Origin of the sequence: Pseudomonas sp. 273 (genome assembly GCF_029201425.1) — a bacterium.
GTDB classification, from domain to species: domain Bacteria; phylum Pseudomonadota; class Gammaproteobacteria; order Pseudomonadales; family Pseudomonadaceae; genus Pseudomonas; species Pseudomonas delhiensis.
On the sequence record NZ_CP116775.1, the window covers coordinates 5810109 to 5922733 of the forward strand.

At 69.0% G+C, this 112625-nt stretch carries 105 protein-coding genes, 4 pseudogenes and 1 riboswitch (2 of these 110 cut by a window edge); of the genes and pseudogenes, 48 read left to right on the top strand and 61 right to left on the bottom strand.

All coding sequences use genetic code 11. From position 1 onward, the window contains the following. The 5 genes in view from PKO50_RS26520 to PKO50_RS26540 are tightly spaced (at most 15 nt apart) and all read right to left on the bottom strand, a layout consistent with a single transcriptional unit that may run on beyond the window. Positions 1 to 1746 carry the 5' portion of a polymer-forming cytoskeletal protein gene (locus tag PKO50_RS26520; protein ID WP_275627698.1) on the bottom strand. Its footprint begins 231 nt before the window's first position, so the window shows 1746 of its 1977 coding nt (coding positions 1-1746); the start codon lies at positions 1744 to 1746; its stop codon lies beyond the left edge, outside the window. Positions 1747 to 1761: 15 nt separating this feature from the next. Next, a complete protein-coding gene (locus PKO50_RS26525; protein ID WP_275627699.1) occupies positions 1762 to 2418 on the bottom strand; it encodes a hypothetical protein in 657 nt (218 codons plus the stop codon). Further along, entirely contained in the window at positions 2415 to 2825 is a 411-nt protein-coding gene (locus PKO50_RS26530; protein WP_275627700.1) for a hypothetical protein, read from the bottom strand. The genes PKO50_RS26525 and PKO50_RS26530 overlap by 4 nt, the downstream gene beginning before the upstream one ends. After that, positions 2791 to 3261 carry a prepilin-type N-terminal cleavage/methylation domain-containing protein gene (locus tag PKO50_RS26535; RefSeq protein WP_275627701.1) on the bottom strand — a complete coding sequence of 157 codons (471 nt, stop codon included), beginning with the start codon at positions 3259 to 3261 and terminating at the stop codon, positions 2791 to 2793. Before PKO50_RS26535 ends, PKO50_RS26530 begins: the two co-directional genes overlap by 35 nt. Further along, a complete protein-coding gene (locus PKO50_RS26540; protein ID WP_275627702.1) occupies positions 3258 to 3692 on the bottom strand; it encodes a prepilin-type N-terminal cleavage/methylation domain-containing protein in 435 nt (144 codons plus the stop codon). The genes PKO50_RS26535 and PKO50_RS26540 overlap by 4 nt, the downstream gene beginning before the upstream one ends. Positions 3693 to 4295: 603 nt before the next feature. Between PKO50_RS26540 and PKO50_RS26545 the strand changes: the two genes are divergently transcribed. Beyond that, positions 4296 to 4490: a hypothetical protein gene (locus PKO50_RS26545; RefSeq protein WP_089391182.1), complete on the top strand. Its 195-nt coding sequence runs from the start codon at positions 4296 to 4298 to the stop codon at positions 4488 to 4490. Positions 4491 to 4492: 2 nt separating this feature from the next. On the opposite strand, the gene PKO50_RS26550 is transcribed toward PKO50_RS26545, so the two are convergent. The 9 genes from PKO50_RS26550 to PKO50_RS26590 form a co-directional block, all read right to left on the bottom strand. Further along, positions 4493 to 5488, bottom strand: coding sequence for an isocitrate/isopropylmalate family dehydrogenase (locus PKO50_RS26550; protein WP_275627703.1), 996 nt, complete (start codon positions 5486 to 5488; stop codon positions 4493 to 4495). Between the two features lie 87 nt (positions 5489 to 5575). Then, positions 5576 to 6220, bottom strand: a complete 645-nt coding sequence (can, locus tag PKO50_RS26555) for a carbonate dehydratase (protein WP_089391184.1) — start codon at positions 6218 to 6220, stop codon at positions 5576 to 5578. Between the two features lie 66 nt (positions 6221 to 6286). Then, positions 6287 to 7531, bottom strand: coding sequence for a C69 family dipeptidase (locus tag PKO50_RS26560; RefSeq protein ID WP_275627704.1), 1245 nt, complete (start codon positions 7529 to 7531; stop codon positions 6287 to 6289). A 163-nt stretch (positions 7532 to 7694) separates the two neighbouring features. Then, positions 7695 to 8147 (bottom strand): ribosomal protein S18-alanine N-acetyltransferase, encoded by a 453-nt coding sequence (gene rimI, locus PKO50_RS26565; RefSeq protein ID WP_009617416.1) that lies wholly within the window; start codon positions 8145 to 8147, stop codon positions 7695 to 7697. Next, positions 8144 to 8953: an energy transducer TonB gene (locus tag PKO50_RS26570; protein ID WP_109936216.1), complete on the bottom strand. Its 810-nt coding sequence runs from the start codon at positions 8951 to 8953 to the stop codon at positions 8144 to 8146. Before PKO50_RS26570 ends, rimI begins: the two co-directional genes overlap by 4 nt. Before the next feature lie 106 nt (positions 8954 to 9059). Further along, complete coding sequence (locus tag PKO50_RS26575) at positions 9060 to 10064, bottom strand: DUF6160 family protein (RefSeq protein WP_275627705.1); 1005 nt, start codon at positions 10062 to 10064, stop codon at positions 9060 to 9062. 58 nt (positions 10065 to 10122) lie between these two features. Then, entirely contained in the window at positions 10123 to 10668 is a 546-nt protein-coding gene (locus PKO50_RS26580; RefSeq protein ID WP_275627706.1) for a DUF6160 family protein, read from the bottom strand. Between the two features lie 15 nt (positions 10669 to 10683). Next, complete coding sequence (locus PKO50_RS26585; protein ID WP_275630533.1) at positions 10684 to 11676, bottom strand: hypothetical protein; 993 nt, start codon at positions 11674 to 11676, stop codon at positions 10684 to 10686. A 232-nt stretch (positions 11677 to 11908) separates the two neighbouring features. Continuing rightward, positions 11909 to 12514 (bottom strand): hypothetical protein, encoded by a 606-nt coding sequence (locus tag PKO50_RS26590; protein WP_109936215.1) that lies wholly within the window; start codon positions 12512 to 12514, stop codon positions 11909 to 11911. Positions 12515 to 12705: 191 nt separating this feature from the next. Between PKO50_RS26590 and mksB the strand changes: the two genes are divergently transcribed. The 5 genes from mksB (at position 12706) to PKO50_RS26615 (ending at position 20231) form a co-directional block, all read left to right on the top strand. Further along, positions 12706 to 13983, top strand: a complete 1278-nt coding sequence (gene mksB / locus PKO50_RS26595) for an Mks condensin complex protein MksB (RefSeq protein ID WP_275627707.1) — start codon at positions 12706 to 12708, stop codon at positions 13981 to 13983. Beyond that, positions 13973 to 14707 (top strand): Mks condensin complex protein MksE, encoded by a 735-nt coding sequence (gene mksE, locus PKO50_RS26600; RefSeq protein WP_275627708.1) that lies wholly within the window; start codon positions 13973 to 13975, stop codon positions 14705 to 14707. Before mksB ends, mksE begins: the two co-directional genes overlap by 11 nt. Then, positions 14704 to 17541 (top strand): Mks condensin complex protein MksF, encoded by a 2838-nt coding sequence (gene mksF, locus PKO50_RS26605; protein WP_275627709.1) that lies wholly within the window; start codon positions 14704 to 14706, stop codon positions 17539 to 17541. The genes mksE and mksF overlap by 4 nt, the downstream gene beginning before the upstream one ends. 123 nt (positions 17542 to 17664) lie before the next feature. Then, positions 17665 to 18672: an iron ABC transporter substrate-binding protein gene (locus tag PKO50_RS26610; protein ID WP_275627710.1), complete on the top strand. Its 1008-nt coding sequence runs from the start codon at positions 17665 to 17667 to the stop codon at positions 18670 to 18672. Continuing rightward, positions 18672 to 20231 carry an iron ABC transporter permease gene (locus PKO50_RS26615; RefSeq protein WP_275627711.1) on the top strand — a complete coding sequence of 520 codons (1560 nt, stop codon included), beginning with the start codon at positions 18672 to 18674 and terminating at the stop codon, positions 20229 to 20231. The genes PKO50_RS26610 and PKO50_RS26615 overlap by 1 nt, the downstream gene beginning before the upstream one ends. Positions 20232 to 20624: 393 nt before the next feature. On the opposite strand, the gene PKO50_RS26620 is transcribed toward PKO50_RS26615, so the two are convergent. From PKO50_RS26620 to hrpB, 6 genes are all read right to left on the bottom strand, one after another. Next, a complete protein-coding gene (locus PKO50_RS26620; RefSeq protein ID WP_275627712.1) occupies positions 20625 to 22928 on the bottom strand; it encodes an MlaD family protein in 2304 nt (767 codons plus the stop codon). Next, positions 22921 to 23541 (bottom strand): paraquat-inducible protein A, encoded by a 621-nt coding sequence (locus tag PKO50_RS26625; protein ID WP_109936208.1) that lies wholly within the window; start codon positions 23539 to 23541, stop codon positions 22921 to 22923. The genes PKO50_RS26620 and PKO50_RS26625 overlap by 8 nt, the downstream gene beginning before the upstream one ends. Next, positions 23528 to 24184, bottom strand: coding sequence for a paraquat-inducible protein A (locus PKO50_RS26630; protein ID WP_109936207.1), 657 nt, complete (start codon positions 24182 to 24184; stop codon positions 23528 to 23530). Before PKO50_RS26630 ends, PKO50_RS26625 begins: the two co-directional genes overlap by 14 nt. 116 nt (positions 24185 to 24300) lie before the next feature. After that, the gene (locus PKO50_RS26635) at positions 24301 to 24690 is read right to left on the bottom strand and encodes a helix-turn-helix transcriptional regulator (protein WP_275627713.1); all 390 of its coding nucleotides are present in this window, start codon (positions 24688 to 24690) and stop codon (positions 24301 to 24303) included. Continuing rightward, positions 24687 to 26003, bottom strand: coding sequence for a HipA domain-containing protein (locus PKO50_RS26640; protein WP_275627714.1), 1317 nt, complete (start codon positions 26001 to 26003; stop codon positions 24687 to 24689). Before PKO50_RS26640 ends, PKO50_RS26635 begins: the two co-directional genes overlap by 4 nt. A gap of 122 nt (positions 26004 to 26125) precedes the next feature. Then, positions 26126 to 28642 (bottom strand): ATP-dependent helicase HrpB, encoded by a 2517-nt coding sequence (hrpB, locus tag PKO50_RS26645; RefSeq protein WP_275627715.1) that lies wholly within the window; start codon positions 28640 to 28642, stop codon positions 26126 to 26128. A 169-nt stretch (positions 28643 to 28811) separates the two neighbouring features. On the opposite strand from hrpB, the gene PKO50_RS26650 reads away from it, so the two are divergent. From PKO50_RS26650 to PKO50_RS26660, 3 genes are read left to right on the top strand one after another with little or no spacing between them, the layout of a single operon-like run. After that, positions 28812 to 29228, top strand: coding sequence for a hypothetical protein (locus PKO50_RS26650; protein WP_009617385.1), 417 nt, complete (start codon positions 28812 to 28814; stop codon positions 29226 to 29228). Position 29229: 1 nt separating this feature from the next. Further along, positions 29230 to 29745, top strand: a complete 516-nt coding sequence (locus tag PKO50_RS26655) for a DinB family protein (protein ID WP_109933648.1) — start codon at positions 29230 to 29232, stop codon at positions 29743 to 29745. Further along, positions 29742 to 30638, top strand: a complete 897-nt coding sequence (locus PKO50_RS26660; RefSeq protein WP_275630534.1) for a cation diffusion facilitator family transporter — start codon at positions 29742 to 29744, stop codon at positions 30636 to 30638. The genes PKO50_RS26655 and PKO50_RS26660 overlap by 4 nt, the downstream gene beginning before the upstream one ends. On the opposite strand, the gene PKO50_RS26665 is transcribed toward PKO50_RS26660, so the two are convergent. After that, the gene (locus PKO50_RS26665) at positions 30631 to 31842 is read right to left on the bottom strand and encodes a DUF6515 family protein (RefSeq protein WP_275627716.1); all 1212 of its coding nucleotides are present in this window, start codon (positions 31840 to 31842) and stop codon (positions 30631 to 30633) included. The genes PKO50_RS26660 and PKO50_RS26665 overlap by 8 nt on opposite strands. Before the next feature lie 443 nt (positions 31843 to 32285). Between PKO50_RS26665 and PKO50_RS26670 the strand changes: the two genes are divergently transcribed. Both PKO50_RS26670 and PKO50_RS26675 read left to right on the top strand, forming a co-directional pair. Beyond that, positions 32286 to 32765: an Lrp/AsnC family transcriptional regulator gene (locus PKO50_RS26670; RefSeq protein ID WP_009617381.1), complete on the top strand. Its 480-nt coding sequence runs from the start codon at positions 32286 to 32288 to the stop codon at positions 32763 to 32765. A gap of 420 nt (positions 32766 to 33185) precedes the next feature. Then, entirely contained in the window at positions 33186 to 33389 is a 204-nt protein-coding gene (locus tag PKO50_RS26675) for a DUF2788 domain-containing protein (RefSeq protein ID WP_109933650.1), read from the top strand. 7 nt (positions 33390 to 33396) lie between these two features. Here PKO50_RS26675 and PKO50_RS26680 read toward each other — a convergent pair whose 3' ends face one another. Further along, on the bottom strand, positions 33397 to 34005 hold the full coding sequence (locus PKO50_RS26680) for a pseudouridine synthase (RefSeq protein ID WP_109933651.1): 609 nt from the start codon (positions 34003 to 34005) through the stop codon (positions 33397 to 33399). Positions 34006 to 34100: 95 nt separating this feature from the next. Between PKO50_RS26680 and PKO50_RS26685 the strand changes: the two are divergent. Beyond that, positions 34101 to 35114 (top strand): annotated as a pseudogene (locus PKO50_RS26685) (MBL fold metallo-hydrolase); the annotation flags it as partial. Between the two features lie 464 nt (positions 35115 to 35578). Here PKO50_RS26685 and deoC read toward each other — a convergent pair. The 5 genes from deoC to PKO50_RS26710 form a co-directional block, all read right to left on the bottom strand. Further along, the gene (gene deoC, locus PKO50_RS26690; RefSeq protein ID WP_275627717.1) at positions 35579 to 36337 is read right to left on the bottom strand and encodes a deoxyribose-phosphate aldolase; all 759 of its coding nucleotides are present in this window, start codon (positions 36335 to 36337) and stop codon (positions 35579 to 35581) included. A gap of 84 nt (positions 36338 to 36421) precedes the next feature. Further along, positions 36422 to 37897: an AMP nucleosidase gene (gene amn / locus PKO50_RS26695; protein WP_089391207.1), complete on the bottom strand. Its 1476-nt coding sequence runs from the start codon at positions 37895 to 37897 to the stop codon at positions 36422 to 36424. A 145-nt stretch (positions 37898 to 38042) separates the two neighbouring features. Further along, positions 38043 to 39692: an acyl-CoA dehydrogenase family protein gene (locus PKO50_RS26700; RefSeq protein WP_275627718.1), complete on the bottom strand. Its 1650-nt coding sequence runs from the start codon at positions 39690 to 39692 to the stop codon at positions 38043 to 38045. Beyond that, positions 39689 to 40336 carry a TetR/AcrR family transcriptional regulator gene (locus tag PKO50_RS26705; RefSeq protein ID WP_109933657.1) on the bottom strand — a complete coding sequence of 216 codons (648 nt, stop codon included), beginning with the start codon at positions 40334 to 40336 and terminating at the stop codon, positions 39689 to 39691. The genes PKO50_RS26700 and PKO50_RS26705 overlap by 4 nt, the downstream gene beginning before the upstream one ends. Before the next feature lie 115 nt (positions 40337 to 40451). Continuing rightward, entirely contained in the window at positions 40452 to 42839 is a 2388-nt protein-coding gene (locus PKO50_RS26710; RefSeq protein WP_109933658.1) for a hybrid sensor histidine kinase/response regulator, read from the bottom strand. A 180-nt stretch (positions 42840 to 43019) separates the two neighbouring features. On the opposite strand from PKO50_RS26710, the gene PKO50_RS26715 reads away from it, so the two are divergent. From PKO50_RS26715 to PKO50_RS26730, 4 genes are all read left to right on the top strand, one after another. After that, positions 43020 to 43817 (top strand): hydroxymethylpyrimidine/phosphomethylpyrimidine kinase, encoded by a 798-nt coding sequence (locus PKO50_RS26715; protein WP_275627719.1) that lies wholly within the window; start codon positions 43020 to 43022, stop codon positions 43815 to 43817. A 19-nt stretch (positions 43818 to 43836) separates the two neighbouring features. Continuing rightward, positions 43837 to 44460 (top strand): thiamine phosphate synthase, encoded by a 624-nt coding sequence (gene thiE, locus PKO50_RS26720; RefSeq protein WP_109933660.1) that lies wholly within the window; start codon positions 43837 to 43839, stop codon positions 44458 to 44460. Positions 44461 to 44521: 61 nt separating this feature from the next. Then, complete coding sequence (hemL, locus tag PKO50_RS26725; protein ID WP_275627720.1) at positions 44522 to 45805, top strand: glutamate-1-semialdehyde 2,1-aminomutase; 1284 nt, start codon at positions 44522 to 44524, stop codon at positions 45803 to 45805. A gap of 215 nt (positions 45806 to 46020) precedes the next feature. Continuing rightward, on the top strand, positions 46021 to 46566 hold the full coding sequence (locus tag PKO50_RS26730; RefSeq protein WP_109933662.1) for a tetratricopeptide repeat protein: 546 nt from the start codon (positions 46021 to 46023) through the stop codon (positions 46564 to 46566). Positions 46567 to 46928: 362 nt separating this feature from the next. Here PKO50_RS26730 and PKO50_RS26735 read toward each other — a convergent pair whose 3' ends face one another. Continuing rightward, positions 46929 to 47261, bottom strand: a complete 333-nt coding sequence (locus tag PKO50_RS26735; RefSeq protein ID WP_074981912.1) for a DUF1820 family protein — start codon at positions 47259 to 47261, stop codon at positions 46929 to 46931. A gap of 131 nt (positions 47262 to 47392) precedes the next feature. Here PKO50_RS26735 and miaB point away from each other — a divergent pair, with 131 nt between their 5' ends. From miaB to lnt, 5 genes are all read left to right on the top strand, one after another. Further along, entirely contained in the window at positions 47393 to 48733 is a 1341-nt protein-coding gene (miaB, locus tag PKO50_RS26740) for a tRNA (N6-isopentenyl adenosine(37)-C2)-methylthiotransferase MiaB (RefSeq protein WP_109933663.1), read from the top strand. Positions 48734 to 48821: 88 nt separating this feature from the next. Next, a complete protein-coding gene (locus PKO50_RS26745) occupies positions 48822 to 49838 on the top strand; it encodes a PhoH family protein (protein WP_275627721.1) in 1017 nt (338 codons plus the stop codon). After that, positions 49831 to 50292 carry an rRNA maturation RNase YbeY gene (gene ybeY / locus PKO50_RS26750; RefSeq protein ID WP_275627722.1) on the top strand — a complete coding sequence of 154 codons (462 nt, stop codon included), beginning with the start codon at positions 49831 to 49833 and terminating at the stop codon, positions 50290 to 50292. Before PKO50_RS26745 ends, ybeY begins: the two co-directional genes overlap by 8 nt. A gap of 21 nt (positions 50293 to 50313) precedes the next feature. Next, positions 50314 to 51153 (top strand): HlyC/CorC family transporter, encoded by an 840-nt coding sequence (locus PKO50_RS26755; RefSeq protein WP_109933666.1) that lies wholly within the window; start codon positions 50314 to 50316, stop codon positions 51151 to 51153. A 393-nt stretch (positions 51154 to 51546) separates the two neighbouring features. Beyond that, complete coding sequence (gene lnt, locus PKO50_RS26760) at positions 51547 to 53079, top strand: apolipoprotein N-acyltransferase (protein ID WP_275627723.1); 1533 nt, start codon at positions 51547 to 51549, stop codon at positions 53077 to 53079. A 311-nt stretch (positions 53080 to 53390) separates the two neighbouring features. On the opposite strand, the gene PKO50_RS26765 is transcribed toward lnt, so the two are convergent. Together PKO50_RS26765 and PKO50_RS26770 are read right to left on the bottom strand one after the other, a co-directional pair. Beyond that, the gene (locus PKO50_RS26765) at positions 53391 to 54152 is read right to left on the bottom strand and encodes a YdcF family protein (RefSeq protein WP_109933668.1); all 762 of its coding nucleotides are present in this window, start codon (positions 54150 to 54152) and stop codon (positions 53391 to 53393) included. Positions 54153 to 54202: 50 nt separating this feature from the next. Continuing rightward, complete coding sequence (locus PKO50_RS26770) at positions 54203 to 54631, bottom strand: hypothetical protein (RefSeq protein ID WP_089391229.1); 429 nt, start codon at positions 54629 to 54631, stop codon at positions 54203 to 54205. A gap of 237 nt (positions 54632 to 54868) precedes the next feature. Between PKO50_RS26770 and leuS the strand changes: the two genes are divergently transcribed. The 11 genes and pseudogenes from leuS (at position 54869) to PKO50_RS26825 (ending at position 69625) form a co-directional block, all read left to right on the top strand. Then, positions 54869 to 57490, top strand: coding sequence for a leucine--tRNA ligase (gene leuS, locus PKO50_RS26775; protein WP_275627724.1), 2622 nt, complete (start codon positions 54869 to 54871; stop codon positions 57488 to 57490). A 62-nt stretch (positions 57491 to 57552) separates the two neighbouring features. After that, complete coding sequence (lptE, locus tag PKO50_RS26780; protein ID WP_109933670.1) at positions 57553 to 58167, top strand: LPS assembly lipoprotein LptE; 615 nt, start codon at positions 57553 to 57555, stop codon at positions 58165 to 58167. 39 nt (positions 58168 to 58206) lie between these two features. Then, the gene (holA, locus tag PKO50_RS26785) at positions 58207 to 59244 is read left to right on the top strand and encodes a DNA polymerase III subunit delta (protein ID WP_275627725.1); all 1038 of its coding nucleotides are present in this window, start codon (positions 58207 to 58209) and stop codon (positions 59242 to 59244) included. Between the two features lie 703 nt (positions 59245 to 59947). Next, positions 59948 to 61620, top strand: a pseudogene (locus PKO50_RS26790) (hydantoinase B/oxoprolinase family protein). A 10-nt stretch (positions 61621 to 61630) separates the two neighbouring features. Beyond that, positions 61631 to 63712 (top strand): hydantoinase/oxoprolinase family protein, encoded by a 2082-nt coding sequence (locus PKO50_RS26795; protein ID WP_275627726.1) that lies wholly within the window; start codon positions 61631 to 61633, stop codon positions 63710 to 63712. A 109-nt stretch (positions 63713 to 63821) separates the two neighbouring features. Continuing rightward, positions 63822 to 64778, top strand: a complete 957-nt coding sequence (locus tag PKO50_RS26800; RefSeq protein WP_109933674.1) for a helix-turn-helix domain-containing protein — start codon at positions 63822 to 63824, stop codon at positions 64776 to 64778. An 82-nt stretch (positions 64779 to 64860) separates the two neighbouring features. Beyond that, entirely contained in the window at positions 64861 to 65013 is a 153-nt protein-coding gene (arfA, locus tag PKO50_RS26805; RefSeq protein WP_109933675.1) for an alternative ribosome rescue factor ArfA, read from the top strand. 179 nt (positions 65014 to 65192) lie between these two features. Next, on the top strand, positions 65193 to 66527 hold the full coding sequence (locus PKO50_RS26810; protein WP_275627727.1) for an allantoin permease: 1335 nt from the start codon (positions 65193 to 65195) through the stop codon (positions 66525 to 66527). 76 nt (positions 66528 to 66603) lie between these two features. Further along, positions 66604 to 67770, top strand: a complete 1167-nt coding sequence (locus tag PKO50_RS26815; RefSeq protein ID WP_275627728.1) for a porin — start codon at positions 66604 to 66606, stop codon at positions 67768 to 67770. A 183-nt stretch (positions 67771 to 67953) separates the two neighbouring features. Continuing rightward, the gene (locus PKO50_RS26820; protein WP_275627729.1) at positions 67954 to 68244 is read left to right on the top strand and encodes a hypothetical protein; all 291 of its coding nucleotides are present in this window, start codon (positions 67954 to 67956) and stop codon (positions 68242 to 68244) included. A 163-nt stretch (positions 68245 to 68407) separates the two neighbouring features. Then, the gene (locus PKO50_RS26825) at positions 68408 to 69625 is read left to right on the top strand and encodes a lytic murein transglycosylase (RefSeq protein ID WP_275627730.1); all 1218 of its coding nucleotides are present in this window, start codon (positions 68408 to 68410) and stop codon (positions 69623 to 69625) included. Positions 69626 to 70036: 411 nt separating this feature from the next. Here the strand turns inward: PKO50_RS26825 and PKO50_RS26830 are convergent, their stop codons facing one another. From PKO50_RS26830 to PKO50_RS26905, 16 genes are all read right to left on the bottom strand, one after another. Next, positions 70037 to 71041, bottom strand: a complete 1005-nt coding sequence (locus PKO50_RS26830) for a fimbrial protein (RefSeq protein WP_275627731.1) — start codon at positions 71039 to 71041, stop codon at positions 70037 to 70039. Between the two features lie 34 nt (positions 71042 to 71075). After that, a complete protein-coding gene (locus PKO50_RS26835) occupies positions 71076 to 73631 on the bottom strand; it encodes a fimbria/pilus outer membrane usher protein (protein ID WP_275627732.1) in 2556 nt (851 codons plus the stop codon). Next, entirely contained in the window at positions 73628 to 74359 is a 732-nt protein-coding gene (locus tag PKO50_RS26840; protein ID WP_275627733.1) for a fimbria/pilus periplasmic chaperone, read from the bottom strand. The genes PKO50_RS26835 and PKO50_RS26840 overlap by 4 nt, the downstream gene beginning before the upstream one ends. Before the next feature lie 47 nt (positions 74360 to 74406). After that, a complete protein-coding gene (locus PKO50_RS26845) occupies positions 74407 to 74853 on the bottom strand; it encodes a fimbrial protein (protein ID WP_275627734.1) in 447 nt (148 codons plus the stop codon). A gap of 461 nt (positions 74854 to 75314) precedes the next feature. Then, a complete protein-coding gene (gene lipA, locus PKO50_RS26850; RefSeq protein WP_275627735.1) occupies positions 75315 to 76298 on the bottom strand; it encodes a lipoyl synthase in 984 nt (327 codons plus the stop codon). After that, positions 76295 to 76957, bottom strand: coding sequence for a lipoyl(octanoyl) transferase LipB (gene lipB / locus PKO50_RS26855; protein ID WP_109932639.1), 663 nt, complete (start codon positions 76955 to 76957; stop codon positions 76295 to 76297). The genes lipA and lipB overlap by 4 nt, the downstream gene beginning before the upstream one ends. Next, positions 76957 to 77205, bottom strand: coding sequence for a DUF493 domain-containing protein (locus PKO50_RS26860; RefSeq protein ID WP_275630535.1), 249 nt, complete (start codon positions 77203 to 77205; stop codon positions 76957 to 76959). The genes lipB and PKO50_RS26860 overlap by 1 nt, the downstream gene beginning before the upstream one ends. A gap of 235 nt (positions 77206 to 77440) precedes the next feature. Next, on the bottom strand, positions 77441 to 78601 hold the full coding sequence (locus PKO50_RS26865; RefSeq protein WP_275627736.1) for a D-alanyl-D-alanine carboxypeptidase family protein: 1161 nt from the start codon (positions 78599 to 78601) through the stop codon (positions 77441 to 77443). A 90-nt stretch (positions 78602 to 78691) separates the two neighbouring features. Further along, positions 78692 to 79723, bottom strand: coding sequence for a septal ring lytic transglycosylase RlpA family protein (locus PKO50_RS26870; RefSeq protein ID WP_275627737.1), 1032 nt, complete (start codon positions 79721 to 79723; stop codon positions 78692 to 78694). Beyond that, entirely contained in the window at positions 79720 to 80742 is a 1023-nt protein-coding gene (gene mltB, locus PKO50_RS26875) for a lytic murein transglycosylase B (protein ID WP_109932645.1), read from the bottom strand. The genes PKO50_RS26870 and mltB overlap by 4 nt, the downstream gene beginning before the upstream one ends. A gap of 21 nt (positions 80743 to 80763) precedes the next feature. Then, positions 80764 to 81867, bottom strand: a complete 1104-nt coding sequence (rodA, locus tag PKO50_RS26880; protein ID WP_089391260.1) for a rod shape-determining protein RodA — start codon at positions 81865 to 81867, stop codon at positions 80764 to 80766. A 50-nt stretch (positions 81868 to 81917) separates the two neighbouring features. Continuing rightward, positions 81918 to 83804: a penicillin-binding protein 2 gene (gene mrdA / locus PKO50_RS26885; RefSeq protein WP_275627738.1), complete on the bottom strand. Its 1887-nt coding sequence runs from the start codon at positions 83802 to 83804 to the stop codon at positions 81918 to 81920. A 15-nt stretch (positions 83805 to 83819) separates the two neighbouring features. Beyond that, on the bottom strand, positions 83820 to 84287 hold the full coding sequence (gene rlmH / locus PKO50_RS26890; RefSeq protein ID WP_009617293.1) for a 23S rRNA (pseudouridine(1915)-N(3))-methyltransferase RlmH: 468 nt from the start codon (positions 84285 to 84287) through the stop codon (positions 83820 to 83822). A gap of 6 nt (positions 84288 to 84293) precedes the next feature. Continuing rightward, entirely contained in the window at positions 84294 to 84647 is a 354-nt protein-coding gene (rsfS, locus tag PKO50_RS26895) for a ribosome silencing factor (RefSeq protein WP_009617292.1), read from the bottom strand. A gap of 11 nt (positions 84648 to 84658) precedes the next feature. Next, entirely contained in the window at positions 84659 to 85321 is a 663-nt protein-coding gene (gene nadD / locus PKO50_RS26900; protein ID WP_109932649.1) for a nicotinate-nucleotide adenylyltransferase, read from the bottom strand. Continuing rightward, positions 85321 to 86586, bottom strand: a complete 1266-nt coding sequence (locus PKO50_RS26905) for a glutamate-5-semialdehyde dehydrogenase (protein ID WP_275627739.1) — start codon at positions 86584 to 86586, stop codon at positions 85321 to 85323. Before PKO50_RS26905 ends, nadD begins: the two co-directional genes overlap by 1 nt. A gap of 318 nt (positions 86587 to 86904) precedes the next feature. Between PKO50_RS26905 and PKO50_RS26910 the strand changes: the two genes are divergently transcribed. After that, entirely contained in the window at positions 86905 to 88131 is a 1227-nt protein-coding gene (locus PKO50_RS26910) for an alpha/beta hydrolase (RefSeq protein ID WP_275627740.1), read from the top strand. A gap of 156 nt (positions 88132 to 88287) precedes the next feature. On the opposite strand, the gene PKO50_RS26915 is transcribed toward PKO50_RS26910, so the two are convergent. After that, positions 88288 to 89142 (bottom strand): class I SAM-dependent methyltransferase, encoded by an 855-nt coding sequence (locus PKO50_RS26915; RefSeq protein ID WP_275627741.1) that lies wholly within the window; start codon positions 89140 to 89142, stop codon positions 88288 to 88290. A 63-nt stretch (positions 89143 to 89205) separates the two neighbouring features. Between PKO50_RS26915 and PKO50_RS26920 the strand changes: the two genes are divergently transcribed. After that, a complete protein-coding gene (locus PKO50_RS26920) occupies positions 89206 to 89925 on the top strand; it encodes a DNA-3-methyladenine glycosylase (protein ID WP_275627742.1) in 720 nt (239 codons plus the stop codon). After that, positions 89922 to 91235, top strand: coding sequence for a bifunctional DedA family/phosphatase PAP2 family protein (locus PKO50_RS26925; protein ID WP_109932659.1), 1314 nt, complete (start codon positions 89922 to 89924; stop codon positions 91233 to 91235). The genes PKO50_RS26920 and PKO50_RS26925 overlap by 4 nt, the downstream gene beginning before the upstream one ends. A 3-nt stretch (positions 91236 to 91238) precedes the next feature. On the opposite strand, the gene PKO50_RS26930 is transcribed toward PKO50_RS26925, so the two are convergent. Continuing rightward, positions 91239 to 92141: a LysR family transcriptional regulator gene (locus PKO50_RS26930; RefSeq protein WP_275627743.1), complete on the bottom strand. Its 903-nt coding sequence runs from the start codon at positions 92139 to 92141 to the stop codon at positions 91239 to 91241. Positions 92142 to 92244: 103 nt separating this feature from the next. On the opposite strand from PKO50_RS26930, the gene PKO50_RS26935 reads away from it, so the two are divergent. Beyond that, positions 92245 to 92538, top strand: a complete 294-nt coding sequence (locus PKO50_RS26935) for a putative quinol monooxygenase (RefSeq protein WP_275627744.1) — start codon at positions 92245 to 92247, stop codon at positions 92536 to 92538. 12 nt (positions 92539 to 92550) lie between these two features. Next, positions 92551 to 93564, top strand: a complete 1014-nt coding sequence (locus PKO50_RS26940) for a zinc-binding alcohol dehydrogenase family protein (RefSeq protein ID WP_275627745.1) — start codon at positions 92551 to 92553, stop codon at positions 93562 to 93564. A gap of 186 nt (positions 93565 to 93750) precedes the next feature. Here the strand turns inward: PKO50_RS26940 and PKO50_RS26945 are convergent, their stop codons facing one another. The 12 genes and pseudogenes from PKO50_RS26945 to nrdR all read right to left on the bottom strand — a co-directional run bounded on the left by PKO50_RS26945 (position 93751) and on the right by nrdR (position 102794). After that, positions 93751 to 94563: a cobalamin-binding protein gene (locus PKO50_RS26945; RefSeq protein ID WP_275627746.1), complete on the bottom strand. Its 813-nt coding sequence runs from the start codon at positions 94561 to 94563 to the stop codon at positions 93751 to 93753. Next, the gene (locus PKO50_RS26950; protein WP_275627747.1) at positions 94563 to 94979 is read right to left on the bottom strand and encodes an MFS transporter; all 417 of its coding nucleotides are present in this window, start codon (positions 94977 to 94979) and stop codon (positions 94563 to 94565) included. The genes PKO50_RS26945 and PKO50_RS26950 overlap by 1 nt, the downstream gene beginning before the upstream one ends. Then, positions 94976 to 95599, bottom strand: a complete 624-nt coding sequence (gene ribA / locus PKO50_RS26955) for a GTP cyclohydrolase II (RefSeq protein WP_275627748.1) — start codon at positions 95597 to 95599, stop codon at positions 94976 to 94978. The genes PKO50_RS26950 and ribA overlap by 4 nt, the downstream gene beginning before the upstream one ends. Before the next feature lie 129 nt (positions 95600 to 95728). After that, on the bottom strand, positions 95729 to 96376 hold the full coding sequence (locus tag PKO50_RS26960) for a TIGR02281 family clan AA aspartic protease (RefSeq protein ID WP_109937194.1): 648 nt from the start codon (positions 96374 to 96376) through the stop codon (positions 95729 to 95731). A gap of 84 nt (positions 96377 to 96460) precedes the next feature. Continuing rightward, a complete protein-coding gene (locus tag PKO50_RS26965) occupies positions 96461 to 96976 on the bottom strand; it encodes a phosphatidylglycerophosphatase A (RefSeq protein ID WP_089393371.1) in 516 nt (171 codons plus the stop codon). Between the two features lie 5 nt (positions 96977 to 96981). Then, a complete protein-coding gene (thiL, locus tag PKO50_RS26970; RefSeq protein WP_275627749.1) occupies positions 96982 to 97941 on the bottom strand; it encodes a thiamine-phosphate kinase in 960 nt (319 codons plus the stop codon). A 14-nt stretch (positions 97942 to 97955) separates the two neighbouring features. Further along, a complete protein-coding gene (nusB, locus tag PKO50_RS26975) occupies positions 97956 to 98378 on the bottom strand; it encodes a transcription antitermination factor NusB (RefSeq protein WP_217900408.1) in 423 nt (140 codons plus the stop codon). 53 nt (positions 98379 to 98431) lie between these two features. Next, on the bottom strand, positions 98432 to 98908 hold the full coding sequence (ribE, locus tag PKO50_RS26980; protein WP_043273459.1) for a 6,7-dimethyl-8-ribityllumazine synthase: 477 nt from the start codon (positions 98906 to 98908) through the stop codon (positions 98432 to 98434). 99 nt (positions 98909 to 99007) lie between these two features. Further along, positions 99008 to 100102 (bottom strand): bifunctional 3,4-dihydroxy-2-butanone-4-phosphate synthase/GTP cyclohydrolase II, encoded by a 1095-nt coding sequence (gene ribBA, locus PKO50_RS26985; RefSeq protein WP_275627750.1) that lies wholly within the window; start codon positions 100100 to 100102, stop codon positions 99008 to 99010. 14 nt (positions 100103 to 100116) lie between these two features. Further along, a pseudogene (locus PKO50_RS26990) lies at positions 100117 to 100777 on the bottom strand (riboflavin synthase). A gap of 176 nt (positions 100778 to 100953) precedes the next feature. Further along, positions 100954 to 101118, bottom strand: a riboswitch (FMN riboswitch). Between the two features lie 114 nt (positions 101119 to 101232). Continuing rightward, a complete protein-coding gene (ribD, locus tag PKO50_RS26995) occupies positions 101233 to 102333 on the bottom strand; it encodes a bifunctional diaminohydroxyphosphoribosylaminopyrimidine deaminase/5-amino-6-(5-phosphoribosylamino)uracil reductase RibD (protein WP_275627751.1) in 1101 nt (366 codons plus the stop codon). Further along, positions 102330 to 102794: a transcriptional regulator NrdR gene (nrdR, locus tag PKO50_RS27000; RefSeq protein WP_089393377.1), complete on the bottom strand. Its 465-nt coding sequence runs from the start codon at positions 102792 to 102794 to the stop codon at positions 102330 to 102332. Before nrdR ends, ribD begins: the two co-directional genes overlap by 4 nt. Positions 102795 to 102915: 121 nt before the next feature. Between nrdR and PKO50_RS27005 the strand changes: the two are divergent. From PKO50_RS27005 to trxA, 3 genes and pseudogenes are all read left to right on the top strand, one after another. After that, a pseudogene (locus PKO50_RS27005) lies at positions 102916 to 103361 on the top strand (YbaY family lipoprotein). Next, positions 103358 to 104017, top strand: coding sequence for a 50S ribosomal protein L11 methyltransferase (locus tag PKO50_RS27010; RefSeq protein ID WP_109933775.1), 660 nt, complete (start codon positions 103358 to 103360; stop codon positions 104015 to 104017). Before PKO50_RS27005 ends, PKO50_RS27010 begins: the two are co-directional and overlap by 4 nt. 223 nt (positions 104018 to 104240) lie before the next feature. Beyond that, a complete protein-coding gene (trxA, locus tag PKO50_RS27015; RefSeq protein WP_275627752.1) occupies positions 104241 to 105110 on the top strand; it encodes a thioredoxin in 870 nt (289 codons plus the stop codon). Positions 105111 to 105403: 293 nt separating this feature from the next. Here the strand turns inward: trxA and PKO50_RS27020 are convergent, their stop codons facing one another. Further along, on the bottom strand, positions 105404 to 105766 hold the full coding sequence (locus tag PKO50_RS27020; RefSeq protein ID WP_275627753.1) for a hypothetical protein: 363 nt from the start codon (positions 105764 to 105766) through the stop codon (positions 105404 to 105406). A 132-nt stretch (positions 105767 to 105898) separates the two neighbouring features. Between PKO50_RS27020 and PKO50_RS27025 the strand changes: the two genes are divergently transcribed. The 8 genes from PKO50_RS27025 to PKO50_RS27060 all read left to right on the top strand — a co-directional run. Continuing rightward, positions 105899 to 106459, top strand: a complete 561-nt coding sequence (locus tag PKO50_RS27025) for a DUF2796 domain-containing protein (protein ID WP_275627754.1) — start codon at positions 105899 to 105901, stop codon at positions 106457 to 106459. Positions 106460 to 106467: 8 nt separating this feature from the next. After that, on the top strand, positions 106468 to 107175 hold the full coding sequence (locus tag PKO50_RS27030) for an ABC transporter ATP-binding protein (protein ID WP_275627755.1): 708 nt from the start codon (positions 106468 to 106470) through the stop codon (positions 107173 to 107175). 2 nt (positions 107176 to 107177) lie between these two features. Next, positions 107178 to 108443: an ABC transporter permease gene (locus PKO50_RS27035; protein ID WP_275627756.1), complete on the top strand. Its 1266-nt coding sequence runs from the start codon at positions 107178 to 107180 to the stop codon at positions 108441 to 108443. Between the two features lie 8 nt (positions 108444 to 108451). Then, positions 108452 to 108979 carry a DUF3299 domain-containing protein gene (locus tag PKO50_RS27040; protein ID WP_109933780.1) on the top strand — a complete coding sequence of 176 codons (528 nt, stop codon included), beginning with the start codon at positions 108452 to 108454 and terminating at the stop codon, positions 108977 to 108979. A gap of 135 nt (positions 108980 to 109114) precedes the next feature. Beyond that, entirely contained in the window at positions 109115 to 109834 is a 720-nt protein-coding gene (locus PKO50_RS27045; RefSeq protein WP_109933781.1) for an OmpW family outer membrane protein, read from the top strand. 280 nt (positions 109835 to 110114) lie between these two features. Then, a complete protein-coding gene (locus tag PKO50_RS27050) occupies positions 110115 to 110645 on the top strand; it encodes a fimbrial protein (protein ID WP_275627757.1) in 531 nt (176 codons plus the stop codon). Between the two features lie 216 nt (positions 110646 to 110861). Next, complete coding sequence (locus PKO50_RS27055; RefSeq protein ID WP_275627758.1) at positions 110862 to 111620, top strand: fimbria/pilus periplasmic chaperone; 759 nt, start codon at positions 110862 to 110864, stop codon at positions 111618 to 111620. A 21-nt stretch (positions 111621 to 111641) separates the two neighbouring features. Next, positions 111642 to 112625, top strand: partial view of a fimbria/pilus outer membrane usher protein gene (locus PKO50_RS27060; RefSeq protein ID WP_275627759.1) — the 5' end (the start) only. It continues 1551 nt past the right edge of the window; 984 of the gene's 2535 nt are visible here — the first part of the coding sequence; its start codon is at positions 111642 to 111644; the stop codon falls past the right edge of the window.

Below are 112625 nucleotides of genomic sequence, written 5' to 3' on the forward strand. Positions count from 1 at the left end.
GCCGTTGATTTCGCTCTGGCTGCCGAGGGTGATGTCGCCGCCCTGGAGCTGGCCGTCGACCACGCCGCCGGCCAGCAGTCCTATGTTGCCGATGGAGTTGCTCTTCAGCTTGTCCTTCGCCATGTCGCACAGGTTGCTGGGGTAGAGCCCCGTGAAGTCGATGTGGGGGTACTGGATGCTGCAGATGAACTTGAAGTCGCTGTAGTTGACCGCCGAAACGACCACCTGGCCGCCGGTACTGATCGAGCGGGTCGACAGGAAGCTGTTGTGGTAGTTGCCGTTGGAGATGTGCAGGTCCCCTTCGAACCACAGGACGCCGGGCGCCAGGCTCTTGCCCGCCAGGGTCCACTTCCTGTTCCGACTGTCGTAGGACAGGCAGCCCTGCTCGCTCGCGTGGCCCTGGCAGATCGTCCGGGCCTGCCGGCGATCGGCCGGGGCCGGGTCGAGGCAGTTGGCGCTGGTGTCGACCTGTAGGCAGAGGAAGTCCCTCCAGCCCCTGCCGTCGTGGGAGTAGTTGCCCAGGAAGTACTCGCCATCGGCGAGGCCGTTGACGTTGCGCACGGTCACCCGGCGTTGCCCCGCCGCGAATTCGAAGACGTAGTTGGCCCCCGCCTTGAGGGTGTAGGCGTCCACCGTCGGTTTCTGCGGCATGACGTAGGGTTCGAGCTTGGCCATCAGTTCGAAGCTGACTTCCGCCGGCGCCTGGACCTTGTCGATGGCCGGGCAGTTGCTGACGGCCAGCGCCCTGATGCTGTCGAACGTGGTCCAGCCTGCCGCCGGGCAAGTGATGGTCGCCCGGCTGTTGATGGTCCGCACGTTGAGCCAGGCGTTGATGGCGATGTTCCCCACCGCATTGGCCGTTTCGGCCATGCCGTTGCGCAGGGTGAGCGTCCTGCCGGCGATCAGGCTGCCGTAGCCGGAGCCGCCGGCGCGGATCTCGCCCAGGGCGTTGCCGGTCTCCACGCGGCCGTTGTCGATGAGCAGGTTGCCGTTGGTGTTCAGTTCTCCGCTCTGCGCCCCGCTCTGCATGGCGATGCCGCCCAGCGCCGAGCCCTTGAGCACGGAGGCCGAGCCTTTCAGCGTCAGGGTGCCGTTGGCGTAGGCCTCGCCGACGCTGGCGTTGCCTTCGAGGGTGATGTCCTTGGTCGCGCGCAGCGCCTCCACGCCGTTGACCGAGCCCTTGAGGGTCGCCGAGCCATCGACGTTGAGCTTGGCGTTTTCCTCGCCCTGGATGTCGATGTCGCCGGAGGCGTTGAGGTCGCCGTGGATGTCGATGACGCCGCCGTTCTCCGGGCCGGGGGCGCTGCCGGGCGTCACCTGGTAGACGACCCGCAGCAACGTCGCCGCCTGCGCCACCGCATGCCGGTTGCGCAGGTCGGCGGTGATGCTGTACGCCCTGTCCTCCTCCGCCTCCCCGGGCGGCTCGACGTCGATGATCTTCAGCGTCAGCGCATTGCTTCCCAGGCTGGCCTCCCGCTCGTCGCCCACGGCCAGTCGGGCCAGCCGGGATTCGTCCTCGGGCAATTGCGAATCCTCCTCCGCCAGCTTCAGGAAGTACCGGCGGAAGACCTCCACGCCGCTCCAGGCGCCGGCCTGGGACTGGCTGGCGGCCTGTGCCGCCACTTGCCGGTCCTGGTTGCCGCGCACGCTGAAGATCAGCGACAGGGCGATGACGCCCAGCGCCAGGGCGCTGACCAGGACGGTGAGGATGGTTGCCGCGCCGCGTTGGCGAGAGGGTGCATTCATGATGGACGATCCCCGTCAGGCGTCGGATACAGGAAGGTTGAGGAGGCAGATGCGATAGCTGACCGGAGGCACGTCGGCCCCGGCCTGCTGCGTCGAGCTGGGCGCGGAGAGGGTGACCGTGGGGTGCCTCCGGGCCTCGCCTATCGCGCCGAACGGCGAGCACACCTCCTCCGCCAGTTCGATGCGCAACTGGCTTTCGTTGCGGTTGCGGAACAGCAGCAGGTCCTCGGCCGGCGCCCAGGCGAGGCTCGCCAGGCCGGTACCCAGCGAGCAGTCGGGCGCCCGCAGGCGCGAGAGGATGCGCAGGGGCTGGCCGCTTTCCGCATCGCGCCCCGCCCGCTCGACGAGGCCGCCGCAGGTGGGCCGCGCGCCGTCCCGGAAGCGCCAGAGCAAGGCCTCCCGGGGCTCCGCCTGGCCGTCCAGGGCGAGCCGCGCCACGGCCAGGGCCTCGCCCGGGGCCGCCGCCATGCCGTAGCCCGCCCCCTGGATGTCCATCTGCAGCGAGGCCAGGGCCGTGGCCAGCTCGCCGTCCTGGTTGGCCTCGCGCCTGGCCTGGGTGCCGATGGACGAGAAAGTCCTCAGGCTGGTCATCAGCACCAGCATCACCAGCACCGAGATCAGCAGGCCCACCATCAGGCCGACCAGGCTCATGCCCCCTTGCCGGCCGCTCATGCCCCGCCTCCCACGCTGATTTCGCCGCCGTCCAGGGACACCTTGAGCAGCAGCGGCGGGCTGATCTTCCCGAGGGTGGTGCCGGCCACCTGCACGGTGGTCGCGGCACACCCGCTCACCGTCAGCGGGATCGGCCGGGCGGAGCCGGGCAGTTGGATGACGGCCCCTTCGCGAGCGCACAGGTCGACGCCTTCCTGGCCATTGCGCTGCAGCAGGTCGCGCATCTGCGCCACCGCCAGGGCCTGCAGGTTGCCGTTGCGCTGGTTGGCCAGGGTCATGGCCATGCCCAGCGCCAGCCCCAGGCAGAGGATCGACATCAGCACCACGCCGATCAGGGCATCCAGCAGCACGTAGCCCTGCTGGCCGCGGGCCTCAGTGGAGGGAGATGGAAAGACTGGAGCGTCCATAGACAAGTTCGAGCTCGTTGCCGGCGCAGGTGGCCTCCGTGCTGGAGCTCCCGCGGTTGTTGAAGGACATGCAGACCACGGGGGCGCTCCCGGCCTTGGGGCGCGTGGTCAGCTTCTCGGGCAGGCTGGCCTGCCAGAGCACTGGCGAGGTACAGCTGGCGGGGGTGTCGGCGTCCCTGGCCGAGCGCACGGTCAGTTGGCCCTTGCCCAGGCAGACGAAGCTGGCCGCCCGGTCCCTGCCGATGCCGTGCGGGTTGCGCAGGGCGGCGGCCTTGGCCCGGCCATAGGCCTCGCGCCAGATGCCTTCGGCGGTGTTCAGCCTGGCGTGCTCGACCCAGGCCGTGGTGAAGGGGGACGCGAGCATCGCCAGCAGCCCGATCAGCGCCACCACCACCATCATCTCGATCAGCGTGAAGCCGGCGTGCTTCGGGTTCATTTCCAGTCCCTGCCGCCGCCATGGGGGCAATCGCCCCGGCGCACGCCCTTTTCGTCGATGCTCATGTTGCAGTCCCTCGCCGAGCCGCTGAGCCCGGCGCCCCTGGCCTTGGCCCGGTAGCCACCAGGCAGCGAGCTCACCGAATAGCTGAAGGCCCGCTCGGACGGGCGCCAGCTGTCGAACTGCCGCATGACCGCGGAGGTGCCCTTGAACTCGCCCTCGGGAAAGGCCATCGCGCGCTGGTAGCCGGCCTCGATGACCATGCTCAGGGCGACGAGGTCCACCTGCGCGGAGCGGATCCGCGACTTGTTGATGTAGTGGTCGTACGCCGGGAATGCGATGGCGGAGAGGATGCCGACGACCGCAACGGCGACGAGCAGCTCGATCAGCGAAAAACCGCGCTGTCGACAATCGAGTGGACGATGACGCATGTCTGGACTTGCTCTGGAGGAGTGGGAAACGGTTCCGCGCGGCATTGCGCGTCTTTTTCCACTTAAAGTCACGGAGCGGGGAAAAGCCACCGGGAGAAAGCAAAACAACGGAAGGACTCACATTTAAGCGGCCGAACGGAATAAGTCCGCACTCGCTCTGCAAACCCCGTCAATCAAAAAGTCCAGCTTGCTTCTCAAAACGTTATATTTCTTAGGAATCTTCCGTAATACGGGCGCCCCGAATCGACGCGGCGTATATCCATGGGATCTCGAAAAAGCATCAGCCGGATGAAAAGTACAATCTAAAAACCGTAAATTACCGGGCGACTTGGATATCGCACCGAACTCACCAGGCAGAAATCACGCTTACCAACTTCCCCATATATTTCCTACAAACTTTCGAGAATAAGACTTCCTGAAAAGTAACGATTGTTTCACCCAGGGAAAAACTCCTTCGCACGCTCGTTAGCTAGCTAACGGCAACCCCGGACGCTACCTTTGTCCCGGCAGGTTCTTCCATTTCCTGCACTCCCGCATGGCCATTGCCCGCCCCCGCTCCGAGCGGGCAATGGTCTCTTTTTCCCGCTCGTTCAGGACGTCGCCATGCGTTACCTCGTCCGCACACTGGTTGTGGTTTGTCTTTCCCTGTTCCTGGGGCTGGCGGCCCGGGAATGGACCTTGTTCGTCCAGGCGCTGCCCATGGGCGGTGGCCTGCGCGCGATGCTCGCGGTGCTGCCGCTGCTGGCCGTGGGCAGCGGCAGCGCGACCTGGCTGGCCGCCCATCCCGAGCAGGGGTAGCCCTAGAGCCGCTGCAGCACGCCCTCGCCCACCACGCGGGTGGTTTCCAGGCCATGGTCGAGATGGCCTTCGTCGCGCAGGAAGCCTTCTACCGCGCGCTCGATGCGCGCGGCGCCGGCTTCGTCGTGCCAGTGGAAACGCAACAGCATGGAGGCACTCAGGATGGCCGCCAGCGGGTTGGCGCGGCCGCTGCCGGCGATGTCGGGGGCGCTGCCGTGGACCGGCTCGGCCAGGGCCAGCCGCTCGCCCAGGTTCAGCGAGGGCGCCAGGGCCAGGCCGCCGCCCCAGTGGCTGGCGAGGTCGGAGAGGATGTCGCCGAACAGGTTGCTGGTGACGATCAGGTCGAAGGCTTCCGGGCGCTCCACCAGTTGCAGGGCGGCCACGTCCACCAGGCGCTCGTCGAGCACGTCGCCCCAGCCTTCGGTCACCAGCAGGTCGCGGCAGGTGTCGCGGAACAGGCCGCAGGTCAGCGGCAATACGTTGGCCTTGTGCACCAGGGTGATGCGCCGCGCCTGGCGCTGCCGGGCGATGCGCGAGGCGGCCTGGGCCAGGCGGGCGCAGGCGGCGCGGCTGATCACCCGCTCGGCGATGGCCACGCCGTCGGCCTCCCAGTGCTCGCGGCCGCTGTACAGGCCTTCGCTGTTCTCGCGCAGGACCAGCAGGTCGACGCCGGCGCGGGGCGACACCACCGGCCAGGTGCGCACCGGGCGCAGGTTGAGGTACAGGCCCAGTTCCTGGCGCAGGCGCAGGATGGCGCTGCGGTAGCCTTCCACCTTGTGGCTGGGCGAGGACACCGCGCCGAACAGCCCGGCCCCGCATGCCCGCAGGGCCTCCAGGGTGGCTTCCGGCACCGAGGTGCCATGGCGCTGGAAGCAGTCCCAGCCCGCCTCGGCCTCGCGCAGGCGCAGCCCGGGCAGCAGCTTCTGCAGCACGGCCACGGCCGCCGGCAGCACCTCGCGGCCGATGCCGTCGCCGGGGATCACGCAGAGTTCACGCATGCTCGTCTCGTCGTGGACAACCTACCCACTATCTTCGGGCCAGCCGGCCCGCCCGGCGAGGCAGGCCGGACGACCGGCAGGGACGGCTCAGAGCTGGCCGATGGGGCGCAGGCGGTACTGCGGCGGCAGTTGGTCCAGGCCACTGACGGTGACGTTGAGGTTCTTCCAGCGGCCGTCCTTGATGCCGTAGATGCAGCCGTGCACCGACAGCGGCTGGCCGCGGTGCCAGGCGTTCTGCACGATGTTGGTGTGGCTGACGTTGGCCACCTGCTGGATGACGTTCAGCTCGCACAGGCGGTCGACGCGCTCTTCCTCGGTGGCGAACTGCGCCAGGTGCTCGCGGTACTCGTAGGCGAGGTCGCGGATGGTCCGCAACCAGCCGTCGATCAGGCCGAACTGCTGGTCCTGCAGCGAGGCGCGCACGCCGCCGCAGCCGTAGTGGCCGGTGACCAGGATGTGCTTCACCTTGAGCACGTCCACCGCGTACTGGATCACCGACAGGCAGTTGAGGTCGGTGTGCAGCACCACGTTGGCGACGTTGCGGTGGACGAACAGGTCGCCGGGCAGCATGCCGACGATCTCGTTGGCCGGCACCCGGGCATCGGAGCAACCGATCCACAGGTACTCGGGGGCCTGCTGGCGCGCCAGTTTGGCGAAGAAATCCGGGTCTTCTCGGTTGATCGCCTCGGCCCAGCGGGCATTGTTCTCGAACAGCTGTTCCAGGTCGCTCATGGTGGCTCCTCCTCTTCGGCTGGCGCACCTTACGTAACGCCGGCGGCCTTTGACAAGCGCTACCGCTCAGGGCGTGGCGTGCTGCCGCCACCAGCGCGGCAGGCGCGGCTCCAGTTGCCCGGCCAGCTGCTGCCAGGCAGCGTGCCAGGCCTCCGCCTCGGCGGCCAGGCGCGCCCAGTCGGGGTTGCGGCGGTCCAGCGCAGCGAGCTGCTCGGCCTCGAGCCAGGCGTGCCCGGCGCGCAGGGCCGCGGCGAACTCGGGGTCCACCAGGGCGCGCCGATGCACCGCCTCGAAGCGGCACCACAGCGCCTGCTCCAGCGGATCGTCGACCTTGCTGAGCAGGCTGGCGCCGGCGGCCGCCTCGAAGCCCAGTGGCTGGAACAGCGACAGGCACGGCGCCGAGGTGCCGGTGGCGGCCAGGCGCGGACCGTCCGGGCCCAGGCGGGCGATGAGGCTGGCGGTGGTCTGCGAGGGGCGCCAGAAGCTGCCGGCGTGCATGCACACCTGGCGGTTGTCGTGGCGGGTGAAGTTGTGGTCGCGCCGGCCATGGTTGCGCAGGGCCACCACCAGGGCCTCCCAGCCGGGCTCGCGCGGGCAGCTGGCGAGGAACTCCTGGTTCAGCCGCCGGCGCTGGTGCGCCCCGGCCACCCAAGGCAGCAGGCGGCCATCGAAGGCGCGGGCGAAGTGGAAGTCGCCGCGGCCGTTCCAGCAACCCAGGCGGCGCGCGTGGGCCGGCAGGTCGTGGCTGCACAGGTCGTACTCGTGGCCGATGCTCAGGGCGTTGGAGATGGCCCAGCGCTGCACCCGCCGGGCGGCCCACAGGCGGCCGGCGGTCTCCAGCACCCAGGCCTCGCCGGCGTCGGCGATGACGAAGCTGTTGTCGTAGCGCAGGCGCTTGTTGCGAAAGCCCGCCGGCCCGCCCTGGCCGTGGCGCTCCAGCAGGCCGGTGATCACCTCCAGGGCCTCGCGCGCGCTGGCGCCGCGCTCCAGGCCCAGGCGTACCAGGTCCATGCCCAGCAGCGCCTCGCCGCCCTGGTCCACCAGGCGGGTGAAGACCGCTTCGTTGCCGATGGCCACGCCATGTTCGTTGACGCCCATTTCCGCGCCCCACAGCCAGCTGGGCTGGCTGAGGATGACGGCATGGCGGTCGGGTACCTGGGGGATCTCCAGGTAGGTGGTGCGCAGCTGCCTGGCCGTATCGCCGTGCACCGCCGGCAGGCGCAGCAGGCGCTGCGGCTCGGAGGGCTCGCGGTCGCTGTTCTTGGCGAACCAGGTGCAGCCGTCGGCGCGCAGGACGAGGGTGTCACACATGGACGCCCTCCTGCCGCGCGCCGGCGGCATGTGAGGCGGGAAGCGGATGACGACGGGCAGGCGCCGCCGCTGCAGCGGTTGGCTTCATGTCGCGACCTTGTTCTTGTTATTGATCGCCCAGCCTACGCCTGTGCGCGGCGGCCGGATATGGCCGGGATGCCGGTCAGTCGAGCAGCGTGCAGGCCATCACCAGGGCGTCCTCGCGCCCGCCCACCGCCGGGTAGTAGCCGCGCCGGCGGCCGATCTCGTTGAAGCCGAAGCGCTCGTACAGGCGGTAGGCGCTCTGGTTGGTCTCGCGCACCTCCAGGAAGCACTCCCGCGCGCCCAGCTCGCCGGCCCGCGCCATCAGGTGCTCGAGCAGGCGCAGGCCGAGGCCGCGGCCCTGGCTCTCCGGCTTCACGGTGATGTTCAGCAGGTGCGCCTCGTCGAGGATGATCTGGATGACGCCGTGGCCGACCTGCTGGGTGCCTTCGAACATCAGCCAGCAGTCGTAGCTCTTCAGGCCGTCGGTGAAGATGCCGCGGGTCCAGGGGTGGCTGAAGGCGGCGTACTCGATCTTGAGCACGGCATCGAGGTCCGCCTCGGTCATCGGGCGGAAGGAAATCGCGTCGGTCATTCTGCGTTCTGGTCCATCCAGCGCTGGCGCACCCGGCGCATGGCGCGCCACAGCTCGCCCTTGAGGGCGGGTTCGTCGCTCAGCCGCTCCAGGCCCGGGATGGCCCAGGCCACGCCGAGCTCCTCGATCTGCAGCTCGCGCAGCAACGCCTCGTCGTCCGCCTCGCCGGCGAAGCGCACGGCGGGCCGGCCGACCAGCCACAGGCAGCGGCACGGGCCGCTGTCTTCCAGGCGCGCGGCGACGAAGCCCTGGACGAATTCGCGGGCCGCCTGCGGCCCCTGGTCCATGTTGCCGCCGGAGAGCAGCGGCCAGCGCACCGGCTCGCCGAGCAGTTGCGGGCTGTCCGGCAGGCCGGCGGCGCGCAGCAGGTCCTTGAGCAGCAGGTAGGCCGGGTCGCGGCTGGCCAGGGGCTCGCCGGTGGGCAGTTCGACCAGCAGCGCACAGGCGCCGGCGCGCAGCAACTGCAGGCTGAAGCGCGGCGGCGGCTCGACCGGCGCGCGTGGCGCAGGCGCCTCGGCTTCGGCAGGCGCCTCGGCGGCCACCGGCGTGCGGGCCTGGGCGGCGGGGCGCGGCACCACCACCGGGATCGACGGCCGGGCCTCGGGGGTGGGCGCCGGCTTCTCCGGCGCGGCGGCCGGCGTGCTGGCGACTTCGGGCGCAACGCTCGGCGCCGGGGCCTGGACGGGCTCCGGCGCTTCCAGCAGCTGCGGGCGCGAAGGCGCGGCGAAGGGCAGCACCACGCGCGGCAGCCAGGAGGCGACCTGCATGGCGCCAAGATAGGCGCGGCGGCGGGCTTCTTCGATCAAGAGTCCTGTACCTGTGGGCATCCTGCGGGCGCAGGGCTAAACGCAACGGAGCGGAATTGTCGCGTGAAACGCGCCCGACGGAAAGGCCGGCCGGCGGATGGGCCGCTCAGCAGCCCTTGTTCATGCCGACGCAGGTGTCCTGGCGGGGGATGCCATTGAAGGCCTGGTTGAAGTCGATGTTGATCGGCGAGACCAGGTTGCCGTTGGCGTCGCGGTACTTGGGCATGTTCATGAAGGCGCCCTTGAGTGCGGTGATCATCTGCCCGGTGTCCATGTCGCGCCACTGCACGTCCTGGCTCTGCAGGGAGATGAAGAAGCCCTTGGCGGCGCCGGCCAGGCCGGCCTGGCTCAGGTCGCCCACCGGCAGCGACTGGAACTGGCTGAGCTTGAAGCAGGTGGTGATGCCGAGGATGGCGCAGCTGTTGGAAGTGAACAGGCCGGTGACGATGTCCGTCCACAGCGGCACGCAGCCGTTGGTGCAGTCCAGTTGCGAGCCGTTGGTCATGCCGGCGTAGGTGCCGCGCACCGGGTCGCTGGCGCCGCCGGAGGTGACCAGGCCGGCATCCGCCTCCACCGTGCTGCTGCGGTAGATGCCCGCCAGGCCGAGCAACAGCTGTTGCCCTACCGTGGCCTTGTTGTAGATGGCGTCGGCAGTGCCCTTGATATGCACCGGAATGTTCCCGGTCAGCGACTGGATGTCGCCGGAAAGCACGCCCTTGGCCTGGTTGAAGCCGATGCGCACGCCGACCATCTTGTTGCCGTCGTAGGCGAACTCGACGTACGGATCGACGATGGTGAAGGGGTTGATCTGCCCGGTCTGGTTGTTCACCGTGCCCAGGGCGAAGTTGTTGATGGAAATGTCCGCGCTGTTGGCGGCTTCGCCGGCGCGGTCGTAGAGGCCGAGCTGCAGCTTGTTCATGTTCAGTTGCGTCTCCACCGTGGCGCCGATGTTCAGCCGGGTGTAGTTGATCCCCGCGGCGGCGTCGGTGGCCAGGTTGATGAAGGCCTGGCCGGTGACGTCGGACAGCTGGCTGTCGCTCAGCGCCCGCAACTCGGCGTTCGCGCCGCCGGCCAGGCACAGCAGCAGGCCGGTCAGCAGCAGGCGCCGCATGGAAAAGAGCCTCATTGGTTTTCCCCCTGGAGCTTGGTCCCGGCCATGCGAGCTCCCCTCATCGTGCCGGGACCTGGAACAGGTTGAGGTTGCCCTGCACGTGCAGCACGCCGTCGACGCGGGCGCTGAGCAGGTCGGTCTGCACCAGGCCCGCATCGGTGCTGCGGGCCTTGTTGGCGCCGGCCAGGGTCATGCTGACGCCGTTGAAGTTGACGTCCTTCAGGCCCACCCGCAGGACCTGGCGGTTGAAGGCGGCACCGTCGCCACCGAAGCCACTGTTGATGGAGAGGATGTCGACCGTGACCTCGTCGAAGCTGAAGGTCCCGCTGATGTTGTCCAGCACCAGGAAGTTGTTGCCGCTGCCCGCCGGCTGGATCGCCACGCGCGCGCCGCAGCCACCCGGGCAGCGGGTGATGCTGGGGGTCTTCTGGACGTTGACCGTGACGCCCAGGCTCAGGCCGTCCTGGCCGACCACCAGGCCGAGGTCGTCGTCCGGCAGAGTGCGCAGCTCGGCCTGCGCGGCCGTGCCGGCCAGCAGCGCCAGCAGCGCGACGGCGCCGGCCCGTGACAGGCGCCTGGTCGGCAGCAGCGGTGGAAGGTTCATCGTGCCGTGCTCCGCTCAGAGGTTGTGGGACGTGACTTTGAGGTAGTTGAAGCTCAGCCCGGACAGCTCGCTGCGCCCCAGGTTGACCCCGCCGGTCGGCACCGCGCCGTAGGAGGCCCGGGTGCCACCGATGTTCAGGTTGTCGATCACCAGGCTGGTGCGCGGCGCGTTGGCGTAGAAGTCCGCCGCGGCTGCCGCGGTCAGCGTGGGCAGCTCCAGGGTGAAGTTGCCGTCGGCGGTCACCGACAGCAGCAGCGGCTGGGACTTGCCGTAGCCCAGGGCGACGCTGGCGTAGGCGTTGGTCAGGTAGACGCTGCGCGCGGCCTTCTCCGCCGCGCTGGCACAGCTGGCGTTGCCCGCGGCGCAGGAAAGGATGTCCAGGGTCTTGGCATAGAGGTTCAGGCGCAGTTCGCCGACCAGTTGGCTGCGCGCGCTGGAGCCCCACAGGCGCAGGTAGCTGCCGTCCATCGCCAGGTCCTGGAAGTCCAGGGCCAGCACGTCGGTGCGGGTGCCGCCGCTGACCGGCACGGTGAAGTCGAAGCGCGCCCCCAGGTCGACCTTCTCGCTGGCGCGGCTCGAACAGCCGTTGCCGGCGCCGGCGAAGCCGCTGATGCAGGGCTGCCCGGCGTTGTTGGCGATCAGCGGCGGGAAGGCCAGCTCGAGCACGTCGGCGTCGCTGGGCAGGGTGTTGACCACGCGGCCGTCGTTGAGCTGGGTGGTGAGTACCGAACCCTTGGCCAGGTTGAGCTTGAAGGGATAGGTCAGGCGGCCGATGGTGACCGGCTGCAGGTTGCTGCCGTGGTTGCTGCCGGTGGCCCCCAGGTAGAGGTTGCGCACCGCGATGGACACGTCCTTGCCGTTGGGGTCCTTCAGCCCGGTGACGGTGGTAGTGGCCTTGCTGCCGTCGATCATGGCGTTGTCCACCACGAAGCCGATGCCGGCACCCTGCACGTCGGATAGCTGATCGTCGTCCAGGGCGACCATGTCGGCATGCGCCGCCAGGGCCATCCAGGCAAGGCAGGCGCCCGTCGCCAGCGCAAGGCGGGTGGGGCGCGGAAGGCTGATACGGCTGCTGGCCATGGCCACCTCTTGTTCTTTTCTCGTTCGCCGATCCAGGGACAAAAGCCCTGTCTGCCACTATAGGGAGCCGTCGGCCCTTGCGGCCCGACCCATAGTCGAGAATCGCCTGCTGGCAGCTGGCCGCCGTGTTACCCAAGGTCACACCGGCGTAACAACCCCGTCAGCCGTGGCGGAACAGCCCGATCAGGTGCTCGGCGATGGCGCCCTTGATGGCCTCAAGGTTCAGCCGCGACTGCGCCTGCAGCTTGGCGCTGTTGAGCCGGTGCAGGTGCAGCGAGGGCATGCGCGCCTCGTACTCGCGCAGGTCGCCCTTGACCAGCACCGGCAGGAAGGGCTCGTCGCGCATGCGGTAGCGGCGGATCAGCAGCTTCAGGCCGTCCTGGAACGGCAGCTCGGCGGAGCCCACCAGGCGGTGTTCGCCGGGGATCTTCAGGTACAGGCCGCGGTGGCCCATGGTTTCACCGGGCAGGATGTGGATGCCGGTGGGCTCCACGGCGCCGGCGGGGATGTCGTGGAAGGTGTCGAACCAGGCCTGCTCGTTGGGCAGGATGGTGATGCCGCCCTCCTGGCTCTCCGGGATCACGAAGCTGTAGTTGCTGTAGAGCTTTTCCACGTAGGAGGAGTAGATGCACAGGCGGTTCTCGAAGCGCCTGAGGAAATCGATGGCCTCGCTGCGGTCGGTGATGGCGTCCAGGTCCCAGTCCAGGTCATCCTGGCGCTCCAGTTCGGCCCAGCGGGCCTTGGCGAGTGCGGCGTCGTAAGTCATGGCGGCAATTGGCTATTGGCTGAGAGCCAACTGGCAGAAAACATGCCAGCAATTTCAGGGGGTTAACGCCAGTTTTCAGGGCCATGGCGGCACCCCGCACGGCGTAAACTGCCGCGTTTCGTCACCCCTTCCGCCGCGGGCGGACCTTTGCAGTACAATCGCCCCCTTTACCCGTCACCTGCGGTTACCCGATGATCGACCCCCGACGCGTACTGCGCGCCCTCGCCGAACACTGGGCCCTGCTGGAGCCGCTCTGCGAGCGCTTCGACAGCGGCACCCTGAGCCTGGCCGAGCTGCGCCTGCAACTCACGGCGCAGCTGCCCGAAGGCAGCCCGGCGGACGTCACCGCCCTGCTCGACCAGTGGATCCGCCTGGACATCCTGGTGCCGGTGGCCAAGAGCCCCAACCGCTTCGAGCTGAACGCCCAGATCCACGACTTCCTCGCCTACCTGCGCCACGAGCACCGCCTGGGCCTGTGCCTGGAGATCGAGGCCTACCTGCGCCACCTGGAACGCCTGGCCGGCTACATCCGCGACGCCTTCGAGGTGCGCGACGGCAACGACCTGGCGCGCCAGCTGCGGCTGCTCGACATGCGCGTGCGCGACGTGCTGAAGAAGCTGGCCAACGACGAACAGGCGCTGATCGCCGTGGCCGAGCGGGCCAAGACCAGCGACCGGCAGATTCCCCTGCGCCAGCGCTACGCCGAGGTCCTGGCGACCTGGGACGAATACGTCGAGCCGATGATCCAGCTGGTTTCCGCCGACGGCGCCTTCGAGCAGGGCGTGCGCCGCGTCGAGCAGGTGCTGCTGCGCCTGCTGGGCGAACAGCAGCGCCTCGGCCAGCTGGTGGACGACGACCAGTTGCTGCGCACCCACGCGCGCATCCTGGAGATGCAGACCACCGCCCAGCTCACCCTGCGCCGCGCCCGCGAACTGCTGCTGCCGCTGCGCGAGGAAGCCCGTAGGCACAACGCCATCACCCGTGGCGCCGCCCTGGCCCTGTCGGTGATCCGCCGCAAGGGCATCGAAGCCGTGCCGCAGGCCTCCATGCCGCTGTTCACCCGGCCGCAGAGCACCTTCCTCGGCAGCGCCTCGCAGGTGGAAAGCTACGTCTTCGCCCTGGCCCGCTTCGAGCCCAAGCCGGCGCACTTCCCCAAGGCCAGCGGCAAACGCGGCGGCGACGGCCCGCGCGCCGCGCCGCGCACCGCGCGGGAGATGCTCGAGCGCTGCCAGGCCGCCCTGCCGCTGCCGGACCTGATGGTCTGGCTGCTGGAGCAGGAGCCCGAAGGCGCCACCGACGAGCTGCTCTACTGGTTCTCGCGCCTGTCGCGCGACGGCCGCTTCCAGCGCGAGCGCCTGGAGCGCCGCGACTACGATACCGCCCAGCACAGCGTCAGCCTGTGCTCCTTCGCCCTGCTGGCCGCCCAGAGCGGCAAGGGCGACAAAGCGAGCGAAACCCATGCAGATTAATCTTTCCGAACTGACCCAGCTCGGGCCCATCTTCCGCGAGCTGTTCAAGGGCTTCCACATCAGCCGCCGCGACCCCGAGCTGTACAGCCAGCTGTCCAACCAGCAGGACCAGTACCGCGCGCTGTTCCGCTCGCTGGGCTTCGAGCTGGTCTGCGACACCCGCGGCTTCTACTACTTCGTGCCGGAGCAGGTCGGCGCCCAGGTCAACAAGACCGCCCAGCGCCTGGCGCTGTTCACCTTCATCCTGGTGGAGCACCTGGCCGACCAGGGCCGCGACCCGCTGGCCGTGCTCGACGGCGGCAGCATCGGCCGCGACGAGCTGCCGCCGCTGCTGGAGAAATACCGCGACCTGTTCCTGCAGGCCGAAGTGACCACCCAGGAAGAACTGGAAGAGAAGGTCATGCGGCGCATGACCCAGCTCGGCTTCGCCGCCGAGGACAACGGCGTGTACCGCTTCCTGCCACCGATGCACCGCTTCCTCGACGTCTGCCTGTCGGTGCAGCAGGACCGCGACCTGGCCGCCAGCCTGCACGCCAAGGACCTGGCCTACGTCGCCCCGGCCCTGGCCGAGGAAGACGAAGAGCCCATCGTCAGCCTGGAAGAGCCCTGCGAGCCGGCGCCGCTGCTGGCCGAAACCGCCGCGGTTGAAGCCGGGGAAAGCGAGGAAGACGCCCTCGCCCGCGCCATCGCCGAAGAACAAGCCGACATGGAGGCCCAGGCATGACCCAGGAACGCTACGGCATTCGCCGCTTCGCCCTGCTCAACACCGCCGGCTACAGCCTCGGCATCTTCCCCCTGGAACAGCCGCTGTCGGTGTACGGCGCCAACAACCTCGGCAAGTCGGCGTCGATCAACGCGCTGCAATTCCCGATCCTGGCGCGCATGTCGGACATGAGCTTCGGCAAGTACAGCCTGGAAGCCTCGCGCAAGTTCTACTTCGCCACCGACACCAGCTACATCCTCATCGAGCTGGAACTGCCCCACGGCCGCCACGTCATCGGCTGCGGCGGGCGCGGCCCGGGCGGCGGCTTCGGCCACCAGTTCTTCGCCTACCAGGGCGAGCTGGACCTGGAGCACTACCAGAAGAACGGCACCTGCCTGCGCCTGCGCGAGCTGTACGCCAGCCTCGAACGCGCCGGGCTGAAGGCCTACGAACTCAAGCCCGACGAACTGCGCCGGCTGCTGGTCGGCGGGCACACCTCGGTGCCGCTGGACCTGACGCTGATCCCGCTGCGCTCCACCAGCGAACAGAGCCTGAAGACCTTCCGCTCGCTGTTCATCAACCTGCTGCACATGCGCGAGATCACCGCGGCCAAGCTCAAGCAGCTGTTCCTCGACGCCTTCGAGCACAGCCTGCGCTCGGGCAGCGTCGACTACATCGCCGCCTGCGAGGAAGCCTTCCGCGACGTGCGCCGCATGGAAGGCGACTACCAGGCCCTGGTGGCCGCCGGCCCGCTGGTCGAGGCACTGGCCAACGGCGTGCAGCAGCGCGAATTCCTGCGCGGCAAGATGCACCGCCTCTCGCCGCTGCTCGACAACCTGCTGGGCACCTGGGAAGACTACGCCGGGGCACGCAAGGAAGAGCTGGTGATCCAGGCCGAGCACTACCGCAACGAGCAGGACGGCCTGCAGAACGAACAGCGCGGCGGCACCGCCGAACTGATGCGCCTGGAGCGCGAGATCAGCGAGATCCAGCGCTGGATGGGCGAGCTGGCGGTACTGAAGAACCGCTTCGCGCTGGTCGAGGACGCCAAGATTCTCGAGCAGCAGTTGCTCGCCGCCAAGGACGCCCACGACGAACTGGCCGGCGCCCTGGCGCACTCGCGGCAGTTCACCAGCGAGGACCTCGACGAGCGCGTGCGCGACCTGGAGAAGCGCGTGAAAAGCGTGCGCCAGCAGCTCGAACACGCCGACAACAACAGCTACGCCCGCCTGCGCGAAGAGTTCTCGCAGCAGGACGTGGAACGCCTGATGCGCCTGTTCAACGGCGCGCTGTTCAGCCTGCCGCTGGGCGACAAGGGCGTGAGCCTGGACGAGGACGGCCAGTGGGTCGGCAGCGTCGAGAAAATACTCGACGCCTTCAAGGGCGAGCGCTTCGAAGTGCCGGGCCTGTCCATCGACCTCTCACACATCGAGCCGCCGGCGCTGCAGGCCCTGGCCGACCGCGCCGCCCTGCGCGACCAGAAGGAACGCCTGGAGAAAGAGCTCAAGCAGCTCAAGACCCAGCAGGCCGTGGCCGCCGACCGCCACGCCAGCAAGGCCCAGGCCGACAAGCTGTACCAGGAGGTGCTGGACGCGCAGAAGGCCCTGGAAGACTACCGCCGCAGCCAGACCCTGAGCGCCGAGGAGCCGGCCAAGCTGGAAACCCTGGCGCAGCTGGAAGCCACCCAGGACGAGCTGAAACGCTCGGCCGACGCCTTCACCGAACGCGTCCAGCAGCTGTCCGCCAAGCTGCAGCTGGTGGGCCGCCAACTGGCCGACCTGGAAGCCAAGCAGCGCACCCTCGACGACGCCCTGCGCCGCCGCCAGCTGCTGCCCGCCGACCTGCCGTTCGGCACGCCGTTCATGGAGCCGGTGGACGACTCCCTGGACAACCTGCTGCCGCTGCTCAACGACTACCAGGACACCTGGCAGCAACTGCAGCGCATCGACGGCCAGATCGAAGCGCTGTACGCCCAGGTGCGCCTGAAGGGCGTAGCCAAGTTCGACAGCGAGGACGACCCCGAGCGCCGCCTGCAGCTGCTGATCAACGCCTACGCGCACCGCACCGACGAAGCCCTGACCCTGGCCAAGGCGCGGCGTGCGGCGGTGACCGACATCGCCCGCACCCTGCGCAACATCCGCAGCGACTACGACAACCTGGAACACCAGCTGGCGCTGTTCAACCGCGAGATCAACAAGCGCCAGGTCTCCAACCTGCAGAGCTTCCGCATCGTGCTGGCGCCGAACAAGGACGCCCTCAAGCACATCGACCAGATCATCCACAGCGCCGGCCAATACGAGGAAGGCGAGAACCTCTCGGTGTTCGACCTGACCCAGAGCGCCGAGCAGGATGCGAAGAACGAGGAAGCCAAGGACTACCTGTCGCGCCTGGTGGCGGCGAACAACAACCAGTTGGGCCTGAAGGACCTGTTCGAGCTGGCGTTCGAGATCACCAAGGTCGGCGGCCAGCCGATCGTCCACACCGACATCGACGGCGCCGCCTCCAACGGCACCACCATGACCATCAAGGCGCTGACCAACATGTACCTGTTGCTGCACCTGATGGACCGCGAGCAGGCCGGGCGCATCCGCCTGCCCTACTACCTCGACGAGGCCGCCGACATCGACGAGCGCAACCAGGCCGCGCTGCTGGAGACCAGCCTGCAGCTGGGCTTCGTGCCCATCCTGGCGAGCGTCAAGCCGCAGGTGTCGGCGCAGGTGGCCATCGACCTGGAAGGCGGCAGCGGGCCCAGCGGCATCTACATCGACGAGGCGGACTGGAAGTTCATCCGCCGCCGCGAACTCGCCGTCGACCGCCCCGCCACCGAGGCCGAGGAGGCCGCGGAACCGGCCTGACCGCCCGCCGCCGCCGGCACGCAACCGGCGGCGGTGTTCATGAGCAAGCTATGGAGTTTGGCCGGAAAGGCCAGGTTACATATAATGGCTTGCATTCTCATTGGCGACACCACGGGAGTTTCCATGTCTGTTCGTCTGCTCGCCGGCGTCAAGGGCGCTGTCCTGGCCTGCCTGCTCGGCGGCCTGTCTCTGCATGCCGCGGCCGATCCGGTCACCCTCACCCTGTACAACGGCCAGCACGCCGCCACCGGCATCGCCATCGCCAAGGCCTTCACCGACAAGACCGGCATCCCGGTGAAGATCCGCAAGGGCGGCGATGGCCAGTTGGCCAGCCAGATCACCGAGGAAGGCGCGCGCTCGCCGGCCGACGTCATCTACACCGAGGAATCGCCGCCGCTGATGCGCCTGTCCGGCGCCGGCCTGCTGGCCCCGCTGGACGCCGGCACCCTGGCCCTGGTCGAGGCGCAGAACGCCGGCGGCAAGGGCGACTGGGTGGGCATCACCGCGCGCGCCCGGGTGCTGGCCTACAACCCGAAGAAGATCGACGAGAAGGACCTGCCCAGGAGCCTGATGGACCTGTCCGACCCGCAGTGGTCCGGGCGCTTCGGCTTCGTCCCCACCAGCGGCGCCTTCCTCGAGCAGGTCTCGGCCGTGATCAAGCTCAAGGGCCGCGACGCCGCCGAGGACTGGCTGACCGGGCTGAAGGCCTTCGGCGCCATCTACACCAACAACGTCACCGCCATGAAAGCCGTGGAGAACGGCGAGGTCGACATGGCGCTGATCAACAACTACTACTGGTACACCCTGAAGAAGGAGAAGGGCGAACTGAACTCGCGCCTGTACTTCTTCGGCAACCAGGACCCGGGCGCGCTGGTCACCGTCTCCGGCGCCGCCGTGCTCAAGTCCAGCCAGCACCCGAAGGAGGCCCAGCAGTTCGTCGCCTTCATGCTCAGCGAAGAGGGCCAGAAGGCCATCCTCAGCCAGTCCGCCGAGTACCCGCTGCGCAAGGGCATGCAGGCCGACCCGCAGCTCAAGCCGTTCGCCGAGCTGAACCCGCCGCAGCTCAGCCCCGCCGACATGGGTGAGGCCAAGGACGCGCTCGACCTTGAACGCGACGTCGGCCTGAACTGATGTCCATCGCCGCGCCCGTGGTCCAGGCCCGCGGCGGCCACGGGCGCAAGGCGCCGCTGTGGCTGCTGCCGCCGGTCGTCCTGCTCGCCCTGCTGGCGGCGCTGCCGCTGTTCTACGTCGCGGCCAAGGCCTGGGACTCGGGCTGGCACATGGCCTGGGAACTGCTCTGGCGGCCCTACGTGTTCCGCCTGTTCGGCAACACCCTCAAGCTGCTGGTGCTGGTCACCCTGGCCAGCGCCCTGCTCGGCCTGGCCTGCGCCTGGCTGGTGGAGCGCAGCGACCTGCCCGGGCGGCGCTACTGGAACGTGCTGCTGTGCCTGCCGTTCGCCATCCCCTCCTTCGTCAGCAGCTTCACCTGGGTGTCGCTGAGCCCGGCCTACGAGGGCCTGGGCGGCGCGGTGCTGGTCATGGCCATGTCCAAGTACCCGCTGGTGTACCTGCCGCTGGCGGCCACCCTGCGCAACCTCGACCCGTCGCTGGAGGAAAGCGCGCGCATGCTCGGCGTGTCGCGCCGCCAGGTGTTCTGGCGGGTGACCCTGCCGCTGCTGCGCCCGACGCTGGCGGCCACCAGCCTGCTGGTGGCGCTGCACATGCTGGTGGAGTTCGGCGCGCTGTCGATCCTGCGCTTCCAGACCTTCACCACGGCGATCTACCAGGAATTCGAACTGGAATTCAGCAACGCCACCGCGGCCATGCTCTCCTCGGTGCTGCTGGCGCTGTGCTTCCTGCTGCTGTGGCTGGAACTGCGCATGCGCGGCCGCGGCCGCCTGGTGCGCACCGGCCAGGGCAGCGCGCGGCAGGCCGGGCGGGTGCGCCTGGGCGCCTGGAAATGGCCGCTGCAGCTGCTGCTGGTAGCACTGGTGGTGGTCGGCACCGGCATCCCCATGGCCATGCTCGGCTACTGGCTGCTCACCGGCGCCTCGGCGGCCTTCCCGCTGCTGGAGATCGGCCAGGCGCTGCTGTCGTCGCTGTCGCTGTCCTTCGGCGGCGCCCTGCTCGGCTGCCTGCTGGCGCTGCCGGTGAGCTTCCTGGTGGTGCGCTACCCCGGGCCGCTGGCGCGCTGGGCGCAACGCCTGCCCTACCTGCTGCAGGCCCTGCCGGGGCTGGTGATCGCCCTGTCGCTGGTGTACTTCGCCCTGCACTACGTCCCGGACCTGTACCAGACCAGCGCCCTGCTGCTGATCGCCTACGCCCTGCTGTTCCTGCCCCTGGCCCAGGCGCCGATCCGCGTGGCCCTGGAAAAGGCCTCGCCGCAACTGGAGGAAGCCGCCCGCACCCTCGGCCAGACGCCGCTGCGCGCCTTCCTGCGCATCACCCTGCCGATCATCTCCCCGGCCATGGGCGCGGGCTTCGTGCTGGTGTTCCTCGACAGCATGAAGGAACTGACCGCCACCCTGGTGCTAGGCCCCACCGGGCTGACGACCCTGGCCACTGCGGTGTGGGTGCATACCTCGACGCTGGAATACGCGGCGGCGGCGCCCTATGCGGCGCTGCTGATCCTGATCTCGGGGGTGCCGGTGTACCTGCTGACCACCCGGGCGGCGCGCAGTAGCCGCTGAGGCGCCAGGCTTTTCGTAGGAGCGAGGGGGCGCCTGGCTCTAGCTCGCGAAAGGTATCATCCCGAAGAGCACCCTCTCCCCAACCCTCTCCCTGAAGGGAGAGGGGGCTTGTCCGTGCCGAGAGAAGATCCGGTTCCAGCCGGCAGTTTTGGGTGTTGCCGGCTGACTCCAGAACACCAGCGTCTGCCCAACGGTCCCCTCTCCCTTCAGGGAGAGGGTTAGGGAGAGGGAAAGGAGCCAGACCCAAGCACCGAAGCCACCGGTGAACACGATTCGCGAGCAAGCTCGCTCCTACAAAAAGCCCAAGGCCCCAAAAGGAAACGCCCCGCCCGGTCTCCCGGCGGGGCGCTTGGCCTCGGATAAGCGGCGTATAACCGCGAACGGTTATACGCCCTACTCGCCCACCGCCTTCCCCAGCGGAATCTTCGGTGCCCACTGCAGCCACTCGTCCTGGTACTCGTCGAACAGCGCGAAGGTCTGCCCCGGCCGCGCCGCGGCGCCCATCTGGGCGTTGTCCGGGGTGGCGAAGGCCACGCCGCCAGCGAGGATGGTCTCGAAGGACTCGGTACGCACCTTCACGCCCTTGAACAGGCCGGCGTCCACCCCGACCCCGCTGGTGTTCCAGAAGCGGCTACCGGTGCGCACCAGGGGCGCGTAGCGCGGCTCGATGAGGATGTGGACGAGCACCCGGTCGCCCTGCTCGCCCAGCTCGAAGGAGGTGACCTTGCCCACCTGCACCTCGCGGTAGGTCACCGGCACGCCCGGCTTCAGCGAGCCGCGGCGGGCGGCGCTGAGGGTCAGGCGCAGGCCGTCGGCGTCGAGCAGGCGGTTGGGCTGCTGCGCCAGCAGGCTGAAGCTGTTCTGCGCCGGGCCCGGCTTGGCTGCCGGCAGCACCTCGATGTAGGGGCCGCTGACCAGGGTGCCGAGGTTCTCCGCGCCGCCCAGGCCGAGTTGCGCCGAGACCACCCAGAAGCGGCTGCCCTGGCGGGCGATGCTGTCCCGGGCCTTGACCAGGCGGGCCTTGAGCACCACGCCGCCGAGGTCGCGGCTGAGGTCCACCTGCTCCACGCGGCCCACGTCCAGGCCGCGGTAGCGGATCACGGTGCCCTCGCGCAGGCCGTCGGCCGAGTCGGCGCGCAGCTCGATCACCTGGCCCTTGGCGTGGGCGCTTTCCTCGCTGTCGTAGAGGGCGAAGCGGCGCACCTTGGTGATGGGCGCGGCCTTGGGGTCCGGGGTGTCGAAGGCGATGCCGCCGCTGATCAGCGTCTGCAGCGACTCGCTCTTGAACTTGATGCCGTTGAGGTCGCCGCTCAGGGTCACGCCGCTGACGTTCCAGAAGCGCGTGGAGGTGTTCACCAGGGCCGCGTATTCAGGCTCGATGTGCACGCCCACCACCAGCCGCTGGCGGTCGCGGGACAACTGGTAGCTCTGCACGGTGCCGACCTTCATCTGCCGGTAGAGGATGGGCGTGCCCACCTCCAGCGAACCCAGGCGGTCGCTGGTCAGCACCAGGTGCAGGCCCGGTGCGTCGAGGTTCAGCGGCGGTGCCTTCGGGCGCACGGCGAACTCGCGGGTCGGCTCGCCCTCCTTGGAGAAGCGCACGGCGATGTAGTTGCCCTTCACCAGCGCCTCCAGCCCGGTGATGCCGGCCAGCGAGATGCTCGGCTTGACCAGCCAGAACTCGGTCTTGGCGTTGAGGAACTCCTCGGTGCGCGGGTCCATCGACAGGGTGGCGGTGGCGCCGTTGAAGTCCTTGTTCATGTCGATGGCCTTGACCGTGCCGACCTCCACGCCGTTGTACATCACCGGGGTGCTGCCGGCGGAAAGGCCGCTGACGTCGTCGACCTTCAGGCGCACTGCCAGGCCGGCCTGGGCGGCGTCGTAGTCCTCGTAGAGGCGGAACGGCTTGGTCGGGTCGGTGGGCGGGCTGTCCGGGTAGCTGTCCGGGGTGGCGAAGGCGATGCCGCCGGCGGCGATGCTGGCCAGCGACTCGGTGCGCAGCTTCAGCCCGCTGAGGCTGCCGGACAGGGTGATGCCGCTGGCGTTCCAGAAGCGCGTGTGCTTGCGCACCAGGTTGGCGTAGGCCGGCTCGATGTGGACCTTCACCTCGATGGTCTTCTGGTCCTCGGCCAACTGGTAGCTCTTCACCTGGCCGACCTGGATCTGCCGGTAGTAGATGGGGCTGCCCTGCTCCAGCGAGCCCAGGCGCTCGGCCTTGAGCACCAGGTGCAGGCCGGGCAGGCTGTCGGACAGTGGCGGCGGCTCCTTGAGCGCGACGAAATCGTGGTTGAGCTCGCCCTTCACCGGGTCGATGGCGATGTAGTTGCCCGACACCAGTGTCTCCAGCCCGGTCACCCCGGCCAGCGAGACCCGCGGCTTGACCAGCCAGAAGCGCGTGCGCTCGCTCAGGTACTCGATGGCCTCCTTGCGCATCTCCACCGTGGCGGTCACGCCCAGCGTCGGCTTGTTCACGTGCAGGTCGATCACCTTGCCCACGGCGATGCCCTTGAAGATCACCTCGGTCTTGTTCGCCTGGATGCCGTCGCCGCTCTCGAACTGGATGTTGATCATCACCCCGGCCTGGTCGTAGGCCCGCCAGGCCAGCCAGGCGCCGATCGCCAGGGCGATCAGCGGCAGGATCCAGATCGCCGACCAGTTGGTGGTCTTGCGCAGCTTGGGGGTGGGGAGTTCACTCATCGTCGTTTTCCGCGTCCGTGTTATCCCAGATCAGCCTGGGATCGAAAGTCACTGCGGCCAGCATGGTCAGCACCACCACGCAGGCGAAGGCGGCCGCGCCGAGGTTCGCCTCGATGCTGGCCAGGTTGCCGAAATTCACCAGGGTCACGAGGATGGCGATGACGAAGATATCGAGCATCGACCAGCGACCTATCCATTCGATGAAACGGTACATCACGATGCGCTGCCGCGCCGACATCGGCTGGTGGCGCTGCACCGAGTAAAGCAGCAGGGCGATGCCGACCAGCTTGAAGGTCGGCACCAGGATGCTGGCGACGAACACCACCGCGGCCACCGGGATCATGTCCGCGTGGATCAGCTCCACCACCCCTTCCATGATGGTCGCCGGGGTGCCGCTGCCGAGGAAGTTGACGGTCATGATCGGCAGCAGGTTCGCCGGGATGTAGAGGATGGCCGCGGTGATCAGCAGCGCCCAGGTGCGGGTGAGGCTGTTCGGCCGCCGCGCGTGCAGCGCCGAGCCACAGCGCGAACAGTGCTGCGGCTCCTCGTCGGTGGCGCGGTTGAGCTGGTGGCATTCGCCGCAGGTCAGGATACCGGCGTCAATGGCCCTCATCGTCGAACTCCCCGGCCAGTTCTTCCCACACCTGGTGGCGCGACATGGTCACCTCCAGCCATATCTGGCTGAACAGCAGGCCGATGAAGCAGGCCAGGCCCACGCCGATGTGCAGCTCGGCCATGTCGATCAGCTTGACGATGGCCACCAGGATGCCCATCAGGTAGACCTCCAGCATGCCCCACTCGCGCAGGTGCTGGTACCAGCGCAGCAGCTGCATGGCCTGCCCGCGCGCCACGTCGAAACGCAGGCTGCAGAGGACGAACAGCTGGCACAGCAGCTTGGCCAGGGGGATCACCATGCTGCACAGGAACACCACGATGCCGACGCCTTGCATGTTCGAGTTGTAGAGCCCCTGCACCCCGCTCCAGACGGTGTCGACGCCGGTCTGGCCGAGGATGTTGATCTTCATGATCGGCAGGAAGTTGGCCGGCACGTACAGGATCAGCGCGGTGAGCACCAGCGCCAGGGCGCGGCGCACCATGTGCGGCCGGTGGATCTCCAGCTCGTAGCCGCAGCGCGGGCAGACCGAGCGGTTGCCCGTGGGGACCGGCTCGCGGCGCATCAGCAGGTCGCATTCATGGCAGGCGATCAGCTGCTCCAGCGGCAGGTCTTGCAGCGCTCGGCTATCGGTTTCGGACATGGGGGGACTCGCGGCGATTTGTGCCTATTGTAGACGAGGCGGCCGCTCTGGCGCTGCGCCCGGGCGCCCTCGAAAGCCTGCGAAACGCCCCCGCGGTGCTGGCCATGGGTGCGCCTTCAGGCCTTGCTCTTCCCGGCAGGCCCGGCCGCTGCCCGGCGCTTCGCCATGGAGGGGCTGGTACCGCGAGGAAGGGGCCGGCCCTCGGCCTTGCCGGACCGCGCCGGGAACGCCGCATCGGCCACAATCGAAGCCAGCGCCATCCTCATGCCGAACTTGTTGAGGATGCCGTTGAGCGTTCCGAGGGTGGGATTCCCCTTGTCGTTCTCCAGCTGGTAGAGCGCCTTCGTCGACATCCTGCACATGGCGGCGAAGGTGTCCTGGTCCAACCCGGTGACCTCGACACGCAGCCGACGGATGGAAACACCGAGCGACTCCCAGCCCTGCACGTTCGCCCGGAGGATGTCGTCGATCAGCCGTTGGCGCTCCTCGACGGTGATGTCTCTCATAGCAGCCCCCATTCGCCCAGGCGTCTGTCCAGATGGTTGAGCGGGATGTTCGCCGAGCGCTTCACCTCGTCGGGCAGGTCCGCGAGCAATTCGGGAAGGGCCCTGAATGCCTGTGCGGCCTTCTTCAGGCGAGCCATCAGGGTGTTCGGCTCGGCAATGCCCTTCAGGGCGGCGCAGACCTCGGCCCAATCCGGATTCCCCCTGCGTTCGCTCTCCCACTTCGTCGCGCGCGTTATGCCCTCGGCATCGAGCACCATCGGCGCCAGGTCATAGACAGGCGCCAGCTGGAACCGACCGGCGCTGCGGAAGATCGCAGTGTTCCGACCATGGTTGTCCGAATTGCCGAGAATCTTGTTCAGCAGGTCGCGCCGGACATATTCGAATACCAGGTCCTCCACTTCCGCGCCCTGGCCATTGGCAGTCCAGAGGGCAGCCAGGCGCTGGAGAACGTCCTCGTGGGCCATCCTCTGCCCCTGTTCGGTCACCTGACAGACCGAGTAGATCGATTCCATGGGAATGCGCTCGACCCGCCCATCGACTATGCGGCGGTCGAAGCGGGGCATCCACAGACTCGGCCGCGTCCCCTCGCAAAGCGCCAGCCCATCGATGGGAACGGTGTCTAGCCCCAGTTCGGCGATGGCCCGGTAGTAGTGGTATTCGGCCCGAAGAATGGCCTTGTCGGTCTCGCTCACCCGGTTGCGGGCGAACTTGATCAGCCAGTGCCGGCGCACCTGGTCGTCCGCGAGCATGGCGTCGGCATGAAGCTGCCCCTGGTCGTCCTCGGCCATGAGCAGCTTCGGCGCCTCGCCTTGCGCCCCCGTGGCGCCGCCCAGCGCGGCCCCCGTCTCGTAGGCGTATTCGAGGAACTCGTTCGTCCTGTCCTCCACCTCCTGTCGCGCGAAGGCCTCTTTGCGCGTGGTATCGAGATAGTCGAACGACTCCTTCACCCGCAGATGCCCGATGGGCGACGGCGTGCAGCGCTTGAAGATGAAGAGCCCCACGTCCATCCCCTCGGGCTTGTCGCCGCCGAACCGCTTGAGCAGGGAACGGTATGCCGCGCCCGCGGGAATGATGTCGTAGACGAAGGCCGGGTACCCGGTACCTCGCACCGAATTCCAGCCCAGCGGCAAGTTCACGCTCACCGCCGGCTCCATCACCGAGTCCATCCGCTCGATGAACGTCACGAGGTAGTCCGTGGCATAGCCGGCCGAGGTCGCTCCGAGCGAAACCTTCTCGGGGTTCTCGACCGTCAGCACCAGGGCATCGTGCCACTGGCCATCGACGTAGGTCTGGAGCGTGAGTTGCTCGGACATGTGGGCGCCTGAATCGGAACTCTGATACCGACCAATTTAGCTATACCCGCATTTTCCGGCAATACAATTCCGATTCAAGTAGTGAACAGACAATAAACCAGCATTTTAATTCCGACTCATGCTCATCTGCGCGGCTTGGCCCGCGCGGTCGGCTCGGCGATCAGCGGGTCGTCCGGCCAGTAGTGCTTGGGGTAGCGGCCCTTGAGGTCCTTCTTCACTTCGGCGTAGGTGCTGCGCCAGAAGTTGGCCAGGTCCTGGGTCACCTGCACCGGGCGCTGCGCCGGCGACAGCAGGTGCAGTTTCACCGCCAGGCGGCCGCCGGCGATGCGCGGGGTGTCGGCCAGGCCGAACAGCTCCTGCAGGCGCACCGCGAGCACTGGCGGGAATTCGCTATAGTCCAGGCGGATGTTCGAGCCGGACGGCACCTGCAGGGTGCGCGGCGCCAGTTCGTCCAGGCGCTGCGGCAGCGGCCAGGGCAGCAGGCCGTGGAGGATGCCGGGCAGCTCCAGGTTGGCAAAGTGGGCCAGGCGCGAGACCTTGCCCAGGTAGGGCAGCAGCCAGGCCTCCAGGCTCGCCAGCAGGGCCTGGTCGCCGACGTCGGGCCACTCGCTCTCGCCCTTGCTTTCCAGGTCGAGCCGGCGCAGCAAAGCGATCCGCGCCTGCCACTGGCGCAGCTCCGGGGTCCAGGGCAGCAGCTCCAGGCCCTTGCGCCGCACCAGGCCGAGCAGCGCGCGGCTGCGGGCCTCGGCGTCGAGGTTGGGCAGCGCCTCGCTGGACAGCACCAGCTCGCCGACCTTGCGCTGGCGCTCGGCGCGCAGCACGCCTTCGCGCTCGTCCCAGTCCAGTTCGTCGTGCGCCCTCACCTGCTCGGCCAGCACCGAGTCGAACAGCGCCGCGTCCAGGGCGGCGGCCAGGTAGATGCGCTCTTCGCGCTGGCCCTGGCGGCTGCCGAGGTCGGCGACCACCAGCCAGGGCTCCTTCATCAACGCGTCCGGTTCGCCGAACTGCGCGGCGCGGCCGTTGGCCAGGCGGTATTCGCCGCCGCCCCCGCGGCGCTGGCGGGCCACACGGTCGGGATAGGCGAAGGCCAGCAGCGCGCCGAGCCAGCGCGGGTGATCGGGGTCGGCCACCGCCTCGGCCGGCTGGCCGCGCAGGTAGCCGCGGAATTGCCGGGCCAGCTGCCGCGCGCGCTGCACCGCGCCGCGGCTGGCGCGGTTGCCGGCCGACTCCCCGGCCAGCAGGGCGGTGCGCTCGTGCAGGTCGGCGCCGGCGCCGCGCAGGATGTCGCGCTCGCCCAGCAGCGCGGCGACGTCGCAGGCCAGGCGGCCCAGGCCCAGTGCCTGGCCGCGCAGCAGCAGGTGGGCGATGCGCGGGTGCGCCGGCAGTTCGGCCATGGCCTGGCCATGGGCGTTGAGCGCGCCCTTGTCGTTCAGCGCGCCGAGGCGATCGAGCAGGTCGCAGGCCTGTGCATAGGCGGCAGCCGGCGGCACGTCGAGCCAGGCCAGCTCCCCGGGCTCCACGCCCCAGCGGCCCAGTTGCAGGGCCAGGCCGGCGAGGTCGGCCTGGAGGATTTCCGCCGTGCCGTAGGCCGGCAGTTGCTCGTGCTGCGCCTCGGACCACAGCCGGTAGCACACGCCCGGCTCCAGGCGCCCGGCGCGGCCGGCGCGCTGGGTGGCCGAGGCACGGGAGATGCGCTGGGTCTCCAGGCGCGTCATGCCGCTGCCCGGGTCGAAGCGCGGCACCCGCGCCAGCCCGGCGTCCACCACCACGCGCACGCCGTCGATGGTCAGGCTGGTCTCGGCGATATTGGTGGCCAGCACCACCTTGCGCTTGCCTGGCGGCGCCGGCTCGATGGCGGCGCGCTGGGCGGAGAGTTCCAGTTCGCCGTGCAGCGGGCACAGCAGCACCTCGTCGCGGCCGGCCAGGGCCTCGCCCAGTTGCTCGGCAACGCGGCGGATCTCGGCCTGGCCCGGGAGGAACACCAGCAGGCTGCCGGGCTCGTCGGCCAGGGCCTGGAGCACCGTCTGCAGCACCCGCGGCTCGACGAACTCGCCGGGCTGGAAAGGCCGGCCCCAGCGCAGGTCCACCGGGAACATCCGCCCCTCGCTGCGCACCACGGGCGCGTCGTCGAGCAGCGCGGCAAGCCGCTCGCCCTCCAGGGTGGCGGACATCACCAGCACCTTCAGCGGGGTGTCGCGCAGCAGCTCGCGGCCATTGAGGGTCAGCGCCAGGGCCAGGTCGGCGTCCAGGCTGCGCTCGTGGAACTCGTCGAAGATCACCAGCCCCACGCCTTCCAGCGCCGGGTCATCCTGCAGGCGGCGGGTGAGGATGCCCTCGGTGACCACCTCGATGCGCGTCTTCGGCCCCACCTTGCTGTCCAGGCGGATGCGGTAGCCGACCGTCTCGCCGACCCGCTCCCCCAGTTCGGCGGCCAGGCGCTCGGCCGCGGCGCGGGCGGCCAGGCGGCGCGGTTCGAGCATGAGGATGCCCTGTCCGGCCAGCCAGGGCTCGTCGAGCAACGCCAGCGGCACCCGGGTGGTCTTGCCGGCGCCGGGCGGCGCCTCCAGCACGGTCTCGTGGCGCGCGCTCAAGGCCTGGCGCAGGGCCGGCAGGACAGCATCGATGGGGAGGGCATTCATGGCTATATTTCATCCACCCTTAAGCAGACGGAAATGACGAACCGGCGATTATAACGGCGAACCGCAGCCACTCCGCCGCAGTCCCAGTTACAGGTAGCACGGCCTGCCGATGGAGGCGCCCCGCGCCTCGTTGATATAGTTGCCGGAAGTACCCTCCAGGAGGTTCTACATGCGTCTTGCCACCCGAGTTTCCTGCGCGGTTCTCAGCGCAGCCCTGCTGAGCCAGTTGGCCGCCTGCGGCACCCTGTTCTACCCCGACCGCCGCGGCCAGATCGACGGCCGCATCGACCCGGCCATCGCCGTGTTCGACGCCATCGGACTGTTGTTCTACATCATCCCGGGGCTGATCGCCTTCGGCGTAGACTTCGCCACCGGAGCCATCTACCTGCCGGACGAGAAGTACTCCGTCGCCCCCGAGAAACTGCACGAGGCGGTCGGCGCCGACGGCCAGGTGGACCGGACTAAACTCAAGGCAATCATCGAACGCGAGACCGGCCGTGCCCTGCCGCTGGACGACCCACGCCTGATCCAGCGCGTCGGCAACCCGCAGCAACTGGCCAGCCTGGGGCTCAAGCTGGAGGGCTGACATGCACGCGACACTGGGGCGCCACCTGGAAAAACTCCTCGACTACCATCTCTGGGCCCACGAGCGCATCCTCGAGGCCGTCGCGCCCCTGGACGAAGCCGTCTACCGCGAGCCGCGCGGGCTGTTCTTCGGCAGCCTGCACGGCACCCTCAACCACCTCGCGGTGGTCGACCGCATCTGGCTCGACCGCGTCGCCGGCCGGCCCTGGCAGTTCACCCGCCTGGACACCGAGGCGGCGCCCGACCGCGCCGCCCTGGCCGACTTCCTCCGCGCAGGCGTGGGCGGCTGGCAGCAGTGGCTGGCGCAGCAGGACGAACGCGACCTCGGCAAGCAGCTGGAATACCGCAACATGGCCGGCCAGGAGCACCGCCAGAGCCTGGCCGACATCGTCCAGCACCTGGTCAACCACGGCACCCACCACCGCGGGCAGATGAGCGCCGCGCTCACCGCCCTCGGCCAGCCGGCGCCGCTGCTCGACTACATCTACTTCCTGCCACAACGCCAGGACACCCGCTGAACTTGGACAAGGAGCGTGCCCGCCTGCTGCACCTGGCCACCAGCGCTTCCCTGGCGGTGGCCGTCATCCTGGTGGTGACCAAGGCCCTGGCCTGGTGGTACAGCGGCTCGGTGAGCCTGCTCGCCGGCCTCACCGACTCGCTGCTGGACGGCGCCGCCTCGCTGCTCAACCTGCTGGCGGTGCGCTATGCATTGCGCCCGGCGGACGAGGACCACCGCTACGGCCACGGCAAGGCGGAGTCGCTGTCGGGCATGGGCCAGGCGCTGTTCATCTCGGTCAGCGCGGTGCTCATCGGCACCCAGGCGCTGGATCGCCTGCAGCACCCCGAACCGCTGGGCGCCACCGGCTGGGGCATCCTGGTCATGCTGCTGTCCCTGGCGCTGACCGTCGCCCTGCTGATGCTGCAGCGCCAGGTGATCAAGCGCACCGGCTCACTGGCGGTGCAGGCCGACTCGCTGCACTACCGCTCCGACCTGCTGCTCAACGGCAGCATCCTGGTCGCCCTGCTCCTGGCGCACTACGGCTTCCCGCAGATGGACGCGGTGTTCGGCCTGGGCATCGCCGCCTACATCCTCTGGAGCGCGGTGCGCATCGCCCGCGAATCGGTGGCGGTGCTGATGGACGAAGAGCTGCCGCCGGACGTCAGCGAGCGCATGCTCGAGCTGGTGCGCCAGGTGCCCGGGGTGGCCGGCGCCCACGACCTGCGCACGCGCATTTCCGGCGACCGCTGGTTCGTCCAGTTGCACCTAGAGCTGCCCGGCGACATGCGCCTGTCCCAGGCCCATGCGCTGTGCGACCAGGCCGTGCTGGCGATCCGCGCCGAGTTCCCCCGCGCCGAGGTGCTGGTGCACGCCGACCCGCTGGAAGTGGTGGGCCGCGAGACCATCAGTTGACGCTGTAGCCACGCCCCTGCATGCAACTGCCCAGCGCCCCGCGGTAGGTATCCACCGCCTGCTGCGAAGGCGCGTAGCTGGCCATGGCCGGGTCGAAGCCGCTCTGCCCGACCGCCCAGGTGTGGCACTCGTAGTGGTCCTGGGCCTGCTGCTGCGGGCTCTGCCCGTACATCGGGTAGGCGATCACGTCGTATGGGTTGGTCATCGGCGCGGCCTGCGCCTGCTGCGGCGGGGGCACCACCTCGTAGCTCTGCGAGCCGGTGTCGAACAGGTAGTAGGTACCGGCGGCGAGGAAGTACAGCATGCTGCCGATCCACACCTGCTCGGCGAAGGACGGCAGGTAGCCGACCCGCACGCCGTAGGGCGGCGTCACCACCACGTAGCGCGAGCCATGGGGGCGGTACCAGTAGCCGTCGTTGAAGAAGTAGTCGTTGCCGCGCCAGGGCACCCGGCGATAGCCGGGAGGCATGTGCTCGACCTCGTAGCCGGGCCGCCAGTACGAAGGCTTCGGGCCCCAGTTGCCGCCCGGCGGGCGACCGTGCCAGTCGTTGCCCGGTGCCGGCGGCCGGCCCTGGTTCTGCCAGGCGTTGCCACCGGCAGGCGGACGGCCGGAGCCGGGGCGCTGGCCGCCACCCTGGTTGGCGCCGGGCCACTGCGTGGTCCAGCCACCCGGCCCGCGATCGGAGCCGTGATCGTCACGGCCTGCCGTGGGGCGACCTTGCCACTGGCCACCCTGGCTGCCCTGCGGACGACCCTGCCACTGGCCACCCTGGTTGCCCTGCGGACGACCCTGCCACTGGCCGCCCTGGTTGCTCTGCGGACGGCCCTGCTGCGGGCCACCCTGGCTGCCCTGCGGACGGCCCTGCCACTGGCCACCCTGGTTGCCCTGCGGACGACCCTGCCACTGGCCACCCTGGCTGCCCTGCGGACGGCCCTGCCACTGGCCACCCTGGTTGCCCTGCGGACGACCCTGCCACTGGCCACCCTGGTTGCCCTGCGGCTGGCCACCCTGGCTGCCCTGCGGACGGCCCTGCCACTGGCCACCCTGGTTGCCCTGCGGACGTCCTTGCCATTGGCCTCCGCCATTGCCGCCATGCCCGCCATGGTCGCCCTGACCCGGGCCCTGACCTTCGGCGAAGGCCTGGCCGGCGATGGCCAGCGACAACAGCCCAACGGATGCCAGACGCCAGATGCCCGACTTCATGAATGCCTCGCAGCGGCCTGCCGGCCGGTCTCGTGGTTTCGCATGCCTGGTAGACAACGCTATCGGCGGCGCATCGCGGGTGTCAGGGTAAAGTCAAGGTAAAGGTCGGCAGGCAAATCGCGGGCAAGAAAAAAGGGAGGTCACTGACCTCCCCTCGGGAAACCCGTCCTGGCTCGTCGCTTCTGGCGCCGGCTCACCTCGCTCCACCTTCTGGGCGGTGCGTAGCCCGGTGGCCTGGTCGACCCGATCGGGTCGGCAGGCCGCGATGCGCCTGATTGGGCGGATCGCCGTGGACGTGTGGGTCCGGGCCGTGATTTCTGGAGCCATGTTACGGGGAGCGAAGCGGCAGGGGATTGCGAAGATTGCGCACAAAACTATCCGTTTCGCAATAAATCCCCAAAAATGTATAAGAATGTGCAAGCCGATAAATTTCCGAGGCCACAATGAACAAACTGGACCGCTACGACCTGCGAATCCTCGCCGAATTGCAGCGCGACGCGCGCATCTCCAACCAGGAGCTGGCCGAGCGCATCGGCCTGTCGCCCTCGCCCTGCTCGCGGCGCGTCAAGCAACTGGAAGACGACGGCTACATCCTGCGCCAGGTCGCCCTGCTGGACAGCAAGAAGCTCGGCCTGAGCCTCACCGCCTTCGTCCTGATCGGCATGGACAGGCACACCCCGGAGCGCTTCGAGCACTTCCAGTCGATCATCGCCCAGTGCCCGGAAGTGCTGGAATGCAGCCTGGTCACCGGGATGGACGCGGACTATCAGTTGAAGGTGATGGTGCCGGACATGGAGCACTACCAGCACTTCCTGCTCGGCACCCTGACGCGCATCGAGGGCGTGACCAGCGTGCGTTCCAGCTTCGTGCTGCGCAACATCATGGCCAGCACCGAACTGCCGCTGGAACACCTGCGCAGCTGAAGCCGTAGGGCGAATAACGCCTACGGCGTTATCCGCCGTTTGACCTTGATCCCCGGCGGCTCCGGGGTTGGCCTTGGCGTTGGCCGTGGCCCCGGCGCATCGGCGGAGCGGTTCCCCTGTAGGAGCGCGCCCTGCGCGCGAATCGCGGGCAGGGCCCGCTCCTACGAAAAGCAACCCGGCGCGACCTGCGACAAATGCGCGCACCCCGCGTCCTGCCGGTACCGCTCGGCGCTCGACTATTTCCCGCCAGGCCCGCTGCGGCGGGACTTCCTCGGCCATCGCCGCCCTCGCGCAGGAGTTTCTGCTCACTTTCTGAGCAGCGCTGATCAATAAGCGACCAAGCCCTTATAATGCCGCCCGTCCTCGCGACCGCCGGACCTTCCGGCCCCACTCAAGCGCCCGCGCCGGGCAGGAGCAGCAATGAACGAGAGTTTCGAAGACTGGATGATGTACGGGCTGGTCACCGCCCTGATCCTGTTCATGGCCTTCATCGTCTGGGACCTGGCCAAGAAGTCCAAGGCCGGACGCATGGGCACCATGGTGCTGTTCTTCGCCCTCGGCCTCGGCGTGTTCGGCTTCCTGGTCAAGTCCTTCGTGGTCGCCGGCCTGGAAGGCGGTTTCTGATCCAGCCCTAGGGCTGCACCTCGCGCCACTCCCCCGGCTGCAGCCCGTCCAGGCCCCAGGGGCCGATGCGCACCCGCACCAGGCGCAGGGTCGGCAGGCCGACCGCCGCCGTCATGCGCCGCACCTGGCGGTTGCGCCCCTCGCGGATCACCAGTTCCAGCCAGGCGGTGGGCACCGACTTGCGGAAACGCACTGGCGGCACCCGCTCCCACAATCGCGGCTCGTCGATGCGCCGCGCCTCGGCCGGCAGCGTCGGGCCGTCGTTGAGCTGCACGCCTTCGCGCAGGCGCTGCAACTGTTCCTCGTCCGGCTCACCCTCCACCTGCACCCAGTAGGTCTTCGGCAGCTTGTGCCTGGGGTCGGCGATGCGCGCCTGCAGGCGGCCATCGTTGGTCAGCAGCAGCAGGCCCTCGCTGTCGCGGTCCAGGCGCCCGGCGGGATAGACGCCGGGCACCGGCACGTAGTCCTTGAGCGTCGCCCGGCCCTCGCCATCGCTGAACTGCGTCAGCACGTCGAACGGTTTGTTCAGCAGGATCAGCCGCGGCTGCGCCGGCGGAGCCTTGGCTACACGGCGTGGCGCGGGACGACGGGGGGCGGGACGAGGCGGACGGGGCATGGGCAGGAAACGGCAACAGGTCGGCGGAGCACAAGCATGGGCCGGCATGCTAGGTTGTGCCAACACCCCCTGCAAGAGCACGCAGAGCATCCACCATGCCCAAGGCCCGTCGCTCCCCCTGGCTGATCACCCTGCTCAACCTCGCCGGCCGCCTTGGCGGCGGCTACCGCGGCCCACAGAACGCGAACTTCGACGGCCTGCGCTTCCGCAACCTGGACGCCAAGCCGCACCATGGTTTCCGCGAGTTCCTCAAGTGGCAGCGGGAGCGCGACAGGCAGTTGGCCTGGATCGAACAACCCGGCCCCGAGCGCCGCCCGGACACCCCGGCGCGGGTCAGCGGCGAGGAGTTGCGCGTCACCTACGTCAACCACGCCACCCTGCTGATCCAGCACCGCGGCCTGAACATCCTCACCGACCCACTGTGGTGCGAACGCACCAGCCCCTTCAGCTTCGTCGGCCCCAAGCGCCACCATCCGCCGGGCCTGGCCCTGGACGAACTGCCGCCGATCAACCTGATCCTGGTCAGCCACAACCACTACGACCACCTGGACGTCGGCAGCCTGGGCGAACTGGCCCGGCGCTTCCCGGAAGCGAAGGTGGTGACCGGCCTGGGCAACGCCGAACTGATCCGCGCCTGCGGCTTCGTCGACGTGCACGAACTGGACTGGTGGCAGAGCCTGCCGCTGCACGAGGGCATGCTGCTCACCGGCGTGCCGGCGCAGCACTGGTCGGCGCGCTCGCGCTACGACACCAACCGCACCCTGTGGCTGGGCTTCGTGCTGGAATCGGCCGACGGCCCCGTGCTGTTCCCCGGCGACACCGGCCTGGGCCCGGAGTTCGGGCTGATCCGCGAACGCTTCGGGCCGATGCGCTTCGCCGCGCTGCCCATCGGCGCCTACGAGCCACGCTGGTTCATGCGCCACCACCACATGAACCCGGACGACGCCGTGCAGGCCCACCGCACCCTGGAGTCGCAGTGCAGCATGGCCATCCACTTCGGCACCTTCCGCCTCAGCGACGAAGGCCAGTTCGCCCCCGTCCACGACCTGGCCCGGGCGCTGGATGAACAGGGCGTGGACAGCCAGGCGTTTCGGGCGCCAAAGCCGGGGAGCAGTGGCTGGTGGGACGGATGGGTGGGTAGGGCTCATCTCCTTCACGTACGGGAAGCTCTCGACCGGAGTCTCCCGGAACCGTCGGTGCCAATTCGAACTCCGCCCCTCTCCCCAACCCTCTCCCTGAAGGGAGAGGGGGCTAGTCCGTGCCGACGTGGAAGACGCGCCTCATGGAAATATCAGGCGCTATGCGAGGCATCAGGGAGTGCTGAAGTGCCAGCGCACGCCGAACGGCTCCCTCTCCCTGAAGGGAGAGGGGGCTAGTCCGTGCCGACGTGGAAGACGTGCCTCATGGAAATATCGGGCGCTATGCGAGGCATCAGGGAGTGCTGAAGTGCCAGCGCACGCCGAACGGCCCCCTCTCCCTTCAGGGAGAGGGCTGGGGAGAGGGAGCGGAGTCCCCCAAAGCACCGTAGCCAGAAGTAAATCCCAATTCGCGAGCAAGCTCGCGCCTACACAAGTCACGCCGCCATTTCACCCAACAGCTCATCGAGCAACGCCGAAGCCCCGAAGCGCAGGTGCTCGGATGTAATCCAGTCATCCCCAAGCATCTCCTGCGCGATAGCCAGGTAGACCTCAGCATCGTCCAGGCTACGAATGCCACCAGCAGCCTTGAAGCCCACCTTGCCGCCCGCCTCCACGATGCACTCCAGCATCACCCGCGCGGCCTCCGGCGTGGCGCTCACGGCCACCTTCCCAGTACTGGTCTTGAGGAAGTCGGCGCCGCCGGCGATGGCCTCGCGGCAGGCCGTGCGGATCAGTTCGGGGTCGCCCAGTTCGCCGCTTTCGACTATCACCTTGAGCCGGTGATAGGGCCCGCACAGTGCCTTGCAGGCGCGGATCAGGTCCACCGCGCCGTCGGCCCTGCCAGCCTTCAGCGCCCGCCACGGGTAGACCAGGTCGATCTCGTCGGCGCCCTCGGCGAGGGTACGCCGCACTTCCTCCACCACCTCGGCCTGGGGTGCGTCGCCGGAGGGGAAGTTGCATACGCTGGCGACCTTGACCGAGCGCGCGCCGAAGCCGTTGAGGGTGCGCCGCGCCACGTGCACGAAGCGTGGGTAGACACACACCGCCGCCACCTCGCCATAGGGCGTCAGCGCCCGGCGGCAGAGCTGGACGATGCGCGGCATGTCGTCATCGGCGTTCAGCGAGGTCAGGTCGAGCAGCGACAGCACCCGCGCGGCGCGCTCGGCGCGGGTCGGTTGCAGGGGTTCAGCCATGGCGTCCTCCGGTGGCGGCCTTTGCGCCATCCTGCCACGGGCCTTCCCCACGCGGGCGGGAAAGGGCCGCGGCCATGCGCGGGGTCAACGGAACGGCGGTTCGTCGAAGCTGCGCAGCTTGCGCGAGTGCAGCGAGTTGAGCTGGGTACGCAGCAGGTCGACGGCGGCGATGCCGATCGCCAGGTGCTGGCTCACCGCGCGCTGGTAGAAGGCGCTGGCGGCGCCGGGCAGCTTGATCTCGCTGTGCAGCGGCTTGTCCGAGACGCACAGCAGCGTGCCGTAGGGCACTCGCAGGCGGTAGCCCTGGGCGGCGATGGTGCCGCTCTCCATGTCCACCGCCACCGCCCGCGCCAGGTTGATCAGCGGGCGCTCCTGGGCCCAGTGCAGCTCCCAGTTGCGGTCGTCGTAGGTCAGCACGGTGCCGGTGCGCAGGCGCCGCTTCAGCGCCTCGCCGCGTTCGCCGGTGACCAGCGCCGCGGCCTCCTGCAGCGCCACCTGCACCTCGGCCAGCGCCGGGATCGGGATGTGCGGCGGCAGCACCCGGTCGAGGATGCCGTCGCGGCGCATGTAGGCATGGGCCAGCACGTAGTCGCCGATGGTCTGCGACTGCCGCAGGCCGCCGCAGTGGCCGATCATCAGCCAGCAGTGCGGGCGCAGCACGGCCAGGTGGTCGGTGATGTTCTTGGCGTTGGACGGGCCGACGCCGATGTTGATCAGGGTGACGCCGTCGCCGTCGCTGGCGATCAGGTGGTAGGCCGGCATCTGGAAGCGGTGCCACTCGACGCCGGCGATGATGGCGTTGGCCTCGCCCCGGTCCATGTCGCGCTCGATCACCACATTGCCCGGCAGCACCATGCGCACGAAGCGCGGGTCCTCGTGCAGGCGCTCCAGGCCCATGTGGATGAACTGGTCGACGTAGCGGTGGTAGTTGGTCAGCAGGATCCACGGCTGCACGCAGCGCCAGTCGCTGCCGGTGTAGTGCACCAGGCGGCGCAGCGAGAAGTCGGTGCGCGCGGCGTCGAACAGCGCCAGCGGCATGGGGTCGGCGCCCTCCCACTGGTACAGGCCGTCGGCGATGCCGTCGGAAGTGGCCGACAGGTCAGTGCTGGGGAACACCCGCGCCAGCTCGGCGGCGGTCACGCCCGAGCCGGCCAGCTCGTCGCCCTGCTCCACCACGTAGGGATAGGGGATGTTCTGCTCGCTGGGGCCAACCTCGACGCGCACGGTGAAGTCTTCCATCAGCGGCCGCAGTTGCTCCAGCAGGTACTTACGGAAGGCCTCGGGGTGGGTGATGGTGACGGCGTAGTTGCCCGGCGTCTGCACCTTGGCATAGGCGCGGGTGGTCGAGGGCACCTCGCCCTGGCACAGGTAGGACAGGCGCAGCAGCGGGTAGCGGAACAGCGCACGCTCTTCGGCTGCCGGCTGCTCGCGGGTCTTCAGGTAGCGCCGCAGGGCCTGGCTGAGCGCCCCGGTGGCGCGCTGGTGCAGGGCGGCAAGGCGGTCGACCGCCTCTTCTGCGGTATGGGCGACGACGAAAGCGTCGCCGAGCTCGGCATTCATGGTGGGCTTCCTGTCTGAGCGATCAGCTCCATCTTGCCTGCTTATTCGCAGGAAGGGGATGACTGAATCATGTCCTTGGCGATGTCGGCCGACAGACAGATGCCTACGGGATAACCGGGAGCCTCACGGCTCCCGGCCAACGGCATCAGGCCAGATGCGGCGTGGCCCGCGCCACCAGCGCTTCGACGTCCGTGCCGCGCGGCAGGGTACCGTAGACGCGGCCGCCGTTGCCCAGGCGGCTGCCGATGAAGGCGTCGGAGACGGTGGCGTTGCCGGCTTCCAGCAGCAGCTTGGCCTGCAGGGCCACGGCCACGTCCTCGGTGAGCTGGCGGGCGCGGAACTGGATGTCGGCGGTGTCGGCGAAGGAGGCCTTGAGGTTACCGATGAAGGCGGCCAGGCGGGCGTCGCCGTGGCCGTCGCCGAGTTCGGCGAACAGCGCGTCGAGCACGCCCGGCTCCTTGGACAGGGCACGCAGCACGTCCAGGCACTGGACGTTACCCGAGCCTTCCCAGGTGGAGTTCACCGGGGCCTCGCGGTACAGCCGCGGGAGGATGGTGTCCTCGACGTAGCCGGCACCGCCCAGGCATTCGGCGGCCTCGTTGATCATCGCCGGGGCGCGCTTGCAGATCCAGTACTTGCCCACCGCGGTGACCAGGCGGGCGAACTTGTCCTCGGCGTCGTCGTGCAAGTGGTCCAGGGCGCGTCCCATGCGCATGGTCAGCGCCAGCGCGGCCTCGCTTTCCAGGGCCAGGTCGGCCAGCACGTTCTGCATCAGCGGCTGCTCGGCCAGCACGCGGCCGCCGACCTGGCGGTAGGCGCAGTGGTGCGCGGCCTGGGTCAGCGCCTGGCGCATCAGCGCGCTGGAGCCGACCATGCAGTCGAAGCGGGTCATGGCCACCATCTCGATGATGGTCGGCACGCCGCGGCCCTCCTCGCCCACCATCCAGGCCAAGGCGCCGCGGTACTCCACCTCGCTGGAGGCGTTGGACCAGTTGCCCAGCTTGTTCTTCAGGCGCTGCACGTAGAACTCGTTGCGCGTGCCGTCCGGGCGGTGGCGCGGCAGCAGGAAGCAGGTCAGGCCCTTGTCGGTATAGGCCAGGGTGAGGAAGGCGTCGCACATGGGCGCCGAGCAGAACCACTTGTGCCCGACCAGCTCGTAGGCCTGGCCCGGGCCGGGGATGCCTACCGGGTAGGCGCGGGTGGTGTTGGCGCGCACGTCGGTGCCGCCCTGCTTCTCGGTCATGGCCATGCCGATGGTGGCGCCGGCCTTCTGCTCGATCGGCAGGTTGCGCGGGTCGTACTCGGTGGCGAGGATCTTCGGCAGCCATTTCTCGGCGATGTCCGGCTGCAGGCGGATCGCCGGCACGCTGGCGAAGGTCATGGTCAGCGGGCAGCCGGTGCCGGCCTCGGCCTGGCTGTGCAGGTAGCTCAGGCCGGCGCGGGCGACGTGGGCGCCGGCGCGCGGGTCGGTCCAGGGCATGGACGGGATGCCGGCCTCGATGGCGCTGCGCATCAGCTCGTGGTAGGCCGGGTGGAATTCCACCAGGTCGATGCGGTGGCCGTAGCGGTCGTGGCTCTTGAACACCGGCTTGTTCTCGTTGGCCAGGAAGCCGGCGGCCATCAGCGGCCCACCGGCCAGCGCACCGTAGGCGTCCAGGCGCGCTTCGGCCCAGCCGCCGTCGTAGCGGCGCAGCCACTCCTGCAGCGGCAGGTCGACGCGGTAGAGGTTGGCGCCATCCAGCGGCGGTACCTGGTTGCTGACTTCGTGGGTCTCGGCGTACTGGTGCAGGTTCATCGCTGTTCCTCCGGCTGGGGCGCGCCGACGGCGCGCAGGCAGAAATCGACGAGGGCCTGGCTGACTTGCTCCAGGCCCGGGCTGGGTTGCCCGGCATCGCGGGCGGCACGGGCCGGCGGCGACAGCGGGCCGACCAGGGATTCGGCGATCGCCCCCACCAGGCAGGCGGCGATCAATGATGTGGGGCCGCAGTGGAAGTGGCCGCTGCGCACGCCCTCTTCCAGCAGTTCGCCGAACAGTTCGGCGTAGGCCTCGCGGTAGAGCAGGCGCTGCTCGTCCACCTCGGGGTCCACCGGCTCGGCGATCAGGGCGAAGGCCAGCCGCCGGCTGTCCCAGGCGCGCCGGGCGAACTGGCGCAGGCCGCGGGCCAGGCGCCCGGCGGGCCCGCCGGTGCCGCGCAGGACGACGGCCAGGGCATCCACCTCGCGCTGGCTGGCGCGGGCGAAGACCTCGGCGGCCAGTTCACCCTTGCCGCGGAAGTGCCGGTACAGGCTGCCGGTGGCGATGCCGGCCTCTTCGGCCAGGCCCTGCATGGTCAGCGCCGCGAAGCCGCCCTCGGCGACCCGCGCCAGGGCCAGCTGGAGGATGCGCTCGCGCAGCGCCACATCTTTCTGCAGGCGGGCTTCGGTGAGACGGTAGACCATGCTCTGAATCCGGATTCACTGTTTCAAGCAGTGAATCACGGTTCAGGGCTTGGCCATAGGGGGAATTGCGCCAGCGGTGCGGGCGTTCCGGCCAGCGGCCGCTGCGCGTGGCGGATCAGGCGTGGCTGGGCAGCGCCGGCTGGCACAGCAGCCAGTCGTGCAGCAGGGTCTGCAGTTCCTCGAACTTCACCGGCTTGGCCAGGTAGTCGCTCATCCCCGCCGCCAGGCAGCGCTCGCGGTCGCCGCTGTGGCTGTGGGCGGTGATGGCCAGCACCGGCAGCTCGCCGCCCTGGGGCAGCGCGCGGATCGCCCGGCAGGTGGCGAAGCCGTCCATGATTGGCATCTGGCAGTCCAGCAGCACGGCGTCGACGCCCTCGCGGCGCAGCAGGTCGATGGCCTCCGAGCCGTTGTCGGCGGTGCGCACCCGGTAGCCCAGCTTGAGCAGCATGCCGCGGATCACCAACTGGTTGATGGCGTTGTCCTCCACCACCAGCACCGTGCACTGGTCCGGGCGGCGCAGGGCCTGGCCGCCGGCGCGGCGCGGCGGCACGCTGAAGCCCTGCGCCGGCTGGCCGAGGTTCAGCTCGAGGACGAAGCGGCTGCCGCGCCCGGGGGTGGAATGGTGCTGCAGCTGGCCACCGAGCAGCCCGGTGAGCTGGCGGCACAGCGCCAGGCCGATGCCCAGGCCGCCGTACTCGCGGGTCAGCGAGCCGTCGAGCTGGTGGAAGCGCTGGTACAGCGCGTCGTTGGCCGGCGTCTCGAAGCCGATGCCGGAGTCCTGCACCGCCACCCGCAGGGCGACGCCGTCGCTCTGTCGCTGGCCGTCCACGCGCAGGCCCACGCCGCCCTGGTGAGTGAACTTGATGGCGTTGTCCAGCAGGTAGCCCAGGGTCTGGGCCAGCTTGCCGGCGTCGCCTTCCAGGGTGTCGGGCAGGCTTTCGTCCAGCTGCAGGTCGAAGCGCAGGCCCTTGGCCTCGGCGCGCGGCGCGTACTGGGCGCGCAGGCTGTCGAACAGGCCGCGCAGGCTGAAGGGCTCGCGGCGCGGGTAGAGCTTGCCGGCCTGCAGTTCGATCAGCGCGAGGATGTCGTTGACCATGCGCATCATGTCGCGCGCCGAGCCGGTGGCGGTCTTCTGGTACTGCGCCAGTTCCACGTCCATGGGCACCGTCTGCATCAGCTCCAGCGAGCCGATCACCCCGCTCATGGGCGTGCGCAGCTCGTGGGTGACGGTGGCCAGGAACTCGTCCTTCAGGCGGTTGCTGTTGGCCAGCTCCAGGTTGAGCTGCTCCAGCTTGCGGCTGGACTCCTGGAGGATGCGCGTGCGCTCTTCCTTCATGGCGTTGATGCGGTCGGCCAGCGCCAGCGACAGCAGGCCCACTTCCAGGGCCGAGCCGATCTGGCTGGCGTACATGGTGAAGAACACGTTGGGCAGGAAGCCCAGCACCATCAGGGTGTTGATGGTCCCGCCGAGGAGGAAGGCGGTCCAGGCGAAGATGAAGTAGCGCGCCACGCGCATGCCGCGCAGCCAGGCGAGGATGCCGGCGCTGAAGATGACCACCACGAACGCCAGCGCCAGGTAGGTGGCCAGGCGCAGCGACAGCGCGTAGCTGGCCGAGAACGCCAGCAGCATCACCAGCGCGCCCACGGCCATCAGCGCCAGCAGGGTGCGGTCGACCCACGGGCTGTGCTCGCGGGTGTGCAGGAAGCTGCGGGCGAACTGGCAGCCGAACAGGCTGGCGGAGCCGATCAGGAAGGGCGTGGCGGCGTTGGCCCACCAGGGGCTGTTGGGCCAGAAGTACTCGATGCCGGCGCCGTTGACCGAGACCTGGTAGAGGCCGAAGGAGGCGATGTAGAGGATGTAGTAGAGGTAGCTGGTGTCGCGCACGCTGACGAAGATGAACAGGTTGTACACCAGCATCACCAGCAGCACGCCGTAGATGATGCCCAGCACGTAGACGTTGCCCGGCAGGTTCTCCATGTAGGCCTTGGGCGACCAGAGCGTCAGCGGCGCCTGGATCGAGCCCTGGCTCTCCAGGCGCAGGTAGACGCGCAGCGGCTTGCCCGGCGCGAGCTTGAGGTCGAACAGGTAGTTGGTCAGGCTGATCGGCCGGCTGGCGAACGGCAGGGTGTCGCCGGTGCGCTGGGCCAGCTGGTACCTGCCGTCGGCGCCGGGCAGGTAGAGGTCCAGGCGGTCCAGCGGCGGGTAGGCCAGCTCCAGCAGCCAGTGCGCCGGGTCCTGGGACTCCTGCGGGCGGTAGTCCAGGTCCAGGCGGATCCAGAACACCGAGCGCGAGTAGCCGGCGTTGAGCACGTCGCGGTCGTGGCGGCGGAAGCTGTCGGCCAGGGCGGCGGAGGTGATGTCGGCGATGTCGGCGGTGCCGCGCACGTCCTCGAAGACGTCGATCGCGTGGCCCAGCGGCAGGCGGCTGGTGTGCTCGTCGAAGCTCACCGCACCGGCCAGCGGCGAAAGAAGGAGAAGGAAGAGGATCAGCCAGCGCTGCATGCTACCCCGCAGTGCCCCTCCGGACGGCGCCCGGGAGCCCCATCTCCCGCGGTTGGCGCGCCCTGTGGGCGTGATTTTCGAATCGGCCAACTTTAGCACGCCGGCGGGGGGAGCAAGGAGCGCCCGGCCGGGGATCGGGGCAAACGACGCCTGCCGGGTTTAGTGGTAAGCTCCCGCGCCATGAAAACGCCAACCTCCCGTCCCGTAGTGCTCTGCCTGTCCGGCCACGACCCCAGTGGCGGCGCCGGCCTGCAGGCCGACATCGAAGCCCTGATCGCCCAAGGCTGCCATGCGGCACCCGCCGTCACCGCGCTGACCGTCCAGGACACCGTCAACGTTTCCGACTTCCGCGTGCTCGACCGCGAGTGGGTGCTGGCCCAGGCCAACGCCGTGATCGCCGACCTGCCGGTGGCCGCGGTCAAGCTGGGCATGCTCGGCTCGGTGGAGATGGTCGACACCGTGGTCGAGATAATGCAGTCGCTGCCCGGCGTGCCGCTGGTCTGCGACCCGGTGCTGCGCGCCGGCGGCGGCGGCGCCCTGGGCAAGGACGAGGTGGGCTACGCGATCCGCGAACGGCTGTTCCCGGTGGCCGCCATCGCCACGCCGAACCTGCCGGAGGCGCGCATCCTCGCCGAACTGCCCGAGGGCAGCGCCGACGAATGCGCCGAGAAGCTGCTGCCGTACATCCGCAACCTGCTGATCACCGGCGGCCACGGCAACGAGTCCGAGGTGCACAACCGCCTGTACGGCCGCGACGGCAGCCAGCACACCTTCACCTGCCAGCGCCTGCCGGGCAGCTACCACGGCTCCGGCTGCACCCTGGCCAGCGCCCTGTCCGGCCGCCTGGCCCTGGGCGAGGAACTGGCCAGCGCCGTGCGCAGCGCCCTCGACTACACCTGGCGCACCCTGCGCGACGCCGAGGCCCCCGGCCACGGCCAGTACGTCCCGCGCCGGCTGCCGCTGGACTTCTGCTCCTGATTCACCTGCCGAGGCCCCCATGAAACTCCGCGGACTCTACGCCATCACCGATAGCAAGCTGCTCGCCGACGGCCGCCTGCTGCCCTACGTCGAGGCCGCGCTGCGCGGTGGCGCGCGCCTGCTGCAGTACCGCGACAAGTCCAGCGACGAGTCGCGCCGCCTGCGCGAGGCCGAGGCCCTGCGCGAGCTGTGCGAGCGCCACGGCGCCACCCTGATCGTCAACGACGACGCCGAGCTGGCCGCGCGCCTGGGCGTGAGCGTGCACCTGGGCCAGACCGACGGCTCCCTGGCCGCCGCCCGCGCCCTGCTGGGCCGCCAGGCGATCATCGGCGCCACCTGCCACGGCAGCCTGCAGCTGGCCGACCAGGCAGTCGCCGAGGGCGCCGACTACGTGGCCTTCGGCCGCTTCTTCCAGTCGCTGACCAAGCCCGGCGCCTCCGAAGCCAGCCCCGAGCTGCTGGAGCAGGCCCGCGCGCGCTTCGCCAACGTGCCGCTGGTGGCCATCGGCGGCGTGACCCTGGAAAACGCCCCCGACCTGATCGGCCGCGGCGCCGACCTGCTGGCGGTGATCAACGCGCTCTTCGCCGCCGACACCCCGGCCGAGGTGGAGCGCCGCGCCCGCGCCTTCGCCGCGCTGTTCTAACCTTTTCCCGCGGCGCCGCTGCGCGCCGCCCCGCTTTCACGGATCCCAACGAGAGGTCGCCATGTCCCGTTCCGAACTCCTCTTCGCCAACGCCCAGAAGCACATCCCCGGCGGCGTCAACTCGCCGGTGCGCGCCTTCAAGAGCGTCGGCGGCACGCCGCTGTTCTTCAAGCACGCGGAAGGCGCCTACGTGGTGGACGAAGACGACAAGCGCTACGTCGACTACGTCGGCTCCTGGGGCCCGATGATCCTCGGCCACGCCCACCCGGAAGTGCTCGACGCGGTGCGCCGCCAGCTGGAGCACGGCCTGTCCTACGGCGCGCCGACCGCGCTGGAAGTGGAAATGGCCGACCTGGTCTGCGCGCTGGTGCCGTCCATGGACATGGTGCGCATGGTCAGCTCCGGCACCGAGGCGACCATGAGCGCCATCCGCCTGGCCCGCGGCTACACCGGCCGCGACGACATCATCAAGTTCGAGGGCTGCTACCACGGCCATTCCGACAGCCTGCTGGTGAAGGCCGGCTCCGGCGCCCTGACCTTCGGCGTGCCGAACTCCCCGGGCGTGCCGGCGGACTTCGCCAAGCACACCCTGACCCTGCCGTTCAACGACCTGGAGGCGGTGGAGAAGGCCCTGGACGAATACGGCCAGAAGGTCGCCTGCATCATCGTCGAGCCGGTGGCCGGCAACATGAACTGCGTGCCGCCCGCCCCGGGCTTCCTCCAGGGCCTGCGCAAGGCCTGCGACAAGCACGGCGTGGTGCTGATCTTCGACGAGGTGATGACCGGCTTCCGCGTCGCCCTCGGCAGCGCCCAGGCCCTGTACGGCGTGACCCCGGACCTGTCGACCTTCGGCAAGATCATCGGCGGCGGCATGCCGGTGGGCGCCTTCGGCGGCAAGCGCGAGATCATGCAGCAGATTTCCCCGCTGGGCCCGGTCTACCAGGCCGGCACCCTGTCGGGCAACCCGCTGGCCATGGCCGCCGGCCTGACCACCCTGAAGCTGATCAGCCGCCCGGGCTTCCACGACGAGCTGACCGACTACACCAGCCGCATGCTCCAGGGCCTGCAGGAACGCGCCGATGCCGCCGGCATCCCGTTCGTCACCACCCAGGCCGGCGCCATGTTCGGCCTGTACTTCAGCGGCGCGGACGACATCGCCACCTTCGCCGACGTGATGGCCAGCGACGCCGAGCGCTTCAAGCGCTTCTTCCACCTGATGCTGGAAGGCGGCGTGTACCTCGCGCCCAGCGCCTACGAGGCCGGCTTCACCTCCATCGCCCACGGCGACACCGAGCTGAAGCTGACCCTGGACGCCGCCGAGCGCGCCTTCGCCGCCCTCAAGTGAGCCCCTCCGGCCGCGGCGTTCGCCGCGGCCAATTTTCCGTCGTTACGCTTTGCAAGCACGTCCTACGCCAGTTTCTTGGCCATTCGGACGGAAACCGCGAAAAACACCGTAAAGACTTTGTAAGGAAGCGTCGGCTTATTTCATAATGTGCAGGCCGGCACGTTTTCGCCGGCCGGGCATCGCGCCCGCCCCGTTGCCGGAGGCCGTTTCTCCCCATGTACCGTTCTGGTCGCGCCCTGCTGCTGGGCAGCCTGTTGCTCATCTCGCCCCTGTTCGCGCAGGCGGGAGGCAACTCGCTGCTGGTTCCGGCGACCGGCCGCTGCACCCTGAACACGGTTCCCGAGCAACTGCAGCAGGCCCTGGCCAGCTGCCAGCAGATCGCCAACGGCGGCGACGCCGAGGCGCAGTTCGAACTGGGCGAGTACTACTACACCGGCGAACGCGCCCCGCGCGACTTCCCGGCCGCGCTGCGCTGGTACGAAAAAGCCTCGCTGCAGGGCCACGCCCAGGCCCAGTGGCGCCTGGGGACCATGTTCTTCCGCGGCGAAGGGGTCAAGGCCAACAACATCCAGGCCTACATAGTGCTGAAGATGGCCGCGGTGAACGGCGCCGAAGACGCCATGGACAGCGCCGACCTGGTCGCCGAGCAGATGAGCAAGGACGAACTGGACATCGCCAGCAAGGTGCTGGGGCAGATCTTCCGCAACTACCTGATCGAACTGCAGACCGCAGGCAATACGCCGTTTTCGCCGCTGCCCTGAGAGCGGCTACAGGCTACAGGCTACAGGCTACAGGCCGAAGAGCGTAGGGGCTTTCGTAGGAGCGAGCTTGCTCGCGAAGCTTTCAAGAGCGCCCTCTCCCTGAAGGGAGAGGGGACTGTCCTGAGCGGCCTGGAAGGCCGGAGTCATCCTGATACTTCACAGCAGTTACCGGCTGAAACCTGAACCCTCGGCAGGCACGGACTGCTCCCTCTCCCTTCAGGGAGAGGGCTGGGGAGAGGGTGCGGAGTCAATCCAGAGCCCCCATGCCACAGGGAAACTCCATTCGCGAGCAAGCTCGCTCCTACAAGGGCAACCACCGCGCGGGCTCTTCGCTTTTACCTGCCGCCTGAAGCCTGCAGCCTTCAGCTGCTCTTGTCCGGCATCGGCATCGGGAACGGCATGACGTTGCCGCCGCCCTTGGCCTCGCTGATCTTCGGCGTGCCCAGGCGCTCCACCTCGTCGATGCGGATGATCGCGTGCAGCGGCACGAAGCTGCGGATCACGCCCTCGAACTGGGCCTTGAGCTTCTCTTCGCTGGGGTCCACGACCACCTGGGTGCGCTCGCCGAAGACGAACTCCTCGATCTCCAGAAAGCCCCACAGTTCGCTCTGGTAGATCTGCTTGGCGTACATCTCGAACACCTGGCCCTGGTTGAGGAAGACCACTTTGTAGATCGGGTTCTCGCGCTTGTTCATGAACGGCGGATGACAGCTCTGCGAAAAGGGGGCGCGAAGCATAGCACAGCCGCCTGGCGTGCAACCCTAGGAACGGGCCCTGCGCGCCACTATAATGCCCGGTCATTTTGGATTCCCCCGACGAAGCGCGCATGGCCAAGAAGCTTTTCATTCAGACCCACGGTTGCCAGATGAACGAGTACGACAGCTCGCGCATGGCCGACCTGCTGGGCGAGGAGCATGCCCTGGAGTTGACCGAGAAGGCCGAAGATGCCGACGTGATCCTCCTCAATACCTGCTCGATCCGCGAAAAGGCCCAGGAGAAGGTGTTCTCCGAACTGGGCGCCTGGCGAGCCCTGAAACAGCAGAAGCCGGAGCTGGTGATCGGCGTCGGCGGCTGCGTGGCCAGCCAGGAAGGCGCCGCCATCCGCGAGCGCGCGCCGTTCGTCGACGTGGTCTTCGGCCCGCAGACCCTGCACCGCCTGCCGGAAATGATCGACGCCGCGCGCACCACCCGCAAACCACAGGTGGACGTGTCCTTCCCGGAGATCGAGAAGTTCGACCGCCTGCCCGAACCACGCGTCGACGGCCCCACTGCCTTCGTCTCGGTGATGGAAGGCTGCAGCAAGTACTGCAGCTTCTGCGTGGTGCCCTACACCCGTGGCGAGGAAGTCAGCCGGCCGTTCGACGACGTGCTCGCCGAGGTCATCCACCTGGCCGAGAACGGCGTCAAGGAAGTCACCCTGCTGGGGCAGAACGTCAACGGCTTCCGCGGCGCCACCCATGACGGGCGCATCGCCGACTTCGCCGAGCTGCTGCGGGTGGTGGCCGAGGTCGACGGCATCGAGCGCATCCGCTACACCACCTCGCACCCGCTGGAGTTCAGCGATGCGCTGATCGCCGCCCACGCCGAGCTGCCGCAACTGGTGCCGTTCGTCCACCTGCCGGTGCAGTCCGGCTCGGACCGCGTGCTGGCCGCCATGAAGCGCAACCACACCGCGCTGGAATACAAGTCGCGCATCCGCAAGCTCAAGGCCGCGGTGCCGGACATCTGCATCAGCTCGGACTTCATCGTCGGCTTCCCCGGCGAGACCGACAAGGACTTCGAGCAGACCATGAAGCTGGTGGAAGAAGTCGGTTTCGACTACTCCTTCGTCTTCATCTACAGCCAGCGCCCGGGTACCCCGGCGTCGGACCTTACGGACGACACCCCGGACGAGGTGAAGAAGCAGCGCCTGATGATTCTCAACACGCGCCTGCAGCAGCAGGGCTTCGAGATCAGCCGACGCATGGTCGGCAGCGTCCAGCGCATCCTCGTCACCGACTACTCCAAGCGCGACCCCGGCCAGTTGCAGGGCCGCACGGCGAACAACCGCGTGGTCAACTTCGCCTGCGACAACCCGCGCCTGATCGGCCAGTTCGCCGAGGTGGAAATCTACGAAGCGCTGCCCAACTCGCTGCGTGGCCGCCTGATCGAGCCCACCCGTCACTGAAGCCATCCCGGCGCCCGACTTTCCCACACGGGCCGCCGGGGTTATTCTTCGGACATCCCTATTTCCCAATGGTCATACCGACAGCACCTTGAACGCCCCCCTGGATCTTCACCGCTTCACCCTGGAACCCTTCGACGCACGCAGCTTCGCCAACCTCTGCGGGCAGTTCGACGAGCACCTGCACCAGATCGAGAAACGCCTGGACATCGAGATCCGCAACCGCGGCAACCAGTTCGAACTGGTTGGCGAGGCCGCGCGCACCCAGGCCGCCGAGCACCTGCTGCAGCGCCTGTACCGCGAGGCGCAGAGCGGCACCGAGCTGACCCCGGACATGGTCCACCTGTTCCTCCAGGAATCCGGCCTGGAAGACCTGGCCAGCGCCAGCGACGTGCCCAGCATCACGCTGAAGACGCGCAAGGCGCACATCCGCCCGCGCGGCGCCAACCAGCAGCGCTACGTCAAGGCCATCCTCGATCACGACATCAACTTCGGCATCGGCCCGGCCGGCACCGGCAAGACCTACCTGGCCGTGGCCTGCGCCGTGGACGCCCTGGAGCGCGAGCAGATCCGCCGCATCCTGCTGGTGCGCCCGGCGGTGGAGGCCGGCGAGAAGCTCGGCTTCCTGCCCGGCGACCTGTCGCAGAAGATCGACCCCTACCTGCGCCCGCTGTACGACGCCCTGTACGAGATGCTCGGCTTCGAGACCGTGGCCAAGCTCATCGAGCGCCAGGTGATCGAGGTCGCGCCGCTGGCCTACATGCGCGGCCGCACGCTGAACAACAGCTTCATCATCCTCGACGAAAGCCAGAACACCACGATGGAACAGATGAAGATGTTCCTCACCCGCATCGGCTTCGGCTCCACCGCGGTGATCACCGGCGACGTCACCCAGGTCGACCTGCCGCGCGGCACCCGCTCGGGCCTCAAGCACGTGATGGAAGTGCTGCGCGACGTCCCCGGCATCAGCTTCACCCACTTCAAGCCCAAGGACGTGGTGCGCCACCCGCTGGTGCAGCGCATCGTCGAAGCCTACGAGCGCTTCGAGGCCCACCAGCCGGTGCGCCTGGATGGCGAGCGCGCGCCGCGGGAAACCGGAGATGCTTGAACTCGACCTGCAGGTCGCAAGCCAAGCCCCCGGCCTGCCCAGCGAGGCCCAGCTGCGCCAGTGGTGCGAGCTGGCCCTGCGCCAGCGCCAGGCCGACTCGGAACTGACCATCCGCCTGGTCGACGAGGACGAGGGCCGCGAGCTGAACCGCACCTGGCGGCACAAGGACTACGCCACCAACGTGCTGTCCTTCCCCGCCGACGTTCCCGACGAACTGCTGGATATCCCGCTGCTGGGCGACCTGGTGATCTGCGTCCCGGTGGTCGAGCGCGAAGCCGCCGAACAGGGCAAGGAGCCGCCGGCGCACTGGGCCCACCTGGTGATCCACGGCTGCCTGCACCTGCTGGGCTACGACCATATCGACGACACCGAGGCCGAGGAAATGGAAGCCCTGGAACGGCAATTGCTGGCCGAACTGGGCTACCCGGACCCGTACGCGGCGGATGAAGAATAAAAGCCAACGAGCAAAGGAAAGATGAGCGAAGACCGATCGAGCAACGGGCATAAGTCCTGGCTGGACAAGATCACCCAGGCTTTTGCCCATGAGCCGAGAAACCGCCAGGAGCTCCTCGAGCTGCTGCGCGACGCCCACGAGAACAAGCTGCTGGACAGCGAGGCGCTGTCCATCGTCGAGGGCGCCATCCAGGTCGCCGACCTGCAGGTGCGCGACATCATGGTGCCGCGCTCGCAGATGATCAGCATCAAGGCCAGCCAGAGCCCGCGCGAGTTCCTCCCGGCGATCATCGACGCGGCGCACTCGCGCTACCCGGTGGTGGGCGAGAGCCTCGACGACGTGATGGGCGTGCTGCTGGCCAAGGACCTGCTGCCGCTGATCCTCCACGACGGCAGCCATGCCTTCAACATCAAGGACCTGCTGCGCCCGGCCACCTTCGTGCCCGAATCCAAGCGCCTGAACGTGCTGCTGCGCGAGTTCCGCGCCAACCACAACCACATGGCCATCGTCATCGACGAGTACGGCGGCGTGGCGGGCCTGGTGACCATCGAGGACGTGCTGGAGCAGATCGTCGGCGACATCGAGGACGAGCACGACGTCGAGGAAGACAGCTACATCAAGCCGCTGCCCAGCGGCGATTTCATCGTCAAGGCGCTGACCCCGGTGGAAGCCTTCAACGACTTCTTCGGCGCGGAATTCTCCGACGAGGAATTCGACACCGTCGGCGGCCTGGTGATGAGCGCCTTCGGCCACCTGCCCAAGCGCAACGAGACCACCGAACTGGGTGGCTTCCGCTTCCGCGTGCTCAACGCCGACAGCCGCCGCCTGCACCTGCTGCGCCTGACGCCGCTGCGCGACTGAAACCGGGGGCCAACGGCGGATAACCGCGAACGGTTATCCGCCCTACGGGGAATGGCGTGGGTGGGACAGCGTAGGAGCGGATCTTATCCGCGAATCGCGCCGGGACATCCGGCTATCGCGAACAAGGTCCGCTCCTACGGCTCCAGGAAGCACGGCTTTTCGTAGGATGGCGTTGAGCGAAGCGATACCCATCACCACGGCAGCATGGGTATCGCAAACTCAACCCATCCTACGAAGAGCACCTCGGCGCAAGACAGTTGTTCCTACAGCCCATTCCGACATCCTGCAACACAGCGTCGCAGACGCCTCATGGCTTTTCGCCGCAGCCCCATAGCCTACCGTTCGTCTCTCCATTACTCTTGCGCATCGCCAAACCGCTTCCAAGGAATACCGATGCGCTGGATCACCCGTCCCGGCTGGCCGGGCCATCTGCTGGCCCTGGCCGCCGGCGCCATCACCCCGCTGGCCCTGGCGCCCTACGGCATCTGGCCGCTGGCGCTGCTCTCCGTCGCCCTGTTCTACCTCGGGCTGCGCGGCGTCACCCCGGGCTCGGCGCTGTGGCGCGGCTGGTGGTACGGCTTCGGCGCCTTCCTCGCCGGCACCGGCTGGATCTACTACAGCATCCATGACTTCGGCGGCGCCTCGCCGGCCCTGGCCGGTTTCCTGGTGGTCGGTTTCAGCGCCGGGGTGGCGTTCTTCTTCGGCCTGCCGGCCTGGCTCTGGGCGCGCATGCTGCGGCGCAACAACGCACCGGTCAGCGACGCCCTGGCCTTCGCCGCGCTGTGGCTGGGCCTGGAAGTGTTCCGCAGTTGGTTCCTCACCGGCTTCCCCTGGCTCTACACCGGCTACAGCCAGCTGCAGGGCCCCCTGGCCGGCCTGGCCCCGATCGGCGGCGTGTGGCTGATTTCCTTCAGCATCGCCCTGTGCGCCGCACTGCTGATCAACCTGCCGCAGCTGACCTTCCGCCCGACGCAACTGGTCGTCGGCCTGGTGCTGCTGCTGGCCCCGTGGATCGCCGGCCTCGTCCTCAAGGGCCACGCCTGGACCAGCCCCGCCGGCGCGCCGCTGACCGTCGCCGCCATCCAGGGCAACATCGCCCAGGACATGAAGTGGGACCCCAAGCACGTCACCGCGCAGCTGGAGCTGTACCGCGACCTCAGCGCCGAGCAGCACGACGTCGACCTGATCGTCCTGCCGGAAACCGCCGTGCCGCTGCTCAAGGACCAGGCCGGCGGCTACCTGGGCATGCTCGACGAGATGGCGAAGCAGAAGCGCGCCGCGCTCATCACCGGCGTGCCCATGCGCCAGCGCGACGCCGACGGCGTGCACTACTACAACGGCATCACCGTGGTCGGCGACGGCAGCGGCGACTACCTCAAGCAGAAGCTGGTGCCCTTCGGCGAGTACGTGCCGCTGCAGGACCTGCTGCGCGGCCTGATCAGCTTCTTCGACCTGCCCATGTCCGACTTCGCCCGCGGCCCGGCCGACCAGGCGCTGCTCAAGGCCAAGGGCTACGCCATCGCGCCGTACATCTGCTACGAAGTGGTCTACCCGGAATTCGCCGCGGGCCTCGCGGCCCAGAGCCAGCTGCTGCTGACCATCAGCAACGACGCCTGGTTCGGCACCTCCATCGGCCCGCTGCAGCACCTGCAGATGGCGCAGATGCGCGCCCTCGAAGCCGGGCGCTGGATGATCCGCGGCACCAACAACGGCGTCACCGCGCTGATCGACCCGCAGGGCCGCATCACCCACGAGATCCCGCAGTTCCAGCAGGGCGTGCTGCGCGGCGAGGCCACTCCGATGCAGGGCCTGACGCCCTACCTGAAATGGCGCCTGTGGCCGCTGGGCACCCTGGCGGTGATCCTGGCGATCTGGACCCTGCTACGCCGCCAGGCCGCCCCCGAGCAGCGCAGGATGTTCGGCTGAGCGTAGGGCGTACAACCGTTCGCGGTTGTACGCCGAGGTTGAGTTCAACGGCGGCTCCGTGCTCGGCGCCGAGCGGAATGTGGCCAAGGTCAGGCGGCGGATAACCGCGAACGGTTATCCGCCCTACGTTCCGGTCTTACAGGCCGCACCGGGGTGCTCTTCGTAGGAGCGAGCTTGCTCGCGAACCGCATGGCACCGCGTTTGTTCGCGAGCAAGCTCGCTCCTACGAGAAGCCACGCTCGCCTGGAACGTAGGAGCGGATTCATCCGCGATAACCGGCCACGCGCCATTCCTGTGCAGGAACGCTCCCTTCAGCGGTAGAACAGGCGGTAGCCCAGCAGTCCCAGCGCCTCGTTGAGCAACTGGTTGCTCTGCCAGAACGCCTTGGCCTCCGGTAGCCAGCCGCCGAACGGCCGGGCGTTGTCCACGCCGATGAAGCCCATCGGCGCCGGCACCACCTCCAGGCCGTTGGCCTCGAAACTCCAGAGCGCGCGGGGCATGTGCTGCGCCTGGGTGACCAGCACCACCCGGCGCACGCCCGCCTGGCGGAGGATTTCCGCGCTCAGGGTGGCGTTCTCCCAGGTGGTGCGGCTGCGCCCTTCCTGCCAGCGCACGCTCACCCCGTAGTCGTCCGCCAGGCTGGTGGCCATGAGCTGCGCCTCGCTGGGCGGCGTGCCGTAGTGCAGGCCGCCGGAGGTCAGCAGCGGCAGGCCGCTGGCCTTGGCCAGGCGCGCGGCGTAGCGCAGCCGCTCGCGGGCCATCAGACCGGGCTGGTCGTCGCCCCAGGCCGGGTCGCCGCGCTCGCGGCCCGCGCCGAGGATGACGATGGCCTCGGCGCGCTGCGCCAGGCCCGCCCATTCGCCGCGGGCCAGGGCCGGCTGGCGCTCCAGCAGGCGCGCGCCCCACTCCACCGTCAGCGGCAGGCTGAGCAGCCAGAAGCCGGCGAACCCGGCGACGAAGCAGGCCGTCGCCAGCCTTGGCCGACGGCGGCGCAGGAAAAAGCCCAGCAACAGGAGGATCAGCAGGATGCCCGGCGGCATCAGGATTTGCTTGACGAGGTAGCGCAGCGGCATCGGCGACTCCTTTCAGGAAGCGCCACAGCCTAGCGGATGAACGCGCGGATTCAACGCCCGCGGGAGCCGCGGAACAACTGCGAGCCGCAGGAGGTGCAGGGCATCACCCCATGCTGGCGGTTGTAGACCACCGGGGTGCCGCACAGCGCGCAGAGCAACTGCAGGTGGCGGTGCGACGGGCGCGTCTTGCCGGCGCTGCCGCCCAGGCGCGCCCGCGTGGAACGGGCGGGAGCGTGTTCGATCAGCGCCAGTTCCTCGGCGGCGGCGTGCCAGCCGCGCAGCCAGTTCACGTCCTGGTCGAGATAGGCGCGGATCAGCTGCATCTCGGCGCTGCTCAGGCCGCGCAGCTCCAACTCCTCGGGATGCTCATCGCGCAGGCGTTCCGCGGTCTCGGCCTCGTCCAGGGCCAGTTCAAGTCGATGCAGCAACCGCTCATAAAGACCGGGACCCGACAAACTCGCACGATGCAGCTCAGCCATCAGTCACCTCAAGCAGGCGGAAACCTCCCGCCCTCAGGCCAAGCTTAGCGTCCCGGCCCCCGGGCCACCGAGCGCGCGACAAACGGCGCGGGCTACCGGCTCGGGGAGGGCTCATGTATGCTACGAGGCTTTATGCAGCCCCTTGCCGGCCGGCCGCCGCGGTGCCCCGGTAAGACGGGAGCGCCCGCTCCGCTCCCACGGCCGCGCCGTCTATTCCGTACAGGTCCAAGTCGCGCCATGCACGAGCAATACCAGCCTCTCGAGATCGAATCCCAGGCCCAGAAGTACTGGAACGAACACAACTCCTTCCGTGTCGAGGAAGTCCCCGGCAAGGAGAAGTTCTACTGCCTGTCGATGTTCCCGTATCCGAGCGGCAAGCTGCACATGGGGCACGTGCGCAACTACACCATCGGCGACGTGATCAGCCGCTACCAGCGCATGCAGGGCCGCAACGTCCTGCAGCCGATGGGCTGGGACGCCTTCGGCATGCCGGCGGAGAACGCCGCGATGAAGAACAACGTCGCCCCCGCCGCCTGGACCTACGACAACATCGCCTACATGAAGGCCCAGCTGAACAGCCTGGGCCTGGCCATCGACTGGTCGCGCGAGGTCACCACCTGCAAGCCGGACTACTACCGCTGGGAGCAGTGGCTGTTCACCCGCCTGTTCGAGAAGGGCGTGATCTACCGCAAGAACGGCACCGTGAACTGGGACCCGGTGGACCAGACCGTGCTGGCCAACGAGCAGGTCATCGACGGCCGTGGCTGGCGCTCGGGCGCGCTGATCGAGAAGCGCGAGATCCCGATGTACTACTTCAAGATCACCGCCTACGCCGAAGAGCTGCTGGAAAGCCTCGACCACCTGCCGGGCTGGCCGGAACAGGTCAAGACCATGCAGCGCAACTGGATCGGCAAGTCCCGCGGCATGGAGATCGCCTTCCCCTATGACCAGGCCTCCATCGGCGAGGCCGGCCAGCTGAAGGTCTTCACCACCCGTCCGGACACCCTGATGGGCGCCACCTACGTGGCCGTGGCCGCCGAACACCCGCTGGCCACCCTGGCCGCCCAGCGCGAGCCGGCCCTGCAGGCGTTCATCGACGAGTGCAAGCGCGGCGGCGTCGCCGAGGCGGACATCGCCACCCAGGAGAAGAAGGGCGTCGCCACTTCCCTGTTCGTCGAGCACCCGCTGACCGGCGAGAAGCTGCCGGTGTGGATCGCCAACTACGTGCTGATGACCTACGGCGAAGGCGCGGTGATGGCCGTGCCGGCCCACGACGAGCGCGACTTCGAGTTCGCCAACAAGTACCGGCTGCCGATCCGGCAGGTGATCACCCTGGCCGCCGGCGACGACGGCTACGACGCCAGCACCTGGCAGGAGTGGTACGGCGCCAAGGACGACAGCGTGCGCACCGTCAACTCCGGCAAGTACGACGGCCTCGGCTACCAGGCCGCGTTCGACGCCATCGGCGCCGACCTCGCCGCCAAGGGCCTGGGCCAGGCGCGCACCCAGTTCCGCCTGCGCGACTGGGGCATCAGCCGCCAGCGCTACTGGGGCTGCCCGATCCCGATCATCCACTGCGACGCCTGCGGCGACGTGCCGGTGCCGGCCGAGCAGTTGCCGGTGGTGCTGCCGGAGAACGTGGTGCCGGATGGCGCCGGCTCGCCGCTGGCCAGGATGCCCGAGTTCTACGAGTGCAGCTGCCCGAAATGCGGCCAGCCAGCCAAGCGCGAAACCGACACCATGGACACCTTCGTCGAGTCGTCCTGGTACTTCGCCCGCTACGCCTGCCCGCAGTTCGAGGACGGCATGCTGGACAAGAAGGCCGCCAACTACTGGCTGCCGGTGGACCAGTACATCGGCGGCATCGAGCACGCCATCCTGCACCTGCTGTACGCGCGCTTCTTCCACAAGCTGATGCGCGACGAAGGCCTGATCGACTCCGACGAGCCGTTCAAGGACCTGCTGACCCAGGGCATGGTGGTCGCCGAGACCTATTACCGCACCACCGCCAACGGCGGCAAGGACTGGTTCAACCCGGCCGACGTGGAAGTCGAGCGTGACGCCAAGGCCAAGGTCGTGGGCGCGCGCCTGAAGACCGACGGCCTGCCGGTGGAGATCGGCGGCACCGAGAAGATGTCCAAGTCGAAGAACAACGGCGTGGACCCGCAGGCCATGATCGACGCCTACGGCGCCGACACCTGCCGCCTGTTCATGATGTTCGCCTCGCCGCCGGACATGAGCCTGGAGTGGTCCGACTCCGGCGTCGAGGGCGCGAGCCGCTTCCTGCGCCGCGTCTGGCGCCTGGCCCAGGCCCACGTCAACGCCGGCTTCGCCGCCGCGGTGGCACAGGACACCCTGAACGACGCGCAGAAGGAAATCCGCCGCGCCATCCACCTGGCCATCAAGCAGGCCAGCCAGGATATCGGCCAGAACCACAAGTTCAACACCGCCATCGCCGCGGTGATGACGCTGATGAACGTGCTGGAGAAGGTCCCGCAGGAAGACGCCGGCAACCGCGCCCTGCTGCAGGAAGGCCTGGAGACCGTCGCCCTGCTGCTGGCGCCGATCACCCCGCACATCTGCCACGTGCTCTGGCACGAACTGGGCCACAATGGCGCGGTGATCGACGCGCCCTGGCCGCAGGTCGACGAGAGCGCCCTGGTGCAGGACACCCTGCAACTGGTGGTGCAGGTCAACGGCAAGCTGCGCGGGCACATCGAAGTGCCGGCGCAGGCCAGCCGCGAGGACGTCGAGGCCACCGCCCGCGCCAACGAGAACGTGCTGCGCTTCACCGACGGCCTGACCATCCGCAAGGTGATCGTGGTCCCCGGCAAGCTGGTCAACATCGTCGCCAACTGATGGCATTCGCCCGCGGCGCCTTGCCGTGGGCAACCCGGATCAACAGGAGTGAGGGAAGCTTGATGAAACGTATCCTGACCGGCATCGCGCTGATCGGCCTGACCACGCTGCTGGCCGCCTGCGGTTTCCACCTGCGCGGCCTGGGCGATACGAACTTCGCGCTGAAGGAAGTCGACCTGAGCGCGCGCAACGCCTATGGCGACACCGTCAAGGACCTGCAGCGCCTGCTGGAGAACAGCGGCGTGAAAGTGACCAGGAGCGCGCCCTACCACCTGTTCCTCGCCCGCGAGGCCGAGACCCAGCGCACCGCCAGCTACAGCAGCTCGGCGCGCAGCGCCGAGTACGAGCTGACCACCACGGTCGACTACGAGGTGCGCGGCGCCGACAACCTGCTGCTGATGACCGACAAGGTCGAAGTGCAGAAGGTCTACCTGCACGACGAGAACAACCTGATCGGCTCCGACCAGGAAGCCGCCCAGCTGCGCAAGGAAATGCGCCGCGACCTGGTGCAGCAGCTCTCCCTGCGCCTGCAGATGCTCACCCCGGCTCGCCTGGAATACCTGCAGCAGCAGGCCGAAGCCAAGGCCAAGGCCGAAGCCGACGCGCTCAAGGCCGCGGACGAGGCGGCCAGGCAGCAGCCGCAGCAGTCGCCGATCGAACTGCCGAAGGCGCAGTAAGAGGACCAGGGGGCCGGCCATGCCGGCCCCCGTACTTTCATGAAGCTCAATCCCGCCCAACTCGCCAAGCACCTGCAGGGCAACCTGGCTCCCGTCTACGTGGTCAGCGGCGATGAGCCGCTGCTCTGCCAGGAAGCCTGCGACGCCATCCGCGCCGCCTGCCGCCAGCGCGACTTCAGCGAGCGCCAGGTGTTCAACGCCGAGGCCAACTTCGACTGGGGCCTGCTGCTGGAGGCCGGCGCCAGCCTCTCGCTGTTCGCCGAGAGGCGCCTGCTGGAACTGCGCCTGCCCTCGGGCAAGCCCGGCGACAAGGGCGCCGCGGCGCTGCAGGAATACCTGCAGCGGCCGCCGGAAGACACGGTGCTGCTGGTCACCCTGCCCAAGCTCGACGGCGCCACCCAGAAGACCAAGTGGGCCAAGGCGCTGATCGACGGCGAGGCCGCGCAGTTCATCCAGATCTGGCCGGTGGACGTGCACCAACTGCCGCAGTGGATCCGCCAGCGCCTGTCCCAGGCCGGGCTGGCCGCCAGCCAGGACGCGGTGGACCTGATCGCCGCGCGGGTGGAAGGCAACCTGCTGGCCGCCGCGCAGGAGATCGAGAAGCTCAAGCTGCTGGCCGACGGCAACCAGCTCGACGCCGCCACCGTGCAGGCGGCGGTGGCCGACAGCGCGCGCTTCGACGTCTTCGGCCTGATCGACGCCGCCCTGGCCGGCGAAGCCGCGCACAGCCTGCGCATGCTCGAAGGCCTGCGCGGCGAGGGCGTGGAGCCGCCGGTGATCCTCTGGGCCCTGGCCCGGGAAATCCGCCAGCTGGCCGGCATCGCCCAGCAGTTCGGCCAGGGCGTGCCCCTGGACAAGGCCTTCGCCCAGTGCCGCCCGCCGGTATGGGACAAGCGCCGCCCGCTGCTCACCCGCGCCCTGCAACGGCACAGCGGTTCGCGCTGGAACCAGCTGCTGCAGGACGCCCAGCTGATCGACGCGCAGATCAAGGGCCAGGCCCAGGGTGACGCCTGGAACGGCCTGGCACGCCTGGCGCTGCTGCTGGCCGGCCAGCGCCTGCCGTTGCCGCCGGGCTGATCTCCCCTGCCGTCTCCCCCGTAGGAGCGGACCTTGTCCGCGATAGCCGGACGTATCGGCGCGTTTCGCGGATAAGATCCGCTCCTACACCATGCCAGCCTCGGCAGTCCCCTGTAGGAGCGCGCCCTGCGCGCGAATCGCGGGCAGGGCCCGCTCCTACAGGTTGATGCCGAACCTCCCCGCCACGCCGGACGGCCCCCCTCTCCCGCTTGCGGGAGAGGGCTGGGGAGAGGGTGCAGAGTCGATCCAAAGCACAGCCGCCGCCGGCAGGCACCGTTCGCGAGCAAGCTCGCTCCTACACAGCGCTCCCCTGTAGGAGCGCGCCCTGCGCGCGATTCGCGGGCAGGGCCCGCTCCTACAGGTTGATGCCGAACCTCCCGCGCATGCCGGACTGCCCCCTCTCCCTTCAGGGAGAGGGCTGGGGAGAGGGAAAGGCGTCAACCCAAAACGCAACCGCCACCGGCAAACACCGTTCGCGAGCAAGCTCGCTCCTACATGGCGCTCCTGCAGGTTGATGCCGGAAAGCCCCGTTCGGCACCTGTGCGCTGCACGACAAGAACCACTGCGCTGCCGCGCAATACGCCCGGCCGGCAGCTCCCTATCGTCGCCCCATCGACCCGCCGATAAGGAGAACAAAGCGATGCCGGCCGATCCGATCACCCTGGCCGTGGTGCGTGGCGCGCTGGAGATGACCCAGCGCGAGATGACCCTGACGCTGGAAAAAACCAGCCGTTCCAGCGTCTTCAACCTCGCCCACGACTACTCCAACGCACTCTTCGACCACCATTCGGAAATGATCCTGCAGGGCCAGGACATCCCCATCCACCTGGGCTCGCTGATCCCGGCGATGAAGGCCGTGTCCGGCTACTTCGGCGACGACATCGCCGAAGGCGACGTGATCTACCACAACGACCCCACCTACGCCGGCAGCCACATCATCGACTGCTGCATGTACAAGCCGGTGTTCTACCAGGGCGAGCTGGTGTTCTGGACCGTGTGCAAGGGCCACCTCACCGACATCGGCGGCCCGGTGCCGGCCGGCTACAACCCCGACGCCAAGGAAATCTATGCCGAGGGCCTGCGCATCCCGCCGGTGAAGCTGTGGGAAAAAGGCCGCCGCCGCGAGGACGTGATCAACCTGCTGCTCACCAACATGCGCGCCCGGCGCAACCAGGAGGGCGACCTCAATGCCCAGTACGGCGCCTGCCGCGTCGGCGAGCGCAACCTCATCGCCCTGCTCGACAAGTACGGCGTGACCACGGTGCGCGAGTGCATCGCCGAACTGAAGGACATGGCCGACCGGCAGATGCGCGAGCTGATCCGCTCGGTGCCCGACGGCAGCTACACCGGCCACGCGGTGCTGGAGGATTCCGGCCACGGCCTGGGCGAGCTGGCCATCAGCGCCACCGTCACCATCAGGGACGACAGCTGCCACATCACCGTGCAGAGCCCACCGCAGGTGCCCTACTTCATCAACTCCTACGCCGGCAACTCGATGTCCGGCATCTACCTGGGGCTGATGATGTTCGCCCAGGTGCCGCCGCCCTATAACGCCGGGCTGTACCGCTGCGTGACCGTGGACCTGGGGCCCAAGGGCACCCTGTGCAACGCCGAGGAGCCGGCGCCCCACGTCAACTGCACCACCACGCCCATGGAGACCCTCACCGACGCCGTGCGCCAGGCCTTCGAGCAGGCCGCGCCGGAACGCGTCACCGCCTCCTGGGGCACACCAGCGGGGTGAACATCGCCGGCGTCGACCCGCGCACCGGCGAGGAATACGTGACCATGGTGCTGGCCTCGATCATCTCCGGCGCCGGCGCCACCTCGGAGCTGGACGGCTGGCACGCCTGCGGCCCGCTGTGCTGCTTCGGCGCGCTCTACTCCGGGGACATCGAGCTGCTGGAGTACAGCTACCCGATCCTCATCCACCGCTACGCGCTGATGGCCGACAGCGCCGGCGCCGGCCAGCTGCGCGGCGGCTCGGGCACCTGCCTGGAAGTGGAGCCGCTGGACCACGAGATGACCGTGATTTCCTTCGGCGAAGGCCGCCAGCGCACCACCATGGGCGCCGCCGGCGCGGCCAACGGCCTGGACGAGCCCAAGCTGGGCGGCGTGGAGATCGTCCGCGCTGGCGAGCACGAGAAGCACACGCGCAACGTCATGACCGTGCTCAAGCCCGGCGAACGCTTGGTCAACCGCACCCCCGGGGGCGGCGGCTACGGCCCGGCCTTCCGCCGCCTGCCCGAGGCCGTGGCGCGCGACGTGCGCGACGGTCTGGTCTCGCCGCGCGGTGCCGAACTCGACTACGGCGTGGTGCTTACCAGCGCCGGCGAGGTCGACCAGAAAGCCACCGCCCAACGCCGCCAAACCGCCTGAGGAACCCGACATGCACAGCCAATACCGCCTCGGCGTCGACGCCGGCGGCACTTTCACCGATTTCATCCTGGCCGAACGCGAAGGCCGCGTGCACCTGTTCAAGGCACTTTCCACCCCGCAGGACGGCACCCTGGCCATCGCCGACGGCCTGCGCCAGATCAGCCAGGCGCTGGGCCGCCCGGTGGAAGAGGTAGTCGCCAACTGCGACCTCTGCATCAACGGCACCACGGTGGCGCTGAACGCGCTGATCGAGCTCAAGGGCGTCAAGGTCGGCCTGCTGGCCACCGCCGGCCACGAGGACAGCATCGAGATCCGCCTGGGCCACAAGGAAGAAGGCTACCGCTACGACCCCGACTACCCGCCGGCGCCGCAGCTGGCCCAGCGCTTCCTGCGCCGTCCGGTGCGCGGGCGCATCCTCGCCGACGGCCGCGAGCACACGCCACTGAACGAGAGCGACGTGCGCGACGCCGCCAGGCTGTTCGCCGAACAGGGCGTGGAGGCGGTCGCCGTGTCCTTCCTCTGGTCGGTGCGCAACCCGGCCCACGAGCAGCGCGCCGTGGCCATCCTGCGCGAGATGCTGCCGGGGGTGTTCGTCTGCAGCGGCACCGAGGTGTTCCCGCAGATCCGCGAATACACCCGCACCTCCACCACCCTGGTCAACGCCTACCTGAGCCCGGTGATGGCGCGCTACGTGGCGAGGATCGACGACTACTTCCGCCAGCTCGGCGCCCAGCGCCCGGTGCGCTACTTCCAGTCCAACGGCGGCCTGGCCACCGGCGAGCACATGCGCGGCCGCGCGGTGAACGCGATCAACTCCGGCCCGGCCTCGGCGCCCCAGGCCGGGCTGTTCGTGGCCCAGCCGTTCGGCATCCGCAACGTCATCACCGTGGACATGGGCGGCACCTCCTTCGACATCACCCTGACCCGCGAAGGCAAGACCAACCTCAGCCGCGACGCCGACTTCCTGCGCCAGCGCATCGGCGTGCCGATGATCCAGGTCGAGACCCTCGGCGCCGGCGGCGGCTCCATCGCCCACATCAACCCCTACGGCATGCTCGAGGTGGGCCCGCAGAGCGCCGGCTCCAGCCCCGGCCCGGTGGCCTACGGCCAGGGCGGCGAGCTGCCGACGGTGACCGACGCCAACCTGGCGCTGGGCTACCTCAACCCCGAGGCGCGCCTGGGCGGGCGCATCAGCCTGGACCGCGAGGCGGCGCTGGCGGCGATCCGCGCGAAGATCGCCAAGCCCCTGGGCATGGACGTGGACAAGGCGGCCTGGGGCATCCACGCCATCGTCAACGCCAACATGGTCAACGGCATCCGCCGCGTGTCCATCGAGCGCGGCTACGACCCGCGGGACTTCGCCCTGATCGGCGCCGGCGGCGCGGCGGGCGTGCACATGACCGCGCTGGCCGAGGACATGGGCATCGACACCGTGCTAATTCCCAAGGTCGCCTCGGGCCTGTGCGCGCTGGGGCAGATACTCTCCGACGTGAAGCACAACTACCTGGCCACCTACCCCATCCTGGCCCGCGAGGACGCCGACCTGGCCGGCCTGGAGGCGGCCTTCGTCGAGCTGGAACAGCAGGGCCGCGCCACCCTGCGCGGCGACGGCTTCGCCGACGCGGACATCGCCGTGGTGCGCAGCCTGGAGATGCGCTACGTCGGGCAGATCCACGAATGCACCGTGGAGATCGGCGACATGCCGGTCGACGCGCGGACGCTGCCGGCCATAGTCGAGGCCTTCCACCGCCGCCACGAGGCGCTCTACACCTACGCCGAGGCGGACAACCCGGTGGAGATCGTCAACCTGGAAAGCCAGGTGATCGGCCGCGTCTCGCGCCCGCCCTTCCCCAGCCTGCCGGCCAGCGACGGCCACGCCCAACGGGCCCTGGCCGGCAGCCGGCCGATGCTCTTCGGCGAGGACGGCATCTGGACCGACACCCCGGTGTACCAGGGCGAGCTGCTGCTGGCCGGCGACCGCCTGCACGGCCCGGCGGTGGTCGAGGAAGCCACCACCAACATCCTCATCCGCCCCGGCTGGGTGGTGGAACTGCACGAATCCGGCTGCTACCGCCTGAGCCGCCAGCGCTGAGCCCGGAACGCCGGACCTCCCGCGGAGGTCCGGCGCCGGGGCGCCCGGCCATCAAGGCACAAGAGCTGCATGGACATTACAACCCGAACACGCTGCAAGCGCTTCTGCCATGACCAAGCAAACCAGCTTCGACACCACCGCCATTGCCGGCGCGCAACGCCAGGAATACTGGAAGCGTTGCGTCAGCGACACCTATTTCCCGCTGGAACTGGACTACATGGCAGGCGACAGCTTCCAGGGCCGGCTGGAGCTTTTCAGCCTGGGCGACCTGAGCCTGTCCTACCTCGATTCCTCCCCTCTGCGCTACCGCCGCCAGAGCCACCATCTCGGCCAGTGCGAGGACGAGTCGTTTCTGCTCTCCCTGCCCCTGCGCAGCTGTTTCGAATTTACCCAGCGCGGCCGCCGTACCGTCTGCCAGCCCGGCAGCTTCGTGCTGGAACGCAGCGGCGAACCCTACGAATTCCTCTACGCCCAGAGCAACGCCCTGTGGGTGCTGAAACTGCCCGAACGCACCCTGCGCCGCCACGTGGCCACGCCCGACCAGCGTTGCGCGCTGAATTTCGACGCCACCCGCGGCGCCGGTGCGCTGTTCGCCGACTACCTGGCCCTCAGCGCGCGCCGCCTGGGCGAACTCGAACCCGGCGACGGCCAGCGCCTGAGCCGCCAATTGCTCGAACTGCTGGGCATGGCCCTGGAACGCCAGCACCCCGGCGAAAGCCAGTCCAGCGCCGTCGCCACGGCCCACCTGCGCCGCGTCGAGCAGCACATCCACCGCCACCTCGACGACAGCAGCCTGAACCCCGCCGGCATCGCCCAGGCCTGCGGCATTTCGGTGCGCTACCTGCACCGGCTGTTCCAGGGCAGCGGCCGCAGCGTGCAGGAGTGGGTCCGCGAACTGCGCCTGCAGGCGTGCCACGATGCCCTGCTGGTCACGCCGCCACCGCCGTCCATCGGCGAGCTGGCCTACCGCTGGGGCTTCGCCGACCAGGCCCACTTCAACCGCGCCTTCAAGGCCCGCTACGGCATCGCGCCCGGCGAGCTGCGCCGGGCACCGCGGATCAACTGACCTGCGGCCTGGACATCCCCGGTGAAAGCGCCGATGATGCCGATGCCCGCAATGGGCGGGCGTTCGTCCCGAGGAGAAGACCATGGCGAAGAAAGCCAAACGGCCGAACAAGGCCAAGTCCCTGATAGCCCAACCGCTGTTCCGCAGCCGCCAGGAACACCCCCTGAAAGGTAAAGGCAGCTACCGCCGCGAAGCCTCCCGCAACTGGGAGGCTTCGTTCTTTCTGGCCGCCTGAAATCCCCTCGAAAGCCCCCCGCATCACCCTCATCGCCATTCCCCCTCCCTCTGCCTGAAGCCCCTGCCCGCCCGCTTGCGCTGGCCGACAAAACTTCCTGCGCTGTCGACAAATACCCGGCCAGGCCATTCCCCTAATGTCGTGCGACCGCTCATTTCAACAACAACAAGGGGACGGTCATGGCAGGAGCAATCTCGAATTCGGCTTCATCCACGGAACTCGCCGCGGGAGTGATTCCCGAGGCCCATCGGCTCAGCCGCGGTTCGCTGACGATGGCCTGGTGGGGCATCTGCAGCGCGATGTTCTACCTGGTGGTCGCCGCGGCGCTGGCAATGGGCTACGGCACCCTCAACGCACTCATCGGCCTGCTGCTGTCGGTACTCAGCTACGGGGCGATCAACGCAATCATCAGCCGCTACGCCATCGCCAGCGGGCTGTCGGTGGCGCTCTTCTCCCAGGTGCTGTTCGGCAAGGCCGGCGCGGCCCTGGCCACGCTGATCTTCTGCGCCACGGCGGTCTACTACAGCGTGTTCGAGGGCTCGGTGATGGCCGTGGCGCTGCAGCACAGCTTCCCCGCGCTGGGCACCCACGCCTCGGCGCTGGTGGTCGTGATCTACAGCGTGCTGATGATCTTCGGCAACGCCATGCGCCGGCTGGACAAGCTCAACGGCCTGCTGCTGCCGCTCTACCTCATCGGCCTGTTCGCCCTGGTCGGCATGAGCATCGCCGAATACGGCTATTCCACGGCCTGGCTGGAGCTGGCCCCGCCGGGCGGCCCGGTGGCGCACGGCTGGTGGAACTGCTTCACCTACTTCATGGGCGTCTGGGTGCTGATGATGTACACCTGGGACTACGCCCGCTACGGCCGGCCCGAGGATAGCGACTACCACGCGCGGGTGAACTTCGGCATGCCCTTCTACGTGGTCACCTTCCTGCTCAACGGCACGGTCGGCATCTTCCTCGCCGCCACCATCCCCAGCGACGGCGGCCTGAGCGAGGTCTCGGTGGTGCTGGCGATCATCAAGCTGATGGGGCTGGGCGGCCTGCTGTTCGTCTGGATCACCCAGACGCGCATCAACACCGGCAACTTCTTCCTCGCCGCGACCAACATGCAGGCCTTCTTCGCCCGCCTGGGCCTGGGCCGGGTGCCCTACGCGGCCTGGGCGCTGCTGACCGGGACACTGGTCTACCTGCTGATGCTGCTGGACGTCTTCGGCTACATCCTCCAGGCGCTGTCGTACCAGAGCATCTTCATCGTCTCCTGGGTGGCGATCGCCCTCGCGCAGATCCGCAGGACGCGCGGCCAGCCGGGCGGCTATCCCGCGCAACTGCCCGCCTTCAATGCCCGCGGCCTGCTGACCTGGTTCATCTCCGCCGCAGTGGGCATCGTCCTGCTCGGCCATGCCGAGCTGTCCAGCTTCTCCGCGCCGGCCTCCTTCTGCCTGGCCTTCCTCGGCTACCTGTGGGCGCCCTCCCTCGCCCGCCGTCCGCTGGCCGGAAGCGACATCGGCTGACCGGGCCCAGGCCACGGGCGGCCCGGCGCCGCCCGCTCCCGACAACAAGAACCGACAAACATTGGAGCAGTCCACGATGCAACTGCATCTCCGGCTTATCGCCTGCATTTTGCCGCTGACCCTGCTGGCCCACCCGGCCAACGCGGCATCCATCACCGACGACCTCGACCTCGGCGGCGCCCTGCGCGGCCGCCTGGACTACGATCCGGACCGGGATATTTCCAAGTTCAGCTTCGACACCTTCTTCCTCACCGCCGACTACCATTCCGACACCTGGATAGCCGCGGCCAAGTACCGCTTCTACGGCGATGCCTACCCCTACGAATACACCGACCGGGTCGGCGACATCGCCTTCGCCGAGTACGCCTGGGTCGGCTACAGGTTCTCCGCGCAGCGCCAGGTGCAGGTCGGCCAGACGCCCATCCCGTTCGGCCTGCTGCCGTATTTCGGCAGCACCTTCTTCGAGACCCTGGGCAATGTGATAGGCCTGGAAGACACCCAGGACATCGGCGTGAAATACCTGCAGAACACCGATGGCTGGGACCTGCAGGCCGCCTACTACCCCATCCCGGCGGAACAGGGGCGCGGCACCAGCCGCGGCGGGCGCACCTACGGCACCAGCGTGGCCACGGCCGACGACTACGTGGCCGACGGCAGCGACAACCATGAACGCAACATCCTGGTCGGCCGGCTGGCCCGCAAGTTCGAAGCCGGCGGCTGGAATTCGGAGATCGGCGCTTCCGTGCTGGGCTCGACCCTCGACAACCGGGACACCGACGAGAACGGCAGCCGCTACGCCTTCGCCCTGCACTACAGCGGCAAGCGCGGCCCCTGGGGCATCCAGGCGCAGGCGACGCGCCAGCAGATGAACGCGAAGAACCCGGGGACCGACGAACTGGTCAGCTTCGGCAGCTTCGACGGCACCTTCAACGTCGCGGCCAAGGGCAACCTCTACGTCGCCGACCTCAGCTACGACATCCCCGGCCGCTACGGCTGGCTCTCCGGCATCAAGCTCTACGGCAACTACAGCCTGTTCGACAAGGACGAAAGCGCCTTCAGCGACTCCCAGCGCCTCATCCTGGGCAGCTCGTTCAGCCTCGGCCCGCTGTGGATAGCCCTGGAATGGCTGCACGGCAGGAACGACCCGTACATCGGCGGCAGCGACTACACCCAGAGCCTGGGCGCCGGCGGCACCGGCCATTGGGAAAACCAGCTGTACAGCAACATCGGCTACTACTTCTGAGGCCCGGCCTGCCCGCCGGGGCAGGCGATGCGGCGGCCATCCGCCGGGGAAGCACGGAGGCTTCCCCGACGAACGGTGTCGGGCGGGCGAGCATCGGCCGCTGCCCGCCCTCCGGCAAGATCGATGGAACTCCTGCCCCCCGTGCGGCCTCCATGGAATAGACACGACACCCGGAGATGCACGATGAACACCAGGACACTCGCCGCCGGCCTGGTGCTGGCCCTGCTGCCCGTGGCCCATTCGGCCTGGGCCTTCTGTTCCGACCAGGAAGCCGAGGCCAAGGGGCGCCAGGTGGCGGAAAAGGTCGCCTCCATCACCCAGCGCGACCCGCAAACCGCCAAGCGCCTCAACGAACAGCTCGCCGCCATGAAAAAGAGCCGCTCCAGCAAGGAACGTCCGGACGACTGCGCAGCCTACGAGCAGATGCTCAAGGAACTGGAACAGAGCGCCGCCAAGGCCAAGTCCTCCCCCTGAACCTGCAACAGCCTGTCATCGTGGCACCCGGCCCGGCGGCAGACGCCCCGCCGTCCGCATGCTAAGGTGGCCGCTGCCTGAAGAACCCGCCGAGGAGCGCAATGCGCACACCCGCTTCACCCTTCCGCCTGTTCCCCTCTGCCTGACCCTCCTCAGTGCCTGCGTGCTCTCCGCCTGCGCCGACGCGCCGGCGGCGAATTCGCCGCCGTCCGCGGCCACCGCGCTGCAGGGCGCCGATGGCCAGCCGCTGCCTTCCATCAGCTTCGAGGCCTGGCGCGACGGCTTCCGCCAGCAGGCCCTGGCCGCCGGCATCAGCCCGCAGACCTTCGACCAGGCCTTCGCCGGCCTCGAGCCCGACCCGGCGGTGCTCACCGCCGACCGCAGCCAGCCGGAGTTCACCCGGCCGGTGTGGGAGTACCTGGCCGGCGCCGTGTCGCCGGCGCGCATCCGCAACGGCCAGGGCAAGCTGACGCAGAACGCCGCGGTGCTGCAGCGCATCGACAGCCGCTACGCGGTGGATGCCGAGGCCGTGGTGGCGATCTGGGGCATGGAAAGCAACTTCGGCAGCAACATGGGCGAGCGCAACGTGATCCGCTCCCTGGCCACCCTGGCCTACGAGGGGCGCCGCCCGGAGTATGCCCACGGCCAACTGCTGAGCGCCCTGCGGATCATCCAGCACGGCGACGTGCCGGCCACCGACATGGTCGGCTCCTGGGCCGGCGCCATGGGCCAGACGCAGTTCGTCCCCACCACCTACGACCAGTACGCGGTGGACTTCGACGGCGACGGCCGCCGCGACATCTGGCGCTCGGCCGACGATGCCCTGGCCTCCACCGCCAACTACCTCCAGGCCTCGGGCTGGAAGCCCGGCCAGAGCTGGGGCTTCGAGGTGCGCCTGGCCCAGGGCTTCGACTACGCCCAGGCCGACATGGGCATCCGCAAGCCGATCAGCGAATGGCTGCGCATGGGCGTGCAGCCGGTGGGCGGGCGCCTGCCGGGCAACCCCCAGGCCACGGCCTCGCTGCTGCTGCCGGCCGGCTACCGCGGGCCGGCCTTCCTGGTGCTGGACAACTTCCGCGCCATCCTCAGGTACAACAACTCCACCGCCTACGCCCTGGCCGTCGGGCTGCTGTCGGACAGCTTCAAGGGCCTGGGCCGCATCGAGGCCGGCTGGCCGGTGGAAGACCGCCCGCTCAGCCGCAGCGAGCGCATCGCCCTGCAGGAAGGCCTGGCCGCCCGCGGCTACCAGCCGGGCAATCCGGACGGCATCATCGGCGCCAATACCCGTGCGGCCATCCGCGCCTTCCAGCAGAGCCAGGGCCTGCCGGCCGACGGCTACCCCACGCCAGCGCTGCTGGCTCACCTGCAGCAGGGCGACTGAAGCCCACCGTGCGAGCCGGCGGCGCCGGCTCGCACCGGCATCCCCCTCCTCACTCGTAGAACAAGGTGAACAACGCCGAAGCCCTCACCGTACCGCCGCACCAAGACTTCCGACCAGGTACGATCGTCGGTCAACCCGAGCTTCAGCGGATCCTGGGGCGAAAGTGACGGCGTTCGCCTATCGTCCCGGCTCCCACCTGCCCCCATGATGAAGCGCAGGATGGCTCCGAATAAACAGCCCCCTGACAGCCCAGGCGAATTGCCCCTGAGTCCTGCAAGAGGAAAGAGTGGGAAGCGGTGCCCGGCAGCGTCAGCCATGGATTACGGACTACTAGCGTCTGCCGGAACGCCTACCCCACCGAAACGGCATCCACCTGCCTGACGAGCATCGCGGCCTCGATCGTGCAGCGCATCACTCGTAGCTCAGGGTGAGCATGGCCGAGGTGGAGACCAGCCCCGGCGTGGCCCCTGGCGACATGGCTACATACCTGGCCAGGAACGGCATGCGCAGCAGGCCCGCTTCGGTGGCGTCCAGGTAGGCATGCTTGACGGCAAGCTGCACCGTCTCGGGCGTGGCGGTGTTGGCCCTCAGGACCTGGATGCCGACGTTCGCCATGCCGGCACCCGTGCGGTTGCGCATGATGAAGGGGGTTTCCATGCCGTGCAGCGGGTCGATCCGGTAGCTCAGGCGGATGCCCGCGTCGCAGTCCAGGACGATGTCGAAGGGCCGCTCGACGGCGCCCGTTTCCTCCGGCCGCTGGAAGACGCCGACGTGGACCGTGGGCATGCGCACCACCAGATCGCGCGTCTGCATACGGCAGGCCGGGACTGCGGTGCTGACGGTGCCGTGGACGGTCAGTTCGGCGATATCCAGGTCGGCATAGCGCACCGTGGCCATGCCGTTGAAGCCATGGGCCCCGGCCTGTATCTCACCGGTCTTCACCAGCCGCACCCACCAGATGTTCCGCGGCACATAGGTACCGCCGCGGAAACCCCAGTTCAACCTTTGCACCAGCGAGGTGCTGCGGTTGGCCGCAGGCGGGCTCGGGCAGTCGGATGCATAGTTGCACCACCAGACCTGGATGCCCACGCCCGGGATGCCGCTCTCCATCAGGTCGCCATTGGGGTAGCCGGGGATACCCTGCACCGGCGCGCCAAACCCGCCGGCGAGCCGCCCCTGCACGGTGCCCCGCTCCCAGGGCCAACCCCCGCAGTCGATGGTCACCCCAGTCGCCGTTTGCCAGGTGAAGTCATGCAGAACGCTGCCGATCGGCTTGTCCCGCGGCGAGGAAACGACCTTGTCGATGGAGATGGGGAACCTGGACTTCTGGTAGCCATCCACGAAGGAGCAGCTGAACCCCCAGGCCGACGGCGCGAGGAACAGCAACAGCAGTGGCAATAGCATCACTCTCGGCATACGGAGCCTCCAGGGCAACTTGCGGCCCCGTGCATCAGGTGGAAGAACGGCATAGCGATTCGACCAGGAAGAACGGCTGGCCCTCGGGCTTGCCTTCGGGCAACTGGTAGCTGGCGCGGCACTGGCGGTCGGCGCTGGCGCCCCAGCGCACCAGCAGTTCGCCCTGCGCCTGGTCGGCCCGCAGGAACACCCGGCTGCCCTGGCCCACCAGGGTCAGGCTGGTGCCGGCGACATCGAGTACCTCGGCGCCCACCGGCAGCTTGCCGCCGGCCGCGTCGCGCAGCGTCAGCAGCAACGGCTGGCCATTGCGCGTCGGATACCTGAGCAGGGCCACCGCGCCGAAGGTCGGCACCACCGTCTGCTCGGTGGCTTCCAGCTCGACGTCCTCGGCCAGGCCCCGTGGGTCCAGCGCCACCTGGTTGCGCCGATAGGGCATCAGGCCGCTGGCGAAGGCATAGCCGTTGCCGGCCACCCGCGCGCCATAGCTGTTCAGCAGGCGGGCGCCGGCGGCGCCGCTGGCCTCGACCAGCACCTTGGTCTCGCCCTGGTCGGGGCTGAAGTTCACCCCGCCGCCATGCACCATCAGGCTGCCGCTGGCGCCCACGCCCAACTGCCGGTAGCCATCGCCATCGCTGGCACTGGCCGAGAGGGTGGCGGCCACGGAGCGATACTGGGCGTTGGCGCCGCTGCTGGCGCTGCTGCCACCCTCGCTGCGACTGCGCGACGCGTAGAGGCCGTAGTTGAAGCTGCCCGCCTCGCCCAGGGCGCCGGACAGGCCCAGCTGGGCGTCGCTGGTGCCGTTGTCGGTGCGGCTGTACGAACTGCTCAGGAACGGCGCGCCGGGCGTGTAGCCCAGGGGCAGCGAGAGGCTGAGCAGGTACTGGTTCTGGCTCTCGCCGGTCAGCGAGCGGGTGCGGCTCGCCGACAGGTTCAGGCTGCCCCAGCGCCAGCCGTTGGTGTACCCGGCCTGGTAGCTGACGTCGCTGCCGGCGCCGGCGTTCCAGTAGTTCTGCGCCGAGCCGCTGAGGTAGAAGTTGCCCCAGCCCTCGCCCAGCGGCTGGCTGATATTGGCCTGGAAGCGGTTGCGCTGGCGGAAGCGCCCCAGGCCGCCGGAACCTTCGCTGAGCTCGGCGAACTCGCCCAGGCCCAGGTAGCCCTCGCTGGAGAAGCGGTAGGCGGCGACCATGAAGTTGGTGCCGGTGGTTTCCACCAGCTTGCTGTAGCTCAGCCGGTAGCTCTCGCCGCTGGCGCTGCCGCCCAGGCCGTGCGACGGGTCCAGGCCGGAGGCGCGGGAACGGGTGACGTCGAAGGCGAAGGCGCCCAGCGAGGTGCTCAGCGCCAGGCCGCCCTGCAACGCCAGGTAGTTGTCGGCGACCAGGCTGCCGGTGTAGCCGGTCCACAGGTTCGACAGGCCGCGCTGGTAGGTGCCCTGGACGAAGTTCGGCGTGCTGTCCAGGCGCTCGTCGCGGTACTTGCCGGCACTGACGCTGTAGCGCGACACCCCGGGGCGCAGCAGCTGCGCCACGCTGGCGAAGGGTACGGTGAAACGGCGCTCGCGGCCGTCGGCCTCGCTGACGGTGACCTCCAGGTCGCCGGCATAGCCGGTGCCGTAGAGGTCGTCGATGACGAAGGGGCCGGGCGCCACCGTGGTTTCGTAGAGGATGTTGCCGCCCTGGCGCACCGTGACCCGCGCATTGCTCTCGGCCACGCCGCGGATGGCCGGGGCGAAGCCGCGTTGCGAGTCGGGCAGCATGCGCTCGTCGGAAGCCAGCTGCACGCCGGTGAAGGGCACGCTGTCGAACAGGTCCGCCGGGGTGTAGTACTCGCCCAGGGTCAACTGCGACTTCAGGCCGGCCATGTCGCGCTGGACGTAGCTGCTGACCGAGTTGTAGTCCGAACGCCCGTCGACGCGGCTGTAGCTGCCGTTGTGGCGCAGGCGCCAGTCGCCCAGGTTCAGCCCGCTGTTGAGGCCGGCGTAGTACTGCTCGGAGCTGCGGCCGTTGACCTCGTTGCGGTAGGCGTTGGCGTTGTAGTCGACGAAGGCCGCGGTTACGCCGCTGTCCCAGTCGGCCGGATCGACCTGGTCGGCGCGCACCCGGCGCAGGTAGGCCTGGGGAATGCTCAGCGCCAGGCGCATGTCGGCCAGGTCGGGAGTGGCGCGGCTGTCCGGCAGCAGGCGCTGGATATCGACGCAGCCCGGCTCGGCGGCCTCCAGCGCGGCGCGGCTCGCCGCTGGCAGGCGTTCCTCGGCCAGGCCGAGTTCGCGCAGTTGTTCGCGGCTGAAGCACACCCCGGCGTCCGCGTCGACCTCCAGGCGCTGGCGGCCCATCCAGTTGCCGTTGAGGTACAGGTCCAGGGTGTAGCGGCCGGGCTGCACCGGGTTGCCCTGCTCGAAGCGCGACAGGTCGATGTCCTGCCCCGGGGCGTTGCGCAGGAAGTCGGTATCGAAGCGCAGCGGCTGCTCGTTCGCCCAGCCGGCCAGGCTCGGCAGGCCGGCCAGCAGGGCGGCGAGCGTGCCGAGGGCGACGGCGCTGCCGCGGCGGCCGCTCCAGTAGCGGATCAGCTCGGCGCGGGGTCGTTGCCCGTTCACGGCACCTTCACCCGCTCTTCGGTGGCCACGCCGTAGTCGCTCATCCAGCGGTACTCCAGCATGAGCCCGTCGGAGCGCACGCCAGTGGGCAGGGCGAAATCGCCCCTGGCGAAGGGCTCGATCATGCCGGGGCCGAGGTCGTGGCTACGCCCGCCCTGCCGCAGCCCCAGGCTGGCGAAGGAGACGTGGTAGGGCGAGGGGTTGTCGCCACGCAGCACCCGCTTGCCGCCCTGCTCCAGCACCTGCCAGCGCACCGCGCGGGCCGCCGCCGCGGCGTTGCCGGCCAGCGCCGGCGGGCGGTAGAACAGCTTCAGCCGCGAGCGCACGGCGATCTGCATGTAGCTGCGCTCGCTGGCCTCGGGCATCGGCGGGATTTCCAGGGCGTTGAACCAGAACAGCGACTCGCGGTCAGCGGGCAGGTTCTCGCCGCTGAAGGCGACCCGCACCGACTGGCCCTTGCCCGGGTCCAGGCGGAAGATCGGCGGGGTGACGACGAAGGGCGCGTCGGCATCCTGGGGCTGGGCCTGGATGTCGCCACGGTCGATCCACACCTGCATCAGCGCGGGCACCTGGCCGTCGTTGCTCAGGCGGACGGTGATCTCGCGCTCGCTGGCCGGATAGACCAGGCGAGTGCCCTGGACACTGACGGCGGCCCAGGTGGCGGAACTCAGGCTGGCGGCAAAGGCCAGCCCTGCCGTCATTGCGACAGCACGCTTGGGGATACTCATGAAGACCTCGATGGTACCCCGGGGAGGTGCCCCCCGGGGTGGCGGGCTTACTGGTAGCTCATGGTGTATTGCAGGTTGGTCTTGAGCACACCGGCGGCGGTGGTGGCGTTCTTCGACATGTACTTGGCGACGAACCCCAGGGTGGCGTTGCCCGAGCCATCGGTCTGGGTCTGGTAGCCGCCGGAGCTGGCCGGGTCGCTCAGGTCGAGCTTGGTGCTGCCGTCGCTCTGGTACAGGGCGACCTGCGCATCGGTGCCGCCGGCGCTGGTGGCGATGGTGTTGTTCAGGTTGCCGGTGGCCGGATCGACGTTGCCGCCGCTGACGAACACCGCCGCGACCATGGCGTCGGCGTCGCAACCGCTGGCCTTGAGGGAGAAGGCCTGCGCGCCGAGCGCCTGGCCGGCGTTCTGGAATTCCGAGGCCCTCACCGGCGGCAGGTTGACGGTCTGGCTGGCGCTGCCGGGGTCCAGGGTGCAGGTCTTGCTATTGATCACCCCTCGAAGGTGAGGGTGCCGTCGACAGCCAGCGCCGTACCGGACAGGCCGGCGAGTGAAAGGCTGGCCAGGGCGGCTATCAGCTTCTTGCTCATTTGTTCGAACTCCAGGTCAATGCGGTGTCTGCCCTTGCCGGGCTTCACACGTTGGTTATCCGGGGCCTCTGGGGCCCCGAACAAATGGTCGGGCAAATGAGAAAATGGATTAAGGTAAGAAACCCCCTATAAATCGTAGGAAATGGCAATTAAGAACGGCGAACCCGGCCTCCCCGGCGGTCAGCCGGGGTTCCCGGAGCCCATAGGGTTTTCTGGCAAAGTGCCATCACGCACCGCTGCGCTCCCCCGGAGGCGGCGCGGTAGAGGGGGTGGCGGCGGGAGACGGATGGGCACGGAGCTAAGACATGCGCCCATGAAAAAGGCCGGCCCGTTGCCGGGCCGGCCTTTTCATCGCGACGGGAGCGGTCAGCCGATCTTGCCGCCGTGGGCCTGCTGGTCGGCGTGGTACGAGGAACGCACCAGCGGGCCGGAGGCGACATTCTTGAAGCCCATCTTCGCGCCTTCCTCGGCGAACCAGGCGAAGGTGTCCGGGTGGACGAAGCGCTGCACCGGCAGGTGGTTGCGCGAGGGCTGCAGGTACTGGCCGAGGGTCAGCATGTCGATGTCGTGCTCGCGCATGCGCTGCATGACCTCGATGACCTCGTCGTCGGTCTCGCCCAGGCCGAGCATCAGGCCGGACTTGGTCGGCACCTGGGGCACCAGCTGCTTGAACTTCTGCAGCAGGTCCAGCGACCACTCGAAGTCCGAACCCGGACGCGAGGACTTGTACAGCCGCGGCACGGTTTCCAGGTTGTGGTTGAACACGTCCGGCGGCTCGGCGGCGGTGATTTCCAGGGCGATGTCCATGCGTCCGCGGTAGTCCGGGACCAGGGTTTCCAGCTGGATGCCGGGGGACAGCTTGCGGATTTCCCGCAGGCAGTCGGCGAAGTGCTGGGCGCCGCCGTCGCGCAGGTCGTCGCGGTCCACCGAGGTGATCACCACGTACTTCAGGCGCAGGTCGGCGATGGCGATGGCCAGGTTGGCCGGCTCGTCCACGTCCAGCGGCTTCGGCCGGCCGTGGCCGACGTCGCAGAACGGGCAGCGGCGGGTGCAGATGTCGCCCATGATCATGAAGGTCGCGGTGCCGCCGGAGAAGCACTCGCCCAGGTTCGGGCAGGAGGCTTCCTCGCAGACGCTGTGCAGCTTGTGCTTGCGCAGCAGCTGCTTGATGCGGTCGACTTCCGGGGAGACCGGGATGCGCACGCGGATCCAGTCGGGCTTCTTCGGCAGTTCCTCGGTGGGAATGATCTTCACCGGGATGCGTGCCACCTTCTCAGCGCCACGCAGTTTGACGCCGACCTCCACCTTGCCCGGCTTGCCTTGGCCCGGGGTCTCCACAACAGTGCTCATCTCAGTTCGATCCCGCCCGTTAGGGTCTTCTGTTCAGCGTAGCCAAGACGCTCGGTGAGTTCGCCGCGCAGGCGTTCGCGCACCTCGGCCAGGGTGATGGGGCCGGCCAGCTCGCGCAGCTGGGTCATGGCCATGCCTGCGTAGCCGCAGGGATTGATACGACGGAAAGGCTCCAGGTCCATGTCGACGTTCAGCGCCAGGCCATGGAAGGACCGGCCATTGCGGATGCGCAGGCCGAGGGAGGCGATCTTCGCGCCGTCCACGTAGACGCCCGGGGCGTCGGGTTTGGACACAGCGTTGACGCCGAAGCCCTCGAGCAGGCCGATCAGGCTCTGTTCGATGCGGGTGACCAGTTCGCGCACGCCCAGGTGCGAGCGGCGCACGTCGAGCAGCAGGTAGGCCACCAGTTGGCCGGGGCCGTGGTAGGTCACCTGGCCGCCGCGGTCCACCTGGACCACCGGGATGTCGCCGGGCAGCAGCAGGTGCTCGGCCTTGCCGGCCTGGCCCTGGGTGAACACCCGCTCGTGCTCCAGCAGCCAGACTTCGTCGGGCGTGCTCTCGTCGCGCTCGGCGGTGAAGCGCTGCATGGCGTGCCAGGTCGGCTCGTAGGGCAGCACGCCGAGTTCGCGGAAGCCCAGGGAAGGACCGGCCCCGGGCATCACAGCACCATGTGCACGCGGCCGCTGGCGCGCAGGTCGCTGTGAATGTTCTGCAGCTGGTCGACGCCGGTGGCGGTGATCAGCACCTGCACCGAGAGGAAGCGACCGTTGCGGCTGTCGCGGGTCACCAGGGTGGTGACGTCGAGGTCCGGCGCGTGGCGCTGGATGATCTCCACGACCAGGTCGGCGAAGCCATCGCCGGCGTCGCCGATCACCTTGATCGGGTAGCGCTCGCAGGGGAACTCGATCTTGGGCGCGGGGGAGTGCTGGTATCAGTGGTTTCAGTCATGGCTGTCGCGGGCGGGTAGCCCGCCTCCGTACGAAGCTCCCGGGTCGGGAGGTTCCGGATGGATCGGACCTGACGGCTGCCGACGCCACGGGGAGGTCGATCAGGCGCAGGCGCGCATTTTACCTGAGTCGGGCGCGCGCATGCGCAGAAATTCCCGGGCTTGTATACAAAAGTACGAGCCCGGGAACCGTCGGTCAGTTGAACAGGCCGTAGAAGAACAGGCGGATGCTATCCCACAGGCGGCGGAAGATACCACCCTCCTCCACGGCGTTCAGGGCCACCAGGTCGGAGGTGCGCACGACCTTGTCGCCCAGCTTCACTTCCACCTTGCCGATCACCTGGCCCTGCTGGATCGGGGCCATCAGCTGCGGCTGCAGCACCATGTTGGCCTGCAGCTGCTTGAGCTGGCCGCGCGGCACGGTCATGGTCAGGTCTTCGGACAGGCCGGCCTTCACTTCATGCTCGGCGCCCTTCCAGACCATGGCCTTGGTCAGCTCGGCGCCCTTCTTGTAGAAGGTCTGCGATTCGAAGAAGCGGAAGCCGTAGGTCAGCAGCTTCTGCGTCTCGGCGGCGCGGGCCTGCTCGCTGTTGGTGCCGAACACCACGGCGATCATGCGCTGGCCGTCACGCACGGCCGAGGCCACCAGGCAGTAGCCGGCTTCCTCAGTGTGGCCGGTCTTCAGGCCGTCGACGGTCTTGTCGCGCCACAGCAGCAGGTTGCGGTTGGGCTGCTTGATGTTGTTCCAGAGGAATTCCTTCTGGGCGTAGATGGCGTAGTGGGTCGGCTCGCCGTAGATGATGGCGCGGGCCAGGGTCGCCATGTCGCGGGCCGAGGAGTAGTGCTCCGGGTTCGGCAGGCCGGTGGCGTCCATGAAGTGGGAGTTGGTCATGCCCAGCTTCTGCGCGGTGTTGTTCATCATGTCGGCGAAGGCGTCCTCGCTGCCGGCGATGTGCTCGGCGAGGGCGACGGAGGCGTCGTTGCCCGACTGGATGATGATGCCGTGCAGCAGGTCGCTGACCGACACCTGCGAGCCCAGCTTGATGAACATGCGCGAACCGCCGGTGCGCCAGGCGTGCTCGCTGACGGTGACCTGGTCGCTCTCGGCGATGCGCCCGCCCTCGATCTCCTTGGTGGCGATGTAGGCGGTCATCAGCTTGGTCAGGCTGGCCGGGGGCAGGCGCTCGTCGGCGTTGTTCTCCACCAGGACCTGGCCGCTGGCGCCGTCCATCAGCACCCAGGCCTTGGCCGCCAGCTGCGGCGCGGCGGGGACAACGGATTCAGCCGCCCAGCCGGCCACGGGGGCGCTGAGCAACACGAGCATGGACAGGCGTTTGGCGATGGTGTTGATGTTCATCCGTCTCTCTGGGGTTCACTAATGGTCAAACAATCCCTTGGGGGAATTCCCGGGCGGCCTCTGGCGTGCCGCTTCGTCGGTGCGCCGCGTTCAGTCCGGGCGCACCAGCTTGGGTTGGCCGAGGTTGGCCAGGCGGATGCTGTCCTGCATCCGCGCCGCTTCATCCTGCGTTCCGATCGGCCCCAGGCGCACCCGGTGCAAGGTCTGCTTGTTGACCACGACCGAGCTGATAAACACCTGGGCCGAGGTCATGCCGCTGATCTTGTCCCTGAGGAGTTCCGCAGCGTCCGGGTTGGCGAAGGCACCCACCTGGAGATACAGGCCAGCGGCTGGTAATGAAGCGTTTTTTTTTGAGTCGATCTGCACCGGCGCCACGGGCGCGGCGTGCTGCGCCGGCGGCGGGGTGTAGACCTCGATCGGCTGGGCCATGGCCACCGCCTGCGGCTGCGCGCTGGCAGCCGGCGCGCTTTGCACCGGCGCCATCTTCGGCTGCGCCAGGACCATGGGCACCGGGCGGCCCTGGGCGGCCCACCAGCGCTGCGGGTCGATGCCCTCGACCTTGACCCGCGCGGTGCCGGTCTCGGCGTAGCCGAGCTTCTTGGCGGCGGCGAAGGACAGGTCGATGACGCGGTCGGAATAGAACGGGCCGCGGTCGTTGACGCGGACGATGACGCTCTTGCCGTTGTCCAGGTTGGTCACCCGCACGTAGCTGGGCAGCGGCAGCGTCTTGTGCGCCGCGGTCATGCCGTAGAGGTCGTACATCTCGCCGTTGGCGGTGGCCTGGCCATGGAACTTGGTGCCGTACCAGGACGCCGTGCCGGTCACGCTGTAGGCGCGTGCGTCGTTCAGCGGGTAGTAGGTCTTGCCCAGCACGGTGTAGGGGTTGTTCTTGAACGGGCCGTTGTGCGGCATCGGCACGGCATCGGGGATGCGCGACACGTCGACGTCCCACCAGGGGGCGCCGTCACGGTGCGGCCGGCTGTAGTCCATCGGCCCGGAAAGGCCGCCGCTGCTGGCCGGTTGCGGAGCCCGGGAACTGGTGCAGCTGGCGAGCAGCACGGCACTCAGGCCAAAGCACGCCGCCGCCGACCAGAAGCCCGGTCGCTTCAGTCGCTGGTTCACTGGACACCTCGCGCCCGGACGATCTCGCCGGCCAGCTGATGGACCGCCATGGCGTACATGGCGCTGCGGTTGTAGCGGGTGATCACGTAGAAGTTGGGCAGCCCGACCCAGTACTCGGGGCCGTCCGCGCCTTCGAAGCGGATGGCGGTGACCTTGAGGTCGTCGCGCAGCACGTCATGGGTGCGCCAGCCCGCCGCGCGCAGCTGGCCGAGGTTCATCTGCGGCTCCAGGCCCTGGGTGATGGCGTCCTGGGCGCTGTCCATGCTCAGCTCGGCCTGCGATACCACGGGCTCGCCGGCCTGCCAGCCGTGCTGCTTGAAGTAGCTGGCGACGCTGCCGATGGCGTCGGTCGGGTCGGTCCAGATGTTGATGTGGCCGTCGCCGTCGAAGTCCACGGCGTAGGCGCGGAAGCTGCTGGGCATGAACTGCGGCAGGCCCATGGCGCCGGCGTAGGAGCCGTTCAGGCCGAGCGGGTCGACCTGCTGCTCGCGGGCCAGCAGGAGGAACTGCTTGAGCTCCTTGCGGAAGAAGTCGGCGCGCGGCGGGTAGTCGAAGGCCAGGGTGGACAGCGCGTCCATCACCCGGTAGTTGCCGGTGTTGCGGCCGAAGAAGGTCTCGACGCCGATGATCGCCACTATGTACTGGGCCGGCACGCCGTAGTCCCTCTCCGCGCGGGCCAGGGCCTCGGCGTTCTGGTTCCAGAACTCCACGCCGCGCTTGATGCGCGCGTCGGTGAGGAAGATCGGCCGGTAGTCCTTCCACGGCTTGACGCGCTCGGCGGGCCGGGAGATGGCGTCGAGGATCGACTGCTTGCGCTCGACGTCCTGGAACAGCGAGAGCAACTGCTCGTCGGCGAAGCCGTAGTCGCGGGTCATTTCCCCGACGAACTGGGCGACCTGGGGCGAGCCGTCGTAGTCGCCCGCCTGGGCGGCGCCGCCGAAGCCGATGGCCCCGGCCAACCCCACCCAATGGACACCCCTGACGGCCCACTCGCGCAGTATCTGCATTCCTTTCTTCACTCTGGTCTCAACGTTTCTTCTTCAAACCTGGGCGATCCATTTCCGGTGCGTATGAATCGACATCAAAACCCCGAACCCTGACATCAGCGTCACCAGCGAAGTTCCGCCGTAGCTGATGAAGGGAAGCGGTACCCCCACGACCGGCAGCAACCCGCTGACCATACCAATGTTGACGAACACGTACACGAAGAAGGTCATGGTGATGCTGCCGGCCAGCAGCTTGCCATACAGCGTCTGCGCCTGCGCCGTGATCACCAGCCCGCGGTAGATCACCATCAGGTACAGGGCCAGCAGCAGGCAGACCCCCACCAGGCCGAACTCTTCGCCGAGCACGGCAATGATAAAGTCCGTATGGCTTTCCGGCAAAAAATCCAGGTGCGACTGGGTGCCCAGCAGCCAGCCCTTGCCGAAAACACCGCCGGAGCCGATGGCCGCTTTTGACTGGATGATGTTCCAGCCGGTGCCCAGCGGGTCGCTTTCCGGGTCGAGGAAGGTCAGCACGCGCTGCTTCTGGTAATCGTGCATGACGAAGAACCACATGGCCACCGCCACCGGCACCGCCGCGGTCACCGCACCGAGGATCCAGCGCCACTGCAGGCCACCGACGAACAGCACGAAGGCGCCGGAGGCCAGCACCAGCATGGCGGTGCCCAGGTCCGGCTGCTTGAGGATCAGCACGAAGGGCACGCCGATCAGCGCCAGGCTGATCACCAGGTGCTTGAGGTTGGGCGGCAGGTTGCGCTTGGACATGTACCAGGCCAGCGTCATGGGCATGAACAGCTTCATGAACTCGGCGGGCTGGAAGCGGATCACCCCGGGGATGTTGATCCAGCGCGTGGCGCCCATGGCGTTGTGGCCCATGACGTCCACCACCACCAGCAGCAGCACCCCGATCAGGTAGCCCAGCGGCACCCAGCGGGCCAGGAAGCGCGGCTCGATCTGGGCGATGACGAACATCATCACCAGGCCCAGGCCGAAGGACGAGGCCTGCTTGAGCAGCAGGTCCCAGCTCTTGCCGCTGGCCGAATAGAGGACGAACAGGCCGGCCGCGCCCAGCACCAGCAGGAGCAGCAGCAGCAGCCCGTCGATGTGCAGCCGCTGCAGCAGGCTGGCGCGCCGCTTCATCACGTCCTCGTTGGACAGCGTGCGGTCGAAGTTCGGGTTCATGTTCATGCTCATGGCTTCGGCGCCTCCGCCACCTGTGGCGCGAATTCGGGCTTGAGCTTGCCGTTCTCGTCCAGCAGCCAGGCGTCCATCACCTGCTTGAGCACCGGCGCCGCGACGCCGGAGCCGGACTCGCCGTTCTCCACCATCACCGACACCGCGATCTGCGGGTTGTCCGCCGGGGCGAAGCCGATGAACAGCGCGTGGTCACGGTTGCGCTCGTTGAGCTTGGAACGGTCGTAGCGCTCGTTCTGCTTGATCGCCACCACCTGCGCGGTACCGGACTTGCCGGCGATGCGATAGATCGAGGCGGCGCCGACCTTGTGCGCGGTACCGCGGGCATTGTGCACCACCTGCTGCATGTCGGAGTCGATCAGTTCCCAGTTGCCCGGCTCGCGCAGGTCGATGTCGGGCATCGGCTCGGGGTCGACCGGCGGCTGGCCGTCGACGGTCCTGGCCAGGTGCGGGCGGATCCACTTGCCGTGGTTGGCGATCAGCGCGGTCATCTGCGCCAGCTGCAGCGGCGTGGACTGCATGTAGCCCTGGCCGATGCCGAGGATCAGCGTCTCGCCGGGGAACCAGACCTGGCGGCGGGTGGCGCGCTTCCACTCGCGCGAGGGCATCAGCCCGGGGGATTCGCCGTACATGTCCAGGGACACGCGCTGGCCGAAGCCGAAGCGGCTCATGTAGTCGTGCAGCCTGTCGATGCCCAGCTTGTGGGCGAGGTCGTAGAAGTAGGTGTCGTTGGAGCGCATGATCGCCGTCTCCAGGTTCACCCAGCCCTCGCCGGAACGGTTCCAGTTGCGGTACTTGTGGTCGTAGTTGGGCAACTGGTAGTAGCCGGGGTCGAAGACCCGCGAGCCAGGCGTGACCACCCCGGAGTCGAGGCCGGCCAGGGCCACCGCCGGCTTCACCGTCGAGCCCGGCGGGTACAGGCCGCGCAGCACGCGGTTGTACAGCGGGCGGTCGATGGAGTCGCGCAGCGCCGAGTAGTCCTTGAAGCTGATGCCGGTGACGAACAGGTTGGGGTCGTAGCTCGGCTGGCTGACCATCGCCAGCACCTCGCCGGTGGCCGGCTGGATCGCCACGATGGCGCCGCGGCGCCCGCCCAGGGCCTCCTCGGCCTTGGCCTGCAGCTTGCTGTCGATGCTCAGGACGATGTCCTTGCCCGGCACCGGGTCGGTGCGCTTGAGCACGCGCAGCACGCGGCCGCGGGCGTTGGTCTCGACCTCCTCGTAGCCCACGGTGCCGTGCAGCTCGGCCTCGTAGAACTTCTCCACGCCGGTCTTGCCGATGTGGTGGGTGCCGGAATAGTTGACCGGGTCGAGCACCTTCAGCTCGGCCTCGTTGATCCGCCCGACGTAGCCCACCGAGTGGGCGAAGTGCTCGCCCAGCGGGTAGTGGCGGACGAACTGCGCGGTGACGTCGATGCCCGGCAGGCGGTACTGGTTCACGGCGATGCGGGCGATCTGCTCCTCGGACAGCTCGAACATGATCGGCACCGGCTCGAACGGCCGCCGGCCCTGCTTCATGCGCTTCTCGAAGATCGCCTTGTCCTCCTCGGTCAGGCCGAGGATCTCCACCAGCGCCTGCAGCTCCTGCTGCAGGTTCTCGGTGCGCTCGCGGGTGACCGTGAGGCTGAAGCTGGGACGGTTGTCGGCGATCAGCACGCCATTGCGGTCGTAGATCAGGCCGCGGTTCGGCGGGATCGGCTGGACGTGGACGCGGTTGTTCTCCGACAGCGTCGAGTGGTACTCGTACTGGGTGACCTGCAGGTGGTACATGCGCGCCACCAGCACCAGGGCCAGGAGGAAGATCGCCACCGCGCCGACGACGACCCGGCGGCGCACCAGGCGGGCGTCCTTCTCGTGGTCCTTGAGTTGTATCGGCTGCGGCATCGAGTACGGCTACGACTACTTGTGGTAGGGGTGCCCGGACAGCACCGTCCAGGCGCGGTAGATCTGCTCGCCCACCAGGATGCGCACCAGCGGGTGCGGCAAGGTCAGCGGCGACAGCGACCAGCGCTGTTCGCTGCGCGCACAGACCTCCGGCGCCAGCCCTTCCGGGCCGCCGACCATGAGGTTGACGGTGCGCGCGTCGAGACGCCAGCGGTCCAGTTCGGCGGCCAGCTGCGGGGTGCTCCAGGGCTTGCCTTCGACTTCCAGGGTCACCACCCGTTCACCGGGCTGCACCTTGGCCAGCATGGCTTCGCCCTCCTGGCGGATCAGCCGGGCCACGTCGGCATTCTTGCCGCGCGTGTTCAGCGGGATCTCCACCAGCTCCAGGGACAGCTCGGACGGCAGGCGCTTGACGTACTCCTGCCAGCCCTCCTCGACCCAGCGCGGCATGCGCGAGCCGACCGCGATCAGACGCAGGCGCAAGGGCGCTTACTCGCCGCTGTGGTGGGCGCGGCTCTGTTCGGCGCCGAGCCAGAGGCGCTCCAGGTCGTAGAACTGGCGGGTGGCCGGCTGCATGACGTGGACCACCACGTTGCCCAGGTCGATCAGCACCCACTCGCCGCCTTCCTGGCCTTCGCTGCCGATGGGCTTGACGCCCTGTTCCTTGACCTTCTCCAGGACGTTGTCGGCCAGCGACTTGACCTGGCGGCTGGAGGAGCCGGAGGCGATGACCATGACGTCGGTGATGCTGGTCTTGTCGCGCACGTCGAGGACGGTGATGTCCTGCGCTTTCATGTCTTCCAGAGCGGCGACGGCCAGCTCGACCAGTTGTTCGGTTTGCATTGAATGACTCTCTAGTTTGCCAGGGACGCGCGGTACAGCCCGTGCGCCTCGATGTAGTTCAATACCGCGTCCGGCACCAGGAAGCGCGGCGAGCGCCCCTGCGCCAGCAGGGCGCGGATCTGGGTGGCCGACACCGCCAGGGGCGTCTGCCAGATGAAAGTGACCTGCCCAGCCGCGCCGGACAGGGCGTTGGGGTCGGCCACGCTGCGCGCCGCCAGCAGGTCGCGCAGGGCTTCCGGCGCCTCCACGTCGGCATCCGGGCGCTGCAGCACCAGCATGTGGCAGTGCTGCAGCAGTTCGTCCCAGCGGTGCCAGCCGGGCAGGCCGCAGAAGGCATCCCAGCCGACCATCAGGAACAGCTGCACCTCGTTCCCCAGCTCCGCGCGCAGCGATTCCAGGGTGTCGATGGTGTAGGACGGCTTGTCCCGGGCCAGCTCGCGGGCGTCCACCGTCAGGGGCGCGACGCCGGCCACCGCCAGCTCGACCATGGCCAGGCGCTGCTGCGCCGAGACCTGCGGCGCCCCGCGGTGCGGCGGGCGCGCCGCCGGCAGCAGGCGCAGCTCGTCCAGCCCCAGCAGCTCGGCGGTCTCCAGCGCACTGCGCAGGTGACCGATGTGCACCGGATCGAAGGTGCCGCCGAAGAGGCCGATCCGCCGCGGGCGTTGCTTGCCCATCAGGTACGCACGTGCCCGTCGCCGAAGACCACGTACTTCTCGCTGGTCAGGCCTTCCAGGCCGACCGGGCCGCGGGCGTGCAGCTTGTCGGTGGAGATGCCGATCTCCGCCCCCAGGCCGTACTCGAAGCCGTCGGCGAAGCGCGTCGAGGCGTTGACCATGACCGAAGCCGAGTCCACCTCGGCGAGGAAGCGCCGGGCGTTGCTGAAGTTCTCGCTGACGATGGCGTCGGTGTGCTGCGAGCCGTAGGTGTTGATGTGCTCGATGGCGCTGTCCAGGTCGTCGACGATGCGGATCGACAGGATGGGCGCGTTGTACTCGGTGCGCCAGTCTTCCTCGGTGGCTTCCAGCACGTCGGCGCCCAGCAGCGCGCGGGTGGCGGCGTCGCCGCGCAGCTCCACGCCCTTGTCGCGGTAGATGGCGGCCAGCGGCGGCAGCACGCGCTCGGCGATGGCCTTGTGCACCAGCAGGGTTTCCATGGTGTTGCACGGCGCATAGCGCTGGGTCTTGGCGTTGTCGGCGATGCGGATGGCCTTGTCGAGGTCGGCCGACTCGTCGATGAACACGTGGCAGACGCCGTCCAGGTGCTTGATCACCGGCACCTTGGCCTCGCGGCTGATGCGCTCGATCAGGCCCTTGCCGCCGCGCGGGACTATCACGTCGACGTACTCCGGCATGCTGATCAGCGCGCCCACGGCGGCGCGGTCGGTGGTCTCGACCACCTGCACGGCGCTCGCCGGCAGGCCGGCCGCGGCCAGCCCCTGCTGGATGCAGCGGGCGATGGCCTGGTTGGAATGGATGGCCTCGGAGCCGCCGCGCAGGATGGTGGCGTTGCCCGACTTCAGGCACAGGCTGGCGGCGTCGATGGTCACGTTCGGCCGCGACTCGTAGATGATGCCGATCACGCCCAGGGGCACGCGCATCTTGCCGATCTGGATGCCCGAGGGGACGAAGCGCATGTCGCGGATCTCGCCGATCGGGTCCGGCAGCTTGGCCACCTGGCGCAGGCCCTCGATCATGTCGTCGATGCGCGCCGGGCTCAGCGCCAGGCGGTCGAGCATGGCTGGCTCCAGGCCATTGGCCCGGCCGGCGGCCAGGTCCTGCTCGTTGGCGTGGGCGAGCTGCTCGCGGGCAGCGTCCAGGGCATCGGCGGCGGCCAGCAGGGCGGCGTTCTTCTGCGCGGTGGAAGCCCGCGCGAGGACGCGCGAGGCTTCGCGGGCGGCGCGGCCCAGGCGGCTCATATAGTCGAGGACGGACTCGGTCATGGTTCGTACGCGTCTGCGTGAGGGAAATGCGCGATTATAGCGGCCCCGCCTGCGCCCGCCCAGCCACAGCAGCCAGCCGGTAGACAGGGCGTCCCGCCACGGCGCCGGTAACGCCACCCGGGCGCCGCGGGCCGCGCCCCGGCCGCGGAACGGTGACACCCGCAACAGCACGTTGCGATTTCGCCCGCCCGAAGGTTGGGTAAACAAAAGGCCGGCCTCTGTCTACCTTGGAGCCACCCGGCCGCACCACGCCAGCCTTTCGCCATCCGGCACGCCAGGGAAGAACGACAACAGGCGGAACACCGCCGGAGGTTCGCCATGCGCTACCGCACCGACTACAGCGCCCAGACGCTCAGCGCCGCCCCGGCGGTGCTCGAACTGGACGGCTGGCAACTCCACTACCAGGCCTTCGCCCACCGCGCGGACGACCCGCGTCCGCCGGTGCTGCTGCTCGGCGGCGCCTTCCAGAGCTTCCGCTCCTTCGCCAGCGAGGTCAGCGAGCTGCTCGCCGGGCACCCGGTGATCCTCCTCGACCTGCCCAGCCAGGGCGGCAACCTGCAACTGGCGCCGGAGCTGAGCCTGGAGGACCTGGCCGACCTGATCGCCGCCTTCGCCGAGGCCCTGCGCCTGCCACCGCTGATGCCCATCGGCCTGTCCTACGGCTCGGCCCTGGCCGCCCTCTTCGCCGCCCGCCACCCCGGGCGCTGCGCGCGCCTGCTGCTGGCCGGCATCACCGCCTTCGGCCGCCCCGGCGCCCGCGCCCTGCTGGAGGAAGCCCTGGCGCGCCTGGACCTGGGCCAGCACGAGCCCTTCGCCAACGGCGTGCTGACCGGCCTGGTCAACCCGCTGCGCCTGGCCGATACCGGCGTCTCCCCGGTGTTCCGCAAGGCCCTGCTGCGCCAGCTGCAACGCCTGACGCCGGCGGAGGTCGAGCGCTACCGGCAGAACAGCCGGCGCCTGCTGGCCTTCGGCGGTTTCCAGCGCCACCCGCAGTGCCCGACCCTGGTGCTGGCCGGCGAATACGACCACTTCACCCAACCCTGGGAGCACGCCGAATTCGCCCTGGCCTGCACGGACGCCGAGTTCGCCCTGATCCACGACGCCGACCACCTGGCCCAGTTCGAACGCCGCGGCGCCTGCGCCCGGCTGCACGCCCCGTTCCTCGAAGGCCAGGCGCTGCCACGCAACGCCGCCGGCAGCACGCGCTTCCAGCGCGCGCAACTGCCGCACCTGGAACGCCGCTTCGAACCGCGCCTGGCGCCACCGCAACCGCGCGCCCTGCTCAGCCACGCCAACGGCGGCCAATGGCGCGCCGAACTGGCGGAAGTCGGCTACTTCGGCGGCCTGGTCCACGCCGACCTGCCGGCCGAACCGCCGCAACGCGGCTGGCGCCTGGCCATCCCGGGCGTGGAGGAACTGGACATCCTGCCGCTGCGCCGCACCACGGAGGGCATGGCCTTCATCTTCCCCCACGGCGATCCCCGGGCCAGCGCCAGCCTGGCGGGAATGGTGGTGCCGTTGCAGCAAGGCGCCTGCGCAGCCTGACACGACGGAACGGCGGATAACCGCGAACGGTTATCCGCCCTACGCCTGGCCCGAAAAACGTCGGCCCCCTGTAGGAGCGAGCTTGCTCGCGAACCGCTTGGCACCAGGCCCGGCAGGTTCGCGAGCAAGCTCGCTCCTACGAAAAGCGGGGGCGGATCAGGTGCGGGCTTCGATGACGCGCACCAGGCTCGGCATCCGCCCGCGCGGCAGGCACAGCTCGGCGCCGTGCACCTGCGGGTCGAGCACCTCCACGCCGCTGAAGCCGCAGCCGCGGAAGGCCGCGGCTATTTCCGCCTCGCTGCGGTAGTGCAGCGGGTAGCCGCCGCGGGTCAGCCGGCCGATCAGGCCGACGCCCCAGCGGATCTGCCGGTAGCGCGGGTGCTCGCGCAGGTCGGGGTAGAGTTCGGTGAGGTAGGTGGCCGCCGGGAAATCGGCCAGGGCCGCCGCCAGGCGCGTCCAGAAGCTCTCGATCAGCGGGCGCTGGAAGTAGTTCACCAGGCCTTCGGTGATCACCACCAGCGGGCGCTGGCGGTCGAGCTGGGCGAAGAGCGCGGCCAGGGTGTGCGGGCCGTCCTCGGCGAGGATGTCCACGGGGTGCACCCGGTGCCGTTCATCCAGCCAGCCCTGCTGATGCAGCAGCGCCGACTTGCGCGCGGCCATGGGCGGCAGGTCCGCCTCCAGGTAGTCCAGCTGTGGGTAACGCTGGCGGAAGCGCCTTCCCCGCGGCGACAGGCCGCAGGCGATCTCCACCACCTGGGTGACGCCGCGCTGCTCGATGGCCTGGCGCAGGCGCGCGTCTATCAGCAGGTGGCGCTGCAGCAGGAAGTCCTCGATGTTCAGCCCGAAGCCCAGGCGCGCGCCCCAGTTGATCGGCGCCACGCAGCCGTGCACCCAGCGCCCGAAGGTGGTGGCGAAGGCCGGCTCGGCGAGCTTGTGACGGAACCAGACATAACCGGTGTAGTGCGCACTGGGGGTGATGTGCGCGCTGTCGCTGCGGACGCGTTCAGTCATGATTCAGTCTCTTGTTGTTATCATCCGCCAGCCTAAGAGCGCCCTGGTACCCACGACAATCCCATGCCTGCCGATCCCATCCTTGGTTTGCCCTGGCCCGATGCACGGCCGCTGCCCCACGCCTTCTTCGACCGCGACGCCCTGCTGGTGGCACGCCAGCTGCTGGGCAAGGTGATCCGCCACCGCGTCGGCGACCTCTGGCTGTCCGCCCGGATCATCGAGACCGAAGCCTATTACCTGGCCGAGAAAGGCAGCCACGCGTCCCTCGGTTACACCGAGAAACGAAAGGCCCTGTTCCTCGACGGCGGGCACATCTACATGTACTACGCGCGCGGCGGCGACTCGCTGAACTTCAGCGCCGGCGGCGCCGGCAACGCGGTGCTGATCAAGTCCGGCCACCCGTGGCTGGACCGCGTCAGCGGCGACGCGGCCCTGGCCCGCATGCGCCAGCTCAACCCCGCCGCCGATGGCAGCGAGCGCCCGCTGGGCAAGCTCTGCGCCGGCCAGACCCTGCTGTGCAAGGCCATGGGCCTCAAGGTGCCGGACTGGGACGCCCGCCAGTTCGACCTGCAGCGGCTGTTCGTCGACGACCTCGGCGACACCCCGGCCCAGGTCATCCAGACCACCCGCCTGGGCATCCCCCACGGCCGCGACGAGCACCTGATGTACCGCTTCGTCGACGCCGCCTTCGCGCCCTTCTGCACGCGAAACCCGCTGCGCCGCGGCCAGGTCGAAGGACGCGACTACTACCTGCTGGACAGCTCGGAAGCCCACCGCACATGAGCCTGGAACTCTTCAACCAATGGATCGCCAGCCACCCGCAATGGCTGGGCCTGATCGTCTTCCTCGTGGCCTTCCTCGAATGCGCGGCGGTGGTCGGCCTGGTGCTGCCCGGCGTGGTGATGCTCTTCGCCATCGCCGTGCTGGCCGGCGGCGGCGCCCTGGGCCTGGGGCAGACGCTGCTGCTGGCCTTCGCCGGCGGGCTGCTGGGCGACCTCTGCTCGTACGGCCTCGGCCGCCGCTTCCACCAGGACATCCGCCGCCTGCCGCTGCTGCGCCACCACCCGGAATGGCTGGCCGGCGCCGAGGGCTTCGTCGCCCGCTACGGCGTCGCCAGCCTGCTGGTGGGCCGCTTCATCGGCGCCCTGCGGCCCTTCCTGCCGCTGGTGGCGGGCATGCTCGACATGCCTTTCGGGCGCTTCCTGGCGGTGTCCATCCTGGCCGCCGCCGGCTGGTCGGTGGCCTACCTGCTGCCCGGCTGGACCACTGGCGCGGCCCTGCGCCTGCCGCTGCCCGAAGGCTTCTGGCCGGAAATGGCGGTGATCGCCGGCGGCCTGGCGGTGCTCGGCGGGGCGCTGATCCACGCCTGCCTCAGGCGGCGCCACGGCACCGCGCTGATCGCCGCGGGCCTGAGCGCCGCCCTGCTGCTGGGCATCCTGGTCGGCTGGCCGCACCTGGACGCCCTCGACCACGGCCTGATGACGCTGATCCAGCAGGAGCGCAGCCCGCTGCTGAACCACGTCATGGTGGCGGTGACGCGCCTGGGCGACTTCCGCACCCAGGTGATCGTCGGCGTGGTCGTCAGCGGCCTGCTGCTGGGCCTGGGCAAGTGGCGCCATGCCCTGTTCGCCGGCGGCAGCCTGCTGGCCACGGCGCTGCTCAACACCACCCTCAAGCATTTCTTCGGCCGCGCCCGCCCGGAGGTGATCGCCGACCCGCTGAGCGCCTTCAGCATGCCCAGCGGGCACAGCTCGGCCTCCTTCGCCTGCTTCCTGGTGCTGGGCGTGCTGGCCAGCCGCGAGGGCTCGCCGCGGGTGCGCCTGACCTGGCTGCTGCTGGCCATGCTGCCGGCCGCCTGGATCGCCGGTTCGCGCCTGTACCTGGGCGCGCACTGGCCCAGCGACGTGATCGCCGGCGCCCTGCTGGCCGCCGCCGTGTGCGCCGCCGCGCTCTGGGCCAGCCAGCTGCGCCAGCCGCTGCCGGCCCTGCCCAGGCGCGTCTGGTGGTGCCTGGTGCCGGCCCTGCTGCTGGTGTTCTCGGTGTCGGTCGGCTGGGACCTGAGCCACGCGGTGGCGCGCTACCGTCCGCTCTGAGCCTCAACGCCAGGGCGCGCCGCGCATGTGCTCGGCGCAGCGCTGCTGGATGAACTCGCGCAGCAGGGTCACCGGCGGGCTCAGCTGCGCGCGGTGGGTGCAGAACAGGTTCAGCGGCGCCGCCTCGCCCGGGTAGTCGCCCAGGGCCACTTCCAGGCGCCCGGCGCGCACGTCGGCGGCCACGTCCAGCCAGGACTTGTAGACCAGCCCGCAGCCGGCCACGGCCCAGCGCCGCACCACGTCGGCATCGTCGCAGACACGGTCGCCGCCCACCTCCACCGTCTCCTCGCCGAAGCTCCAGCGCTCGTGCACCCGGCCGCCGAGCATGTACAGCAGGCAGTTGTGCCGCGCCAGGTCCTGCGGCTGGCGCGGCCGGCCGCGGCGCCCGAAGTAGGCCGGCGCGCCGCACAGCACGCGGCGGTTGTCCGCCGCCAGCGGCAGCGCCACCAGGCTGGAGTCCGGCGGCAGGCCGAGGCGGATGGCCACGTCCACCGGCTGGCGGTAGAGGTCGGCCTGGCGGTCGCTGATCAGCAGGCGCAGGCTCAGCCGCGGGTGCAGCGCCTGGAACTCGTCGAGCCAGGGCAGCAGCACGTTGCGCCCCAGGTCCGAGGGCGCCGAGACCTGCAGCGGCCCGGCGATCTCGCTGCGCCCGCCGGCCAGCAGTTGGCGGCCCTCCTCCAGGCTCTGCAACGAGGCCCGCGCATGGGCCAGGAACAGCTCGCCCTCGGCGGTCAGCCGCAGGCTGCGGGTGGAACGGGCGAACAGGCGCGCCTGCAGGGCCGCCTCCAGGCGCTTGAGGGCGGCGCTGGCCACCGCCGGCGAGGCTTCCAGCTCGCGGGCCGCGGCGGACAGGCTGCCCCGCTCGGCGGTACGGACGAACAGGCGGAGGTCGTCGAAGCGCAGCATTTTCAAAATTCCTTTGAAAGAGACTTTCTTCCTACGCGGTTTTTCTTCGCAACGAAAGAGCGGAGGATGCGCCCATCCCCCACTGCCGCAAGGAAACCTCCCGATGAGCAGCCCCCTCACCCTGATCGCCATCATCCGCGCCAAGCCCGGCCGCGGCGACGCCCTGCAGGCCCGCCTGGCCGACCTGCGCATCCCCTCGCGGGCCGAACCCGGCTGCATCCAGTACGACCTGCACCGCGACCGCAAGGACGCCGACCTGATCTACATGATCGAGCAGTGGCGCGACGAGGCCGCCCTCGCCGAGCACGAGGCCAGCGAGCACTTCCAGGCCTTCGTCGCGGCGTCCCGGGCCGACCTGGCCGAACTCGACATCCGCCTGATGAACCGCATCGACTGAGGAGCCGCCCGCATGAAAGCCATCGGTTACACCCACAGCCGCCCGATCGCCGCCGACGACGCCCTGCTCGACATCCAGCTGCCGGAGCCCACGCCCGGCCCGCGCGACCTGCTGGTGGAAGTCCGCGCCATTTCCGTCAACCCGGTGGACACCAAGGTGCGCCAGCGCGCGGAGCCGCAGGCCGGCGAGTACAAGGTGCTGGGCTGGGACGCCGCCGGCGTGGTCCGCGCGGTGGGCAGCGAGGTCAGCCTGTTCCGCCCCGGCGACGAGGTGTTCTACGCCGGCGACCTGACCCGCCCGGGCAGCAACGCCGAGCTGCAGCTGGTGGACGAACGCATCGTCGGCGCCAAGCCGGCCAACCTCGACTTTGCCCAGGCCGCGGCCCTGCCGCTGACCAGCATCACCGCCTGGGAACTGCTGTTCGAGCGCCTGCAGATCGCCGAGGGCCCGGGCAGCGCCGGGCAGAGCCTGCTGATCGTCGGCGCCGCCGGCGGCGTGGGCTCCATCCTCACCCAGCTGGCCCGGCGGCTGACCGGGGCCACCGTGATCGGCACGGCCTCGCGGGCGGACACCCAGCAATGGGTACGCGACCTCGGCGCGCACCACGTGATCGACCACAGCAAGCCGCTGAGCGAGGAACTGCAGCGCATCGGCATCGGCCAGGTCACCCACGTGGCCAGCCTGACGCACACGGACGCGCACTTGGAACAGATAGTCGCCAGCCTGCGCCCGCAGGGCCGCCTGGGCCTGATCGACGACCCGGCGAGCCTGAACGTGGGCCTGCTCAAGCAGAAGAGCCTGTCGCTGCACTGGGAATTCATGTACACCCGCTCGATGTTCCAGACCGACGACATGATCGAGCAGCACCGCCTGCTGCAGCGAGTGTCCAGCCTGGTCGACCAGGGCGTGCTGCGCACCACCCTGGGCGAGCACTTCGGCCGCATCGACGCCGCCAACCTGCGCCGCGCCCACGCGCTGCTGGAAAGCGGCAAGGCCAAGGGCAAGATCGTGCTGGAGGGGTTCTGAACGGCGGGATCGCGCCTGGCCGACGGAAACGGCGGATAACGCCTGAGGCGTTATGCGCCCTACGGGCGAACGACGAGGTTGGGGCTGGCGTAGGGCGGATAACCGTTCGCGGTTATCCGCCGCCTGACCTTGGCCTCAGGCGCGCTCCGCATTCAACCTGAACACCCGCCTGCGGCGTTATGCGCCCTACGGGCGGTCAGCCGTCTTCGCGCCGGCGAGCAGGCGGCAGAGCTTTTCGGTGGCGGCCAGCATGGCGTAGCTCGGCCGCTCCAGGTTGCGGTCCGGCAGCACCCACAGCTGGCCCAGGCGGGCCGCGCTGAGCTGCTTCATGGCCTGCCATTCCCCGGCCTGCTCGGCGGTGGGCGCCAGTATCACTTCCGGATCGCGTGCCAGCACGGCCTCCAGGCCCACCTGGGGCGCCGGCAGCCGCAGGTCGTCGAACAGGTTGCGGGCGCCGCAGACCTGCAGGGCGTCGCTGACCACCTGCTGCCCGCCGAGGGTATAGAGCGGGCGGTTCCAGACCTGGTAGAACAGCCGCAGCGGGCGCTCGCGGGCGTATTCCCGGCGCAGCTCGGCGATCCGCCCGCGGAAGTCCGCGGCCAGCGCAGCCCCCTTCTCCCCGGCCCCCAGCAGCGCGCCCAGTTCCTCCAGTTGTTTCGGGATGTCTTCCAGCCGGTGCGGCTCGGCGACGTAGAGCGTCAGCCCGAGACTCCTCAACCGCGCCATCTGCGCCTCGGGAATGCTCCCGGGCCAGACCAGCACCAGGTCCGGCCGCAGGCTGAGCAGGCGTTCCAGGTTCAGTTGCCCGTAGCGCCCCAGCGACGGCAACGCCGCCAGTTGCGCCGGGCGCGCGTCGCCGTCGAGCACGCCCACCAGGCGCGCGCCGGCGCCCAGTTCCAGGACGCTGTCGGTCATCGAGGGGGCGAGGCTCACCACCCGCTGCGCCGCCAGCGAGGGCAGACCAAGCGCTAGCAGCAGGGCGGCGAGCAGGATGCGCATCAGAGCAACTGGCGCGGCAGGCGGTACAGCCAGAGGATCAGCAGGCTGGTCAGCCCAAGGAGGATCAGCGCCACGCCGGAGAGGTCGGTGAAGCAGGCCAGCGCGCCGATCCAGGCCGGCAGGCCGGCGCCGAGGGCGCCGTTGCGCCGGGTGCGCGCCAGCCGCGCCCAGGCGGCGGGCTCCCCGACCGTGTCCCGGGCCTTGCCGGCGTCGATCAGGGCGAACTTGTAGCGGCGGAACAGCGGCAGGGTGAAGTACATCGAGACCAGCGCGGCGATGTACAGCGGGGTGGCCAGCACGGCCAGGGCATCCACCTCGAAGCCCCACAGCAGCAGCGCCAGCAGCGGCCCAAGGGCCAGCGCCAGGTGCAGCCACCAGAGCCTGCCCAGGCGGCCGAACTCGGCGGCGCGGTTCACTGCGCCTCGATCTCCGCCTCGCCCTGGTGCAGTTCGCCGAGCATGTGCCCGAGCTTGCCGGCCTTGGTCGCCAGGTAGCGCTTGTTGTGCGGGTTCAGGCCCCTCTGCAGGGGCACCCGCTCGGCCACGGTGAGGCCGTAGCCTTCCAGCGCCTTCACCTTGCGCGGGTTGTTGGTCATCAGCTTCAGCGAGCAGACGCCCAGGTGCTGCAGCATTGGCAGGCACATGGCGTAGTCGCGCTGGTCGGCGCCGAAGCCCAGCTTGAGGTTGGCCTCGACGGTGTCCGCGCCTTCATCCTGCAGGGCATAGGCGCGGATCTTGTTCAGCAGGCCGATGCCACGGCCTTCCTGGCGCAGGTAGAGCAGCACGCCGCGGCCCTCGCGGGCGATGGCCGAGAGCGCGCCTTCGAGCTGGAAGCCGCAGTCGCAGCGCAGGCTGAACAGGGCGTCGCCGGTCAGGCATTCGGAATGCAGGCGACCGAGCACCGGCTGGCCGTCGTCGAGGGTGCCCATGGTCAGGGCGACATGTTCCTTGCCGGTTTCCTCGTCGAGGAAGCCATGCATGGTGAATTCGCCGAAGGGGGTGGGCAGCTTGGAGGCGGCGACGAACACGACGGACACCGGAAACTCCTGAAAGTCAGACAGTAGTAAGGAGCCGGCATTGTAACAGCAGTGCCGGGGCGACCGTCATTGCGAAATCCGCAACTTGGCTATCGAAGCCATCGATAGGTCGATGGCGCGATGACCGGCTCAATGCTTGGACTGGATGTACATCATCCCCTGCTCTTCCCGCCAACCCACGCGGTTGAGGAAGCTCATGCCCAGCAGGATCTCGGTGGGGAACTCGCCTTCCAGCACGCTGGCGTCGACGCCCAGCACCTCGATGCCGCCGAGCTTCACGCTGTTCAGGCTGATGCGCCAGCCCTTGACGGTGCCGCTGGCGGTGGAAGCGACCATGGGCTTGCCGACCACCCGGTAGTCGATGCCCAGGCGGCGTGCCTGGCCTTCGTTCATCGCCACCGTGGTGGCGCCGGTGTCGACCAGGAACTGGGCGTTCTGGCCGTTGATCGAGCCGGACACCCAGTAGTGCCCGCCAGTGCCGCGGGCGATGCTCATTTCCTGCACCGGCGCCGGGGCCGAGTAGCCGCTGGCGTTGTATTCGCGGCTCAACTCGTAGGTCTTCTCGACGCCGCCCACGCGCAGCACCGCCTTGCGGCTGTCGGCGCTGACCACCTGCACGCCCTGGGGCCCGGTCTCGCCGACGCGGAGGAACTTGCGCTGGCCGTCGATGTTGACCACCGCGGCGTTGGGGAACAGCCCCACCACCCACACCTGCGGGGCGGCGAGGGCCGCGCTGGCGGCAAGGGCGAGGCTCAGGGCGGACAGCAGGCGCAGCATGATGGGGCTCCTTGTCGGCTGGCGCGAAGGTGGCGCCACGTTACACCGGCGCCGCTGCGCCGTCAGTGATTCAGTCGGCTGTTGTCAGACCAGCCAGGTGGCCCAGGCCCAGACCAGCCCCTGCATGGCCAGCCAGGCGAAGACCCCGGCGAGGACGTCGTCGAGCATGATGCCCACGCCGCCGTGCACGTGGCGGTCGACCCAGCGGATCGGCCAGGGCTTGAGGATGTCGAAGAAGCGGAACACCAGGAAGCCCACCAGCAGCCACCACCAGCCCTCGGGCACCAGCCAGAGGGTGATCCACATGCCGACCATCTCGTCCCAGACGATGCCTTCGTGGTCGTGCACGCGCAGGTCGTCGGCGACCTTGCCGCACAGCCAGAAGCCGAACAGCATGGTCAGTCCCAGCATCAGCCAGTAGCCCCAGTCCGGCAGCAGCTGCCACAGCGGGACGAACGGGATGGCCACCAGCGAGCCCCAGGTGCCGGGGGCCTTGGGCAGGGTCCCGGAGCCGAAGCCGAAGGCCAGGAAATGCCAGGGGTTGCGCCAGACCGACGGCGGTACGGGCTGGGCGGGGGCTTGGTCGGGATGTTCGGGCACTGCGGTCACTCCGTGAAATGCAGGTAGCCGCCCTGGCGCGGCGTGATGTCGTGGCCGCCGGCGTCCAGCGCGCGCACCCCGCTGCCGGCCTCGACGCGGCCGACGGCCGCCAGCTGCGGCCAGTGCGCCTGCAGGGCTGGCAACTCGACGGGCGGCAGGGTGAAGGCGATGACGTAGTCGTCGCCGGCGCCGAGCTTGGCCTGCAACGCGCGCTCGGCGCCCAGCAGGCGTTCCAGCGGCGCGCTGGCCGGCAGGCGTTCGGCCTCGATGACCAGGGCCACGCCGGAGGCGCGGGCGATGTGGCCGCAGTCGGCGAGCAGGCCGTCGGACACGTCCAGCGCCGCCGTGGCGCGGCCGCGCAGGGCCTGGCCGAGCGCCAGCTGCGGCTGCGGCGCCCAGTAGCGCGCCAGCAGCGGCTCGGCCACTTCGGGCTCGGCGGCCAGGCGGCCGAGCACCAGCTCCAGGGCGCCGCCGGCCTCGCCGACCGCGCCGCCGACGCAGAGCAGGTCGCCCGGGCGGGCGCCGCTGCGGGTCAGCGCCTGGCCGGCGGGGACCTGGCCGAACACGGTGAGGGTCATGCTCAGCGGGCCGCGGGTGGTGTCGCCGCCCACCAGCGCCAGGCCGCAGGCCGCGGCCATGCGGTTGAGGCCCTGTGCGAAGGCTTCCAGCCAGGCCGGGTCGGCCTCGGGCAGGGTCAGGGCGAGGGTGAAGGCCAGGGGCGTGGCGCCCATGGCCGCCAGGTCGCTGGCGGAAACCGCCAGGGCACGCTGGCCGAGCAGGAAGGGATCGCACAGCGCGGGGAAATGCACGCCGGCCACCAGGGTGTCGGTGGACACCGCCAGCTGCTGGCCGGCGGCCGGCGCCAGCAGGGCGCAGTCGTCGCCGATGCCCAGGGCCACGCCATCGGCCGCGGCCGCACAGGCGGCCGCGGCGAAGTAGCGGCGGATCAGTTCGAACTCACCCATGCCTTGCGGCGGGCTCAGCGCTTGGCGCCGCGCAGCTCGGCGGCGCGCAGGCGCGGAGCCAGCTTGTCCAGCACACCGTTGACGAACTTGTGGCCGTCGGTGGCGCCGAAGGTCTTGGCCAGCTCGATGCCTTCGTTGATCACCACCTTGTAGGGCACGTCCAGGCGGTTGCGCAGCTCGTAGGTGGCCAGGCGCAGGATGGCCAGCTCGACCGGGTCGATCTCTTCCAGCGGGCGATCCAGGCAGGGGGTGAATGCCTGGTCCAGCTCGGTCTTCAGGCGCGGCACGCCGTGGAGGATCTCGTGGAAGTAGGCGCCGTCGACGTCGCCGAAGTCGTTGTCGGTGCGGAAGGTCGCCTCGATCTCGTTCAGCGGCTGGCCGGCCATCTGCCAGGAATACAGGGCCTGCACCGCGAGGCTGCGGGCCTTGCGACGCATGGCGATCTTGTTGGGCTTGGCCGGCTTGGACGGGGCGCCGTTGTCGTTGCTGCTCACTTGGCCTCCAGCTGCGACAGCAGGCTCACCATTTCCAGGGCGGACAGCGCGGCCTCGGCGCCCTTGTTGCCGGCCTTGGTGCCGGAGCGCTCGATGGCCTGCTCGATGGAGTCGACGGTCAGCACGCCGAAGGCCACCGGCACGCCGAACTGCAGGGAAACCTGCGCCAGGCCCTTGGTGCACTCGCCGGCAACGTATTCGAAGTGCGGGGTGCCGCCACGGATCACCGCGCCGAGGGCGATGATGGCGTCGAACTCGCCGCGCTGGGCGACCTTCTGGGTCACCAGGGGGATCTCGAAGGCGCCCGGGGCGCGGATGATGGTGATGTCGCCTTCGGCGACGCCGTGGCGCACCAGCGCATCGATGGCGCCTTGCACCAGGCTTTCCACCACGAAGCTGTTGAAGCGGCCAACCACCAGGGCGAAGCGGCCTTTGGGGGCGATGAAGGTACCTTCGATGGTCTTCAGGGTCATGGACAGGTCTCGTCTGTTAAAGAGCTAAAGCGTCGGCGACGCTCCGCGAAATCAGGGTAGAAGAACACTGCCGCCGTGCCAGGGCACGGCGGCGCGGGTTCATTCGGCGGGCAGGTATTCTACAACTTCCAGGTCGAAACCGGATATCGCGTTGAAGCGCATCGGCGCCGACATCAGGCGCATCTTGCGCACGCCCAGGTCGCGGAGGATCTGCGAACCGGCGCCGACGGTGCTGTAGGTGGTGGTGGGCTTGGGCGCCGGCGCGCTGGCGGCGATCTCGCGCACGTGGGCCAGCAGGTCCTCGCCGCCGACCTGGTGGCCCAGCAGCAGCACCACGCCGCTGCCGGCCTCGGCCACCTTGGCCATGGCCGCGCGCAGGCTCCAGCGCCCGGCCTGGTTGACCATCAGCAGGTCGCGCAGCGGGTCCATGTTGTGCACCCGCACCAGGGTCGGCTCCTCCGCGCAGATGCTGCCGAGGGTCAGCGCCAGGTGCACTTCGCCTTCCACGGAGTCGCGGTAGGTGATCAGGTGGAACTGGCCCAGCTCGGTGTCCAGCGGCTGCTCGGCGAGGCGCTCGACGGTGCGTTCGTGGATCAGCCGGTAGTGGATCAGGTCGGCGATGGTGCCGATCTTGATCCCGTGCTGCTCGGCGAAGGCTTCCAGTTCCGGGCGACGGGCCATGGTGCCGTCGTCGTTCATGATCTCGCAGATCACCCCGGAGGCCTCGAAGCCGCCCATGCGCGCCAGGTCGCAGGCCGCCTCGGTGTGGCCGGCGCGGGCCAGCACGCCGCCGGGCTGCGACATCAGCGGGAAGATGTGGCCGGGGCTGACGATGTCGGCGGCCACGGCGTCCTTGGCCGCGGCGGCCTGCACGGTGCGCGCCCGGTCGGCGGCGGAGATGCCGGTGGTGACGCCTTCGGCGGCCTCGATGGAGACGGTGAACTTGGTGCCGAAGCCCGAACCGTTGCGCTGCACCATCAGCGGCAGGCCGAGGCGCTCGCAGCGCTCGCGGGTCATGGGCATGCAGACCAGGCCGCGGGCGTACTTGACCATGAAGTTGATGTCTTCGGTGCGCACGCACTCGGCGGCCATGATCAGGTCGCCTTCGTTCTCGCGGTCCTCGTCATCCATGAGGATGACCATCTTGCCTTGGCGGATGTCTTCTACCAGTTCTTCGATGCTGTTGAGTGCCATCTGGGCAGCTCCTGTCAATGCTTCATGAAGCCGTTTTCGGCCAGGAATGCTTCGGTGATGCCGGCGGCGGCGGGCTCGGCGGCCTTGTCGCCGAGCAGCAGGCGCTCCAGGTAGCGCGCCAGCAGGTCGACCTCGAGGTTGACCTGCGCCCCGGGCGGTAGTCGGCCATGATGGTCTCGACCAGGGTGTGCGGGACGATGGTCAGCTCGAACTCGGCGCCGTTCACCGCGTTCACCGTGAGGCTGGTGCCGTCGACGGTGATCGACCCCTTGAGGGCGATGTACTTGGCCAGCTCGCGCGGCGCGCGCACGGTGAACTGGATGGCGCGGGCGTTATCCTCACGCTTGACGATCTCGCCGACGCCGTCGACGTGGCCGCTGACCAGGTGGCCGCCCAGGCGGGTGGTGGGGGTCAGGGCCTTCTCCAGGTTGACGCGGCTGCCGACCTTGAGCTGGGCGAAGGCGGTGCGCGCCAGGGTCTCGCGGCTGACGTCGGCCCAGAAGCCGTCGCCGGGCAGCTCCACGGCGGTCAGGCAGATGCCGTTGACGGCGATGCTGTCGCCGAGCTTGACGTCGGAAAGGTCGAGCTTGCCGGTCTGGACGTAGAGGCGCACGTCACCGCCCTTGGGGTGATCGAGCGGATGCTGCCGATGGCTTCGATTATGCCGGTGAACATGGGGCCTCCCGGACGGCGCAATGCGGTTGCGCGCAGGCGTGCCGGCCGGCGCGAGCCAGCGCAGTGGAAACGAAGGGGTGGTGCATGGTGCTGAAACTCCTGTTTTGGGAAAAACAGGGCATACCGATCGAAGGGACACGACGCGCAGGCGTGCAGACGCACCTTGCGCAGGTTCATCCCGTTCTCTCTTCATCCGGACTGTTACCGTCGGCCCCGGAATCGCACCGGGTCTGCTGACCTTGTCACTGCGGCGGTGGCCGGTCGTGGCAAGCGCTCGCGGGCTAGACGCATTGCGCGCCATCACCGCCGGTGGGGACTTGCACCCCGCCCTGAGAACGTCAATCGCGGCCGATACAGCAGCGGCCGCGTGTGGCGTTTTACCACAGGCCGGCGCAAGTCGGAAGGTTCAGTTTGCCACCCCACCGCATTCGCAGGGGGTGGCGCAGGCAATTCCGTCAGACCGGCCGTGCCGTGACCAGCCAGTCGTCGCCCACGGCGCGGATGTCGTCGATCTTCAGCGCGCGGGCCTCGGCCATCTTCTCCAGCGGCAGCTCCAGCAGCGGGCGGGCACTGGAACCCAGCAGCTTGGGTGCGATGAAGATCAGGTATTCATCCACCAGCCCAAGGCGGGCGAAAGCCCCGGCCAGGCGCGGGCCGGCTTCCACCAGCACCTCGTTGGCGCCGCGCGCGCCCAGCTCGGCGAGCAGCTTCGCCAGGTCGACGTGGCCGTCGGCACCGGGCAGCACCAGCAGTTCGCGGCCCTCGCCGGCGAAGCCGTCGCGTTCGGCGCAACTGGCCACCAGCGCCGGGCCGGCCTGGTAGAAGGCGGCGCCAAGCGGCACCCGCAGGCGGCCGTCCACCAGCACGCGCAGCGGCTGGCGCGCGGCGGCCAGGGCGGTCTGCTCGGCGTCCAGGCCCAGTTCGTCGGGGCGCACGGTCAGGCGGGCAGCATCCAGCAGCACGGTATCCGCGCCGGAAAGCACCACGCTGGAGCGCGCGCGCAGGCGCTGCACGACGCGGCGCGCGGCGGCGCCGGTGATCCACTGGCTTTCGCCGCTGGCCATGGCGGTGCGGCCATCCAGGCTCATCGCCAGCTTGACGCGGACGAAGGGCAGGCCGGTCTCCATGCGCTTGATGAAACCGGTGTTGACCTCGCGGACCTCGGCCTCCAGCACGCCGCAGGCCACCTCGATGCCGGCCTCGGCCAGGCGCCGCAGCCCCTGCCCGGCGACCTGCGGGTTGGGGTCCTGCATGGCCGCCACCACGCGGGCGACGCCAGCTTTCACCAGGGCATCGGCGCAGGGCGGGGTGCGGCCGAAGTGGCTGCAGGGTTCCAGGGTGACGTAGGCGGTGGCGCCGCGGGCGGCGTCGCCAGCCTGGCGCAGCGCGTGGACCTCGGCGTGGGGTTCGCCGGCGCGTACGTGCCAGCCCTCGCCGATCACCTGGCCGTCCTTGACGATCACGCAGCCGACGCGGGGGTTGGGGTGGGTGGAGTACAGCCCCTTGCGCGCCAGCTCCAGGGCGCGGGCCATGTGGGCCTGGTCGACGGTGCTCATTCCTTGGACGGCTCCCGGGCCAGGCGCTCGATCTCCTCGCGGAACTCGTTGAGGTCCTGGAAGCGCCGGTACACCGAGGCGAAGCGGATGTAGGCCACCTCGTCGAGCTTCTGCAGCTCGCCCATCACCAGCTCGCCCAGCACCCGCGACTTCACCTCGCGCTCGCCGGTGGCGCGCAGCTTGTGCTTGATGTGGGCGATGGCCTCCTCCAGGCGCTCGACGCTGACCGGGCGCTTCTCCAGCGCGCGCTGCATGCCGGCGCGCAGCTTGTCCTCGTCGAACGGCTGGCGGCTGCCGTCCTGCTTGATCAGCCGCGGCATGACCAGCTCGGCGGTCTCGAAGGTGGTGAAGCGCTCGCCGCAGGCCAGGCACTCGCGGCGGCGGCGGACCTGGTCGCCCTCGGCGACCAGGCGCGAATCGATGACTTTGGTGTCGTGGGCACCGCAGAAGGGACAATGCATGGCAGGGAATGGCCCGACGAAATGGATGTCAATGGTAGCCCATCCGCCCCTCCCCGAGACAAGCCGCACGCTTTAGGCTATACAGGCGCCGCCCTGGAACCTGTCGCGAGGGATTTCGCCCATGCCGCTCCGCCTTCTCTGCCTGTTCGCCCTGGCCCTGCTGGCCGCCTGTTCGAGCAAGCAACCCGCTCCGCAGCCGCCCTCCGCCAGCGCCCCGGCCAAGGCCGCCGTGGCGCCCCTGCCGGCCAACCAGCGCGAGCTGTCCGGGGTGCTCACCAGCAGCCGCGGCGCCCTGCCCGACGGCGCCGAGGTGGAACTGGCGCTGCTGCTGATGGACGAGCGCGACCGCCCGCAGCGCGCCCTGGCCAGCCTGGAGCTGGTGGGCAACGGCGGTGCCCTGCCCTTCAGCCTGCGCTACGACCCCGGCGATTTCCCCAGCGGCGGCCGCGTCGAACTGCACGTGCGGGTGGCACAGAACGGCCAGCTGGCCTGGCGCCTGCGCCCGCTGACCATCGCCCCGGGCAATCCCAGGCCCTGGGCGAGCTGCGCCTGGAGCCGGCGCCGTGAAGGCCCCGCACGACCTGCAGCAGGCCCTGGGCGAACTGCTCGGCGACGCCCGCCTGGGCGCCGAGCGCCTGCCCGGCACCGACATCGCCCTGTGGCTGATCGATGCGCAGAACATGGACCGCCAGTTCAGCCCCGACGAGACCCGCCGCATCCTCGAGGAGCCGCCCTACTGGTGCTTCTGCTGGGCCAGCGGCCTGGCCCTGGCGCGCTGGCTGGCCGAGCGCCCTCAGTGGGTGGCCGGCAAGCGCGTGCTGGACTTCGGCGCCGGCTCCGGCATCGCCGCCATCGCCGCGGCCAAGGCCGGCGCCGCCGAAGTGGTGGCCTGCGACCTGGACCCGCTGGCCCTGGCCGCCAGCCGCGCCAACGCCGAGCTGAACGGGGTGCGGCTGAGCTACTCGGAAGACTTCTTCCAGGAACAGGACCGCTACGACCTGATCCTGGTGGCCGACGTGCTCTACGACCGCGCCAACCTGCCGCTGCTCGACGCCTTCCTCGGCAAGGGCCGCGAGGCGCTGGTGGCCGACTCGCGGGTGCGCGACTTCCAGCACCCGCTATACCGGCGCCTGGACATCCTCGACGCCTGCACCTGGCCGGACCTGGCCGAGCCCCACGAATTCCGCAAGGTCAGCCTCTATCACGCCAATCGCCCCCTGTAGGAGCGACTGCCTCGCTGGTCGCACCGGGGTGCTCTTCGTAGGAGCGAGCTTGCTCGCGAATGAGCCCCGCAGCGGAATCTGTTCGCGAGCAAGCTCGCTCCTACGAGAAGCCGTGCTCACCTGGGACATAGGGCGCGGTGCGGCATTGCCTTGTTTCCGTCGGCCGCGCCCCCACTTATAGTGACCAGCATCCTTTCGCCCCTTTCGCCCGACGAGAGCCCCCATGAGCGACACGCCCTACATTTTCGACGTCACCAGCGCCGACTTCGACCAGCTGGTGATCCAGAACTCCTTCCACAAGCCGGTGCTGGTCGACTTCTGGGCCGACTGGTGCGCACCCTGCAAGGCGCTGATGCCGATGCTGGCGCAGGTCACCGAGTCCTACCAGGGCGAGTTGCTGCTGGCCAAGGTCAACTGCGACGTCGAGCAGGACATCGTCATGCGCTTCGGCATCCGCAGCCTGCCCACCGTGGTGCTGTTCCGCGACGGCCAGCCGGTCGACGGCTTCGCCGGCGCGCAACCCGAATCGGCGGTGCGGCAGATGCTGGAGCAGCACGTGCAGCCGCCGGCGGCCCCCGCCGGCAACCCGCTGGACGCCGCCGAGGCGGCCTTCGCCGAAGGCCGCTTCGCCGAGGCCGAGGCCCAGCTCAAGGCCCTGCTGGGCGAAGACAACAGCAACGCGGCGGCGCTGATCCTCTACGCCCGCTGCCTGGCCGAGCGCGGCGAGCTGGGCGAAGCCGAGACGGTGCTGGACGCGGTGAAGAGCGACGAGCACAAGGCCGCCCTGGCCGCCGCCCGCGCCCAGCTGACCTTCCTCCGCCAGGCCGCCGACCTGCCCGACGCCGCCACCCTGAAGAGCCGCCTGGCGGCCGACGCCGGCGACGACGAGGCGGCCTACCAGTTGGCCGTGCAGCAACTGGCCCGGCAGCAGTACGAGGCGGCGATGGATGGCCTGCTGCGCCTGTTCCAGCGCAACCGCGGCTATGGCGAGGACCTGCCGCGCAAGACACTGGTGCAGGTGTTCGAGTTGCTGGGCAACGAGCATCCGCTGGTGATTGCCTATCGGCGGAAGCTGGCCAATCTGCTGTATTGAGTGGCGGGGTTCGTGCGAACGGTGCCAACCGGCTGCTCCGATGCTGGGCTTGGCGCCTTTCCCTCTCCCCAGCCCTCTCCCTGAAGGGAGAGGGGGCTTGTCCGTGCCGGTTGGAAGTAAGGTTTCAGTCGCCTATCACAGTGCCCGGCTAACGCCGAATTATCAGAAGACTCCGAACGGTTCCCTCTCCCTTCAGGGAGAGGGTTAGGGAGAGGGCGCTCTCATGCCTGGCATCGGCATGGCCGGGAAACTCCGTTCGCGAGCAAGCTCGCTCCTACGAAAAGCAAAACCCCCTATTCCCCAACCCAGGTGAACACCTGGGTCCCCTCTCGCACCTCGATCTTCACGTTCGGGCTGTGCCGCAAGCGCACCAGCAGCCCCTTGGCCGCGCCGGCGCTGCCGGCCAGGGCGGCCAGTTCGTCCAGCAGTTGCGGGCCTTCGCGGCTGCCGGCCTGGCGCAGCAGGTCGCGGGCCGCCTGCCACAGGCGGTCGGCCCCGCTGGGCGCCACCGGCGGGTTATCCACAGGCGCTGCCGGCGCGGCGACCGGTGCGGCGGGCGCGTGGCGCAGCGCCACGCCCAGGCGCTGCCATTCCGCCTCGTCCAGTTCCAGGGTCAGGTCCACCGGCCAGTCGCCGATGCTTCCACGGATTCGCATGGTGGTTTCCTCCTGCATGGGCGGCATGCTCCCACGCCGGCGCGGCCGCGCCAATCTCCCCGGGGCCTCTAGCCAGCCGCAATATTTCGTTATAACGTAACGCACCCTCGATTTCCCCACCGGAGAACGTCCATGCGCCCGCTGTTGCTCGCCCTCGCCCTGATCCCCTTCGCCGCCGCCCAGGCCCACGACGAACACGAGCACGGCAGCCTCGGCAAGCACGAGCACGGCGTGGCCCAGCTCAACGTCGCGCTGGACGGCGGCACCCTGGAGCTGGAAGTGGACAGCCCGGCGATGAACTTCGTCGGCTTCGAGCACCCGGCCAGCAGCGCCGCCGACCAGGCCACCGTGGCCGCCGCCCGCGCCCAGCTGGGCAAGCCGCTGGAACTGGTCCAGGCACCGGCCGCGGCCAAGTGCGGCGTCACCGAGGTGGAGCTGGAAAGCCCACTGTTCGGCAATGCCAAGGCCGAGGATCACGACGACGATGGCGACGAGCACGAAGGCCACCAGCACAGCGACATCAACGCCCACTACAAGCTGGCCTGCGCCGCGCCCGAGGCCCTGACCAGCCTCGACTTCGCCCCGCTGTTCAAGCGCTTCCCCGGCACCCAGAAGCTGGTGGTGCAGCTGATCGGCCCGAACGGCCAGCAGGGCGCCGAACTGACCCCGGCCAGCAGCCTGCTGAAGTTCTGACGCGCCCCATGGACACCCTGCTCGAACTCCGCGACCTCGGCTTCGCCTGGCCTGGCCAGGCGGAGCTGCTGGACATTCCGCAGTTCACCCTCGGCCGCGGCGAGACGCTGTTCCTCAAGGGCCCCTCCGGCAGCGGCAAGACCACCCTGCTCGGCCTGCTGGGCGGTGTGCAGAGGCCGCAGCGCGGCAGCATCCGCCTGCTCGGCGAGGACCTGGCGCAGCTCTCCGCCGCGCGCCGCGACCACTTCCGCGTCGACCACACCGGCTACATCTTCCAGCAGTTCAACCTGCTGCCGTTCCTCTCGGTGCGGGAGAACGTCGAGCTGCCCTGCCACTTCTCGCGCAGCCGCGCGGCACGCGCCAGCGAGCGCCACGGCAGCGTCGACGAGGCCGCCCGCGCCCTGCTCGCGCACCTGGGCCTGGGCGACGCGGCGCTGCTGCAGCGGCGCGCCGACAACCTCTCCATCGGCCAGCAGCAGCGCGTCGCCGCGGCCCGCGCGCTGATCGGCCAGCCGGAGCTGGTGATCGCCGACGAGCCGACCTCGGCGCTGGACGCCGACGCCCGCGAAGCCTTCCTCCAGCTGCTGTTCGCCGAATGCCGCGCGGCCGGCGCCAGCCTGCTGTTCGTCAGCCACGACCAGGGCCTGGCGCCGCTGTTCGACCGCAGCCTGTCGCTGGCCGACCTCAACCGCGCCGCCACCGCCCCCGGGATCTGAGCATGTACCTGTTGCGCCTGGCCCTGGCCAGCCTTTCCAACCGCCGTTTCACCGCGCTGCTCACGGTCTTCGCCATCGCCCTCTCGGCCTGCCTGCTGCTGGCCGTGGAACGGGTGCGCAGCGAGGCCCGCGCCAGCTTCGCCAGCACCATCTCCGGCACCGACCTGATCGTCGGCGCGCGCTCGGGCTCGATCAACCTGCTGCTGTACTCGGTGTTCCGCATCGGCAACGCCACCAACAACATCCGCTGGGAGAGCTTCCAGACGGTCAAGGCCAGCCCGCTGGTGAAGTGGGCCATCCCCATCTCCCTGGGCGATTCGCACCGCGGCTACCGGGTGATGGGCACCGACACCGGCTACTTCGAGCACTACCGCTACGGCCGCGACCAGCAGCTGCAGCTGGCCGAGGGCCGGCCCTTCGGCCAGGACCTGTTCGACGTGGTGCTCGGCGCCGAGGTGGCCGAAGCGCTGCACTACAAGCTCGGTGACCCTATCGTGCTCAGCCACGGGGTCAGCACCATCAGCCTGGTGCAGCACGACGACAAGCCGTTCACCGTGGTCGGCATCCTCAGGCGCACCGGCACCCCGGTGGACCGCACCCTGCACATCTCCCTGGCCGGCATGGAGGCGCTGCACGTCGACTGGAAGAACGGCGTGCCGGCCCGCGGCGCCGGCCGCATCAGCGCCGACCAGGCGCGCCACATGGACCTGCAGCCGACCGCCATCACCGCCTTCCTGCTCGGCCTGAAGAGCAAGGTGGCGACCTTCACCCTGCAGCGGCAGATCAACGAATACGACGGCGAACCGCTGCTGGCGATCCTCCCCGGGGTGGCCCTGCAGGAACTCTGGGGGCTGATGGGCACGGCGGAGAAGGCGCTGTTCGTGGTCTCGCTGTTCGTCGTGCTGACCGGGCTGATCGGCATGCTCACCGCCATCCTCACCAGCCTCAACGAGCGCCGCCGCGAGATGGCCATCCTGCGCTCGGTGGGCGCGCGGCCCTGGCACGTGTTCAGCCTGCTGCTGGCCGAGGCCTTCGCCCTGGCCCTGGCCGGCGTCGCCCTGGGCCTGGGCCTGCTGTACGCCGGCATCGCCGCGGCCCAGGGCTACGTGCAGGCCAACTACGGCATCTTCCTGCCGCTGGCGGCGCCGAGCGCCTATGAGTGGTCGCTGCTGGGCGGCATACTGCTGGCCGCCGTGCTGATCGGCTGCGTGCCGGCCTGGCGCGCCTACCGCCAGTCGCTGGCCGACGGCCTGTCGATCCGAATCTGAGTAGCCCCATGAAAACCACCGCCTCCGCCTTCCTCGCCCTGCTCCTGCTCGCCGCCGGCGCGGCCTGGGCCGGCACGCCGCAGACCCTGACCTGGCCGCAGCTGATCCCCGAGGGCGCGCCGCCGCCCCCGCCGCCGGTGCCGCTGCACGACATTTCCCAGCTGAGCGACGCGCTCAACGCCGAAAGCGGCCCGGCGGCCAGGCAGCAATCACCGGCGGCCCCGGTGGTCCAGGCGCTGGATGGCAAGGAGGTGAAGCTGCCCGGCTACATAGTGCCGCTGGACGTGGGCCAGGACGGCGAGGTCAACGAGTTCCTCCTGGTGCCCTACTACGGCGCCTGCATCCACGTGCCGCCGCCGCCTTCCAACCAGATCGTCTACGTGCACCAGGCCCGCGGCGTGAAGATGGACGAGCTGTACCAGCCCTACTGGGTGACCGGGCGCCTGCAGGTGAAGCACATCGACAGCGACCTGGCCCAGGCCGGCTACCAGCTCAAGGCCGACGAAGTGACACCGTACGAATACGAAGGTGAGTAGCCTGCGACCATCCGCCGCAGGCATTACCCCTACGGCTCAGGGGGGCTTTATTGAGCTGAATCAAGAAGGACCGCTTAGCGCCGTCTACCATGATGTTCACCAACGCTTATTCCAAAATCATGGAGCATCACCATCATGCGCAAGTCCTGGCTCACCGCCTCCCTGCTCGCCGCCGCCGTCGCCACGCCGTTCGCCGTACAGGCTGCGGAAATCCAGGGCCACAAGGCCGGTGACTTCATCGTCCGCGGCGGCTTCGCCACCGTTGCCCCGAACGACAGCAGCAGCGATATCAAGCTCGACGGCGGCAAGGTCGGTGGCACCAAGGCCACTGTCGACAGCGACACCCAGCTGGGCCTGACCTTCAGCTACCTGCTCACCGACAAGATCGGCGTCGAGCTGGTCGCCGCCACCCCGTTCAACCACCAGGTCGACGTCAAGGGGCTGAACCGCGCCACCGGCCTCACCGGCCTGGACGGCAAGCTGGCCGACATCAAGCAGCTGCCGCCGACCGTGCTGCTGCAGTACTACCCCATGGGCGGCACCAACTCCGCCTTCCAGCCCTACGGCGGCCTGGGCGTGAACTACACCACCTTCTTCGACGAAGACCTCGCCAGCAACCGCAAGGACCAGGGCTTCAGCAACCTGAAGCTGCAGGACTCCTGGGGCCTGGCCGCGGAACTGGGCATGGACTACATGCTCAATGAACACGCCCTGGTCAACGTCGCCGTGTGGTACATGGACATCGACACCAAGGCCAGCGTCGACGGTCCCAGCGGCCTGGGCGTGCAGAAGACCAAGGTCAACGTCGACGTCGACCCCTGGGTCTACATGATCGGCTTCGGCTACAGGTTCTAAGTCGGAAGATCGCAAGAAAAAGCCCTCGGCAATTGCCGGGGGCTTTTTCATTTCCGCCTTTCACCAGGAACTGATCGAAATATCAAGACCGGCATTATGGGAACTTCCTTACCCGGAAACTTCCCGATCTATTTTCTTTAGATAAATACCCCACCTTATCCGATGCCTACCCAACTCATAAGAATTGGCCTACGGCGCATCAGAAGATTCCTAATATTCGAAAACTCAGGAAGCAAGGAGAATTCACCTACCGAAAAACCTGCAACACAAGGAAAACGCCATGAAAAAACTCACTCTTCCCGCAACCGTCTTGCTGGCCCTGGTAGCCGGCGGCGCCCAGGCGGCAACCGGCGGCCAGATCAGCTTCACCGGCCACGTCCTGGAAGACACCTGCGACGTCAGCGTGAACGGCGGCGGCGCCGATGCCTCCATCAACCTGCCGTCGATCTCCACCAGCGAATTCGACACCGTCGGCTCCACCGCCGGCGAGCAGCGCTTCACCATCACCCTCAACGGCTGCTCCGTCGGCCAGACCTACAAGGTCGATTTCGGCTCGGCCAACATCAACCCGGGCACCGGCAACCTCACCTTCAACGGCGAAGCCCTGAGCATGTCCGGCATCGAGCTGCAGATCGCCAACGAGGAGCTGGAAGCCATCGACCTGCGTACCAATGACAACAACACCAGCAAGCTCCTCGAAGAGGCCGGCCCGCTGGAGTTCGCCTACTACGCCCGTTATGTCCAGACCTCGGAGATGGTATCGGCCGGTACCGCCGACACCGCTCTGCTGTATTCCATCCGTTACGACTGACGGCCGCCCGGGGTGCATCCCCCCCCCATCGGGGGATGCACCCGGCCTATCCATCACGCGTATGAACATATCGACGAAAGTCCATGCGCGAGTTGAATAAAGAACCGCACTTACAAGTTCCAACGGCAACTTTTCCAGCTGGAACTTGCCAGTACCCCGGCCCCGCCTAGACTCCACCGAAAGTCCTTCTTTATATGGAGAAGGAGGTTGACCCCGATGCGTCCCGCTACCCACTTAGTTCTGCTGATCGGTATTTGCCTGCTGGCCCTGCAGGCCCACGCCAGCATCGTCATCACCGGCACCCGCGTGGTCTATCCGGCCACCGAGCGGGACATCACCGTCAATATCCGCAACACCGGCAAGACGCCCTCGCTGATCAAGGCCTGGGTGGACCACGGCAAGGGCACTCCGGGCGCCGGCAGCCCGGGGCGCTCGCCCTTCATCGTCACGCCGCCGGTATCGCGGGTGGACCCGGACAAGGGCCTGCTGCTGCGCATCGCCAATATCGACCGGACGCTGCCCCAGGACCGCGAGTCGGTGTTCTGGCTGAACGTCCTGGAAGTGCCCTCCAGCAGCCCGGACAAGGCCGGCGCGGCCGCCAGCGGCAACAGCGCGGGCAAGCTGCAGGTGGCCTTCCGTTCGCAGCTCAAGCTGTTCTACCGCCCCGCGGCGCTCAAGGGTGCGGCCGCCGACGCGGCACAGCAGCTGAAGTGGCGCATCGCCGCCGAAGGCGGCAAGCGCGTCCTGCGCGCGGTCAACGACCTGCCCTACTCGGTGTCCCTGGCCCGCCTGCACCTGCGCTCGGGGGCCAGGCAATACGCCAACGACGACCTGGAGATGGTCCCGGCCAAGGGCAGCTACGGCATTCCCCTGCCCGCGGACGCGGCGGCCTGGGCCAGGGCCGGCGCCAAGCTCCGCTACACCTGGATCAACGATTTCGGCGGCCTGATCGAGACCGAAGCCACCGTCGAGTAACCCTCCTGCGCGAGGTCCATCGTGTTCCCTTCGATACTGTCCCGCACCCTGCGCCTCGGCTGCCTGGGAGGGCTCTGCTGCGCCCTGCTGCCGGCCCCGGCGCTGGCCGCCGAAGGCCCCGGCGAGGTGCATTTCGACCGCGGCCTGCTGGAGACGCTGGGCATGAGCACCGACGTTTCCGGGTTCGAGAAGAACCCCTCGGCGCTGCCGCCGGGCACCTACTCGCTGGACCTGACGCTGAACAAGGTGTACTTCGGCCAGCAGGAAGTGCGCATCGTGCACACCGCCGAGCAGCGCCAGGTCTACTGCTTCGGGCCGGAGCAGCTGGAACAGTGGGGCGTGCTGCTGCCCGGGCCCGCTCCCGGCGCCGAGCCCGCCGGCGGCGACTGCATCGACCTGCTCGAACGCGTCCCGCAGAGCCGCGTGGACCTGGACGGCGCCAGCGGGGCCATCCACCTCACCCTGCCCCAGGCCTACGTGAAGCAGCGCCCGCGCAACTACGCGCCGCCGTCGAGCTGGGATTCGGGAATCAACGCCGGCTTCCTCAGCTACACCGGCAACCTCGACCGCTCCAGCAACAGCCAGGACACCCGCAACGACCTGTTCCTCGGCCTCAACGGCGGCCTCAACCTGCTGGACTGGCGCCTGCGCCACAACGCCAGCTTCAGCCATGGCGACACCACCCGCCAGGGCAGCCATTACCGCACGCTGAACAACTACGCCCAGCGCGACCTCACCGGGCTTTCCTCGCAGCTGACCCTCGGCCAGCACTTCACCGCCGGCGAGATGTTCGACAGCATCCCCTTCACCGGCGTGCAGCTGGAGAGCGACGAACGCATGCTGCCGGAGAGCGAGCGCGGCTTCGCCCCGGTGGTGCGCGGCATCGCCGACAGCAACGCCACCGTGAAGATCCACCAGGGCCAGCAACTGATCCACCAGGTCAGCGTCCCGCCCGGCCCCTTCGTCATCGACGACCTGTACAACACCGGCTACACCGAGGACCTG

Bases quoted from the DNA above. Each gene is read 5' to 3' on its own strand.
- PKO50_RS26525 (WP_275627699.1), bottom strand. From the start codon at position 2,418: ATGAGCGGCCGGCAAGGGGGCATGAGCCTGGTCGGCCTGATGGTGGGC.
- PKO50_RS26530 (WP_275627700.1), bottom strand. From the start codon at position 2,825: ATGGACGCTCCAGTCTTTCCATCTCCCTCCACTGAGGCCCGCGGCCAG.
- PKO50_RS26535 (WP_275627701.1), bottom strand. From the start codon at position 3,261: ATGAACCCGAAGCACGCCGGCTTCACGCTGATCGAGATGATGGTGGTG.
- PKO50_RS26540 (WP_275627702.1), bottom strand. From the start codon at position 3,692: ATGCGTCATCGTCCACTCGATTGTCGACAGCGCGGTTTTTCGCTGATC.
- PKO50_RS26545 (WP_089391182.1), top strand. From the start codon at position 4,296: ATGCGTTACCTCGTCCGCACACTGGTTGTGGTTTGTCTTTCCCTGTTC.
- PKO50_RS26550 (WP_275627703.1), bottom strand. From the start codon at position 5,488: ATGCGTGAACTCTGCGTGATCCCCGGCGACGGCATCGGCCGCGAGGTG.
- can (WP_089391184.1), bottom strand. From the start codon at position 6,220: ATGAGCGACCTGGAACAGCTGTTCGAGAACAATGCCCGCTGGGCCGAG.
- PKO50_RS26560 (WP_275627704.1), bottom strand. From the start codon at position 7,531: ATGTGTGACACCCTCGTCCTGCGCGCCGACGGCTGCACCTGGTTCGCC.
- rimI (WP_009617416.1), bottom strand. From the start codon at position 8,147: ATGACCGACGCGATTTCCTTCCGCCCGATGACCGAGGCGGACCTCGAT.
- PKO50_RS26575 (WP_275627705.1), bottom strand. From the start codon at position 10,064: ATGCGGCGCCTGCTGCTGACCGGCCTGCTGCTGTGCCTGGCCGGCGGC.
- PKO50_RS26580 (WP_275627706.1), bottom strand. From the start codon at position 10,668: ATGAACCTTCCACCGCTGCTGCCGACCAGGCGCCTGTCACGGGCCGGC.
- PKO50_RS26585 (WP_275630533.1), bottom strand. From the start codon at position 11,676: ATGGCCCTGGCGGCGCATGCCGACATGGTCGCCCTGGACGACGATCAG.
- PKO50_RS26590 (WP_109936215.1), bottom strand. From the start codon at position 12,514: ATGACTTACGACGCCGCACTCGCCAAGGCCCGCTGGGCCGAACTGGAG.
- mksB (WP_275627707.1), top strand. From the start codon at position 12,706: ATGATCGACCCCCGACGCGTACTGCGCGCCCTCGCCGAACACTGGGCC.
- mksE (WP_275627708.1), top strand. From the start codon at position 13,973: ATGCAGATTAATCTTTCCGAACTGACCCAGCTCGGGCCCATCTTCCGC.
- mksF (WP_275627709.1), top strand. From the start codon at position 14,704: ATGACCCAGGAACGCTACGGCATTCGCCGCTTCGCCCTGCTCAACACC.
- PKO50_RS26610 (WP_275627710.1), top strand. From the start codon at position 17,665: ATGTCTGTTCGTCTGCTCGCCGGCGTCAAGGGCGCTGTCCTGGCCTGC.
- PKO50_RS26615 (WP_275627711.1), top strand. From the start codon at position 18,672: ATGTCCATCGCCGCGCCCGTGGTCCAGGCCCGCGGCGGCCACGGGCGC.
- PKO50_RS26620 (WP_275627712.1), bottom strand. From the start codon at position 22,928: ATGAGTGAACTCCCCACCCCCAAGCTGCGCAAGACCACCAACTGGTCG.
- PKO50_RS26625 (WP_109936208.1), bottom strand. From the start codon at position 23,541: ATGAGGGCCATTGACGCCGGTATCCTGACCTGCGGCGAATGCCACCAG.
- PKO50_RS26630 (WP_109936207.1), bottom strand. From the start codon at position 24,184: ATGTCCGAAACCGATAGCCGAGCGCTGCAAGACCTGCCGCTGGAGCAG.
- PKO50_RS26635 (WP_275627713.1), bottom strand. From the start codon at position 24,690: ATGAGAGACATCACCGTCGAGGAGCGCCAACGGCTGATCGACGACATC.
- PKO50_RS26640 (WP_275627714.1), bottom strand. From the start codon at position 26,003: ATGTCCGAGCAACTCACGCTCCAGACCTACGTCGATGGCCAGTGGCAC.
- hrpB (WP_275627715.1), bottom strand. From the start codon at position 28,642: ATGAATGCCCTCCCCATCGATGCTGTCCTGCCGGCCCTGCGCCAGGCC.
- PKO50_RS26650 (WP_009617385.1), top strand. From the start codon at position 28,812: ATGCGTCTTGCCACCCGAGTTTCCTGCGCGGTTCTCAGCGCAGCCCTG.
- PKO50_RS26655 (WP_109933648.1), top strand. From the start codon at position 29,230: ATGCACGCGACACTGGGGCGCCACCTGGAAAAACTCCTCGACTACCAT.
- PKO50_RS26665 (WP_275627716.1), bottom strand. From the start codon at position 31,842: ATGAAGTCGGGCATCTGGCGTCTGGCATCCGTTGGGCTGTTGTCGCTG.
- PKO50_RS26670 (WP_009617381.1), top strand. From the start codon at position 32,286: ATGAACAAACTGGACCGCTACGACCTGCGAATCCTCGCCGAATTGCAG.
- PKO50_RS26675 (WP_109933650.1), top strand. From the start codon at position 33,186: ATGAACGAGAGTTTCGAAGACTGGATGATGTACGGGCTGGTCACCGCC.
- PKO50_RS26680 (WP_109933651.1), bottom strand. From the start codon at position 34,005: ATGCCCCGTCCGCCTCGTCCCGCCCCCCGTCGTCCCGCGCCACGCCGT.
- deoC (WP_275627717.1), bottom strand. From the start codon at position 36,337: ATGGCTGAACCCCTGCAACCGACCCGCGCCGAGCGCGCCGCGCGGGTG.
- amn (WP_089391207.1), bottom strand. From the start codon at position 37,897: ATGAATGCCGAGCTCGGCGACGCTTTCGTCGTCGCCCATACCGCAGAA.
- PKO50_RS26700 (WP_275627718.1), bottom strand. From the start codon at position 39,692: ATGAACCTGCACCAGTACGCCGAGACCCACGAAGTCAGCAACCAGGTA.
- PKO50_RS26705 (WP_109933657.1), bottom strand. From the start codon at position 40,336: ATGGTCTACCGTCTCACCGAAGCCCGCCTGCAGAAAGATGTGGCGCTG.
- PKO50_RS26710 (WP_109933658.1), bottom strand. From the start codon at position 42,839: ATGCAGCGCTGGCTGATCCTCTTCCTTCTCCTTCTTTCGCCGCTGGCC.
- PKO50_RS26715 (WP_275627719.1), top strand. From the start codon at position 43,020: ATGAAAACGCCAACCTCCCGTCCCGTAGTGCTCTGCCTGTCCGGCCAC.
- thiE (WP_109933660.1), top strand. From the start codon at position 43,837: ATGAAACTCCGCGGACTCTACGCCATCACCGATAGCAAGCTGCTCGCC.
- hemL (WP_275627720.1), top strand. From the start codon at position 44,522: ATGTCCCGTTCCGAACTCCTCTTCGCCAACGCCCAGAAGCACATCCCC.
- PKO50_RS26730 (WP_109933662.1), top strand. From the start codon at position 46,021: ATGTACCGTTCTGGTCGCGCCCTGCTGCTGGGCAGCCTGTTGCTCATC.
- PKO50_RS26735 (WP_074981912.1), bottom strand. From the start codon at position 47,261: ATGAACAAGCGCGAGAACCCGATCTACAAAGTGGTCTTCCTCAACCAG.
- miaB (WP_109933663.1), top strand. From the start codon at position 47,393: ATGGCCAAGAAGCTTTTCATTCAGACCCACGGTTGCCAGATGAACGAG.
- ybeY (WP_275627722.1), top strand. From the start codon at position 49,831: ATGCTTGAACTCGACCTGCAGGTCGCAAGCCAAGCCCCCGGCCTGCCC.
- PKO50_RS26755 (WP_109933666.1), top strand. From the start codon at position 50,314: ATGAGCGAAGACCGATCGAGCAACGGGCATAAGTCCTGGCTGGACAAG.
- lnt (WP_275627723.1), top strand. From the start codon at position 51,547: ATGCGCTGGATCACCCGTCCCGGCTGGCCGGGCCATCTGCTGGCCCTG.
- PKO50_RS26765 (WP_109933668.1), bottom strand. From the start codon at position 54,152: ATGCCGCTGCGCTACCTCGTCAAGCAAATCCTGATGCCGCCGGGCATC.
- PKO50_RS26770 (WP_089391229.1), bottom strand. From the start codon at position 54,631: ATGGCTGAGCTGCATCGTGCGAGTTTGTCGGGTCCCGGTCTTTATGAG.
- leuS (WP_275627724.1), top strand. From the start codon at position 54,869: ATGCACGAGCAATACCAGCCTCTCGAGATCGAATCCCAGGCCCAGAAG.
- lptE (WP_109933670.1), top strand. From the start codon at position 57,553: ATGAAACGTATCCTGACCGGCATCGCGCTGATCGGCCTGACCACGCTG.
- holA (WP_275627725.1), top strand. From the start codon at position 58,207: ATGAAGCTCAATCCCGCCCAACTCGCCAAGCACCTGCAGGGCAACCTG.
- PKO50_RS26795 (WP_275627726.1), top strand. From the start codon at position 61,631: ATGCACAGCCAATACCGCCTCGGCGTCGACGCCGGCGGCACTTTCACC.
- PKO50_RS26800 (WP_109933674.1), top strand. From the start codon at position 63,822: ATGACCAAGCAAACCAGCTTCGACACCACCGCCATTGCCGGCGCGCAA.
- arfA (WP_109933675.1), top strand. From the start codon at position 64,861: ATGGCGAAGAAAGCCAAACGGCCGAACAAGGCCAAGTCCCTGATAGCC.
- PKO50_RS26810 (WP_275627727.1), top strand. From the start codon at position 65,193: ATGGCAGGAGCAATCTCGAATTCGGCTTCATCCACGGAACTCGCCGCG.
- PKO50_RS26815 (WP_275627728.1), top strand. From the start codon at position 66,604: ATGCAACTGCATCTCCGGCTTATCGCCTGCATTTTGCCGCTGACCCTG.
- PKO50_RS26820 (WP_275627729.1), top strand. From the start codon at position 67,954: ATGAACACCAGGACACTCGCCGCCGGCCTGGTGCTGGCCCTGCTGCCC.
- PKO50_RS26830 (WP_275627731.1), bottom strand. From the start codon at position 71,041: ATGCCGAGAGTGATGCTATTGCCACTGCTGTTGCTGTTCCTCGCGCCG.
- PKO50_RS26840 (WP_275627733.1), bottom strand. From the start codon at position 74,359: ATGAGTATCCCCAAGCGTGCTGTCGCAATGACGGCAGGGCTGGCCTTT.
- lipA (WP_275627735.1), bottom strand. From the start codon at position 76,298: ATGAGCACTGTTGTGGAGACCCCGGGCCAAGGCAAGCCGGGCAAGGTG.
- lipB (WP_109932639.1), bottom strand. From the start codon at position 76,957: ATGCCCGGGGCCGGTCCTTCCCTGGGCTTCCGCGAACTCGGCGTGCTG.
- PKO50_RS26865 (WP_275627736.1), bottom strand. From the start codon at position 78,601: ATGAACATCAACACCATCGCCAAACGCCTGTCCATGCTCGTGTTGCTC.
- rodA (WP_089391260.1), bottom strand. From the start codon at position 81,867: ATGAAGCGGCGCGCCAGCCTGCTGCAGCGGCTGCACATCGACGGGCTG.
- mrdA (WP_275627738.1), bottom strand. From the start codon at position 83,804: ATGCCGCAGCCGATACAACTCAAGGACCACGAGAAGGACGCCCGCCTG.
- rsfS (WP_009617292.1), bottom strand. From the start codon at position 84,647: ATGCAAACCGAACAACTGGTCGAGCTGGCCGTCGCCGCTCTGGAAGAC.
- nadD (WP_109932649.1), bottom strand. From the start codon at position 85,321: ATGGGCAAGCAACGCCCGCGGCGGATCGGCCTCTTCGGCGGCACCTTC.
- PKO50_RS26905 (WP_275627739.1), bottom strand. From the start codon at position 86,586: ATGACCGAGTCCGTCCTCGACTATATGAGCCGCCTGGGCCGCGCCGCC.
- PKO50_RS26910 (WP_275627740.1), top strand. From the start codon at position 86,905: ATGCGCTACCGCACCGACTACAGCGCCCAGACGCTCAGCGCCGCCCCG.
- PKO50_RS26915 (WP_275627741.1), bottom strand. From the start codon at position 89,142: ATGACTGAACGCGTCCGCAGCGACAGCGCGCACATCACCCCCAGTGCG.
- PKO50_RS26920 (WP_275627742.1), top strand. From the start codon at position 89,206: ATGCCTGCCGATCCCATCCTTGGTTTGCCCTGGCCCGATGCACGGCCG.
- PKO50_RS26925 (WP_109932659.1), top strand. From the start codon at position 89,922: ATGAGCCTGGAACTCTTCAACCAATGGATCGCCAGCCACCCGCAATGG.
- PKO50_RS26930 (WP_275627743.1), bottom strand. From the start codon at position 92,141: ATGCTGCGCTTCGACGACCTCCGCCTGTTCGTCCGTACCGCCGAGCGG.
- PKO50_RS26935 (WP_275627744.1), top strand. From the start codon at position 92,245: ATGAGCAGCCCCCTCACCCTGATCGCCATCATCCGCGCCAAGCCCGGC.
- PKO50_RS26940 (WP_275627745.1), top strand. From the start codon at position 92,551: ATGAAAGCCATCGGTTACACCCACAGCCGCCCGATCGCCGCCGACGAC.
- PKO50_RS26945 (WP_275627746.1), bottom strand. From the start codon at position 94,563: ATGCGCATCCTGCTCGCCGCCCTGCTGCTAGCGCTTGGTCTGCCCTCG.
- PKO50_RS26960 (WP_109937194.1), bottom strand. From the start codon at position 96,376: ATGCTGCGCCTGCTGTCCGCCCTGAGCCTCGCCCTTGCCGCCAGCGCG.
- thiL (WP_275627749.1), bottom strand. From the start codon at position 97,941: ATGGGTGAGTTCGAACTGATCCGCCGCTACTTCGCCGCGGCCGCCTGT.
- nusB (WP_217900408.1), bottom strand. From the start codon at position 98,378: ATGCGTCGCAAGGCCCGCAGCCTCGCGGTGCAGGCCCTGTATTCCTGG.
- ribE (WP_043273459.1), bottom strand. From the start codon at position 98,908: ATGACCCTGAAGACCATCGAAGGTACCTTCATCGCCCCCAAAGGCCGC.
- ribBA (WP_275627750.1), bottom strand. From the start codon at position 100,102: ATGGCACTCAACAGCATCGAAGAACTGGTAGAAGACATCCGCCAAGGC.
- ribD (WP_275627751.1), bottom strand. From the start codon at position 102,333: ATGAGCACCGTCGACCAGGCCCACATGGCCCGCGCCCTGGAGCTGGCG.
- nrdR (WP_089393377.1), bottom strand. From the start codon at position 102,794: ATGCATTGTCCCTTCTGCGGTGCCCACGACACCAAAGTCATCGATTCG.
- trxA (WP_275627752.1), top strand. From the start codon at position 104,241: ATGAGCGACACGCCCTACATTTTCGACGTCACCAGCGCCGACTTCGAC.
- PKO50_RS27020 (WP_275627753.1), bottom strand. From the start codon at position 105,766: ATGCGAATCCGTGGAAGCATCGGCGACTGGCCGGTGGACCTGACCCTG.
- PKO50_RS27025 (WP_275627754.1), top strand. From the start codon at position 105,899: ATGCGCCCGCTGTTGCTCGCCCTCGCCCTGATCCCCTTCGCCGCCGCC.
- PKO50_RS27030 (WP_275627755.1), top strand. From the start codon at position 106,468: ATGGACACCCTGCTCGAACTCCGCGACCTCGGCTTCGCCTGGCCTGGC.
- PKO50_RS27035 (WP_275627756.1), top strand. From the start codon at position 107,178: ATGTACCTGTTGCGCCTGGCCCTGGCCAGCCTTTCCAACCGCCGTTTC.
- PKO50_RS27040 (WP_109933780.1), top strand. From the start codon at position 108,452: ATGAAAACCACCGCCTCCGCCTTCCTCGCCCTGCTCCTGCTCGCCGCC.
- PKO50_RS27045 (WP_109933781.1), top strand. From the start codon at position 109,115: ATGCGCAAGTCCTGGCTCACCGCCTCCCTGCTCGCCGCCGCCGTCGCC.
- PKO50_RS27050 (WP_275627757.1), top strand. From the start codon at position 110,115: ATGAAAAAACTCACTCTTCCCGCAACCGTCTTGCTGGCCCTGGTAGCC.
- PKO50_RS27055 (WP_275627758.1), top strand. From the start codon at position 110,862: ATGCGTCCCGCTACCCACTTAGTTCTGCTGATCGGTATTTGCCTGCTG.